Origin of the sequence: Cohnella sp. GCM10020058, assembly GCF_042683485.1 — a bacterium.
GTDB lineage: Bacteria > Bacillota > Bacilli > Paenibacillales > Paenibacillaceae > Cohnella.
On record NZ_JBHUJV010000013.1, the window covers coordinates 343355 to 455053 of the forward strand.

The window sequence follows — 111699 nt, forward strand, 5'->3', positions numbered from 1 at the left end:
AGCGCGCGCCATACTTCTACGCCGAATCGACGGCCGACCTCGCGGCAAAATTCCGGCGTCTCCCCTTTGCCGTGCAGCTGCACGACATCGAGCGGAGCGGCGGCAAGCGCGGCTTCGAGCGTCTCAAGCGACGGATCGACAAACACGCCGACGGCAAGCGGCGGCCGCCCCCCGGCCATTCTGGATTCGCGCGAAGCGCGGATCAGCTCGCCCGCCAGCGTCGGCGTCACAAAGCGACGACTCTTCGGCGCGAAGATGAAGCCGATGTAATCGACGGGCAGGCCGTCCATCGCTTCCAGCGTGTCGGCCTGCATGATGCCGCAAATTTTGACCGCAGGTCGCACGGACGGATCCGTCGCTCCCCCCCGCGTCCGATCCTTATCGTTCGCACCGCTCATCCTGCCGCCCCCGTTTTGACGACAGGACCGAGCAAGCCTTCGATTGCGGCGCCCACGTCCGGCTGCCGCATAAAGTGCTCGCCGACGAGCACCGCTTGCGCGCCTGCCTGGCCGACGAACGCGATATCGTCCCGCGAGGAAATAGCGCTCTCGCTCACTGCCGTCACACCCTGCGGCATCAATGCGATCAACTGCTCCGTTACCGACAGGTCGGTTTCGAACGTGTGCAAATTGCGGTTGTTCACGCCGATCAGCGTAGCCAGTCCCACTTCGAGCACCGTCTCGAGCTCGGGGCGGTTGTGGACCTCGACAAGCACGTCCAGCCCGATATCCCGCGCCAGTCGATGGTAAGCGTCCAGCTGCCGCTTGTCCAATATAGCCGCGATGAGCAGGATCGCGTCGGCGCCGATGAGGCGCGCTTCGTAGACTTGACGCTCGTCGATCGTAAAGTCCTTGCGCAGCAGCGGAACGGTCACGCCTTCGCGGACGCCGCGCAAATAATCGTTGCTGCCTTGGAAATATTGAACGTCCGTCAGCACGGAGATACAATCCGCGCCGGCCGCTTCATAGGCTTTGGCAAGCTGGACCGGGTGAAAATCGGGCCGGATTAGACCTTTGGACGGACTTGCCTTCTTCACCTCGGCGATCAGGCCGACCGGCCGTTGCCGGCAGCCTTCCCGAAGCGCCGCCTCGAAGCCCAGGCAGGCAGGGAGGCTCGCGATCTTGCGCTCGGCGGCGTTCAAATTCATCGACGCCTTCAGTGCCGCCGCTTCTTCTTTTTTCGTCGCGACGATGCGATCAAGAAACATGTCCGAGTTCCTCCGTCCGCTTGATCCATTCCGCCAGCTTCTCGGCCGCCTCACCAGAATCGATCGTCTCCGCAGCGCGCTTGACGCCGTCCGCAAGGCTGTCCGCCCGTCCGGCTACATAGATGCAGGCGCCGGCATTGGCCAGAACGACATCGCGGTAGGCGCCTCGCTCGCCGGCCAGGATGCGGCGCACGATGGCGGCGTTCTCGGTCGCGTCTCCGCCGATCAGTTCCCCGAGCGGCAGCGTCGTCAGCCCCAGGTCTTCCGGCGTAATGTCGTAAGTCGTGACGACGCCGTCCTTCAGCTCCGATACTTGCGTCGGTGCGGACAGGCTGATCTCGTCGAGTCCGTCGTGGCTGCCGACCACCATCGCACGCTTCAGCCCGAGCCTGCCGAGTACGGCGGCGACTACATCAGTCTTGGTTCTGTCGTACAAGCCCATCAGCTGGCGATCTGCGCCAGCAGGATTTGCGAGCGGACCAAGCATATTAAAAATCGTGCGGACGCCGATCTCCCGGCGAGGGCCCGCTGCGTGCTTAAGGGCCGGATGGTACAGCTGGGCGAACATAAACGTGATGCCCGTATCGCGAAGGCATGAAGCAGCTTGCTCCGCCGAGAGCTGAATGTTCACCCCAAGCGCCTCAAGCACGTCCGCGCTGCCTGCTTTTCCGCTCATCGCACGGTTGCCGTGCTTCGCCACCCGCGCGCCCGCCGCCGCAGCGACGATTGCCGAAGAAGTGGAAATGTTGAATTTATGAATGCCCGAACCTCCCGTACCGCAAGTATCCAGCAGGTCCTCATGCGGGGCGGCCACCTTGCTCCCGAAGTCCCGCAGCGCCTCCGCGAAGCCGGTAATTTCTTCAATGGTCTCGCCTTTAAGCCGGAGCGCGACCATCGCCGCGCCGATCTGGGCGGGCGTCGCTTCGCCCCGCATGATCAGGCTCATAACGCCGTGCGCTTCTTCCTTCAGCAGATCGTGACCGGCCATCAGCTTGGACATCGCTTGCGGCATCGTAATATTCGCATCAATAACTGTCATCGTCATACCCTCCCGAGCTTCAAGAATGGTGTCGATCAATCGTAGTCCAGATTCGTGCTGCGGTCGCCCGCCATGACGATCAGTCTGCCCTGCTTCGGCTTGGCCGCAGGAGGGAACATCGCTTCCGCGGCGCGGATCGCCTTCAGGCAGCCTTTGGCTTTGTTGACCGTCTCCTCGTACTCGCTCTCGGGCACGGAATCCCAAACGATGCCGGCGCCGGCTTGCACGTAGGCCTTGCCGCCCTTGAACACGATCGTGCGAATCGTAATGCACGTATCCATGTTGCCGGAAAAGCCGAAATAGCCGATCGCGCCCGCATAAGCGCCGCGCGCTTCCCGCTCGAGCTCGGAGACGATCTCCATCGCCCGCAGCTTTGGCGCCCCGGACACGGTGCCTGCCGGCAGGCAGGATAAAAACGCGTCGAAAAACGTTTTGTCCGGCGCGAGCTTGCCCGTCACGTTGGACACGATATGCATGACATGCGAGTACCGCTCGATCTCCATATACGAGTCGCAGCGCACAGAACCGAATTCGGAGACGCGCCCCAGGTCGTTGCGGCCCAGATCGACCAGCATCACATGCTCCGCCCGTTCCTTCTCGTCCGCAAGCAGCTCCTTGGCGAGCGCTGCATCCTCCTCCGGCGTGCGGCCGCGCGGGCGCGTGCCTGCGATCGGCCGGGTCTCGACGCGGTCGCCGTCAACCTTGACAAGAAGTTCTGGCGAAGCGCCCACGATTACTTCGTCGCCAAGCTTCAGCATATACATATACGGCGAAGGGTTCATCGTCCGCAGCATCCGGTACACTTGAAGCGGATCGACCTCGGTCTCGATGTGGAATCGCTGGGAGAGCACCACTTGGAAAATGTCGCCTGCCCTGATGTATTCCTTGGCTTGGTTCACGTTGGCGAGAAACTGCTCCTTGGTCAGGTTCGAACGGACGTCCCCGAGATCGGGATCGACGGGCGGCGTACCTACCGCAGGAGCCGATGGCGGCAGCGGCTGGCGCATGCGCGCGATCGTATCGTCCATGCTTGCGGATACTTTGTCGTATTCGCGTTCGATCTCTTCTTCGGTTGCGCCGTCCGTCACATGCACGTTGCCGATAACGAGCACCTGCTGCTTGAAGTGATCGAAAACGACGATGCGGTCGCAAAACATGAAGTGCATATCGTCCATGTTAAGGTCGTCCTCGCGATGCGGAGGCAGCCGACGCTCGTAGTACTGCAGCAGGTCGTATCCGAAAAATCCGATCGCGCCGCCCGTAAACGGCGGAAGCTCAGGCAGCGCGGGACTGCGATAGCCCCGGAGTCGCTCGCGCAGGAGCTTCAGCGGATCCGTCGTCTCGAACGTCTCCTCGCGTCCTCCCTGCTCGATCGTCACCTTGCTTTTTTTCAGCCGCAGCACCATGAACGGATCCGTGCCGATAAAGGAATATCTCGCCCATTTAATGCCGCCCTCCACGCTCTCGAGCAAAAAGGCGCGGCCCCCCTGGCCGAGCTGCTGGAAGACGCGAATCGGCGTCTCCGTGTCCGCCATCAACCTTCTGACGACCGGAATGACATTGTAGGCGGCGGACAGCCGAATAACCTCCTGAAGCTCTTTCCCGCGCTGCTGTTCCATCTCATCTAACTCCCCTCTCCAGGCCCGCAACCGGTGCGGGCCCGCCGATGCGCCGGATCTGCTGCCGACGATTGAAGCACGAGCCTTGTAAACGCAAAAATCACCTCTGCGAACGCAGAGGTGACCTCATAGATAAGGGATATGTAGACATGCAATAACCGGTCGTAAGAACCGACCCGGTCCGCTCGCTGCCTATGCCGACTTCGCGCTCCGCATGGATACGCAATCGACCGCTCCGCTCATCTTCTCTCTGCTCGTCTCACCCGCGCGTAAGTCATCGTCCCTCCGGCCGACGGTTCTGCGCCAAGTAATGTGTCTACTATAGCATCGCCGGAGGGCGGGCGTCAACGGGCGGACGACAGATCCGGCCGAAGCTTGACCGCTTCGCCGAGATAGACGTGGCGAATCTCCGCCTGCGTCGCATCCGTATTTACGTGCACCATCAGCCGGATGCAGCGTTCAAGCCCGCCTTTGACCGGGATCTCCACGGCGCACATCAGCGGTACCAGCTCCCAGCCTGCCATCCTGCGGATCGCGCTGGCCGGGAACGTCGCGTCCAGGTCCGGCGTTACCGTAATGAACACGCTGCAAATATCTTCGGGACGCGTGCCGTTCTCTTCGACGATCGCGTCCAGCAGCGCGATTGTCGCTTCCAAAATAGGTCCTGCTTCATTGGCGTCCACCGTGATGGCGCCTCGAATGCCTCTCATGCTCACGCGCTTCAAGCCTCCTCTTTCAACCCTTCGACGATCTCTCTTACCCATGCAGCGCTGACGTCGCGCCGAATCTCGACACTTCCGATCGACGTCGGCACGACGAACACCATACTGCCTTCGCTGAATTTCTTGTCGTGCTGCATCGCCTTCATGATCTCGTCCGCGGCGAGATGAGCCGGAATGCGAACCGGAAGTCCGAATTTGCGGAAGATCGCTTCCGTCCGGCTCGCGATCTCGTCGCCGTAACCGAACCGAGCCGCGAGCCGCGCGGAGCCGACCATCCCGATCGCGATCGCTTCGCCGTGCAGGAGCTCGCCGTAGCCGGCTGCCGCCTCCAGCGCATGCCCGATCGTATGTCCCAGATTGAGGATGGCGCGCAAATCGTTCTCCCTTTCGTCCCTGGAGACGACGATCGATTTGACCTTGCAGCCTTCATACAGGGCATAGCCTAGCGCATCGGGCTCGAGCGCGAGCAGCCGCTCCGCATTGTGCTCGCACCAGTCGACGAACGCGGCCTCCCAGATGAGGCCGTGCTTGATGACCTCGGACAAGCCGGATCTGACCTCTCGCGAAGGCAAACTGACGAGCGCGTCCAGATCGTACAGCACCGCTTCCGGCTGGTGGAAGGCGCCGATAATATTTTTGGCGAGTCTGTGATTAACCGCCGTCTTGCCGCCGACGCTGCTGTCGTGCGCGAGTATCGTCGTCGGCATCTGCACAAAGCGAATGCCGCGCATGTATACCGCGGCGAGGAACCCGGCCAGGTCGCCTACGACGCCTCCGCCGAGCGCGACGACGGTCGATTTGCGGTCGAGACCGCCCGTGAGCGCATCGGCGACGAGCGCGTCAAGCTGCGCAAGCGACTTGGACGACTCGCCCGACGGCACGACGGACACGGTCACGCGGTAACCCGCATTTTGCAGCGAAGCCTTGATATTGTCCGCGTACAAGCCATGCACGGACGCGTCGGTGACGAGCAGCAGCGGCGAGCCGGTCGGCAAGCCCAACCGCTTGCAATATTCGCCGGAGGCCGCGTGAAGGCCGGAGCCGATATAAATCGGATACGAGCGCTCGCCGAGGTCGACCGTAAGTTCGCGAACTTCTCCTGCGGGCGCCAATTAATAGGCCCTCGTCTGCTTCATGTAATTGTCGTAATTCGCGCGAATCTCTTCAAGCGAATCGCCGCCGAACTTTTCGAGAAAGGCCTTGGCGACTTCCCAGACGACAACACTCTCCATCACGACGCTCGCCGCCGGTACGGCGCAGGCATCCGAACGCTCGACCTGCGCGGTAAAAGGCTCGCGCGTGTCGATGTCCACGCTCTGAAGCGGCTTGTAAAGCGTCGGGATCGGCTTCATGACGCCGCGTACGACGATTGGTTCGCCGTTCGTCATGCCGCCCTCAAAGCCGCCCAAACGATTGCTCGCCCGGTGGTAGCCCTTGTCTTCGGTGTACAGAATCTCGTCATGCACCTGCGAGCCGGGCCGATCGGCCGCCTCGAAGCCGATGCCGATCTCCACGCCTTTGAACGCATTAATCGACACGACTGCCTGGGCGATACGGCCGTCCAGCTTGCGGTCCCACTGCACGTGGCTGCCGAGACCGATCGGCAGACCTGTCACGATGCATTCGACGACGCCACCGATGGAGTCTCCGTCCGCCTTGGTCTTGTCGATCAGCTCGATCATCCGCCGCTCCGTCTCGGCGTCGATAACGCGCACGGATGATGCTTCCGTACGTTCGATGAGCTCGTCCACGCCGATGTCCGCAGGAAGCGGCGGCGCCTTGATTCCGCCGATCGAGACGACGTGACCGGCAACTCGAATGCCGAACTCGGCCAGCAGCTGCCTGGCGACGGCGCCGACGGCGACTCTCGCGGCAGTCTCACGCGCGCTCGAGCGCTCCAGTATGTTGCGAAGGTCCTTTTGCTCATACTTGATGCCGCCGTTGAGGTCGGCGTGGCCCGGACGCGGACGGTGAACGCGACGCTTGGCTTCGTCCCCGCCTTCGATCGGCTCTACGTTCATGACCGAAGTCCAGTGCTTCCAATCGTTGTTGGCGACGATAAGGGCAACCGGCGCGCCCGTCGTACGGCCGTGACGAACGCCGCCTACAATCTGCGCCGTATCCTGTTCGATCTGCATCCGGCGGCCGCGGCCGTGTCCTTTCTGTCTGCGCTGAAGCTGAAAGTTGAGCGCTTCGAAATCCAGCTCCAGATTACTCGGCAATCCTTCAATAATAGCGGTAAGCTGCGGGCCGTGCGTCTCGCCCGCGGTTAAGTAGCGTAGTGTCAAGTGAGTTCCTCCCCAAGTCTTGCGGCAACCTCGAATACTTTTGTTTATTATAGTACAGCGTTAAAGCTTTTGACAAGAAAAGAGCCCGCCCATTCGGACGGACCAAGAGTCGGCGCGGCACTCCTAGGCGCGCTTCAGTCGCGGGAGCCGGCCACGCCTCGCCCGCTTTCCCCGGCGCGGGCTTTGTCCTTCGCAGCAAGACGAACCTGCACCGCTTCCGGCACCAGACCGAGGAGCGACGGATGCTCGAGCCCCAGTATTTGCGCACATTCCTGCGCCGTCACGAGTCCGCTCCGATAAGCTTCGATCGCTTTGCGCTTGTCCATGATACCCTCCGCTGCCTCAAAGTTGCTCCTAGTATCGCGCAGCGGAGGCCGCTTCATACGATGCGACGATAGAAAAAAGTATCGGCCGTCTCGAGACCGTATTGGCCCGGCGAGAAAATCTGCTCGGTGCTGCCGACGAAAAGGATACCGCCTGGCTTCAGCGCCTTGGCGAACTTTTCGTAAAGCTGCTGCTTCGCTTCTTCGGTGAAGTAAATCATGACATTGCGGCAGACGATCAAGTCGAAGCCGTCCTGGAACGTATCGAACAATAAATTCTGCTTTTGGAACCGGACAGCCCGCTTGAGCCCGTCGTCCACTTGGTACGCGTCGCCGCTGCCTTTAAGATAGGCTGCAGCCATGTCCTTCGGCACCTCGCGGATCGAACGCTCGGGATATACGCCGTTTTTAGCTTTGGCAAGCACGCCTTCGTCGATGTCGGTCGCAAGCAGCGTCGATTGGCCGAGCGCGCCTAGCCGGTCGAGAATCATCGCAATCGTATACGGCTCTTCGCCTGTCGAGCAAGCGGCGCTCCAAACCTTCAGTTTTGGCGTGCGCTTAATCATGTCGGGCAGGAATCGCTCCATCAGCATGTTCCACCGGTTCGGATTGCGCCAAAACTCGGAGACATTGATCGTCATGCGGTCCAAAAATTCGTTGCGAAGACGCGGTTCGTCCATAATCGCTTTAAAGTAGGAAGCAAAATCGGAAAAACCGTTTTTGACGCGCAGCGTCGTCAGTCGCCTGCGCATCTGTGTTTCTTTGTATTGCGATAGATCGATGGAAGTCGCCTTGCGGACGTTCGCGATAAACTGGGCGAAATCCTCGTCCTCCGTCATAGACCGCGTTGAATTTTCGCTCATGCCGATGCTCCCCGTCGGTTCGTAAAGCTTGCCGTGTGCTCAAATCCAAACTTGAATGACTTTTTCGTAATCCAGAAGCTCGTCCTCGGTAAAAAAGATGCCGATCTCGCGAAGCGCATTGTCGTGGGAATCCGAGCCGTGTATCAAGTTGTAATTCGTATGTATCGCATAATCGCCGCGAATCGTGCCTGGCGCGGCCTCGATGCCGCTTGTCTTGCCGATCAGCTGCCGTGCGGCGGTGACGGCGTCATCCCCCTCCCAGACCATGGCGAATACGGGACCGGAAGTAATGAACGTGATGAGACGGTCGTAAAAGACTTTGCCCTTGTGTTCTGCATAATGCCGTTCGGCCAGTTCCGGCGTTACCCGCATCAGCTTGGCGGCGATCAGCTTCAGTCCCTTGCGTTCGAAGCGGCCGACGATCTCTCCGATCAGCCCCCGTTCGACGCCGTCAGGCTTTACCATGAGATACGTGCGTTCCATCATTCAACCCCCTATATTACGAAAGGCCTGTCCGGCGCATCCGCGGCATTTCCATCATTTTAACGCAGGCATTTCCATCATTTTACCACAATCGTGTCGATTAATAGCTTCTTTGCGCCACGAATCTCGCGATATCGGCCAAATTTTTGCGCGCGGGGATGGCAGGCAGCCCTTCAAGAAGCTTGAGTGCCTTGGCCATGTACCGCTCGGCAAGCGCTTCGGCCTGCCGGATACCCGCGCTTCCCCGCACGAGCTTGACTGCCGCACTCGAGTCCGCCGTACCGCCCGCCTCCTGAATGCGGGCGATCTCGCCCAGCAGTCGGTCCCGAAGCGCCGGCTCCTGCAGCGCGTACAAAACGGGCAGCGTAATATTGCCCTGTCTCAGGTCGCTGCCAGGCGGCTTTCCGATCGCCTTTTCCGTGCCGCATAAATCGAGCAGATCGTCCGTGATCTGAAAAAGCATGCCGACATTGTAGCCGTACCGGTACAAGATGTCGCACTGCTTTTTCGGTGCGCCCGCCGCCATCGCGCCCAGCTGGCAGCTGATGGCGATCAGCAGCGCGGTCTTGCGGCGGATGCGCAGCAGGTAATTACGCACGCTCTGATCCGTATTGAAGAAGTCGCGGATCTGCTCCATCTCTCCGATGCACATCTGAACGATGGCCCCGGACAGAATCTGATGGATGCGCGGATGCGCGAGCTCCGTCGCAATGACAAGCGACTTGCCGTGCAGGTAATCGCCGGTGAACATCGCGATGCGATTGTCCCATTTCGCCTTGACGGTCGGCTGTCCCCGGCGCGTATCGGCATCGTCGATGACGTCGTCATGCACGAGCGATGCCATATGGATAAGCTCGAGCGGCACGGCGACGCGCTTGAGCTGGTCGAGCGAATATTGACCGAACTTGCCCGACAGCAGCACGAACACCGGACGCAGGCGCTTGCCCCCCGCCTTCAGCAGGTGAAGCGCCGATTCGTTCAGGAGCGGCAGGTCGCTGGCGACGCTGCTCGCCAGTGCGTCCTCGATCGCCTGCAGATCGGATTTGAGTGAAGCGTAGAGCTGCATCAACTTCATATAGTCACCTTCGGTTCATTGTGGTGGGGCCGCTGGCGTCGCGACCGGTCCGGCCAAGCTCCATTCCTCGATCGCGACATCCTTTTCCAGGTGGCCGAGCTCGCGCGCATACTTGAAAAACAAGGACAAGCCTTCGCGCTGTCCCGCACCGAAATCGTGGTTCAATCCATCGAAGTAGCCTTTCCAATAGGCTTCGGTCCCGCCGACGGTGCGCAGCGCATGATCGATCACCGGCCGCATATCGCCGTAGGAACGCCGCTTGGAATCGACCAGCGCTTCGTAGATTTCTGCGATGTCCGCAAACTTCGCCGCCGCAGCTTCCCGCCTGACCGCCCATACGGCGAAGGTCATCCACATGCCCGTAAACCGGTACCAGCTGTCCGACAGATCGATGATCTTGTAGCCATGATTCTGCCAGGAGGCTCGAATGGCATGGTCGCCGATCAGCAGTGCCGCATCCGCATGCTTCAACATCGATTCGAGATCCGGCTCGGCCGATTCGTAGAACGGATGACCGCCGTGAAACTTTTCCATTAAAATTTTCAGCAAATTCACCGAGGTGGCCGACGTGGTCGTCATGGCGATCCGGCCGCCGTCCAATACAGTCTCAAGCGGCGACTTCAGGAACAGCAGAATCGACTGTACGGGACCTCGGGCGCTCACCGACAGATTCGGGAGCAGCACGTAGTCTTCGCTGTTAAGGCCATAAGCGAACGAGGAGATCGCCGCCATGTCGATCGCGCCTTCGCGCAGCCGCCGGTTAAGCTCTGCAGGCATCGCACGCACCAGTCGAGGCGCGCACCGGAGCAGCTCCGGCTCGAAATGATGGAATACAGGCCATACGTTCGTATAGTCGATTCTGCCGATCCGGATCGGCTCCGTTCGGTCATGATTCATTGCTCTCTCCCCATCTGCTGTATAAATGATGATCCAGACCCATGACGTCCATGATCTTGCCGGTCATAAACCTGACGACGTCGTCCAGCGACTGCGGCCCCTGGTAAAACGCGGGCATCGCCGGAATGATGCGCACGCCGATTCGCGCGAGCTTCAGCATATTTTCTAAATGTACGGCGTTCAGCGGCGTCTCCCGCGGCACCAGCAGCAGTGGGCGCCCCTCCTTCATGGCAACGTCGGCCGCCCGTGTCAGCAGGTTGTCCGAGCTGCCGTGGGCGATGGCGGAGAGCGTCCCCATCGAGCAGGGCACCACGACCATTCCCTCGCATCTGAAAGAACCGCTTGCGATCGCTGCGCCGATGTCGCCCGGCGGATAATAGACCAGTTCTCCGCCTTCCAGGCCGGCGAATGCCCCGGCAACCGAAGCCGAGCGCTTCGTCGCATCCCACCCCAGCTCCTCCTTGAGCACGCGCCACCCCGCTTCGGAGATGACCAGGTGTACATCGATGCCGGCTCTGAGCAGTTCCCGGCACAAGCTGATGCCGTAAGCGGCGCCGCTCGCCCCGGTAATCCCGACCGCCCAACGACGCGGACGTCCCCCCTGCCTTACCATGCGTGCACCAACACAAGGTCGATGAAAGTGAAAACGAACAATACCGTGCTAAGCACGCCGTTCATCGTAAAGAAGGCGGCGTTCAGCTTGCTCAAATCGTTCGGTTTCACAAGCTGATGCTCATAATAGAGCAGAACGGCTGCGATAATCGTGCCCGCCAGATACCACCAGCTGAGATCCGTCAACGCGAGCAGCAAAATGAAGCCGGCAAGCGTGACGACGTGCATGACTCTGGCGGTCATGAGAGCCGTGGCGATGCCGAAGCGCGCAGGGTACGAATGCAAGCCTTCCTTGCGATCGAAGTCGACATCCTGGCAAGCGTATATAATGTCGAAGCCGGTCGACCAAAGTGCGACCGCAGCGAACAGCACGACCGCCGGCCAAGTGATCGTCCCGGTGACGGCAACCCAGCCGCCCAGCGGAGCGAGCCCGAGCGTAAGGCCCAGCACAAGATGGCACGCCCAGGTAAAACGCTTGGTGTAAGAATAGATGACCGTCATAAATACCGCGATTGGCATCAGCTTGAGCGCCAGCGGGTTCAGCTGAGAGGCCGCCCAAAACAGCAGAACGAAGGAAATGATGACGAATAGCACCGCTTCGGATGACTTCAGCAACCCTGCCGGAATCGCTCTTCCGGCCGTCCGCGGATTGCGTGCGTCGATGGCTTTGTCGATGATACGGTTCAAGCTCATGGCCGCCGTCCGCGCGCCGATCATCGCCAGCAAGATCCAGCCGCATTGCGCCCAGGAAGGCAGCTCGCGATTGACGGTGACGGATCCCAGGATCGTACCGACGTAAGCGAACGGCAAAGCGAATATCGTATGTTCGAACTTAATCATTTCAAGAAAAATTTTCAACTTCCGAATCATGCCCGTTCATTCCCTTTCTTCCCCATATGCAGCGCTGCGACGCCGCCGGCCAGCGGATAGGCGCGCACTTCCTGCAGGCCCGCTTCCCTGAACATCTCGGCAAGCCTCGGCAGGTCGGGAAAATCGGCCAGCGATTCGGGCAACCAGCGATACTGGTCGTATTTGCGCGCCACGAGCTTGCCGAGCAGGGGCATCAGCTTTTTGAAATAAAAGTAGTAAATTGCTTTGAACGGCTGCCAGCCCGGCTTGGACATTTCCAGGCAAACGACTTGACCGCCGGGCTTGACGACGCGCTGCATCTCGGAAAGCACCTTGGCATAATCGGGCACGTTGCGCAGGCCAAAGCCGATCGTGACGTAATCGAATGTGCCGTCCGCAAACGGAAGCTCCATGGCGTTGCCCTGCACGAGCTCGATCTGCCTGTCCAGTCCTTTTTGTTTGACCTTCTCCCGGCCGACAGCAAGCATGCCGGCGCTGAAATCGAGCCCCACGGTCTTACCTGTGCCGCTGGCCTCTGCCAATGCGATGGTCCAATCGCAAGTACCGCAGCAAAGATCGAGCGAGGTCTCGCCGCTTTTAACGTTCATCTTGCGCATGGTGAACTTCCGCCACGCCTTGTGGCGGCGGAAGCTGATAATGTCGTTCATCATATCGTACTTCGGCGCAATACTCTCGAAGACGGAATGAACGTGATTCTGCTTGGACTTCGCATCCATTCTGGTCATCCCAACTCCTTGATAGCCGCGGCCGGCACCCACGTCGGTCCGTGAAGAAACGGCTCGATTAAACTTGCCAGCTCCGTCGCCAGCTTGTCTGACGGAATCTTGGGAAGCATCGCTTGAAGCTGTCCCGCAGACTGGCCAAGCAGCGCGACGAGCTTGTCCGCAACGCCGTACTTGTCCATCAGCTGTCGCAGCAGGCCGTGATCGTCAGCGCGCTCTTCAAGCGCCCGCCGGTCCTCGACGCTTCCTTCGCCCATCACATGCCACACGCCCCAGCTCCCGCTCAGCTCATCCGGACGTTGAAGCCGAACCAGCTCTTGAAGCAGCAGTTCGCACCGCGAAAAACGTTCGACGAGCTCGGGCCACAGCTTGGCGTACATGCCGCTCATCAAATGCCCGAAAGACATGAAAAGGCCGCCCCGGATCGCTGAACCGTAGCTGACGTATTCTTCGGCGTTCATGCGCATCTGCTTCATTTTGCCGTACAAGGACATCTTGATCCGATTCACTTCGCATACGGCTTCGCTGAGCCGCTTGACCGTCTCGATCTGACCGGCCTGCGACAGCAAATGATAAAATCGGCCGCTAAAATAGTCGCCCGCCAGCACCTTCATCTGTCTGGCCCGCATTTGCTTCGTTTGCGTTTTGGCGCCGCTCTCCTCGTTTTCGACCAGGTCGTGCGTATCGAGCCCCATCTGAACCAAGGACGTCGCGAGCGGATACAACTCCGCCTGTCCGCCCAGATCCTGCAGGTCCGCAAGCACGGCTTGAAGCAGACGGACGCGTCCTTCCGGGAACTCGGGCAGGTCCGTATGCCTAATGATCATATCGTATTCAGTATATTTGCGGGCCAATTGCGCGATCGGTTTACGTGTCATGTTCAGCCTCCGGAGTTGCAAAACGCGGGTGTCGTCGCTTTTTCAATTTATTAATTATAACATAACCGTTTACGCGCCGCATGAGACGCATCAACGTTCATTAAAATGCTAAATTTGCGAGCCAGGCCCGGCCGGCTGTCGTCCAGTTCAAATGAAAATCGGATGCCTGCGGCCCTTGCGACTGCATGGATTCATTGATTTCCAACCAATCCGCGGCTCTTAAGTCTGCGGATGCTAGCAGCACCCTGCCCTCCCCCTCCGGCACATAGATCCGAACGAGGAGTTGTCTCACATTGTTCACCCGCTCGAACGACGCCCTGGACAACTCGTAAATGTCCCCCAACAGCGCTTCGCTCCCCTTTGCGCCCGGCGCGACCGCCAGATCCACGCCCAAGATACCCGGCTCCCACCTGACGCGGTTTAGCGCATTTACAAGCGGCAAGGGATCGATCAGGTCAACGACGCCCTCGTCCACGAGCCGCTCGCTGCGAATCGGAACGAACAAGTCTCTCTTATCCGAACGGGAATGCTCCGGCCGCGTCGGCTGGATCAGACTGAGCAGTATAATGATGCATAAGCCGGCCGCAAGCAACGCAATTCCGCTCCACCAGTGACGCATCGCTATCCCTCCCGTGACCGGCCTTCGCTCCTTCCCATTGTATAAACAAAAAGGGCAGGCTATGCCTGCTCTCCGAGACATGCTTTTAGTTGTCCGTCTCGACAGTTCCGTACTTCGTCAGCACCGTAGCTTTGCCGCGGATCTTGATGGCGGACGTATGATCGGTGAATTGCGCGATCAGTACCTCGCCTTTGTCCAGCTTCTCCGTATGATGAAAACGGGTATCCTGTCCGCGCGTTAGCCCAATTACGTTAACGCCGCTCTCTTTGGCCTTGATGACGATATAATCCGCTTGAATCGGTAATTCCATCTGGAATTCCTCCTTGTCGTATGCCTAGCGGCTTCCTGCAACGATTAATGCCCCTATCAATAAAAACGGCTTCCCGGGTCAAAGCCGCGGGAAGCAGTCATGTTCACGTATGTAATGGTCGGAACGGCGGGATTCGAACCCACGACCTCACCCACCCCAAGGGTGCGCGCTACCAGACTGTGCTACGTCCCGGAATAATAGCGAACGTCAGTGATTATATCACGCTCTACGTCACGCATGCAAGCCTATCGTATTCGATCTTTGAATATTTTTGCGGCGATCGAGCTCGGGCAGCCGGCGGCGATGTCGCGTACCGCCGGCCATTAATCTTAAGCTTTGGAAGGCTTGAGATTCAGTTTGTAAACAGGCGCTTCGGAGCCTTCCCGCAGGAAAGCGACCAGGTCCTTGTGATGGGCCCTGGATACCGGCGCACTGATGCCGCCTTCGAAAAACACGCGCCCCAGATCTCCGTCGTAACGCTGGATTTTATCCGTCTGCACCAAGTAGCCACGTTCGACTTTTCGGAAGCCCTCGCCGGATAAATAGCGGTCGAATTCTTCTAGGGAGCTAAGATGGCTGAAGACGCCATAAGATGTCTGAAACTTGATAACTCCGTTCTCGATGAACTGGAACAGCACATCTTCAAGCGGAATCTCGACTACTTCAACCTCTTTGCCGCGGCGAATGGAAACCGGAATCAATTTGCTCATCTGCGGAGCTCCTTCGGCATTGTAGGTTTGTTCAGGAATACGTAGCAGCCCGTGAATGCGAACAAAGAAGCGACCGCTACGAGAAGGGAACCTACGACACTGTATGCGCGTTTTTTCATTTTTCTTCACCTCCTTCCTTAAATGGCAGCAGAAGCGTCTGAACGGCAAAAGTCAAAGCAAGCAGGTCGGATCGAATCCAAAGATTCGAAGCGACGATCGCAAGCCCGATCACCTTGAGAACGGGATAATGTCTCGGCTTGATCCAGGCGTACTTGTCGAAATTGGAAGGCGCGAAAATTGCCACCATGGCGAAAGCGAAGAGGGTCAGTCCGAGCGACCATGTGTCTGTGAGATGGATGTGGGGGATTAATGTCAATACAATCGTAGAACCGACGATACAGCCGACGTTGGAATGCAGGTGATACCCCCCCGTCGCGAGACGGAGGATCGCAAAGGAGACGATCACTGCCAACGTTGCCGCGGGCTCTCCCGTCACCGCGCCGAGCAGCAGCGTGACCGCTGCGATGAGAACCGTATTGACGATGATCTTGAGCGCGTATTCGATGACATCGGCAGAAGGCGCCTGAACGCCCGCTTCGGTCATTCTGAAGTTGAGGCCTTCCGAGTACTTACGCAGCATCCTCATTATCCTTCCTTAACGCGATATAGAGAAACGGAGGCAATGTCAAAAGGAATACGAGACTCGCATACACGACATAATCTTCGAATTCATTTCTGAATACGTAGGCCAGCACCATAAACGCGACGATCGCAGAAATGATGACGGCAATCAATGTCGCATTGGTTCCTTTGAACTCCAAATCGTGTCTCCTCGAGGTCGGCACGAAATCGAATCCCCAGTTAAACCGCTTGATAATGCGGGCAACGATGAACATGAATATAAAAGTAAGCAGCTGCGCCGACACGCTGATCGCTTCGTCATCCTTGATCGTCTCGACGGAAATCGAGTTGTATTGGCCGAGCGCCAGTATCGTAAGACCCTGCACGACAATAAGCAGAGACAGTCCTGCAAAATTCATGATGATCGAATAAAAAATCGGGACTCGAAACAAAATCCACAAAATGATGACATAAAGAAAAAATTGTATATAAGTCGAAAGGTTTACGGTCTCCGGATTCAATCTCGTAAAGTAGGAAACCTGGCTCATCATAAACGCAACGATCGATACGGTGATGAAGGCCCTCCTGTTGAGTCGGAATCGGAAAAGGGAAAACATGACCAGAAAAACGCCAAAGCATTCGATGGCGGCTCCAACTATGAATGGTACATAATGCATTGGCTTTGAGCCCCTTTTATCTAAAATACTATAAAACGATAAAATCATCCACCGCTGGAAGATATTATTTTACAAAATACATCCGAATACCTATTCTGATAAAATACTAACATTCGTGTCGATGCGTGTAAATCGCTTTATCGCAAAATATGAGGCCGACTCGCGAGGATCGGGAACGAACAGAAAAAGCCATCTTCGCCCGTCAAAACAGGCAAAGATGGCTTCCCTTGCGCAGCGTACGCGGCATGAGATATGTATCGCTCGCGCCAACGCTTAGGTCTTATTATTTAATTCCGTCCTTGAGCGCCTTCCCCGGCTTGAACGCGGGGATCTTGCCTGCCGGAATCTCGATCTCGTCGCCGGTCTGCGGGTTCCGGCCTTTGCGGGCGGAGCGTTCGCGGACTTCGAAATTGCCGAAGCCTACGAGCTGTACCTTATCGCCGGATTGGAGCGCCTCGGAGATGACGTCGAAAACGGCGTCCACCGCGGATGTCGCGTCCTTCTTGGAAAGGTCGGCAAGCTCGGAAACCTTCGCGATCAGTTCGGTCTTGTTCAATGCATTCACCTCCCATACGGACAACTGGCGTAGTATCTGTTTATCCGTTTCAACGAAAATTATACACATGAAAACGGCGGCGCCGCAAGCGGCAAGCCTTACAAACCCTTTATTTACGCCCTGCGGCGGCTCAAATGCACGAATGTGACGGTGAGCGCGAGAACGAGAACGGCCCCTTTGATAATATCCGTCGTGTAATATTGAACGTGCAGCATCGTCAGACCATTGATCAGGATGCCCGTCAAAACGGCCCCCACAAAAGTCCCGATAATGTTCGGACGGCCCGCTCCGAATACGGAGTAGCCGACGAATACGGCTGCGACGGCATCCATGAGCATCGGCGCGCCGGCGTCGATCTGGCCGGACCCGACGCGTGCGGTATACAGAATGCCGCCGATGGCTGCAAGAACGCCGGATGCGACGTACGCCCAGGCGCGAACGCGGCGCACTCTGACGCCAGACAGTCTTGCGGCCTCTTCATTGCCGCCGGTCATCGTCGTCTGACGGCCGAAGCGCGTATACCGGAGAAATACATGCGCCCCGATGACCGCGAGAATCATCAGAATGACCGGGAAGGGAACGCCGAACAGCTTGCCTTGTCCGATCCACAAAAAATCGGGATTCATGACGCCCGGCGCCTTGGTGCCGTCCTGGAACTGCATGTTGTTGTATATAGAATAACCCTTCGTGTAGGTCTTGTGAATGCCGCTCACGATGTACATGACCGCCAAGGTGGCCAGGAGGTCCGGAATACGGACCTTGACGATCAGAAAGGCGTTAAGCAGGCCTACGGCGGCTCCGATGAGCAGCGGCACGATCAGTACGACCGCAAGCGGCAGCTCGTACCAGATCATCATCGTGGCCGTCGCGACCGTCGTCAGGGATACCGTCGAGCCGACGGACAAGTCGAAGCCGTCCACCGTAAGCGAGATCGTCACGCCGATCGCCACAAAGGTCAGAATCGAGATCGAACGCAAAATGTCCACGAGATTCGAATACGTGAAAAAGTATTCGTTGCGCAGCGAAAAAAACAGGATGACGAGCCCGATAAAAATAAGCGCGCCGTATTTGTACGAAAATTGCAACAGCCGGTTGTTCACGCCAGATCCTCCTTGCCTGCGCTTGCATAATAAAGAAGCTCTTCCATGGTGACGCCGCCCCGGGCGAACTCTTTGACGATCGCGCCGTCGCACATCACGAGGATGCGGTCCGCGAGCCCCAGCGCTTCGGCGAATTCGCAGGTCAGATACAGGACGCCCTTGCCCGCCGCCGCCAGCTCCCCGATGATGCGGAATATATCCCGCTTCGCGCCTACGTCCACGCCTTTGGTCGGCTCATCGAACATAAAGACTTCGGCGTCGGTCGCCATCCATTTGCCGATGGCGACCTTCTGCTGATTTCCGCCGCTTAAATAGCCGACAAGCTGGCCCGTCGAAGCCGTGCGGATGCCCAGCTGTACGATCGTCCCTTCCGCATGTTTTCGCTCGGATAACCTGGAGAGGAAGCCGAGCGCACCGCTAAGCTGCTTCAAAATCGGCAAGCTCAGGTTATGAAGGACCGAGGAGCCGACGAGAATGCCTTCCTTTCGGCGCTCCTCCGGCACGAGGGCGATGCCCGCACGCACGGCGTCCGCAGGAGAGGCGAGCTTCGCCGTCTTGCCGGCGATTTTCACCTTGCCCCGATCGGCGGGGTCCGCTCCGAACAGCAGCCGCGACAGCTCCGTCTTGCCCGCGCCTACAAGGCCGACGACCGCGACGATCTCGCCACGCCGAACGCTCAGGTTCACGCCCCGGACGCGGTGTCCGGCAGCGACGTCCTCGACCTCGAAAAGCGTCTCTCCGATCGGCACGTTCGCCTTGGGGTATTCTTCCTCAAAGCTGCGGCCGAGCATGGCGCGCACAATATCGCCCGCAGCGACCTTGGAGGCCGGCTCCGACAACACGACGTTGCCGTCGCGCATGACGGTAATCCGGTCGCTGACTTGCGTAACCTCGTGCAGCCTGTGCGAGATGAACACGATGCCGATGCCTTGCTTTTTAAGCCCGTCCATAATGCCGAAGAGCCGGCCCGCTTCTTCAAGACTGAGCGGGGCCGTAGGCTCGTCGAGAATAACGAACTTCGCTTCCTGCACGAGAAGCCTGGCGATCAGCACGATCTGCTTTTCCGCCAGCGTAAGCTCGTCCGCCCTGCGCTTGACCGGGATACGCGATCCGATCCGGGCGAGCACCGCCTCCGCTTCCCGGCTGATGGCGGACCAGTTCATCCACATCGCGCCTTTGCCCGAGGCGATCCGGTCGAGCATCATATTCTCCGCCACGGTGAGGTGGGGTACGAGCGACGTATCGACTTCCTGGTAGACGCAGTGAATGCCTTCCGCCTTGGCATCCGCCGGCGACGCAATGGACAGCTTCCGTTCTCCGATCTCGATCGTGCCGCCGTCCGCGGCGTAGGCGCCGGACAATATTTTCATCAACGTGCTTTTGCCGGCTCCGTTCGCGCCCAGCAGGGCGTGAACTTCCCCCGGACGCAGCGTAAAGTCCACGCCGCCCAGCGCGCTCACGCCGGCAAAGGACTTCGATATGTTGCTCATCGCAAGCTCTCCGAAGACGCTCATATCCGCTTCTCCTTTCGCATTTTCTTCCGATCGCAATACAGGACGGCGCGGTCAGAATCCCGCGCCGTCCTTGTCCCTACCCTATTTTACTTGGCGCCGACGGATTGCTCAAGCGCCTTGAGGTAATCCGTGTTGCCCGTGTCGCTCGCGCCCCATCCGTCCACGTATTGGGACAGATCGGCTGTCGTTACTTTTTTGTCTGTCGGCAGCGCGTCGCGGCTCACGTATACGGAGTCCAGTTGAACTGTCGGAGGCGTATCGTCGCCGTGCAGCTTTTGGTACAGGTAACGGACTTGAACTTGACCGATCGAGGCCGGATCGACGGCCGCGGAAGCGACCCATGGGCTCGTCGGATCTTGAATCAGCGCAAGGTCCTCGTCGCTCAGGTCGATGCCGTAGATCTTGATCTCGTCGCGTCCGGCTTGCTTGACTGCGTTGGCCGCGCCTTTAGCGAATTCGTCCCAAGCCGCCCAGATGGCCGTAATGCTGCCTTTTTCCGGATATTGCTTCAAAATGGCTTCGGTCTTCGTCTGGGCATCGAGTTGTGCGCCGTCCGCAGTGCCGAACGCTGTGAGTTCCTTAATGTCAGGGTTGGCGTCCAAGAAAGCCTTGTAGGCGATCTGACGGGATTCCATCGGCGGGAAGCCGGCAACCCAGATCTTCACGATGTTCCCTTTGCCGCCCGAATCCTTCGAGAGCGCTGCGAGGGTCTGCTCAGCCATTTTCTGATCGTTTTGCGCGATGCTCGTGACGCCGGCGTTGGTCAGACCGGAATCGAACGCCACGACCGGGATGCCGGCCGCGATCGCCTTGTCCACGCCGCCGGTCAATGCGCCTGCGTCGCCGTGGTCGATCAGAATGCCGTCGTACTTCTGGGTGACGGCTGCGTCAAGATTCGTGGCCATGACGTCAAGCTTATTATCGGAAGGAATGACGGTAAGTTGGCCGCCGAACTTTTCGACTTGCTTCTTGACACCGTCAACGTATTGGGCGGAGAACGTACCTGTGTTCAAACGCATGATGAGCGCGATCTTCTTGCCCTTAAGCGAGTCAGCGTCTCCTCCGGCGTCGGATGCGGATGGCGATGCCGATTCCGATGCCGAAGCGGACGGCGATGCCGGTTCCGAGCCGCTGGATGCGGCATTGTTGTTGTTTTTGTTGCCGCAAGCGGCCAGGAGCAGAACAAGCGCCATGGTCAGCGCGAGCCAGGTCCCAAAACGAAATTGCTTTTTCACTAGAAATGGCCTCCCTAATCTATTAAATCATTTTGTAAAATTAATATAATTCAACATTCCCAAGTATGTCAATTGGTTTTTATGATTATAGTCATATATAAATCATACAAGAATTCATTTTAGGCGAACGATGTCGATTTAACAAGAATAAAATATGAATTAACGGTAAGATCAACCGTCAGGCGTTCTCCCGGCTGCCGCAATCAATAAAAAAATAGATCAACCAGACATCTCTGGTTGACCTAATAATACGAAACCGCCTGAGGCAGATCATCCTGGCGGCCCTTTTTTGTTTGGCGAATATCCGAAACTGGCGTCGCACGGAAAACGGTCGATGTTTTGTTTAGCGAATATCCGAAATTGGCGTCGCGCGGAACACGGTCTTGTCTCGTCCGAAAACCGTTCCCATTGGCCCCCGTATTGTCGCAAGCGTCTTTCTTTCGCAGAAATGCCTGCAAATTTACATCTTTTTAAGCTGATGTAGCTCCGATTAAACAGGATAGATGCAAAAACGCAGTTAATTCCCTTCACCCGTCCGATTTCCGGCTTGCGCTTTATATTTACCTGTATATTTGCAGGCATTTCATCACGTGTCGCTCATCGGCAGAAAATACATGTACAAATGCAGGTTTTTTAACCGCCTAATTGTCGAAAGCTCCGGTATGACAAGAATGCTTCATTGTCCGCGAACGGCCGCCGAATATACACTTCCTTAGCTTCTAAAAAGCCGCGCGCCATAAGCGGCGCGCGGTCCTTGGTCCATTTATAGGATAATGGCGATGAGTCCGCCCGAGCCTTCGTTGATGATGCGGCCCAGCGTTTCCTGCAGCTTGTAGCGGGCGTTGTCCGGCATCATGGCGATCTTGCCCTGGATGCCTTCCCGTACGATGGAGTGCAGCGAGCGCCCGAAGATGTCGGAATCCCAGATCTTGATCGGATCCTTCTCGAAGTCCTGCATCAGATAGCGGACGAGCTCCTCACTCTGCTTTTCCGTGCCGATGATCGGCGCGAATTCCGATTCGACGTCGACGCGGATCAGATGGATCGAAGGCGCAGTCGCCTTGAGCCGGACGCCGAAGCGCGAGCCCTGCCGGATCAGCTCCGGCTCGTCGAGTTGCATCTCCGCCAGCGTCGGCGCCGCGATACCGTAGCCGGTCGTCTTCACCATCTCGAGCGCCTCGGCGAAGCGATCATACTCCCGCTTGGCGTGGGAGAATTCCTGCATCAGCTGGAGCAGATGGTCTTTGCCGCGAATTTCCGTGCCCACGACCTCCTGCAGGATCCGGTCGTACAATTCGTCCGGCGCGTACAGATCGATCTCGGCGACGCCCTGGCCCATGTTGAGACCGCTGAGACCCGCACGATCGACGAAGTCGTATTCGAGGAATTGCGAGACGACGCGGTCCACGTCGCGCAGGCGGCGAATGTCCCGGACGGTGTCCCGAACCGAATTTTCGTAGCTCGAACGCAGCCAGTGCTGCTCTTGCAGCACCATCACCCAGCTCGGCAGATTGACGTTGACTTCATGAACGGGGAACTCGTAAAGCACCTCGCGCAGAACGCCGAGCACTTCGTCCTCGCCCATCGACGCCACGCTCAGCGTGATCGCCGGTATATCGTATTTGGCCGCAAGCTCGGCGCGAAGCGCCAGCGCTTCCTCGCTTTTCGGCTTTGTCGAGTTGACGATCAGCACGAACGGCTTGCCGACCTCCTTAAGCTCTGCAATGACGCGCTCCTCCGCCTCGACGTAGGAGCTGCGCGGAATCTCCGCGATCGTTCCGTCGGTCGTTACGACGACGCCCAGCGTCGAATGCTCCTGGATCACCTTGCGCGTGCCGATTTCCGCCGCTTCCTGGAAAGGAATCGCTTCCTCGAACCAAGGCGTCGTAATCATGCGAGGTCCGTTTTCGTCCTCGTATCCTTTCGCTCCCTCGACGGCATAGCCGACGCAATCGACTAGCCGCACGTTGACCTCAAGGCCTTCGCCGACCTTGATCTGAACGGCGTTGTTGGGCACGAACTTGGGCTCCGTCGTCATGATCGTACGGCCAGCCGCGCTCTGCGGCAGTTCGTCGACCGCCCTGACGCGGTCGGCTTCATGTGCGATGTTCGGCAGCACGACCGTCTCCACGAATCGTTTGATAAAGGTCGATTTGCCTGTCCGGACGGCGCCGACGACCCCGAGGTAGATGTCGCCGCCCGTACGCTCGGCGATATCTTTGAAAATGTCCACTTTTTCCACTTAGATTCCCTCCCCTTCGTAATCGCGAAGCCTGCGGTTCCGTCAGCGCGACGGACTCGTACATGAACTTGGACTAGTATCATTGTATGTGCCATGCCTGCGAATATGACGACGGTTCATAATTTTTGAAGCGCCCCGCGCGCCGTTCGCTCATCCAAATGATCATATGACAGGAAAAGGGCGCCTATGTCCGAAGAAGCAACAAAAAAACCGTTCCGCAGGCGGAACGGTTCGGCTTGGTGCGCATGGAGGCGCAGCCTTATTTGAGGAAAGCCCGGGGCTCGCCGTCCACCAGACGGTAAACCGGCGATTTGACCGGTACGTAAAACGATTCGTCAGCCAGCAACGCCCGCAGATCTTCCGTCTCGCCTGGCTTGGTCTCGGATTTCTCCAGCGCCTTGACGATATCGATCCCGTAATCCGCGTATACGGCGCTTCCGGGATCGATCATCAGCTCGAGCACCCGTCCGGTATACATGCTGCGGATCGCCGGATCGTCGATGCCCAGCGCTTTGTAGTCGATCCGGCGGAAGTCCGGGTAGATCTCATCCGCAACCGGCTGCTTCCCTTTGTGCTTCAGCACATAAGCGTTCACCTTGGACTGCACCGTGCCGATCGACTGATAGACCGCGAGATCCAGCAGCTTCACCTTCGGATCGCTTTCTTCGTCGATAATGAGAAATTGGCCGGAGCCGCCGCTCTCAAACGCTTCCTTGGGAATATCGGTTACATACCCCATTCGCTTCAGCTTGGCGAAGTCGAGACGGAATTTCTCGTATTGCGGCGTACCCTCCGAAGCATTTTCGATCGGCAAAAGTCCCGTGTCCTTGCGGTAGCTGTCGACGGCCGCCTGTATGGCGCTCACCGACTCTTTGGCAGACACCTGGTTCGATGGCGTATATTCGTCCGGGTACAAGCAGCCTGCCAGCGGCAGCAACGCTAGCGCACATACCAGCATAGCAGCTCGCTTAGCCGCCAGCCGGCCGTTTTTAATCCATAGCGATCTGTTCAAATCCAAAAGCCCCCTATGTACGCCGTCTCTCGCGGCTTGTCGTTTACCATAGATCGTCCGATCGCTGACGTTCAAGCTGCCTGCGCACGGCCGCCTTAAGCGGGTCTTCGGGAACCTCGACCCGAAGGGAGCGCCGGACACGCGACTGGCAGGACAGCCTTACGCCCTGCTCCAGCAGTGGACCGAGCTTGCGTCGCTCCGCCTCCGTAGGCGGCGTAAGCGCATCCCCGCAAGTCGTCGGCACGCTTACCTTGCACATCAGGCAGCCGGCGACGCCGCCGCACCTCGTACGCACCGGCGCTTTGGCCCGCCTGGCTGCATCAAGCAGCGTCGTGCCGGCTCTGACGTTTACGGTCTGTCCTTCCGGTCCGAACTCGACCTCGCAGCCGCCTTTATCGCCCATCGTCCGTTTCCTCCTCGGGTACCGCGGCCGTCAGACGCCAAAGCTCGCTCAAGACGTCTTCGGACAGCGATTGTCTGGCCGCGAGACGCTCAAGCGCAGGCAAATGCGCCTCCGGCTCCTCCCGAATGAGCCGGGCCGCCTCGAGCGTGCGGTCCTGCCGCTCGCGCAGCAGGTTAAAAATAAGCTCGTGCCCGAGCGGCATAAGACGAATAGTCGACTTGCCGTCCGGCGGGATCCAGTCGTTCCCGTGCGCATATAAAAAAGCGTCGACTTCGGTCGAATACCGAGAGCCCTGGACCCGAATCTCGAAATCCCCCACTAAATCGATCGTGACGCCGCCATACCGGTAATGGGACAATAACGAACGGTAGCGCCCTGTTTCGTCCCATTCCTGATCGTCAATGGCCCAACCGGCAAGCCGTTCATGCAGCGCCGCCGCCGCGGCAGCATCCGCATAAATATCCAGGTCTCTCGGCGCCGAAGCAAGCCGCGCCCCCCGAAGTGCAAGCCCGGCGCTGCCGCCGACCACCCATTTTGCGCCGCACTCCCCAGTCGCCTCCGCGATCGCGGACAGTGCATTCAGGATGTGCTCTCCGGCTCCTTCTATCGGCATGTCCTTCAGCTCCTTAGAAGTACGTCCGGTTGACGGCCGAGATTGTGCCCGCCGACTCGACGCGCGCCTGACAGCCGAGTCGATAGCCCGCATCCAGCTCTTCCGGCCCGAGACGGTCCCATTCGGCGTCGGTCGACTCCTCCAGAAGCGCGCCGCCTTCCGTGACGAGACAGCGGCAGCGCGCGCAAGTGCCCCTCGAGCAATTGAACTGCCAATCGACGCCTGCGCCGAGCGCAAGCTCCAGCAGTGTGGCGCCGATTCGCGGCTCCAAGCGCGACTCGATCGTTCTACCTTTAAGCGTAAGCATAATCAAATCCCCCGGCCTGATTCATGTTGTCAAATGATCGATATAAGTCCGCATACCATGCCGACAAGCAGCATGATGAAGGCGACGAAGGAAAGCCCGAAACGCAGCGCGCCCTTGGTCTTCGCCCTGGCGAGCATAATCAGCACCGCCGATAAAACCATCAGTCCGATGCCGACGAACGACACCCACATTTTCATCATCGGATCCATAGCTAAATAACAGTCCCTTCCTAAACCCTGCAGCCTTATGTATGGCAATGACCGTCACGCGAAAAAGGTCGCGAACAATCGTCAATCCAATGCTATAAAACGGAACATATTATACCACATTCTTCAATCACATTCGCCTTTCGTACGCAAAAATGACGAAAACCGCCGTTGCATTGCTTCGGCGGCGTCTCTCGTTCATTACTTGAAAATCTTGATTCTTTCCTCGAGCGGCTTGAACGTTTTTTCTCCCGGCTGCGCGACCGGTTTGCCGAACGGCATCTGCGCGATCAAAGACCAGCTGTCGGGCAGTTTCCACGTGCGCTTGACCTCTTCGTCCACGAGCGGATTGTAATGCTGCAATGAAGCGCCGAAGCCCTCGGTCTCGAGCGCCGTCCAGATGACGAATTGATGCATGCCGGAGGAATGCGCCGACCACTTGGGGAAATTGTCCTTGTAGGAAGCGAACTGCTGCTGCAAGCCTTCGATAACCGTCTGGTCCTCAAAAAACAGCACGGTGCCGTAGCCGGCGGCGAAGGCGTTCATCTTCTCTTGCGTCGCTTTGAACTGTTCGGGATCGGAGACGACTTTGCGAAGCGTCTCTGTCGTAATGTTCCAGAACTTCTTGTGCTCCTTCTTGAGCAGCAGCACGATTCTGGCGCTCTGGGAGTTAAACGAAGACGGCGTATGCTTAACCGCTTCCTTAACGATCTCCTCGATCCGCTCGTCCGGAACGATCGCTTCGTCGCTGATGCCGTAAAAGCTGCGACGATGTCTGACGGCTGTCAAAAAGTGGTCGCGGACGCTCGTATCCATCGTCATGGCAGTGCGTCTCCCCTTCCTTATTCCGTTTGGATTAATACTGCTTCAGCTTGCCCCATTGTTCGAAATCGATGAATGGAATGCTTCGCCAACCATCACCCGTGACCGATCGACAGCGCGCGACATGCGAAAAAGCCCCGCTCCCTGTATGGGGGAGAGAGGCTCACGCGGCCAGGGCTTTTATTTTTTAAGCATCATTTTCATAAGTCCCTCAAGATTGCCAATGTTAAAACCGCTCTTTTTGACGGCGCCAACGATCTCCTTGATCGTCTCCTCCGACACGGGCACGCCTGCTGTGCTCGATACCTGCTTGATCAGCTGGCGGAGCTGCGCTTCGCTTTGCATGATGTCCGGGGACACCTTTTGCGCGATTTTTTTGAGCGACGATTCCGATACGGGCTTGCCCGTCTTCTTGCTCACTGAATTAAGAACATCCTTGGAGATCTTCTTGTCCATGCTTCCCCTCCTCCGCAAATCATGCTCTATATTCTATGAGGCACGAGGGGCGGCGGTGTGGGCGGGCCTGAAGACGATGGACGACCTTCTGTGGTAGCTATGTACGATTAAAAAGAACAGTCTCCTCGATCTCATGCGTGCGCACTCTTCCCATGAGCGCTTCCACCGCTTGCAGCGGCGGCTTGCCTTCGAAAAGCACGGCATGAAGCTGCGCCGTAATTGGCATCTCGACGCCATATTGGACGGCGAGCTTGGAGGCCGCAAGCGTCGTACGGACGCCTTCGACGACCATTCCGATCCGCTCCTGCACTTCTTCGTAGCCAAGTCCCTGGGCGAGCAGCTCCCCGGCGCGATAATTGCGACTATGTCTACTCGTACAAGTCGCGATCAAGTCGCCGACGCCCGCGAGTCCGGCGAAAGTGAGCATATGGGCGCCCATGGCGGAACCCAAACGGCCGATCTCGGCGAGGCCGCGCGTGACGAGCGCGGATTTGGCGTTGATGCCGAAGCCGAGGCCGTCCGAAAGCCCTGCGCCGAGACCGATGATGTTTTTGATCGCGCCGGCGGTCTCCGCCCCGATGTAATCGGGATTCGTATAGACGCGGAAGTAGGCGTCGTTTATAAATAAATCCTGTGCCGCCTCCGCCTGCTTTAATTCGCTGGCGGCAACGACGACCGTCGTCGGCAATCGCATTACGACTTCTTCGGCATGACTCGGACCGGACAATACGACGATGGAGCCTTCGGGATGCCCCAATTCTTCGGAGAGCACTTGAGACATTCGTTTTAAGCTGCCCGTCTCGAAGCCTTTGGTCGCATGAACGATAAGCGCCTCCGGCTTAAGATGCGCCGCGGCTGCTTGCGCAACCTCGCGCATGGCCGACGACGGCGCGACGAATACGACGGCGTCCGCTTCGCGGAGCGCCTCTGCCATGTTTGTCGTCGCAATCAGAGACTCGGGCAGCTCGGCATCCTTCAAGTATTTACGATTCGTATGGGATTCGTTGATTTCATCCGCTTGAGCGGCACCGCGCGTCCATACTTTTACTTGGTGACCGTTGTCCGCGAGCACGCAAGCCAGCGCCGTGCCCCAGCTTCCGGCAACCAGGACGGTAACTTGGCTAGATGCCATGCGAATCCTCCTTCTTTTTGGCGCCGATTTTGTTCTCGGTGCCGTTCATCAGCTTAACGATGTTTTTGCGGTGACGGACGATGGCAAGCAGCGCCAAAATGAGCGCTCCCCAAAAAACGGGGCCGATCTCGCCCGCCAGGCCGAGAATGACCGGTACGAGTGCTGCGAACACCATAGAGCCGAGCGAGACGTACCGCGTAATCACGATGAGGATAATGGCGACAACGCCGGCGGCGACGACCGGAAGCGGAGCCATATAAATGAGCGCGCCAACGGTTGTCGCAATGCCTTTCCCGCCCTTGAAGCGAAAATAAAGCGGCCAGTTGTGCCCGGCGATCGAAGCCAGACCGCAAGCGACGGCGAGCCAGGAGCCCTGTTCTCCGGCGATCGCTTGACCGATTGCGACGGCGACGAGTCCTTTCGCGATGTCCAGCACGAATACGGCGATGGCCGGTCCTTTACCGAGCACGCGAAGCGTATTGGTCGCGCCGGCATTGCCGCTCCCATGCTGGCGGATATCGATCTTGCGGAGCCAGCGGGCGAAAAGGATGCTGAAGGAGACGGAACCGAGCAAATAACTGAAGACGACGGCGATGACGGCTGGCAGCAACACGGTTCTCTCCTATTCCTGATCGGACTTGCGACGCGTGAAGAGGCGCAGCGGCGTGCCCTCGAAATCGAACGCGGCCCGAATCTTGTTTTCCAAATAACGCTCGTACGAGAAGTGCATCAATTCGGGATCGTTCACGAAAATAAGGATCGTCGGCGGCTTGACGGATACCTGCGTCGCGTAATTCACGCGCAGCCTGCGGCCCTTGTCCGTCGGCGGCGGCGTGATCGCTACCGCGTCCGCTACGACATCGTTAAGCAGATGCGTCGGCACGCGCATTGCGTGCTGCTCGGCGACCCGGTCGATGACGGGCAACAGGCGGTGCAGCCTGGACTTCGTGAGCGCGGACAAAAACACGATCGGCGCATACGACATGAACAGGAAATGGTCGCGGATCGAATTGGTGAAGTGCTGCATCGTCTTGTCGTCCTTCTCGACGACATCCCACTTGTTGACGACAAAGACGGACGCCTTGCCCATCTCGTGCGCATATCCGGCGATATGCTTGTCCTGCTCGATGATGCCTTCTTCGCCGTTAATGACGACGAGGACAACATCCGCGCGTTCGATGGCTTTCATCGACCGCATGACGCTATATTTCTCGGTCGTCTCGTACACCTTGCCCCGCTTGCGCATGCCCGCGGTGTCGATCAGAACGTACCGCTGGTCGTCTTTGGCGAATGGCGTATCGATGGCGTCGCGCGTCGTGCCTGCGATCTCGCTCACAATGACGCGCTCTTCGCCGAGAATCGCGTTTACGAGCGAGGACTTGCCGACGTTCGGACGTCCGATCAAGGCGACTTTGATCACATCGTCGTCGTACTCCTGATCTTCACCGACAGGCAGGCGCTCCACGCAAGCTTCGAGCAAGTCTCCGATACCTATGCCGTGAGAGCCCGAGAGCGCAATGGGATCGCCGAAGCCGAGGCTATAAAATTCATAAATATCGTCCATGCGCTGCAGGTTGTCCACCTTGTTAACGGCGACGACGACCGGCTTGCCCGAACGGAACAATATTTGGGCGACTTCTTCGTCGGCGTTGGTAACGCCCGATTTGGCATCGGCCATGAACACGATGAGATCCGCTTCTTCGATGGCGAGCTCCGCTTGCATGCGGACAAGGCGAAGCATGCCGTCTTCGCCGTCGATCTCGATCCCGCCGGTATCGATCACGCTGAAGCTGCGGCCGCTCCATTCGCCGGTGCCGTAGATCCGGTCGCGCGTAATGCCCGGCTTATCTTCGACGATGGCCAAGCGGTCACCGATTATGCGATTAAAAATCGTAGACTTCCCTACGTTGGGACGCCCTACGATGGCAATGACTGGTCTTGCCATACTTTCACTCCTTAAGGAATTCCTCTGAATCATACAAAGAGTATCATAACAAAAATACCCCGCCTTGGCTAACGGTTCCTAAAGACTTGCCCTTGCCCGAGCTTCGCTAATGCCGATCGACGATCATATACAATCCGTCCTTTAGCTTGTGGGCGGCGCAATCGAGTATTTTCTCCATCAAATTCGTCAAGTTTTGCAGTTCCTCCTCCGACTTGGCGATCAGCGCGGCCGAGCCTTCCGATATATTTGTCGGATCCGTTGTCAGAAGCATGACGATTTTAGCCATGGGCAGGCTCTCCCTTCGTCTTGTTGGCCTTCGTCGGTCTGCGGACAGCCGACTCTAGGAGAGGCACGTCGCGCATCGCTTTGAGCGCCTTCTCCATCCCGTGTTCCCTGGGCAGCAGCAGTACGCCGAGCGCTCCTGTCTCCAAATCGAGCTTGGCGATCGGCAATAGCGCCGGCTCACCGTCGTCCCGATAAACGCCGAGCCTTGTCGATAAATCGTGCAAAATCGCCTGCCTAAGTCCCAGATTGGAAAGTGTTACTTTCGCATCATCGCTTACTGGCGTAAGCATAAACCCGAGAGCTTGCTTGCGGATGATCTCAAGGTCCGATTCAAGTCCGACATTCATCATATAGACCGGCCCGACCGTTACGCTCGCATTTTCCGCCGTCACAGTCGCGAACGATACTTCCGCGATGTCCTTGATCGTTTTTCCCTTCATAAACCGCAGGACGATCACGATACATACGATTCCGAGCAGCACGCCCCAGATCCAACCGATTATCGTTGCCGCAAAGCTGACAATCAGCGCAGTCGCAATCGACAAATAGTTGCGTCCTTCAAAAACGACGGCGATGCCTTCGATATAGGTGGCGCCGCGCGGAACGAGCTCTTGGTGATCGATCGCCGTCAGCGTTCCCCTTTCCATATTGCGCACTTCCCTGAACTGCTGCGCTGCAAGCGACAGAAACGTGATCGCCGTATAATCCTTGCTCATAAGCGCCGGGACGGCCACAGCGCCCAAAGCGCCTGCGATGAGCCCGAGCGCCAAATGAATGATTTTGCCGTGCGGGTAGGCCGGGTACTGCCTGTAATCGCTGCGCAACATAACAACCCGCGCCAAAAAGCCGAATAGCGTGCCGAGCGTCACACCGATTAATTCATGGTGACCGGCCAGCCACTTTGCCGTAATCATGCCTTTCCCCCCTCTGACCGGATTCCTTTCCATTCCTTAGTATGCACAGCTTAGTAATCCTCAAAAATATTATTCTCAAAACGCAAAAAAGCGCTGCAGAAGAGCTTCTGCAGCGCTGTCGTACATATGGGTTGATTTTACTTAAACTTGCTCAGCTTGTCGCCGAACTTCTCGGCAAGCGTGAAGCTCATGCTTTCAGGAGCGGGGATGTTGGACTCTTCACGTCTGCCTCTGGGCTCGCGCGGTGCACGTTCAGGTTGAGCAGGCGCTTCTTCAGTCTCCTTGATGGAGAGCGACACGCGCTTCTCGGCAGGGTTGAAGTCCAAAATCTTCGCTTGAACTTCTTGGCCTTCCTTCAGCACTTCATGCGGCGTAGCAACATGGCGGTGTGCGATTTGGGAGATGTGCACAAGGCCTTCTACGCCCGGAGCGATCTCGACGAATGCGCCAAAAGTCACAAGGCGCTTCACGACGCCCGTCACAACATCGCCGGTGTTGAATTGGCCGTTAACCGATTCCCACGGACCTGGTTGAGCGGCCTTGATGCTCAGCTTGATCTTGCCGATCGACGTGTCGACGCTCAGCACCTTCACGTTGACCTTTTGGCCTTCGGAAACAACGTCGGCCGGATGCGCAACGTGATTCCAAGCGATCTCGGAAACGTGTACCAGTCCGTCTACGCCGCCGATGTCGACGAACGCGCCGAACGGAGTAAGACGCTGAACCGTGCCTTCAAGCACTTGACCCGGTTGCAGGGATTCCATAACCGTTTGCTTTTGTGCTTCGTATTCGGCTTCGAGCACTTCCTTGGCCGACAGAATCACTTTGTTGTTTTCACGATCGATTTCCTTCACCTTGACACGAAGGGTACGCCCCTTGTAATCGGAGAAGTCTTCAACGAACGTGCGTGCAACCATCGAAGCGGGAATGAAGCCGCGTACGCCTACGTCAGCGACCAGGCCGCCCTTGACGACGTCGGAAACCGTGACTTCGAACGCTTCGCCGTTGTCGAATTTGCTTTGGAGTTCATCCCATGCCTTCGCGCCGTCGATTTGACGCTTGGAGAGGACAAGGCTTGCTTTTTCGTCGTTGATGCTGACGACCTTGGCTTCGACTTCCTGACCGATCTGTACGGCGTCGGAAGCATTCTCCAGGTTGACGTTGGAGAGCTCGCGGAGCGGGATGACACCGTCGTATTTATATCCAAGGCTCACATAAGCTTGGTTGTCTTCGATTTTAACGATGGTTCCCTTCACGGTATCGCCCTTTTTCAGCGATACAACGTTCTCCAGCGCGTCTTGCGTTACCGTCTCTGCGGCATTGTCGGCAGCGACAGGCTCCTGCGCGGCGGATTCCTGGACATTGATTTCTTCAGACATGGAAATAACCTCCTCAGTTCTACCACAACTTTATTTAAACCCGCAACGCGGGGTTTAAATCACTTAAGTATAAAAATAGGACGAATGACCGTAGTATGCGCCGGAAGAATTAAATTATTGCGCTGGCCTGCCCGAGTTCAGCATTTCTTTGATTCTGGACATCAGCAGCTCGGTAGCTGCTTCTTGCGACTCCGGCGAACCGTCGCCCGCAAGCTGCTCCATATCAAGCGGCGCGCCGTAAACGGCCTTCATTTTCGTAAAAGGACGATAGCTGCCGACCAAAGCTACTGGCACGACCGCCGAGCCGGCACGAAATGCCATGCTCATCGCGCCGCGCTTGCCCATGAGGCCGACGTCCTTGCGCGTTCCCTCCGGGAAAATCCCCATCACCTTGCCCTCGCGCAAAATGCCGATCGCGGTGCGAATCGCCTCTTTGCTGACGCCGCCGCGCTTAACCGGAAAAGCGCCAAGGTTCGTAATTAACGCGCCGAAGCCGGGAATTTTGAACAGCTCCGCCTTGGCCATATAATGAACCTTGCGCTCGGCGCCGATCCCGAGTGCGATCGGATCGAGCAGGCTCGTATGGTTGCTGGCGAGAATCACGCCGCCCCGGGCGGGAATCCGATCTGCGCCGATGGCCTCGAAACGGTAAAGCAGCTTGAACAGGACTCTAAGCAGCACTCTCGCGAACCGGTAAAGCATCGGTCAATTCTCCCTTACAGCGATCGCTTGCGCTGCCGTACGGCCTAACGATACGATCTCGTCCACGATCTCGGCGATCGAACGTCCCGTCGAATCGATCAGCAGCGCGTCGGCGGCTTGGCGCAACGGCGCGATCTCGCGTTCGCTGTCCAGCCGGTCGCGCAAGGCGATCTCTTCTTCGAGTTGATCGAGGGTCACGCCCGGCTGATCTCCGAGCTCCAAAAACCTGCGGTTCGCGCGTTCCCGCGGCGATGCGGTCAAGAATACCTTGAGCTCCGCGTCGGGCAGCACATGAGTCCCGATGTCTCGCCCGTCCATTACCACGCCTTTGGCGGCTGCCATCCGGCGCTGTAGCTCGGACATGCGCGACCTTACGGCGGCATTCGCGGAAACCAGCGATACGGATGCCGTTACCTCGCGCGTGCGGATCAACCCGGTCACGTCCTTGCCGTCCGCCAGAACGATCTGGCCCCCTTCGCCGGGAAGCAACGAGATGTCCAGCCCCGACGAGAGCGCGGCCAGACTGTCGTTGTCGTCCAGCTGAAGCCCGCGAGACTGCGCGACAAAGGTGACGGCACGGTACATGGCGCCCGTGTCCACATATACGTATTGAAGCTCGCTGGCGACCAGCCTGGCGACCGTGCTCTTGCCCGCTCCGGCCGGACCGTCGATCGCAATGTTGATGCGGTGCGGATAACGTTCATTCATGAAGTAGCAACAAGCCTCCTAGAGCGCACAAACGTTGATGCATCCGGTCGATTAGACAGGAGGGTCCATCGGCCTGCGGCAAGGCGGAGACGAAGCTGTTCGGCAACGCCTGCATGAGCATTAAACCAGCCAGCGACCGCCTGCGCACGAATGAACAAATTATACCACAGCATATATTCAGATGCAAAAAAGCAAGCCGAATAGACAAGGGTCTATTCGGCTTCGTAGCGTATTCCTTCGGCGCGTTCGCCGGGAACGATCAACGTCCTGATCTCGGGGACGCGCAGCAGCAACTGCGTCAATATAAGCAAGATCGCGCCGGCCAACGCCGCCGCCCGCAACAATCCATCGACGCGCTCCGCCGCCCGCGCGCGGTCCGCGCGGTGGCGGCCTCCTTTGCCGTCCATGCTGCCAGTGCCCCTTTTTTTGTTTAATCCTTCCTTCTTTCGAGTTGCTTTTCAAAGCAATAACGGATGATCTTTTGCTGGTCGGTATCCTGAATGTCCTGAAACCGCATCATGACCAGATTGTGGTGAGGTTCGACGGGCACGATCCGGACGATCTCGGCTTCGAATTGCGCATGCGTGACGGTACCGGACTTGTAGTTCAATAGGAGCCAGCAGTTCGCCTTCATGTTCGGCGTGATCGGCCACTTGCGATCGCATCTGAATGATACGCCGCCGCCGCCGACATCGTCCGTCAGCGCCGTGAAGCGCATCTTCTCGCCGAGCCGGATCGCAATCTCGAGCTGCGCCTCGACGCGAAGAAAGCTTCTGCGCTGTTCTCTGGATATCTGCTCCGGATCCGGCTTTGGAATGACGAGCTGGCTGATGCTGTCCCTGCGTATCGAATGAACGTGGGCGGCGAACTGGTGCTTGACGCCTTCCGACGTGAAGTATGTAAGCTTAAGCTCGTCTCCGGGCTCGGTCCGGTGGAGCCTGCGCGTCTGTTCGTCGATGGGAATATCCACATACAAAAACCGATCGTCCGCATCCGTAACGCGAGAACGGAGCATGCCTGGCGCCCCGCCGTCGTTCGTCGCCGCATGGGGCTGAATGTAGAGCATTTGACCTATCTTGGGAAGCACGCTGCACCTCCATGCGACTGCTGTATAATGTCGGAATTATGCGAACATTGTCCTCTAGTTCGTATTATCCTTTGCATTATAGCACGATCGCTTGTCCGGCGGCAGATGGCAAGTGGTCAAAATATAGAAATCCGCCGGACCGGTTTTCTGTCCGGCGGGTTCAGGCAAATCAGCTACAAAATCGCTCTTGCCGAATCCGGGATTTGCTCGACCTTCTCTTCGATGCCCGTATCTGCGTTAAGGTAAATACGGTACTGCGCCCCGTTGATCTTGCCGGTATATTCGTGGCACAGCACTTCTTTATCCTCGTCGTTCTCAATAACGGCCAGGTGGTGCCCCGTCACTTGAAGCTTCGGGTGAAGCACGGACTTGGCTTTGATCTCGTCGATATTCGCCTTGCCTACGGCAATGCCCGCGTCATGATAGACATGGTCCGCCGCCTGAAGTCCGACTGCCTCTCCGTTGTCCAGCGCAATCCTTACCGTCACTTTGTCCGGATAAATAAGCACGCCGTTTTTGTCCGCCACGAACGTGAACACCGCGACATGGTCGTATTCGTCGTAAGTAACCGGCGTCATCGCGTCATAGCCTTTTCCCTTCAGAAATTCGATCGCCTTTTGCTTAGCCGCGCCCACGCTGAGACTTCTTGTTTTGACGACACGCGGATTCATGAACCACAGCAGCTTGCCGCCGTTTGCCGTAAAATCCATTACGACATTCGGCTTGCCGTCCGCCTGGGACGTATGATTCGATGCGCTCAACGTGGCCGTGTATGTCGGATGCTCGGTTTTCGCTCCGTTTTCGGTGACCGTGATCTTTTGGCCGCTCGAAAGCGCAGAGATGCCGAGGAAATCGCGGGCTTTTCGCTGCGCCTCCTCCGCCGAAATCCTCGGACCGGACGCGCTGCCGCGCGCACGCTGAAGATGCTGGGAGGCGGACGAAGGTCCCCAGTCGTTTTCCGGATAGGACGAAACTTTTTTGTCCACCGTCTTGAAGCCGTCGATGATCGAGTTGTCTACCGTCTGATCGGCGCTTGCGATCGCGACCTCGACGTCCATCCACCTTAAATGATCGGAGAGTACGGCATCCTGAACTTTGCCCAGCTCTTTGTTGATGTCGGCGGCTTTGGCGTACAGGGATTGCATCGTTTGCGTTTCCTGATCGGACAGAGGCTCCTTCGTAAGATCGCGAACGGACGTCCGGTAAGCAAAATCGGATATACGGGTCAAAAAGTTTTCCGCTTGATTAAACGGCAGGAGCGTAAGCGGAAGCTGGTTCACTTCGTTTTGAGCCTGGCTGGTTAGCCGCCATACATTCACCAGCCCCTTGCGCTGCATGCGATAGGAAGCGCTGTTGACCGCAAGCGTCTTGCCAAGCTGCTCCTGCAGGCTGCCCATATGGTTCGTCAAGTCGTGGAACGCCCGCTGGTATTGGTTTTCCGCCTTGATCAGCACCGCGTTTTTCTCCTGATGCTCCTGGTATCCCCAAAAGACGGCACCTGCGAGCAACAACGCGCAAAGCGGGAACATTACTGCGCTTAATCGTTTGTACATCAAAAACGGCCCCTTTCATTCCCAGACTACGGATTGCCGTTAGTGTGGGTATGAGGAGCCGGCTTTATGCATTTGCTTCTTCGATATCGAATCGATCCGCATTTCCGCAGACACATTGCCTGAATCCGGTATCGATCTTCCCGCGTTCCCGCTTGCCCCGCAAAATAAATTTTTCTCCGCAGGATTTGCATCTGATCGTGACTTTGACGCGTACGTTGTTCAATGAACTCCCTCGCTCCCGCAACTGTTAAAAACCAGTATCGCCACAATCCGGGAGCTTTAACCGCCTTCTTCGCGATGCACAAGCCGAAATGGCGAGACGTCGTTGGCGCTTTGGACGTAGCGGATGCTGCGGAACCAAAGCAAGAGCATGAAAGGCACGATGATCCACATCCACGTTCTCGGCAGCGATTGCATCAGAAAATCGTAGATGCCGTGCCATGCGATCGGAAGCACGAACGCCATCGATTGGAACAAGCGTGCTTGCTTGCCCTTGGAGAATTTCGCTTTGCCCATGAAGTACCCCATCACCACGCCGAACAAGGCATGTCCGGAAACTGGCAGCAGCGCGCGGACGAGCAGCGAGCCGAAGGTCGAAGGCTCGGCGAAAGCGTACATTACGTTTTCGATCGTGGCGAACCCGAGCGACACTGCCGTCGCGTATACGATGCCGTCGTAGGGCTCGTCGAATTCAGTATGGTTAAAAACGATATGATAGAGCACAAACCATTTGAAAAACTCTTCGACGCCGGCGGAAATGACGAACGAAAACGCAAAAGGCGATTCGCCGAGCCAGATCATGAGTCCCCGTTGTACGATCATAATCGGCAGCACGATCAACGCGCCGGTCACGAACATTTTGGACACCATCGACAGCGGCTCGGTATCGTAACGGTCCTTCCAGTAAAAATAGGTGAGCAAGGCGAGACCCGGCGCGATAGCCGCGGCCAGCATGCTGATGATCAGCAAGGCGAATCCCCTCCTTTCTATCTTGTATTATAAGCGCAAAAAAGGACAGCTGCACTAAAAACGTTCGCCGTTTTTATGCAGCATGTCCGTCTGGGAGCGCCGAATCAGGCGAAATGCTCCGTCAGCACTTGCACGGCATGGGCCGGGATAACCAACTGTCCGTATTCCTCGAGCACGGCCGGCGTGACGGATGTCGCGTCGCCGTATTCCGCAAGAATCGCAATCAGCGCGTTGTCGTTCGCGTTCTCGCCGGTGGAAGGGTCGAAGCACAATATCCAATGGTTCTGATATTTGTACATCCGGCCCTCGTCCGTGATCTGGGACTTCAGCATCTTGGCTGCGCCGATGGCGTCCTCGATGTCACGGAACCGATATATGATGGCTTCGCTCTGTTCAAGCGTGACTTCCATTTCGTACACTTCTTCGTCGAGCTCTTCCTCGGCGCCCGCCTCGGAGTCCCTCTCCATCTTGCCCCTCGTGACGATGACGACCATGCCCTGGGCAGGCATCGCGAACACTTCGACCGCCAGCGGTCCGGAAGCGTCGAAGCCAAGCTCGCTGTAAGCCTGGTCCATCATTTCGCTGAAGAGCTCGTGAACCTTCGGAATTTCCCGCCACATGTCTTCCTTCTGGATCCCGCGTTCCGACAGATCGTCAAAGGTAAGGAAAATCCTAATCTTGTCTTGGCTAAGCCGCTCCATCCTCATGACAGGATCCTCCCTTCTGCACACGATGGGTGATAACAGCGTATGACGCAACGGGCAATACGTGTGTATTTTGTGCTTTAACATATGTTATCACTTCTACCCTTGAATTGCACTAGCCAAAACCCACAAATTTAAGTATAGAAAGAACTTGGACAGGCCTTTTTGGGCACCTAAATAAAAAACGGCGTCCAGCGTCTCCCCTTAAGGAATACGCAGCGACGCCGCCGCCTGGCAATTTAGATCCGATGCTGGCCGCTTTCCGAGAGGATCTCGTTCACTTCATCGCGAACGCCAGCGTCCTTGGAAACGATGCTTGCGATCTCGCCAAGACCGCTTTTGTTCGTTTCCGTATCATAGGAAGCTCTTTTTCTGCTGCCCTCGCTCGCAGACGCACTCCTGCGTTCGCTGTGGTCCGAGCCGAAGCGCATATCGAACATTTTGCCGATTGCGCCCTCCTTCATGCCGAAAGAACGGTTTTTTAGCTCCCGGCCGAGCATGCCGGCGGCAACGGACCACTTCGGACTGCGGCGAATCGCGACCGTCAAGGCTGCGCCCACGAGGCCGCCCATGACGAATGTAGCCATTTTCATGCTATCGCCTCCTCTTTACGGATATTGAAGCTGTTAAGCCTGTTGGGGTTCCACGCTTATTGTAGCCTCCGCCTGTCGCTTCATCCCGCTTAAATTCAGGAAGAAGATTGGCCCCCTTGGGCGGTGGGTATGGTACAATCGTTAGATGCTTCATTTCAGTCGAAAGGATGTCATGTACATGCTGAAAAACGTCGCAGGCTGGTCCGCCGTCGGCGCGCTCGCCGTCGCACTGGCCGCATGCGGGGGCAACGGGAACGGGAATGCTTCGCCTTCCGCCGTTCCGACCGTTTCGCCTATGTCATCCCCTGCCGCAGAAGCGTCTTCGGCGGCGCCGACTGCGGATAGCACGCCTTCGGAATCGCCTTCTCCAACGCCTTCCGCATCGCCGTCGCCAAGCGCGTCCGCAACGCCGCAGACCGGTGCGAAAACCTACAAAATGAACAAAAATTACGACATCGTGCCGCTCGATAAGACGGCCAACAGCGAAAAAGTAGTGCTGCTGACCTTCGACGACGGCCCGAAGGACGAAAAAACACTTAACCCGATCCTCGATACGCTGGACAAACATCACGCCAAAGCGATCTTTTTCGTCAACGGCTACCGCGTGAAGGCACATCCCGAGCTGCTCAAGGAAATCGACCAAAGGGGTCAGACGGTCGGCAATCATTCGTACGAGCATATCCAGCTCGGCAAGGAAAACGCCGAATCGATTAAAGCGCAGATCGGAAAAGTACAGGATATCGTCGAAGCGACGATCGGCAAGCGCCCTGTCTTTTTCAGACCGCCCAACGCCTCCGCCAACGATGACGTCCACAAGATCGCTGCGGACAACGGCCTATTGTTCATGACTTGGTCCAACGGCTCTCTGGATTGGACGATGTCCGGTACGAAGATCAAAGATAAGACGAAAGCGATCATCGACAATGTGACGGACCAGCTTCATGCCGGCAGCAACATCCTGATGCACGAGCTGCCCTGGACCGCAGCTGCGCTGGATCAGCTGCTGACCACCCTTGAAGGTAAAGGTTACACGTTCGTCGATCCTTCAACGATCGAGACCGGCTTTTAAACAAAAAAGCGACGCTTTCCTTTTTCGCCAAGCGAAATCGGAGGCGTCGCTTCGATTTTAAACCGTTGAATAATGTTCGTAGCCCCACCAGAGCAAAAAGCCGACAAGCGCCGAAAACAAAACGAGCAGCAGGCGGTAAAACCATTTGCTGTAGCTTTTGCGCGCGGAAGGATGGACGACCGCCCTGGGCGGCATGCCGGTCTCCGGCAGCCCGGATGCGGCCGCGGTTTCCGCAATCGCGCGTTCCAGCTGCTCCATCGACATCGGTTCCTGATCGGCGACTTCCTCTTCCTTTTCATCCGGCGACAGTGCATGCCGCTTGGCCTCTACGTATTTATCCCATGCTGTCGGATGACGCTCCTCGCTCATTACTCCTCTTCCCTCCGGTACCGTATAATAATTCCCATCGTCAGATCGACTAGAAAATGGGTAAAAATAGGCGCCCAAATCGTCCCGGTATGCGTAAGAAGCAAACCGAGACCGTAACTGATGGCGAACACCATCCCCGTCGGAATCCAGTGACGAAGGTATCTGACATGGATCGCCGCAAAAATAATGCTTGTCCAATATGGTCCGAACGAATGCTGGATCGCCCCGCGGAACAACAATTCCTCGCATATGCTGACGACCGCGCACAAAAGCACGATATGCCATAAAGGACGATTTTTGAAAATCCGCTCGTTGACGCCGCCGTCGTCCTTGGCTTCATCCGGAATCCAGCGCGAAATGCCGATGTCGAACGCGACGACGAGCGCGGCCAGGCCGGCAGCCCAGTAAAGGAAATTATAGGACCCTTGGACGCTGAATATTTCCAATATATTCTGACCCTGAAAAAACACCCATGCCAATCCGATAATGAAAGTAAGCGCCTGTGTGGCGTACAAATTGACGAGCAGCATTTTGTCGCTGAGCTCGTCCACGGTCACTTTTCTAAGTTTAATGTTTTTAATGTCGAATTTAGGCATGTTACCTCGTCTGATGTAAATTTTTGTTATGTACGTATGCTAATCATTTCCTTATACTAAAAGCTAATCATGTCGATCTACACGAGGAGTATTAAATGGAAAAACGTCTCTCACGAACAGATCTGATTTTTGCGCTCGGCTTTTTGTTTTTTCTGATTGTAGCGATTGCCGCCTTTTTCAGCGGAGTCAAGGTCGGCACCGATCGCACGCAAGCGCTCTATGCGAAGCCGGCAGGCGCCCAGGCGTCCAAACCGGTCGAATCTCCCAATGCGTATTCCCAGCAGGATCTCGTATCCTTCTATCATAACGTATTTCAGCCGCATCGGGAATGGATGGCCGAATGGTCCTCAGCTCGCACGCGCTGGCAGTCCGACGACACGGTCGATCGCGCCTCTTCGCTGAAGGAGCTTGCGAAGCTTGCGGCGAGCAAGTACAACGAGTCCAAGGTGACGACCGTATCCAGCCTGACGCCCAGCCTTATGAATGCGCAGAACAACTATTTGAAGAGCCTCAAGCTTTACGAGAGCAGCTTCGGACAGCTCGCGGCGCATGCTAACGAAGGTTCGGCAGCAGAGGCGCTGGAGAGGGTCTCCAAAAATGCCTACTTCACCGAGGCGGTGCGGCTCGGTTTACTCGCGCAGAGCCAATACTACGACTCGATGCTCAAGTGGGGGGCCACTGTCAATCTGTCATTGCCGGACGCCTATGTTATGCCCGGTGTGCTCGCGAATGCGGAATGGTCCAAGCTGCCGCTTCTGGTCAAAAATACGGTAGCTGCACAATACATGTTTTTAAACCGCACGGAGTACGACTACTTGCCGCAAGACCTGACTGCAAGAATCGACTTTTTCATCAATTCCGGCCAAGCCGCCAAGATGAAGCAAAAGACAATTCGTTCGATCGTCGACATGCTGAACAGTACGGACGCGATTCGCAGCGGAGACTACTTGTCCCTAAAATCAAGATATTATTCCAAAGAGCTCTTGCCGCTGCTGCCCTTTTTCTCGTCGGACACGTAATATACGTCGAATGGGCACCGATTGTTCCACATTTTCCATTGCATTTTCAAGTCGCGTTGCTTTACAATAAGAATCGCCGCTTTTACGAGATCACCCTCAAAACGCTGTTGGTCCGGTAGGGCCGCGGGGGTTTTAGGGTGTTTTCTATATATTCATCACTTCGTAGTACAGGGGGATTACTATGTTTAAAGTGTTGGTATCGGATCCGATCAGCGATCTCGGCATCTCGCTCCTCGTCGAGGCAAGCGACATTTCCATCGATAAGAAAACCGGCCTGTCCGAAGACGAATTGGTCGCCATCATCGGCGAATACGACGCGCTGCTCGTACGCAGCCAGACTCGCGTTACCGAGCGGATCATGACCGCCGGCAAGTCGCTGAAGGTCATCGGGCGCGCAGGCGTCGGCGTCGACAATATCGACCTCGACGCGGCTACGAAGCGCGGTATCGTCGTCATCAACGCACCGGACGGCAACACGATCACGACTTGCGAGCATACGTTCGCGATGATGATGGCGCTCGCTCGCCACATCCCGCAAGCCTATGCCAAGACGATCGGCGGCGTTTGGGACCGCAAATCGTTCGTCGGCGTAGAGCTTCGCAACAAAACGCTGGGCGTGCTCGGCATGGGCAGGATCGGCAGCGAAGTGGCCGCCCGCGCCAAGGCGTTCGGCATGAAGGTGCTCGGCTATGACCCGTTCCTTACCGAAGAGCGCGCGGACAAGCTGGGCGTGACGCTGGCGACCGTCGACGACGTTGTGCGCGGCGCTGATTTCATCACCGTTCATACTCCGCTGACGCCTGAGACCCGGCATATGATCGGCAAAGCGCAGTTCGAAGTCATTAAGCCCGGCGTGCGCATCGTCAACTGCGCGCGCGGCGGCATTATCGACGAGCAGGCGCTGATCGAAGCCATCGACGCAGGCCGCGTCGCCGGTGCTGCATTCGACGTGTTCGAGGAAGAGCCGCCGGCAGCCGATCATCCGTTCCTGAAGCACCCCAAGGTCATCGTAACCCCCCATCTTGGCGCTTCTACGGTTGAAGCACAGGAAAATGTGGCGATCGACGTTTCCGAGCAGCTGCTGCACATTTTGAGAAACGAGCCGTACAAAAATGCAGTTAACATGCCCCCTGTACCCGGCGATCTTCTTGCGAAGCTTGAGCCGTACTTCACGCTCGCTCGCAAGCTCGGCAGCTTCGCGGCGCAAATCACCGACGGACCTGTCAAGGAGATCAACGTCTCCTATGCCGGCGAACTGGCTGACGTAGACACGCAGCCGTTGACGCGCCAGGTCGTTCAAGGCGTGCTCGCGCATCACCTTGGCTCCGATCAAGTGAATGCGGTCAACGCCATGCACCTCGCCAAGATGCGCGAAGTGAATATTGTGACTACGAAGTCCCAGGCTGCGAAGGGCTTTACCAACCTGGTGACCGTCACGCTCAAGACCGGTCGCGAAGAGCGCTCTGCCGCGGGCGCGCTGCTCAACGGCTTCGGTCCGCGCATTACGCAAATCGACAAGTATCCTGTCGACGTCGAATCGCAAGGCCATTTGGTTCTCATCTCTCACCATGACAAACCAGGCATTATCGGCCGCGTCGGCACGCTGCTCGGCACGAACGACGTGAACATCGCGACGATGCAGGTCGGCCGCAAGATCGTCGGCGGCGCCGCCATTATGGTGCTCGGCGTCGACAAAGCCGTTCCGAAGAACGTGCTTGCGCAGCTCGAAGAGCTGCCGGATCTGAACTCGGCCAAGGAAATTCAGCTCGTATAATGTTTTAAACCGCGAAAAACCGCCAGGCTTAGGTGCCGCCTGGCGGTTTTTCTATGAAGACACGTTTATAAAGCCAAAGCTGCATTTCGTGCCGCTATGGGCTACTGCGGCGGCGCATTGGCGGGCGATAGCGGCATTTCGTACCGCCGCCGCTATTGGGCTCCAGAGCCCGTCCCCTGCGGAAAATTAGCAGCTTATCCACTGCCGCCTCCTTCTTTTTACCCTGCCGGAAGCAGCAGCTTAAACTCGGTCCCCTCGCCAAGCGCGCTGGATACGCGGATGGTTCCCTCGTGCGCTTCAACCAGGTTGCGTACGATCGCAAGACCAAGACCGGTTCCAACCTTGGAGTCGCGTTTGCGCGCCTTGTCCGCCTTGTAGAAACGCTCGAAAATGTAGGGCAGGTCCTCAGTCGGAATGCCTTCCCCTTCGTCCTTGACGGCGATCTCAATTTGTCGCGCGCCCTTATCTCCAATTTTCGTACAAGCGCTAAGCATGATGGAAGCGCCCGATGCCGTATGGCGCAATGCATTGTCGAGCAGATTGGTAAGTACCTGCTCCAGCCGATCAGGATCTGCGCGACGCAGCAGGAGGCCGCTGTCTTCGCCCGATCGGATGAGCTCGATGCCCCGTTCCTTCGCGAGTGCCGAGAATTTGCGGTGAACGCGCTGAAGCAGCGCATTCACGTCGACTTCCTGCATCGTCATATCCAGATAACCGGCCTCCAGGCGGGCCAGATCGAGCAGATCCTTCACGAGCCTGCCCATGCGCAGCGATTCGTCGTGAATGACCTGCACCAGCTCGCGCCGCTCCTCCGGCGTCTGCGCGATATCGTCGAGCAGCGCTTCGCTATAGCCCTGCACCATCGCGACGGGCGTGCGAATCTCGTGCGACACGTTGGCGACGAAGTCTTTGCGCATCTTGTCCACCCTGAACTCCTCGGTCACGTCACGCAGAACCGCGACAGCGCCGCCGCCCGCGCTGCCATCGCCGGAGGCGACGGGCGTCATGACGACCGACCATACGCCGCTCTGCACGTGAATCTTGCCGGTATGTGTCGTGCCCTTGGAGATGAGCGTATTATAAATGTCGCGGAGCGGGTCGGGCACGGTCTCCCGCTCGTCCGCTTCGTTCTCTTCCTCCCACTTCAGGCCGCGCCATACCTCGAGCAGATGCTGCCCCTCGGGATTCGTCAGCTTGACCCTCCCGTTCGCGTCGAATAGCAGGACTGCGTCGCTCATGCTGCGCAGTACGCCGTCAAGCTGATCGCGCTCATGCTGGATGTCGCGAATCAGCGTGTTCAGCTCGGAGGCCATTTGGTTAAAGCTGTTGGCCAACTCCCCGATCTCGTCCCAGGAGCGGACGACCAGCCGCGTCGAATACTCGCCCTGCGAGACCCGGTTCGCTGCGTGCTTCATCTCCCGAAGCGGCTGCGTAATTTTCGTCAGCAAGAAAAACGCGAAGAACGTCGTAAGCAAGAAGCCTACGGCGCCCGAATAAATGAATAGATGCTTGATCTCGGCAAGCGAGTCCGCACTGACCGTTACGTCGACGATCTTCAGAAGGAACAAGCCGACCGTCGAGATGACCACGGCAACCAGCAGGATGATCGTCAGCCACAGCTTGCCGACTACAGTTCTCCAGATCGCCATGCTTACTTGGCGACCTCGAGCTTGTAGCCGACGCCCCATACGGTCGTGATCATCGCAGCGGCTTCGGTCGAGACGCGGTTCAGCTTTTCGCGCAGCCGCTTGACATGCGTATCGACCGTGCGCAGATCGCCGAAGAAATCGTAGTTCCATACATCCTTCAGCAGATCCTCGCGGGAAAACACCTTGTCCGGGGAACTCGCCAAATAATGCAGCAGCTCGTATTCCTTGGGCGTCAGGTTCACTTCCTGACCGCCGGCGGTGACGCGGTGCGCATCATGCTCGATGATCAGATGCGGGAATACGATATTGTTGCTCGTATTGAGCTCCTTGGACAAGAAGGCGGTAGCCGACGACCTGCGCAAGATCGCCTTGATGCGGAAAATCACCTCCCGCGGGCTGAACGGCTTGACGACATAGTCGTCTGCCCCGGCCTCGAAGCCCTGGACGCGGTTCACTTCCTCGCCCTTGGCCGTCAGCATAATGACCGGCGTCGCCTTGGACTGACGCAGTCGCGAGCATACCTCCATGCCGTCGATACCGGGCAGCATCAGGTCGAGCACGATCAGATCGTATTCCTCCTGCAGCGCCAGCTTCAGCGCCGTCTCCCCGTCCTCGGCCTCCTCGATGACATAACCTTCCTTTTCCAAATACATGCGCAGCAGTCGACGGATACGCTCCTCGTCGTCTACCACCAAGATGCGGTTACCGGCGCTCATTATAGGGTTAGGCCCCTTTCTGCTCTAAAAATCCGCTTGTCTTATTATAACGGTTAAACGCCTGCGTAGGAATGCAGGCCGGCGATGACGAGATTGACGCCGATGAGCGTGAATAGCACCACGAGGAAGCCGATGACCGCAAGCCAGGCGGAGCGGGTGCCCTGCCAGCCTCTGGACAGTCGCAGGTGGAGATAGGCGCTGTAGAACAGCCAGGTGATGAGCGCCCATACCTCCTTGGGATCCCAGCCCCAGAATCTCGACCAGGCGATCTGCGCCCAGATCATCGCGAAGATGAGCGCGCCCAGCGTAAATATCGGGAAACCGATCGCGATGGCCCGGTAACTGATCTCGTCGAGATCCTCCGGATCGATGTCGGTCAGATGCGGATGGATGACGGCGGCAATCGGCTTGCGCGCGATTAATCGCAGCAGGCCGTACAGAATCGCGCCGGACAGCAGCGACCAGATGACGGTGTTCAGCTTGCGGCCCGCGTTGACACCGTTCATCCAGGAAGGCGCCTCGAACAGCGGCTCCTTAATGCCCAGATACGGCTGCATGGACAGCTTTTCGCTATTGTAAGGCGCTACGATCGGCGGGAGGCCGTATTCGACGGTCTGCGTGACGCTCTGCTGGACGCCCAGCTGATCGATGCTCACCTTTTCCTGCTGGAACTTGGCTTCATAGCCGCCGCCGCGGAAGGCGAATACGGACACGAGGAAACCGATGATCACGACCATAAAAAACAGGACGAACTCGACCCACTTCTGCTCGCGTCGACCGGCTTTGTCGGTGCGCTTGAAGTCGATGACCCGCAGCAGCTGCACCAGCGCCGCGGCAAATCCGACTGCGAAGAAGGCCTCGCCCGTTGCGGCCGTCGTGACGTGAATCTTGAGCCAGTAGTTGTTGAGTGCCGGGATAAGCGGCTGCACCTCGGACGGGAACACGGCCGCGTACGCAATGATGATGATGACTAGCGGGATGGCAAACGCGCCGAGCAGATTGTTGCGGTAGATCAGGTGTACGATGATGAAGGCGAAGACGATCGCCATCGCCAGGAACGTCATGAACTCGTACATGTTGCTCGTCGGAATATGGCCGCCGCCCTTCCACCGGGTGAAGAAGAAGGTCAGATGGCACGCCCAGCCGGCTACCGCCAGAATGAAGCCGAAGCGGCCCCACCGGCGGTTGTGGCGCTCGGGCTCCCGGTTGCTCCAGCGTTTGCCGCCTACCGCGATCGCATAGCAAATGAACGATGCGCAGTATAGGTAAAAAGCGGCCTGGAATGCGGTGCTGCTGATATCGAGCCAGTTCAACGTGAATTCCTCCTGTTATCGAGCGCCTTCGGATCGACGACGATGCCGCATTTGGCAAGTGCCGACGCCGTTTCGTTACGAATGCCATACGTATTTTTGTTCGTGTGCGCGCCCAGCGTAAGCTTGCCGTCGTCGATGCGCAGCCAGATGCGCCGGTGATGCCAATAGAAGCCCATCACGAGACCGATCATCGAGATCGCGGCGCCTACCCACACGTAAGGCATCGCCCTGTCAACCCGAACGTTAAGAAAAGTCGTGTACTGCGAAAACGTTACGTTTTCCATTTTGCCGACTTCGAAGTTGAAGCGCCCCGTATTGCTCCCGAGCTTTTTGAAGCTGTCGTTGATCTGCTGCTGTACGCCTTTGTCCTCGGCGCTCGGCATCGGGAAGTAGATGTACAGCTCGCCCTTCTCGTCCAGATCGGGCCCCGTGATCCGGTAGACAAAAGCCGGATTGTTGAAGTCCCGGGACTTGGTCATCGGCCGGCCTTCTTCATCGAGACCGAAGTCGGGATAAACGTCATTCAGCGTCAGCGTGTAAGGGCCCGCTTCGGACTTTTCCGCAGGATCGTTCATCTTGAGGTCGAAAGGTCCGTACGAATCGCCGGTCTTGGCATCCAGCAGCATCGGCTTCACCTCGATGAGCCGGATTTTTTGCTCGAAATTATACTGATACAGCTTAAGTCCCTTGTACTCCAGCGGCGAATTCACTTCAATGTTATGAGATACGACCTTCTCGAGCACCGGATCGTGCAGCGGATCGTCGTTGCAATACTGCGTGCAAGCATACAGCGTCGCCTGCGTCTGATACAGCTTGGCGCGGAGCGTGCCCTTCAGCTTGTCCGGCAGCTCTTCGTCCTTGTAATAATCGACGATGAACTTGTCGTTGCCCGCGTAATAGTTGGTCCCGGGAATCTGCTTGACCTGATGCTCGTCGATGCTCACGTACTGGTCCATATGCCAGGCGGGAACGCTGCGTCCGAGCACTGCCAGCAGAAACAGGATGAGTCCGATGTGGTTAATGTAAGGTCCCCATCGGCTGAACCGGTTTTTCTCGGCGAGCAGCGCGGTGCCGTCCGTCCATACGCGATAACGCTTGCGTTTCAGTTGGGCGCCGAAGTCCGCGACCCACTTTTCCGCGTCGTCCGGGATCGCCGTCTCCAGCACGGTCTGCTGACGGGTCAGGAACGTCAGATGCTTGCGCACCTGCTGTTTGGACAACGCTTTGTAGAGCGGGAGCACGCGGTCCAGACTGCAGATGACGAGCGACGTGCCGATCATGACGAGCAGGCCGATGAACCACCACGACTGGTAGGTGCGGGAGAAGCCCAGCGCCTGATATACCGCGCCCCACGTGCCGTAAGTTTCTTTGTAAAAAGACGCGGGATCGTCCAGGTTGATAAAGGTGCTCTCTTGCGGGTAAATCGTGCCTAGCGCGGCGCCGATCAGCGTGAGAATAATAAGCCAGATCGCGATCTTGACCGACGAGAAGAAGTTCCAGACGCGGTCGATGACCGCCGGATTTTTTTTCTGCGATCGCCTGGCCGCGCCGTCGTAGCGCATCTCCAGCGGAGAATCGAACGGTAGGTCGTCCACCAGCGGCTTGCCGCAGGATTCGCAGAGCACGGTACCGGTCGGATTCTGGTGACCGCACTCGCACTTGGTATTGTGTATCAATGCTTGCTGCCTCCTGTCAGAGCCCTAATCCTTGCCGAGCAGCAGCGCGATGCGGGATCCGATCGTCTCCTCGCTCATCGGGCCGCCGATTACGATATCTTGAATCTTGCCGTCGGCCGTAATGAAGAAAGTCGTCGGATATTCCTTCAGGCCGTATTTGCGCTCCGTTTTTTTGTTTTTGTCGAGCAGCACGGGAAAATGAATGTCGTATGATCTGAGGAAGCTGCCGACGCTGACGCGGTCCTCGCTCAGATTGATGCCGACCAGCTGGACGCCTTGCGCTTTCCATTTGTCGTACTGCGCCTGAAGCGCGGGCATCTCGTTACGGCACGGCGGGCAGAACGTCCCCCAGAAATTGACCACGAGCGGCTTGCCCCGATAAGCGTCGAGGCTGTGGGTCTGGCCGTCGAGGCCGAGCAAATCGAACGAAGGCGCATCGCTGCCGGGTTTAAGCGCTTTATTGGGCGTCAAAAAGGACTGGCCGATCGCGTATCCCCCGACAAGCAGTACGACGGCCAGTATGATGTATTGGATCGGTTTGCGATAACGCTTCACTTTGTCACCACCGGCGTCTTTTCTTCCATTATAGCGAAAATACCGGATTCGCAGGCAAGCGCCCGGAGCTCCGGTTTTGAACATTGTGTGACACGCCGCGACACGCCTGTGTCTTGCGTCCGAAAAGCCGGTTTATCCGCCCCGCTCCGCTTTTTTGGCGGCGTCGCGCAGCGATTGAACTTCGGCATCCGACAGCTTGCGGTATTTGCCGCGCTGCAGGTTGTCCAGCGTGAGACCGCCGAACGAGACGCGCTTCAGCCGGATGACCGGATGATGGATCGCTTCGAACATCCGCCTTACCTGGCGGTTGCGGCCCTCGTGGATCGTGATCGAGATGGTGGCCTGCTTGCCTTCCGGATCGACGTCGTGATATTCGATCTCTGCGGGCGCCGTCATGCCGTCCTCGAGCTTGATACCCTTCTGGAGCTTGTCCAGCGCATCGCCATGGGGCACCCGCTCTACCGTCGCCAGATAGGTCTTCGCTACGTGGTGGCGCGGATGGGTGAGCAAATTGGCGAGCTCGCCGTCGTTGGTGAGCAATAGCAGGCCTTCGGTGTCGTAATCTAGCCGTCCGACGGGATATACGCGTTCCTTGACGCCTTTGAGAAAGTCCGTCACGACCGTGCGGCCTTTTTCGTCATGCATGCTCGTGATGACGCCCTTGGGCTTATTGAACAGCAAATAAAGCTTGCTCTCGGATTTGATTTTTCTGCCGTTCACCGCAATGGCGTCCTTGGATGGATCGGCCTTTACGCCGAGCTCCTTGACTACCTCGCCGTTGACCGTCACCTTGCCGGCCGCGATGAGTTCCTCGCATTTGCGTCTCGAAGCGACGCCTGCGTTGGCGAGTATTTTCTGTAATCTTTCTTCCACTGATGGTTCACCTCACCCCCCATCATACTCCGATGGCGGGTTTTGCACAACTTGGGCGGAGACTCCTTAAGAGGGGGATGTTAAAAAAGTAGCCAGCAAGCGAAGATAGCCGCGAAAAAACCGACCGCGTCTGAAAAGAGACCGACCTTAAGCGCATACCTGGCGTTGCGGATGCCGACGGCGCCAAAGTAAACCGTCACGACGTAAAGCGTCGTGTCGGTGCTGCCCTGGACGACGGAGGCGATTCGCCCGATCAGGGAGTCGGGGCCGTAGGTTTTAATGAGGTCGGTTGCAAATGCGAGGGATCCTGCGCCCGTGATCGGGCGAAGCAGGCCAAGCGGAAGCACCTCGGCGGGAATGCCGAGCTTGCCGAACAGCGGGGCGACCCAGCCGACCAGCATGTCCATCGCGCCAGAGGCGCGGAACATGCTGATGGCGGTCATCATGCCGACGAGGTGAGGAATGATGCCGATCGCCGTCTGGAAGCCGTCCTTGGCCCCGTCGACGAACGTTTCGTAAACCGGAACCTTGCGGAAGGCGGCGACAAGCGGGATCAGGACGATAAACATGGGGATCGCCCAAGCGGAGAGCGCATGCAAGGCGGCAACCATGGCGAACGCTCCTTTCTCCCTTGGAATCCAGCGGTATTAAAACGATGCCGGCGGTCCAGCCTGATGCCGGGCGGCTGACGCTGCGGTTGGCGGCTGCACAGGAGGTGCCCCGCGCTGCCTGCGGCGGTACCAGCGGTCCGCGGCGATGGCGGCCCCGGTAGATATGGCGGTGGCAAGCAACGTCGGACCGATAATATCGGCCGGATGCGCAGAGCCGAAATTCATCCGAATGGCGATCAGCGTCGTCGGCACGATCGTAATACTCGCGGTATTCAGCGCAAGCAGCGTGCACATGGCCGGCGTAGCGACCGAAGGATTCGAATTAAGCTTCTGAAGCTCCTGCATCGCGCGGATGCCCATCGGCGTCGCTGCATTGCCGAGTCCGAGCAAGTTGGCGCTCATATTGGACAGGATGTAGCCGAGGGCCGGATGGTCCTTCGGCACGTCCGGGAACAGCCAGCGGACGACCGGAGCCATCAGCAGCGACAGGCGGCGCACGATGCCCGACACCTCGGCGATTTTCATTAGCCCCATCCAAAACACGAGGATGCTGATCAGTCCGAAACAGACGGTGACGCCCGTCTGAGCGCCTGTAAAAGCGGCCTCGGTCACCTGCTGGACGCGCCCGTTAGCGGCACCGAAGACGACGCTCAACGCGATCATGCCGAGCCAGATCCAGTTGACCATAAGGCCGCCCCCTTCTTCTTCGTGATATGTCAATCGGCAGCCGGCGCCTGAGGCAGCAGTTCGACCGCGCCGATTGGCTCGTCCTTTAACCGGTACGAGAGTCTTCCTCTGTAACCCAGCTTGTAATCCGTTGTTTCGGGGCCGTAAAGATCAAGACGGATCTCGACCGCGCTTCGCTCGCCTTCTGCAAACGGATAGCGAAACGTGGAGGCGGCAACGAAAGGATAATCTTTAATCGCCGCTCCTTTAGCAATCACTTGCTCCATACGATATGCGGCAAAGCCGTAATCGAGCAGCTTGGCGTGATCGTTCCAGTCGTCCCCGTCGTTCAGCGTCACGGCAGCCAGCTGCCTGCCGTCTCTCGTCGCCGAGCTGACGAGCGTTCGCAGCGCCTGCTTCGTGTAGCCTGTCTTGACGCCGTCGGCGCCTTCATAAAGATGGAGCATTTTGTTTTTGTTGACCCACCGATAGCCCCATTTCTCGGCGGGATTCGGTGCAGTTTTGACCTTGGTACCGACGATCTCCCGAAAAGTCGGGCTATGCAGCGCATAAGCCGCCAGCTTCGCCATATCGTTCGCGCTCGCGAAGTGGCCTTTTTGATCAAGTCCGCTCGGATTGGCGAAATGACTGTGCGTCATGCCGATTTCCTCGGCTTTGGCGTTCATTAAATAGACGAAGCCGTCCAGGGATCCACCGACATGCTCGGCGATTGCCGTCGCGGCATCGTTGCCGGAGCGCAGCATAAGACCGTACAGCATGTCCTTCAGCTTCATTTTCTCCCCGGCCTTCAGATAGATCGAGGAGCCTTCCTTGCCGGCGGCCCGATTGCTCACCGTCACGATGCCGTCCAGATCGCTTTGTTCGATCGCGATGATCGCTGTCATAATTTTGGTCGTGCTCGCGATCAACATCGACTCGTCGCCGTGGCTGCTATAGAGCAGCCTGCCGCTCGTAACGTCAATCAGCGCGGCCGCCTTCGCATGCGTGGACGGCTTGCCGGGCAAAGTTCCTGCGGGCTTCGCAGGCGATGCATGCGCGACAGAATTGTTGCCCTGGTTTGAAGCGGATGCGAAAGTAAGGTCTGGCGAAATCCAAAGCGACAACGCAGCCGTCCCGGCCGCCGCGATTTTTAAGATGCGCGCGCGCCGGCGGCTTTTCGCACAAGCTTGCATGAACGGTTTCCTCCCTGCGGGCTTGCTTGTCTGCCTACCGTCTATCCATTGTATGCGGGCATGTCCGCGGTTATGCGGCCGCTTCCTGCCCGTGCCCGAACGTAAACAAGCGCAAGGCGAACACCCGATTCGGGCAAGCCTTGCGCTCGTTTTTCGCGGATCGAGCCAGAGGCTCAGTGCGAGTTTAAGTCCGGATCCGTCGGCATCGTACCGGCGGTCCGGCGGTCCTCGATCAGCATGTCCTTGTCGCCCCGGAACATGCGCTGCAGCTTGTCGACCCAGGTCGGTACCGCGTCGATCAGCCGTTCGAACAAGTGCGTCTGATTGTCAAGCGGCACGACCTTGACCCCTTGCGCGCCTACGACAAGAAAAGCGATCGGACTGATCGATACGCCGCCGCCGCTGCCGCCGCCGAACGGCATCTGAACGCTGGCATTGTGACCGCCGTCCTGTTGATTTTGACCTTGCTTGCGATTCGCGTGCTCTTCCATGCCCTGGAATTCGGATCCGCCGGCCGCGAAGCCGAAGCCGACTTTACTGATCGGCAGGATGACGCTCCCGTCCGGCGTTTGAACGGGCTCGCCGACGATCGTGTTGACGTCGACCATTTCCTTGATGTTTTCCATGGCCGTCTGCATCAAGCCTTGAATCGGATGTTCGGACATGCTCTCGCTCGCCTCCTATGCTGTATGCTTGCGCGGCACTCGAATAAATGAAGCCTTCCGCCAGCTATAGGGTAACCGTCGTCCGTGCGGAATATGTAACCCGTATAGCCGCAATGTCCCGATCCCGCAAGCGATTCGACCGCTCTTACGATCCGGACGCTTGACGGGGAACCGATCGCCAGTCCCGGAACGCTTTACGGAGCGCGGAACCGTACCGCAGACGAGGCAGCAGCTTTATCCCGTGCGCAAGCGCGGTACCGGCCCGGATGCGAAAATCCGCTTCCCATACGACAGACAGTTCGATCCCTGCGTAAACCGGCTCCACTTTGCCGTGCGGGTGCGTATTAAGCGTGACGAATCGGTCCAGCAAGCCGGTCGCGATCCCCATGACCGACCAACAAAGCCCCGTCGCTACGGCGGTGGACGCCGCATCGCCCGTTCCGATGCGTACATCCATCCGATAGCGCGTACATTCGATTTTACGTAACCCTTCGAACAGCCAGCCCTTTAATTCCCTGATCGATACTAGCATTTCCCGCACCGCGAGCCTTAAGCGCCGCAGGCTTCGCAGATTGATCAGCATACGCCGGGAGCCTGAAGATTTCCGGCCGCCAGCCGTCGCCTCCGTCTGCTCCTTCATATGGTACGACAGGCCGGTCTTTGAAAGCCGAATCGTCGGGATTTCTACATGAAAACGGTACAAGCCGTACAACGCATGTACGATCACGATGAGTTGGTCGAGCTTGCCGCTGCGCGAATATCGGATCCGAAGACGGACAAACGACAGACAAGCGGCGACGACAACAGCCAGGAGACACGCTGCTGCGGCCCAATACCAAAAAACCATACGCTCCCCCGCCTTTCGCATGGGGATAGTATGGCCTGGGCACATGGGTTCATGCGCATAAAAAGATTAGAATTCCCAATCGTCGTCTTGCGGTGCGGCAGCCGGGGGACGCGCCTCTTTTTCCACTTTTTCCTCTTCGCCCTGATCCGCACGAATACGATCCGGCGAAGGGACTTCTTCGCCGTCACCATCTTCGTCGTCGGCAGGCAGTCCCTCGAGCAGCGCGCGATCCAGATCGTCCAGCGACAGCTGTCGGCCTTCGATCCGCTCGAACAGCATCCGGGTGCGCTCTTCCATGTCTTCGTCGGCATCGGCCGCGACGACCGGATCCGGCAGGTCCTCGATCCCCGATAAGCCGAAGTAATCGAGAAAAGCCTTGGTCGTCCCGTAGAGGATCGGCCGGCCGATCTGTTCGGCACGGCCGACCTCTTCAATCAAGTCTTTGGCGACAAGCGTCTGCAGGGGCCGCTCGGCCTTGACGCCGCGTATTTCTTCGATCTCTACGCGGGTGATGGGCTGCCGGTAAGCGACGATGGACAGCGTTTCGAGCGCCGCTTGCGAGAGCGGCGTTCGCGCGGGAGAATAGGCGAGCTTTTCGAAATAAGCCGCGTGCTCGGGCGCGGTCGTAAGCCGATACGTTCCTGCGATCTCCGCAATGCGTATGCCGCGCTTGCGCCTGGTGAGATCTTTTTGCAGATCTTTTACGATGTCGGTGACGACGTCGCCGTCCACCTCGACGATTTCCGCGATCGTCTTTTTCGTCAGCCCGTCTTCTCCCGCCACGAACAGCAGCCCTTCAAGTACCGATTTCAAGGTCGAATAATCCATCGTCGTCGGCCTCCCTTCCCGTCCACGTCAGCACGATCTCGTCGAACAGCCCGCTCTGATGGCAGCTGACCCAACGCCGCTTCATGAGCTCCAGCACGGCGAGAAAGGTGGCTACGATCTCCTCACGCACCGGCGAATCGCCGATAAGTTGAGAGAACATGACCTTTGCCTCACCCGCCGAGCCGCGCGTCTTGAGCACCGACATGATGTCGCGTATCCGATCCTTGACGGATATTTCGTCGCGCCGAATGGCGGAAATTCGATTTCTGCCGGCTGCGCGTCTCAGCGCCTTGCGGAACGCACGGACCAGATCGTCGACGTGCAGCCCTTCAACCGGATTGCGCTTAACGCTCGGCTCGAACGGCGACAGATCATAAGGCTCGCGCGTAAACACCAGGCTGCGTTCGAGCTCGTGCTCGCGCAACTGCCCGGCGATCGCCTTAAATTTCCGGTACTCGATCAGCCTGCGGATGAGCTCCTCGCGCGGATCCTCGCCGAAGTCGTCCATATCCGTCAGCCACGGCTCGTCCGTAACCGGCGGCTTGGGCAGCAGCTGCCTGCTTTTCATCGACAGCAGCGTGGCCGCCATGACGAGAAATTCGCTCGTTACGTCCAGCTCGAGCTCCGTCATTGCCTCGAGATAAGACATATATTGATCGGTAATATCGCTGATCGAGATGTCTTCGATGGCGATTTCCGCCTTGTCGATCAAATGGAGCAGCAGATCGAGCGGACCTTCGAACGACTCCAGCTTGTATAAAACGGTCGTGCCGATAATAAATCACCCTTCCCCAGCGTTCAAGCGATGCCCCGAACAGCGTCGAAGGCGGCGTAAAGTCCCGCCGCCTTCATAAGCTTCCGGCCGTCGGCCGATCCGATCAGCCTTGCAACGCCCGCGTCAGGTTGGCCATCTCGATCGCGGTCGCCGCGGCTTCCCAGCCCTTATTGCCGGCTTTGGTGCCCGCCCGCTCGATCGCCTGCTCGATGCTGTCGACAGTCAGTACGCCGAACACGGTCGGTACGCCGGTCTTGAGTCCGACGGCTGCGACGCCCTTGGCGGCTTCGTTGCAGACGTAATCGAAGTGCGGCGTGGAGCCGCGAATGACGGCGCCGAGCGTGATGACCGCGTCGTACTTGCCGCTCTCCGCCATTTTTTGCGCGATCAGCGGAATCTCGAACGCGCCGGGCACCCAGGCAACCTCCACCTCGTGGTCCTCGGCGCCATGGCGCTTGAACGCGTCGAGCGCGCCGCTCAGCAGCTTGGCGGAAATAAATTCGTTGAAACGGCCGACGACGACGCCATATTTTAACCCTTGGGAGATGAGATTGCCTTCATATACGAATGCCATAATCTTTCATCCTCTCTTCGGCGCAAGGCCGGTCTGTTCGTTTTGTTCAATCGTTTGGAGCGTGGCAAGCGGCTGCTCCTGGTCTTCCGGGAAAGAAAGCAGGTGGCCCAGTTTGGAACGCTTTGTACGGAGGTACGATTTGTTGTCCTCGTTTTCGTCCATCTGGATCGGCACGCGCTCCACGATCTCGAGGCCATAGCCTTCAAGGCCGCGGACCTTGCGCGGATTGTTCGTCAGGAGGCGGATACGCCGGACGCCAAGATCTTTGAGGATCTGCGCTCCGATGCCGTAATCCCGAAGGTCTGGCGCGAATCCCAATTTAATATTCGCCTCGACCGTGTCCAATCCCTCTTCTTGCAGCTGATAAGCGCGAAGTTTGTTCAGCAAACCGATACCGCGGCCCTCCTGGCGCATGTAGAGCAGAATGCCGCGCCCTTCGCGCGCGATCTGACGCATGGCGGCCTCGAGCTGAGCACCGCAATCGCAGCGGTGAGAATGGAAGATGTCTCCGGTCAGGCATTCCGAGTGCACCCGCAGCAGCACGGGCTCGCTGTCGTCGATGACCCCTTTGACGAGCGCGACATGCTCCTTGTTATCCACTTCGTTGGAATAGGCGACCATCTCGAATTCGCCGAAGTCGGTCGGCATGCGAACGGCTACCTCGCGCTTCACGAGCCTTTCCTTATCGTTGCGATAGCGGATCAAGTCCTGGATCGAGATCAGCTTCAGGTCGTGCTCCTTGGCGAAAAGCTGCAAGTCGGGCAGCCGCGCCATCGTTCCGTCTTCCTTGATGACCTCGCAGATGACGGCCGCAGGCTCCGACTCGCACAAGATCGCGAGGTCGATCGCTGCTTCCGTATGGCCGGAACGACGAAGGACGCCGCCCTTTTTGGCGATCAACGGGAAAATATGCCCCGGCTTGCGGAAATCGCCCGGCTTGGCGTCCGGATCGATCAATCCCTTGACGGTCATGGCGCGTTCGTAAGCGGAAATCCCCGTCGTGGTGGAGATATGGTCGACGGATACCGTGAACGCCGTGCCATGGTAGTCCGTATTGTGGCTGACCATCGGCGGGAGCTCGAGCTGCTCCGCCCGCTCTTGGGTGATCGGCGCGCAGACCAGCCCGCGTGCCTTCGTGATCATGAAGTTGATCACTTCGGCCGTCGCCTTTTCGGCGAGCGCGATCAGATCGCCCTCGTTCTCCCGGTCTTCGTCGTCCACGACGAGAACCATCTTGCCCCGCTTCAAATCTTCGAGCGCTTCTTCGATCGTATCGAAAGTCCCATTCTCCATGGCTCGTTTCCCCCTTGTACCTTCCAAGTCAGAAGCCGAATTCTCTCAGCTTCGCTTCCGTGAGCCCGGATGATGATGCAGCCGTTGCGGCTGGCAGGCTCCCGTGTCTCTCGTGCAGCAGATGATCGATATATTTGCCCAAAATGTCGTTTTCTACGTTCACCGTGGCGCCCGGCTGCTTGTTCACGAGCGCCGTCTCCGCCAGCGTGTGCGGAATGATCGATACCGCCAGCGTTCCGGACGTCCGGTCCGCATCGATGACGGTCAGGCTGATGCCGTCCAGCGTGATCGATCCCTGCGGCACGACGAGCCGCAGCAGTTGCGGCTGCTCGGGCCGCAGTCTGAACACGACGGCGTTCGCTTCGTGCGTGCGCGAGACGATTAGGGCCGTGCCGTCTACGTGCCCTTGCACGATATGTCCGCCGAAGCGGCCGCCGGCAAGCATCGCTCGCTCGAGGTTAACGGGCTCGCCCGGCTTCAGATTTTTGAGATTGGTATGTCTGTACGTCTCCGGCATGACGTCTGCGCTGAAGCTGTTGCCGTTGTAGGAGACGACCGTCAGGCAGACGCCGTTCACGGCGATGCTGTCGCCGAGCTTTACATCCTCCAGCACCTTCCGCGCGGCTACCGTCAGCAGCAGCGCTTCGCCGCGGCTCTCGATCCGCTGCAGCTTGCCGACCTCTTCAATAAGTCCCGTGAACATCCGCTAACCTCCTTCTCCTTGCCGCTGCGGGTATCCGGTCACGCACCAGTCTTCCCCGTAGCGCTCGATCGACGCGATCCTCATATGCTCGGCATCCCCCATTAGCTCCGGCCCGTTGAATGCGAAGCCCGAAGGCGCGCCGTCGCCGACGATCTTGGGCGCGTAGAACAGCATTATCTTGCTCGCAAGGCCGGCCTTGAGCAGCGAGCCGTTCAGCACGCCGCCCCCCTCGGCCAGCACGGAGCCGATGCCGCGTTCGCCGAGCGCCTTGAGCCCCGTCTTCAGGTCGACGCGCGGCCCGGGTCCGCAGCGAATGACGTAGGCGCCTGCATCGGCGAGCCGGCTCGCTGCAGCCACATCCGCTTCGTCCGTCGTCAACACGACGGTTGGCGCGACTGCGTTAAGCACGCGCGCATCCGGCGGTGTGCGAAGGCGGGAATCGACGACGATGCGTAAGGGATGAAGTCCCGGCACCGCTAGCCGCGTCGTAAGCTCCGGATCGTCCGCAAGCACGGTGCCTGCGCCGACCATGATCGCTTGATGGCGGTGCCGCAGCGTATGAACAGCCTCGCGGGACGACTCGCCCGTAATCCAGCGGCTGTGCCCCGTGCGCGTGGCGATCCTTCCGTCGAGCGTCAGCGCGGTCTTGATCGTTACGAACGGCATGCCCGTGACGATAAAGTGATTAAAGGCTTCGTTCAGCGCTCTCGCCTCTTCGCCCAAGAGGCCGACTTCGACCGCAATGCCGTGCGCCCGAAGCTTCGCGATGCCGCTACCCGCAACGAGCGGGTTGGGGTCCTCGGCCGCTACGACGACGCGGCTGATCCCTTCCGCAATGAGCCGATCGCAGCAGGGCGGCGTTCGGCCGTAATGGCTGCAGGGCTCAAGCGTTACGTACGCCGTCGCGTCCGACGCCTCGGCGCCCGCCATATTGAGGGCGTGTACCTCGGCGTGCGCCTCGCCGCGCTTCAAATGCGCGCCCAGCCCGACGATGCGTCCTTCCTTGACGACGACGCAGCCGACCATCGGATTGATTCCCGTCTGACCGGCCGCACCAGCCGCAGCTTGAAGCGCGAGGCGCATATAGAACGCGTCGTTCAGCAGCTCCATCCCTCGTCACTCCTTTTGAATAGCTGGCTTGGCAACTTGCCCGATAACGCAAAAAACCCGGAGTGCCATCCCCCGGGTCGAATAGTCGCACAGCATGAAACAGACCTGCTGCATGTATGAAGAAGTCGTCCGGCACGAACGGCGAATCGTCGTTGCAAAAATAAGGTTTGTGAAATGTAGCACAAACAATATCAACACTGAACGAGGCTCGCTTTATTCGTAACCGCACTTTCTGCCCTCATTTACACGTTCGGCCGTGCTGCGCTTCCTTCTCCCATCCAGACTGTCACTGTCGGTCCCGGAATCTCACCGGGTCCACCGCCTTGCGCCATCATCGGAATGAAAGGCGCTCACACGGGTCACGGACTGACGACTGTCCCCGCGCACTTGACGCAAAGGATGCCGATTACCGCCGGTGGGGAATTGCACCCCGCCCTGAAGGTAAGCATCAAAAATCGTTCGTCTTCCGTGGTGTCCTGACCGGTTGTCCGTCAGACAACCTATATCCGACTCCCAGAATCGGAATGAACGATTTATAGGCATGTTAGCACCATAAATGAAAAAAAGCAAGGATTTTCATCCTTGCTCCGCGCATCGTAAAAATCAATAATCATTCCATCCTTTCATTCATCCATTTTTACATTTTGAATTCGGGGTGCATTTGCTGACGTTGTTTCGCCTTCCTGCCGCTTGTCATCCTTTTCCCCATTTTAATTGCCGGAAGTTCAATGTAACGATAAGATAGCCACGAGATCGCGACCGTGACGCAAAATACCAGAAGAACAATGATGACCAGAGGAAGAACTCCATGTAGCAAGTGGATAGCGCCAATGAGTACGATAATGTGCCATAAATACAAGCTGTATGAAATGTCTCCGAAAAACCTCGTAATCTTCAGCGACAAGAGAGAACTCATTTTTTTCGAACCGAGCGCGATCATCAAAAAGCTCACAATGCCGGCCACAATTGTATAATCTTGCGCAACTTCGCCGACAAACGGTAGCTTCATCCGGATGGCTGCTCCTTGCATTTTAATACCGTATGTATACAACGCCATTGCGAGCGCTAATGATGCATATTTTACACGCCTGGGCAACCTGCCGTAAAAATGAATAAAAGCCAGTCGGTGTTTAGCGATTAGTCCGCCAACGATAAAAATCGCACAATAATGTGAAGTCTGCGAGAAGCTATTTTTAAATCCGTACACCGGCTCCCATTCTAACAGCTGATTCAACGATGTTATTGAAGATAGCAACAAACATACGATAAGGCTCAGTTGCCACTTCGCTCTTACGATTAGCAGCGCAAGGATGGGGAAAACGAGCGATATTCGCAATTCCTGCACCAAAGTCCAAATCACGGTATCATATCGTTTCGTATCGTAATTGCCCACCAACAGCAAATGATCGACGATGCTTTTCATGCTGAATTTTCCCGTGGATAATTCCGAGATCCAAGCGCCCAAGCCCTGGATGGGATCGGACGAACGAAATGCGATCATGGCAACGACAATTGCCGCCAGATAGGGAATATAAATCCGGAAGAAACGCTTGATCAAGAACTGTTTATAGCTCACCTTTAAATGGCCCAGAAAAGGTAATGTCAGCACAAAACCGCTCAAAACAAAAAACAGCATGACCGCTCCATGGCCATATACCGCCATGCGCACAGGTGTATTCACGTACAAATACGAAGTAAACGGCCCCGGAAACAATGGCCAAATATGACTGAAAAATACCGACAGAGACGCCAACCCGCGAATTGAATCCAGTTGCGTGATTCGTTTATCGATGACCAAACACTCCCATAATCTTATAGATACATTTTGTATCTATTAGGAGTCATTTGTCAATCGCTAAAACGATACCATACAGTGAAAAACAGTGAAAGAATTTGAAAATCAAAAAGACCCGCTCATAGAGCGAGTCAACTTAAATTTAAAAGCTTACTCGGCAACCGAAATGGACTCGAACTTGTCGCCGCCGCGCAGGGCGTCGACATGCTCCATGCCGGACACGACTTTGCCGAAGACGGTGTGAACGCCGTCGAGGTGCGGCTGCGGCGAGTAAACGATGTAGAACTGGCTGCCGCCCGTGTTCTTGCCGCGGTGAGCCATCGCGAGCGCGCCGCGCTCATGCTTGTTCGGGTTGATCTCGCAGTCGATCTCGTAGCCGGGACCGCCCGTACCGTTGCCGTTCGGACATCCGCCCTGCGCGACGAAGTTCGGAATGACGCGGTGGAAGCTCAGGTTATTATAGAAGCCCGTATTGGCCAGCTTCTCGAAGTTGGCAACCGTGTTCGGGGCGTCCTTGTCGAACAGTTCGATGACGACCTCGTTGCCGTTCGCCAGTTTGATCGTGGCTTGCTTGGACATGAAAATCAACGCTCCTTTTCATTCACTGTTTTTGACTTGTCCCATCATACTACATTTTGAGAAAAAAGGAAAAAGGCCGCCGCAAGCGACGGCCTTAAGACCCGTACAAGCTTTCGTTGCAGATTGGTACGCCGACAGGGCTTACCTTAAGCGCGCACCGCTTGCTTTTGGAGACGCTCCGGCAGCAGATCGTTCCGGGCAATATCCTCGAAAGATTCGCGAGCCACGACGAGGTCTGCTTGTCCGTCCTTCACGAAGACGACTGCAGGACGGCGAATACGGTTGTAGTTGCTCGCCATCGCGTAGTTGTAAGCGCCGGTGCAGAATACCGCGAGCAAGTCGCCGGACTGCACGGCAGGCAGCTTGAGGTCCCAGATGAGCATGTCGCCGCTCTCGCAGCACTTGCCCGCGACAGATACGAGCTCGGTTGCTTCCTCTTCCGGGCGGTTGGCTAGCACAGCTTCATACTTGGATTCATACAGCGCAGGGCGCGGATTGTCCGTCATGCCGCCGTCGACGGCAATGTACTTGCGGACGCCCGGAATATCCTTGCTCGTGCCGACCGTGTACAGCGTCGTGCCGGCATCGCCGACGATGCTGCGGCCCGGCTCGACCCAGATCTCGGGCAGCGGATAGTCGGCAGCTGTGAACGATGAGATAATGGCGCCCGTAATCGCCTCAACGTATGTCGCCACCGGCAGCGGCGTGTCGCCCTCGACGTAGCGGATGCCGAAGCCGCCGCCCAGATTGATAACGGAAAACGTCTTGTCCAGCTTCGCGCGCACTTCGAGAGAGAATGCGGCTACCTTTTCGACTGCCATGCGGAAGCCTTCGACCTCGAAAATCTGCGAGCCGATGTGCGAGTGAACGCCGAGCAGGTTCAGCTGCGGCTGGCCGAGCGCCTCTTCGACGGCGCGAAGCGCGGTGCCGTTGCCAATGTCAAAGCCGAACTTGGAATCCTGCTGGCCGGTGGAAATGTAGTCGTGCGTATGCGCCTCGACGCCCGGCGTAACCCGCAGCAGAATGTTGACCTTCTGTCCGCGCTCGGCGGCGATCGCGTTAAGCAGCGCGAGCTCGGTGAAGTTGTCGACGACAAAACAGCCGATGCCGGCATTCAGTGCCATCTCGATCTCGTCCGGCGTCTTGTTGTTGCCGTGGAAGTGAATGCGCTCCGGCGGGAATCCGGCCTGCAGTGCCGTATACAGCTCGCCGTCCGAGACGACGTCGAGGCTCATGCCCTCTTCCTCGGCAACGCGGCACATCGCCATGACGCAAAATGCCTTGGATGCGTATGCGACCTGGAACTTGAGGCCCGTCGCCTTGAAGGCTTCGACGTATTCGCGGGCGCGCTGGCGCACGAGCGCCTCGTCTACGACGTAGAGCGGCGTTCCGAACTTCGCTGCGAGATCAAGCGTGTCGACGCCTCCGATTTCAAGATGTCCTTGGTCATTAATACGGCTGGTACCGTGAAAATACATGTATGATTTCCCCTTTTCGGACTGGAATTCGATCGCGGCGTACGGCTCTAACCGGTCGCAGCAGGCGACGCTATACGCGATAATCAAAGTATATCCCAGTATGCGATTTGGGGAAATGGAGGATTTGGCGCAACTTTTGCATTCCTTCACGCCAGAGGCGGCGAGCCGCCCTATACAGGCTGCTTATCGCTCTGCTTCGGCCGGTAAATCGAAGGCCGCATTCGGCTCTTCGGCAGCGGTCTGCGCAGCAGCACATTGAGCATCGCCGGACCGTTAAAAGGAATAAACGGCCACATATACGGCGTGTTGTACGATCGGATCATGACCAGGGAAATAAGCATGATCGCGGCGCAGGCGGCAAAACCCGGCAGCTGGAACAAAAAGACGGCGAGGAGAAGCACCAGCCGCACGATCCGATTCGCGAGACCAAGCTCATAGCTGGGCGTCGCAAAAGTTCCGATCGCGGCCACCGCCATGTACAAAATAACTTCGTTAATAAACAAGCCCGTTTTGACGGCGATATCCCCGATTAAAATCGCCGATACCAGCGACATGGCGGTTACGAGCGGCGTCGGCGTATGAACCGCGGCCAGACGCATGAGGTCGACGCCGATCTCGACGAGCATGAACTGTAGAATCAGCGGCAGATCGCCGGTTTTATCCGCGCCGAGGAACCATAGCCATGAAGGACGAAGCTCCGGCGATTCTGCGTACATGTACCAGAGCGGCATGAGGAACATGGAAGCCAGCAAACCGAAAAACCGGATCCAGCGTAAATACGTTCCGATGAACGGACTTTGCCGGTTCTCTTCCGCATGCTGGATCAAGTCGAAGTACGTGGTCGGCAGCATCATCACGCTTGGAGACGTATCGACGAGTACGGTCACGCTCCCGTCGAGCAGATGCGAGGCGACGACGTCCGGACGCTCGGAGTATCGCACGAGCGGGAAAGGGTTCCATCCCGTCTTGACCGTGACCTCCTCGAGCTGCTTGTCCGCGAGCGGAATGCCGTCGATTTTGACCGATTTGATCTTATCCCGAACCGACTCGACAAGCTTGGTGTCCGCCACGTCATCGATATATACGATTGCGACGTCTGTTTGCGTGCGCTCGCCGACCTTCGTAATCTCAAAGCGCAGCTTCGGATCGCGCAGCCGGCGACGAATCAATCCGACATTCGTCAACAAGCTTTCGGTAAAGCCGTCTTTACTTCCTCGAACCACCTTTTCGAGCTCGGGCTGCTCCGGCTGCCGTCCCGGATACTGCCTGACGTCCATCAGCAGGACCCGCGGCTCGCCGTCCACATAAAAAGCGGCATTCCCCACGAGCACGTCGTTCACCATTTCGGTAAACGAATCGACTTCGCGGATTTGAATCGAAGGCATGTAGTATTTCAAGAAAGTTTCCAGGGCATCATGGCTGACGCTGTCAGGCGTCAGATAAGAGAGCCGTTTTAACACTTCTGTCAGCGCCGTGTCTTTTGCAAAGCTGCTCAAAAACAACAGCCCCGTACGGCATCCGCTAAAGGTCATTTCCCTGATTTGCACATCGAAGGAAGCCGACATGCCGAACGTCTTCTTGACCTTTTCCAGCCAATCGTTCATTTCGGCCGGCATGATATCCTCCGGCTTCTTTTCGTTATCGGTTTGTTTGGTTTGCTTCTCGTTCCGCTCCTCGTCGTGCTTCACAAACTTATCCTTGCCCGTACGCCTCTTCCGTTCCGGATCGGCAGGTATCAGAGGCCGAATCGGCGGTATTTCCTCTTCTTTCGTATCGGCATTCAAGCGAGGGCTGCCTTCTTTGTTCAGCTCCATGCTTCCGTGTTCCGTCATATCCATGCTTGCCCCTCCTGTCATTCATGCATCCGTTGGAACAACAACCAATCCGCAAGCGAGCCCGCCACTTTTCCGAGTACCATCGCGATCAGCAGCGCGAACAGATACGGCCCGAGCCGCAGCCGCTTGGCGACGATCGGTATGACATTCAGCACCTCGGTCAGCGCGGCCGCCAGCATCCCGACGAAAATCCCCTGGAAGATGGCCGGTACGAGCAGCCACCCTACTCCAAGGGACATCCGCCAGTTGAATAGGTCGGCACAGTTAAAGCCGATCACGCCTGCGAGCAGCGCGGATTCGAACACCGCCGAACGCCGGTAGGCGCGGGTCAGCTGCACAAGTCTTGGCACGAGGTCCAGCACGATCAGCAGCGCAACGAAGGCACTCCCGACAGCGAAGCCGCCCGACAGTCCGACGATCGCGACGAGCGCTTCGCCTCCGAGCTCACGCATCCGGTCCCGCCTCCCGCTCTCTGGCTTTGGCATACTCCTCCGTGATGACGTAGTGGTTCACGTTTTCCTGATACATGAACATCTCGACCTCCAGCGGATTCGGTTCGTCGTTCAGCCGTTTACGGAAGACGCGGTTGAAAAAAATAAGCATGCCGAGGCCGACACCGAGCGAATACGGAATTTCGAACAACAAGGCATGACGGTCCGGACGGCCCGTTAGCAGCTCGATGATACGCCGCTGGACGACCGGCATGTCCACATCCGCATGAAAGTTCATAATGGCCATGCCCGACCCGAAAAACAGCAGCAGCCAAGCGGCGACAAGCAGCGTGTATCTTGGCTTTACCTTGCCCTCCGGCGTCGTTTCAAGCAATACGTGGGGCTCTCCGAATGTTTCGACTGTCAGCTCAGGGTCGAAGCGTCGAATCAATCGTACAATCTGAAGCATGTCGATCATCAGCAAATTGCCGTCTTCGGGGCGCATTTTCCAAACGATTAATTCCTGAATCCGGTCTTCGTAACTGCGATCGGTCTCAATCGATGCAATGTCTCCCAGCTTGACGACAGCGCCAGGTCTCACATCGACGCGCCTTCGCAAGCGTAAATATACGGTACCAGCCTTCAACCGCCGCACCTCCAGCGATCGTTTCCATATAGTATGAAGCAACGCCAGGCATCCCATCCGCTCCCAATGTAAAAAAGACCGTGCATCCCGTAATCCGGGCGCACGGTCCTTGCTTTCAATTCGCGCTTGCGTTTTAAAATGAAGGATCATTGAGCAATTTGCTCTTTGATGCTTTGCAATATTTTCTTCTCGAGCCGGCTGACCTGCACTTGCGAGATACCGAGCCGGCCGGCGACCTCGGATTGCGTCTGATCGCGGAAATACCGCAAGTACACGATCAGCCGCTCTCGTTCAGACAGCGCTTGAATGGCCTGGGTCAACGCAAGCTTGTCGAACCACTTCTCCTGTGCATCGTCCGAGATCTGATCCATCAGCGTGATCGGGTCGCCGTCGTTCTCGAATACCGTCTCGTGTATGGAGGTCGGCGGCTTGTTAGCCTCTTGGGCGAACACGATTTCTTCCGGCGTAACGCCCAGACGTTCGGCGACCTCGCCGATGGTCGGCTGCCTCCCGAGCACTTTGGACAGCTCGTCCTTCGTTTTTCGCACCTTGCCCGCCATTTCCTTCAGCGATCGGCTGACCTTGAGCGTACCGTCGTCTCTCAAAAAGCGCTGAATCTCGCCGATGATCATCGGCACCGCATAAGTGGAAAACTTGACCTCGTAAGAGAGATCGAACTTGTCCACCGACTTCAGCAGTCCGATACAACCGATCTGGAACAAATCGTCCGGGTCGTATCCGCGGCCGGCGAAGCGCTGCACGACGGACCAGACGAGTCTGATGTTGCTCGACACCAATGTGTCGCGGGCTGCCGAATCACCCGATTGACTAAGCGCAATGAGCCTTTTGACCTCCGCATCTTCAAGATAACCCGGCGGCGAAGATCGTTTCCATTCGATATCCATGCCCCCAACCCCTGCCGCGGTATTAGTTGAACAATGCTTTTTTAGACTCGATGCGCTTCTTCATTCTGAGGCTCGTCCCTTGGCGAGGCGCGCTGGTCGCCTCGAACTCGTCCATGAAGTTCTCCATAATCGTGAAGCCCATGCCCGAGCGCTCCAGCTCCGGTCTTGAAGTGAACAACGGTTGACGCGCGATATCGAGGTCTTCGATGCCGCGGCCTTCGTCCCGGATCATGATCGAGATCGTATCGCCCGCGATCTCTACCTCGAGATGGACGATTCCGGTAGGATCGTTGTCGTAGCCATGGATAATGGAGTTGGTGACCGCTTCGGATACGACTGTTTTAATATCGTTGATCTGTTCCATCGTCGGATCGAGCTGCGATACGAAGGCGGCGACGGCGACCCGTGCGAAGGCTTCGTTTTCCGATCTTGCGGCAAAGGAGAGTTTCATATGGTTGTCGATGCTCATGATACGACCTCCAGACCGGCCAGCGCCGAGCGTTCATTGTCATAGAACGATAGAATCTTAAACAAGCCCGACAGCTCGAACAACCGCTTGACGTTGTCGTGTGCATCGCAGACGACCATCCGGCCGCCGCGCCCTTTTACGAGCTTGTAGCGCCCCAGGACGACGCCCAGTCCCGAGCTGTCCATGAATTGCAGGTCTCTCAGGCTGAGCACGACATGGTCGCACCTGCCGCGCAGTATCGCGTCCTCCATCTTGAAGCGGACGATATCCGCCGTATGATGGTCCAATTCCCCTCTCAAGCGAACGATGAGCACGTTGCGCTGTTGCTCCAGTTCCACCTGTAAACTCATTTCGATTCTCCTCTCACGCGCCTTCAAGTTTATGGTAGATGCATATCTTTCTACGAGCCGCTTCCTCATTCCTGCTCTCCGACAAAACTAGAAGAAGCCTACAAAAAGACGACAAAATACGCAAAGCAGCGGAGACGATTTTTCGTCCCGCCGCCTTGCGTAAGCTCATTTCCCGCCTAAAAACAGCTTGCCCGTGGAGCGCTTGAGCAGCGTCCAATATCCCGCCTTATCCACGTGCTGCGGCGCTTCGATCGGGAACTCCGCGATCACCTCGTTGCCCCGATACACGATCAGCTTGCCGACCTGCTGACCCGCGGTTACCGGCGCCGCAACCTTGTTCTGAATCGCCAGCTCGTGACGGATTTCCTTGCCGCCCTCGCCTTTGCGAACAAGCACGCTGTAAGAATGCTTCGCCGTCAGAGGCAGCTCGGCGGATTCGCCTTTTTCGATCTTAAGCTTGCCGATCGTATCGCCGGCCTTGTAGATCTGTACGTTCGAATATTGCGAAAACGCATAGTCCAGAAGCTTCGAAACTTCCGCGTTGCGCGTCTTCGTGTTGGGTTCTCCCATCACGACGACGATCATGCGGAGATTATCCCGTTTCGCCGTGGCGGACAAGCAAAACTTCGCTTCGCTCGTAAACCCGGTTTTCAGGCCGTCCGCACCCGGATAAAAACGCACGAGCTTGTTCGTATTGACGAGCCAAAACGGCTTTTCCTTATCTTTACGGAGGTAGTCCTGGTAGGCCCCCGTGTACTTGGTAATCTCGGGATGTTTGAGCAGCTCCCTTGACATCACCGCGATATCGTGTGCCGACGATACATGTCCCGCTGCCGGAAGACCGTTGCAATTCGCGAATCGCGTATCCTTCATACCGAGCTCTTCCGCGCGCTTGTTCATCATTTTCACGAATTCATCTTCGCTTCCGGCCAATTTTTCGGCCAGCGCCACCGATGCGTCGTTGCCGGATGCCATCGCTACGCCCTTGAGCATGTCGTTAACCGTCATCTGCTCGCCCGGCTCAAGGAATATTTGCGATCCGCCCATCGACGCCGCGTATTCACTTGTCGACACTTGGTCCGTCAGCTTGATCCGATCATCGTCGATCGCTTCCATAACGAGCAGCATTGTCATAATCTTGGTGATGCTTGCCGGCGGTAGCGCCGAATGACTGTTCTTCTCGTAGACAACGGTACCGCTGTCCGCATCCATCAGTACGGCTGAACGTGCATTCGCGGCAAGGTCTGTTTGAGGACCGCTTGACTGCGGAATGGCTCTTTCCTTTGCCCATGCCGATGCGGGGATCAGCAGAGAAGCAGCGATACTAAGCGTCAACGCCCGTCCCCAAGGACGTCTTTGATGTTTATGTTGCTGGTGGCTCAAGAATGATGTCCCTCCTGCCGGTCGGCCAAGTCGCCGCCCTGGATTCGTCTTGAGAACTAGTGTGCCCGCAGCATCTGCATCATATTCCAAGTTGTGGGGCGGATCCGAAAGTCGTCATGGAGAGATTGGAGAAATACCCAGAGAGGGGGAGTGGCATGGTATTTTTTGGTGGATACATCTCAATATAACACTACGCGACACGTTTCAGGGCTTATCCCTTTCGCTCAACAACGCTTTTCGTTCGTTTTTTCGCGTTTTAACAAAAAATATGCGTACCAATTATTCTCTCGTGCAATAGCGTTATGTTTTCGTATTTTCTTCTTGCGCAACAACGTTTGCCCTTTGCTCAACGCAAGTAATCTTTCTGACCTTATACCTTTCGCTCAATACGAATGCAGGCTAGACAAATTGATAATTAATATCATCTAAAATTTCCAACGATCATACACACCGTTTAGTAAAAAGGAGTGCATGATGCTACTCAGCGGTCTATGCCGCTCTGCAAGATGCGGGGTATCGGCGCCTTCGCCGCGTCAATTCCTGAAAGGTAATGGATTTTCTTGCGCTGCATGAGAGCAGTAGATGGTTCATCATCAGCATTTTACTGCTTGAGAAATTGAACAAAAAAGTTTGTTGGTTCAAATAAGCTTGCAGATGCTTGGGTCCTAATCCTTGGAGGACGTGGTCGAACCAGTGCATGGCATGCATCAAGACGGCCGATAGCGGCTTAAAGCTCTTCATTCCGCGGTAGGCGTAGGTTTTAACATTTTTAAAATCGGTCTCTACGTGATGCTCTGAAAAAACATCATAAACATATCGCGTCAACAACCGCGATTGGCCGGCTAAATACAAATCCATCTGGACCAATTTAACAGCCACAACATCCTCACCGTCTATCTCGGCTCCGATCACGATGGGTTGATCCGTCGGTTCAGTGACCAGGCTCGAGAAACAACGCCATCCGTAAATGCCTCCCGTCACCGCGACAGATCCGCGCAGCTTCTGCTCCTCGGCCTCTATAGGCAATGCGTCCCGCAGTTTATGTCCGATCAGCCAAGCGGTCTTGTATGTCACGTCTAAAATTTCGGCCAATTCGACAGATGTCGTTTCCTCAGCAAGCCATTGCATGGCTCTAAACCAGTGACGTAACGGCGTTCGCGTTCCATGCATGACGGTCCCCGCTGTCACCGACGTCTGATGACGGCAAGAGGAACAAACGTACAATGGATGCTTCCGAGTTCGGATCACGGAACAGTGCGGATAGCGACAAATCGGACAACGAAATCCATGGGGCCAACGCGCTTGACGAAGGGCATCGATGCATTGCTCCTCCGTCCACGACTCCCACGGACCATCCGGAAATACGGTCACAATCACGAAAGCACCCCCACAAAACAAGAACTTATGTTCCTATTTTAATCGAAATCCAGTTTATTTGTCAACAGATTCCAAAAGCTTTGCTGAGCGAACGGTATAAGCCTCGAAACGCGTTTTAGGGTGTTACTCAAGCTGTGTCGATCCATTTTTTACCACAAAAAAATACCTCTCCCGACGGAAGAGGTAATACGAATCAAGTTTGCGTATTATTGTACAATCCCGTGAAGTAAAGGCCTATGCGAGCCTTGCTCTGCCCCAAGCCGGTAGGCGGCCCGAACGGACTGGACGGCGCTTGCAGCTCGCTCGTCGTCAGCACGGACATGCAGGGTGGCGAGCAAATCGCCTTCGCGAACGAAATCGCCGGGCTTGGCCGCAAGTTCGATTCCGACCGCATAGTCGATCACGTCGTCCTTGGTCGCGCGTCCTGCGCCCAGCGTCATGGCGGCCAGGCCGATCGCTTCGGCTTCGATGCCCAGCACGTAGCCTTCTCCAGCAGCCGGTACGGACAGACGAAGCGGCGCTTGCGGGAGCCTCGACAAATCCTCCGTGATGCCGAAATCTCCGCCCTGAGCCGTCACAAAGGCAGCGAACTTGCGAAGCGCTTCGCCGGAGGAGATGGCGGCCTCCAGCTTCTGGCGCGCAGCGTCGGTGTCATCGGCTACGCTGCCCAGGACCAGCATATGGCTGGCGAGCACGAGCGAAACTTCCCTCAGATCTTCGGGCCCCTCGCCTCGCAGCACCTCGATCGCTTCGCGTACTTCAAGCGCGTTGCCGATCGTGCGTCCGAGCGGCTGGTCCATGTCGCTGATGACCGCGACGGTACGCCTTCCGACCTGATTGCCGATGGCGACCATGGCGGCGGCCAGCTTAGCGGCATCTTCAGGCGTCTTCATGAACGCCCCGTCCCCCGTTTTGACGTCCAGCAATATCGCATCCGCGCCGGCCGCAATTTTTTTGCTCATGACCGAGCTCGCGATAAGTGGGATGGATTCAACTGTGGCCGTCACGTCGCGAAGCGCGTACAGCTTCTTATCTGCGGGTGCGATATTGCCGCTTTGACCGATGACCGCGACGCCGAGCTCGTCCACCTGCGCGAAGAAGCCTTCGCGGCTAAGTTCTGTCCGGAAACCCGGGATCGATTCGAGCTTGTCGATCGTACCGCCCGTGTGGCCGAGCCCTCTGCCGCTCATCTTGGCGACCGGCACGCCGCAAGCCGCGACGAGAGGAGCGACGATCAAAGTCGTCTTGTCGCCCACACCGCCCGTGCTGTGCTTGTCCACTTTGACGCCGGCGATCGACGAAAGATCCACAGTATCGCCGGAGTTGGCCATCGCAAGGGTCAAGGCGGCCGTCTCTTTATCCGTCATGCCCATATAACAGACTGCCATGGACCATGCCGAAATTTGATAGTCAGGTATAGTGCCGTCTACGAGACCCTTGATCAAAAAGCCGATCTCGTCCTCGCTTAGCTCGCCGCCAAACCGTTTTTTGCGAATGATGTCTACGGCTCTCATGGTTGCAGCGTCCTCCTTAACAGGGTTGCTTTAGGTTACGATTACAGCTTCGGTAGCAATGCGAGTACGAGCCGGATAAACTGCTGCTTGACGCGTTCCGTCGTCTCCATGACCTCTTCATGGGACAACGGCTGATCGAGAATGCCTGCTGCCATATTGCTGATACAGGAAATGCCGATCACTTCAAGCCCGGAATGGCGAGCGACCAAAACCTCCGATACGGTCGACATGCCGACGGCATCGGCTCCGATGACCCGGAGCATCCGAATCTCCGCCGGGGTCTCGTAATTCGGGCCGAGCAGTCCGGCGTACACGCCTTCACGTACCGGAATGCCGAGATCGGCAGCCGTTTCTTTGGCGAGCTGACGCAAACTGCGCGTGTAGGCATCGGACATATCTGGGAAACGAACGCCTAGGGCGTTGTCGTTCGGACCGACCAGCGGATTGCGCCCCGTCAGGTTCAGATGGTCGGAAATAATCATCAGGTTGCCCGGCTCGTAAGCCAAGTTTACCCCGCCTGCCGCGTTGGTTACGAACAGCGTTTTGATGCCCAGCAGCTTCATGACGCGAACGGGCAGCGCCGTGCGCTCGGGCTCGTAGCCTTCGTACATATGGAAACGCCCGCGCATCAAAGCGACCGGACGCCCTTGCAGCCGTCCGACGACAAGCTCGCCCGCATGTCCTTCGACCGTCGATACGGGGAAATGGGGAATGTCTTCGTAAGGAATCGTCACTGCCTCTTCCATTTCGTCCCCGATGACACCGAGTCCGGATCCGAGAATGAGACCGACTTCCGGACGCAAGTCCGTACGCTCGGCGATATATGCCGCTGCTTCTTCAATAATGTTGATGGTAGGATAAACCAATGGAATCCGCTCCTTAGACTTGAATGAAAAGTTAAATCAGCTTGTCGAGAAAGCTGGAACCGTGCGCCGTCTTCGGAACGCCGAAGTTGTGGGCAATCGTCGCCGCAAGATCGGCGTACGTCGCAAGCGTGCCCAGATTGCCGGGCTGTTGCAGCGAGGGTCCGTACGCGAGGATCGGCACATATTCCCGAGTATGGTCGGTTCCCGGATGAACGGGGTCGTTGCCATGGTCAGCCGTGATGACGATGAGGTCATCGGGGCCCAGACGCTGAAGAAGCGCGGGAAGGGCTTCGTCGAACGCTTCGAGCGCTCGGGCATAACCATCCACGTCGCGACGATGTCCGTAAAGCGAATCGAAATCGACGAGATTCGTAAACAGCAAGCCTTCGAAGGAGCCTTCGAGTTGCGCGATCGTCGTCTCGATGCCGTCCTGATTGCTTTTCGTCGGAATCGACTTCGTGATGCCTTCGCCGCAAAAAATATCGTTAATCTTGCCGACAGCGATCACGTCTTTGCCCGCCTTTTTGAGTGCATTCAGCACAGTCGTCTCCGGAGGCTTGACGGCATAGTCATGCCTGTTCGACGTGCGCTGGAAACTGCCTGGCTTGCCGACGTAAGGCCTGGCGATCACGCGGCCGACGGAATATTCGTCCTTGTTGGTCAGCCGGCGGGCAATACGGCAAGCCTCATAGAGCTCCTCAAGCGGGATGACGTCCTCATGCGCCGCGATTTGAAATACGCTGTCCGCCGACGTGTAAACGATCCAAGAGCCGCTGCGCATTTGTTCCGCGCCAAGCTCGTCCAAAATTTCCGTGCCCGAAGCCGGCTTGTTGCCGATGACGGTACGCCCGGTTTCCTTCTCGAACGCCTCGATCAGCCCTCTCGGGAAACCGTTCGGGAACGTCCGAAAGGGCTTCTGGATCTTCAGCCCCATCAACTCCCAGTGTCCGGTCATCGTATCCTTCCCGACCGACACCTCCGCCATTTTGCCGAAATAGGCCCCGGGGGCGTCTTCCGGCTGCCAATCGCCGAGCGAAGCGATATTGCCAAGTCCTAGGCGTCTGAGGTTCGGCAGCGACAATCCGGTCGGTCCCTCCGCGATGTGCCCTAAGGTGTGCGATCCCGCGTCGCCATAGTCGGCTGCGTCGGGAAGCTCGCCGATGCCGACGCTGTCGAGCACGATGACGGCCATTCTTTTAAACGGCATGCTTGATGTCCTCCCTCGTACTCCGTAGTTCGTTTACTCTTACTCGTCTCCCTGCCCGCCGCGAGTGCGGGGGTGGAAACTGTCGTACACGTCTCTAAGCTTAGCCTTGCTGGAAGGCTGGTACACCTGTGTCGCTGTCAAATCCGCGTGTCCAAGCATCTCCTGGACCGAACGCAGGTCCGCGCCGTTGTCGACGAGATGGTAGGCAAAGGAATGCCTGAGCGTATGCGGGGTCACTTCGGTGCTGACGCCGGCCGATGCCGCATGCTTTTTAATTAGCTTCCAGAAGCCTTGCCTGGTCATTCGGCTGCCCAGATGGCTGATGAACAAGGCCTTTTCTACCGCGCCGTCGCGCAGCAGCCTTGGTCTGGCTTCCTGCAAGTATTTTATCATCCAATCGCGGCACATGGAACTGATCGGGATCATTCGTTCCCTTCCGCCCGTTCCGCGGCAGGCCAAGAGACGAAGATCGGTTCGCACGTCCGCGACGTCCAGATTCGTAAGTTCGGTGACGCGCATGCCCGTCGCATACAGCGTTTCGAGCATCGCGCGGTCCCGGACGCCCGCCTCGTCGCTCAGGTCCGGCGCTTCAAGCAGCCGTTCAACGTCTGATAAAGAGAGCGCGCGCGGAGATCTTCGCTCCGCTTTTGGAGCCGCCAGACGCGTTGCGGGATTAGCCGCCGTCAAACCGGTCTCGAGCGCAAATTGAAAAAACGCCTTAAAGGAGACGATTCTTCGAGAAACCGTGGCGTTCGTTCTCCCCTGCTCCTTGAGCCGGTTCAAATAAGCGGACAAGTGAAAGGGCTTGATGTCCGCCGTCCTAACGATATCGTCATGCGCCTGCAGCTCGCGCGCGAGATCCTCCAGATCGCGGCGGTACCCGTCCAGCGAGTTGGCGGCCAGATGCCGCGTCGCCTTCAGGTGAGACAGAAACGGATTGATGTCCTGGTTCATGGGGCAGTTTCCTTCCTCGTTTGCCTATACCGCTTAATTCCACGTCCGCCGCCGCGAATCCTGCCCCGCCGCTATTCTCCGAGCCAGTAAAACAGCCGGAGTCTGTCCGCTTGCGATGAATGGCCGCCATCCGAACCGTCGGCGCCGAACACTTTTTCGGCCCGCCCTTCGGGCACGCGGTACGGATCGAGAGGCGACAAGGCTGTCTGCAGCCAGCCGTAAGCGTAATGAGCAGCTACCGTCAACGACAAAAACAAAAGCGTAAATTGCAGGCGATCCCACCATTTGCCGATCGACAGATCCATACGAACGCCTCCTCGTCCCTGTCTACAATCACCGTATGTACGACGGCGGGCGATCATGCCCGGGCCAATGACACGGTCGCTGCACCAACAGTCGTTATCGCCCGTAAACTGCTCGCGAACGATTAACGGCGAATAGCCGTCCGGGGGCGAACGTGTCATGAAGGAGACGATCCGCAAGCTCGCACGGCAGTTTAAAGCAGGCCGCAAATCAGCTGGCCGAACGACGAGAAACGTCATTGTGCTCAAAAACAAGAAGGGCTATGACGACTGTATCAGGCACCTGAAGGCTGCGGGCATTCGTCCCGTCAAAACCGTGCGGCGTTGCCGTTTGATCGGCTGCGAGGCGCCTCGCAACGTCGATTGGACGGCTTTAAAACAACATCCCAGCGTTGCCTATATTGAAAAGGACCGCCTCGTTAAGATGCACGGCAGACCCGTTAAATCGGGGCCAAGCCGCGGAAGGCAGACGAAGAGAAGCTGCCGAATCGATCCGGCTAAAATTCCTTGGAACATCGCCCGCATCGAAGCGCCCCCGGTTTGGAAACGGACGCTGGGCAAGTGCGCGAAACTCGCCATCGTCGATACGGGTATCGGTCCGAATCCCGATCTATCCGTAGCCGGAGGCGTCAATACGATTAACGGCGGTTCGTTCAAGGACAATAACGGACACGGCACGCACGTCGCCGGAATCGCCGCGGCTACCGGACGCAAGCGTATATACGGCGCTGCGCCCAAGGTTCGGCTATATGCCGTCAAGGCGCTCGACGAATTCGGCTTCGGCTTTGTCTCCGATATCGCCGAGGGCATCGACTGGTGCGTCAAAAACCGCATGGACGTAATCAATATGAGCTTCGGCCTGGCCGGAGAAAGCCGTATCCTTCGGGAAGCCGTCGCTCGCGCAAGGCGCAAGGGCATCGTCATGACCGCATCCGCCGGCAACGACGGCCCGAGCAACGCCCGCATCGACGCGCCTGCGAGATATGCCGGCGTGCTGGGCATCGCCGCCACGACGAGGCGCAATCGCGTGGCATCGTTCTCGAGCCGCGGGAAAGGGATCGCGCTGTCCGCACCTGGCGTTGACATCTTGTCGACCGCTCCGGGACGCGGCTACGTGCGCATGAGCGGCACCTCCATGTCCTCGCCGCACGCCGCAGGCGGTGCGGCGCTGCTGCGCTCGCTGGCACCGGGCAAACCGGCCGCCTGTATCGCGCGCAAGCTCGTCGCGAATGCCAAGCCGCTGCCGGGCGGCCGCCGGGCGGTGGGCGCCGGCCTGCTCCAGGTTGCGCCGGCTGCGGCGGCGCTTCGTCCCGCGCCCCGCCGCCCTTCCTGTGCGGGTAGCCGGTTACGCGCCAAGCGCAGACGAAGCCGCCAGAGCTAATGTTAACGTTCACACTGACGCAACAAGCGCGCGAGGTTTTCTTATAACCGTGCGTGCAAAATGACGAAAAAATCCCCGAGCCCTGTTGCGGCTTGGGGATTATAACAAAGGCGTTCAATGGCTTAGAGCAGCGACTCGATCTCTTCGGCCATCGTCTCGGGCGTTTCCTTCGGCTCGAAGCGCTTCGCGACGCGGCCTTCGCGGTCGATGACAAACTTTGTGAAGTTCCAGGCGATATCCGCCCCGCCCGTCTCGCCCTTCAAATATTTGAACAGCGGGAGCGCTTCGTCGCCGTTCACGTCAGCCTTGGCGAACAGCGGGAACGTCACGCCGTAATTCAGCTTGCAGAAGCTCTCGACTTCCTCTTCCGTGCCGGGTTCTTGCTCCGCGAACTGGTTGCAAGGAAAACCGAGCACGACCAGGCCCTGGTCACCGTATTTCTCGTAAAGCGCCTGCAGCCCTTCATATTGCGGCGTCAGGCCGCACTTGCTGGCGGTGTTGGCGATGACGAGCACCTTGCCTTGGTACTCGGACAGATCGACTTGCTCGCCCCGGATGGAAGGCGCTTTGAATTCGTAAACGGACATGGTTTATTCCCCTCTCTTATCGGCGGCTCCGACAGGCTGCAGCGCCGTCATCAGCTCGCTCATTTGACTGCGAATTTTGAGCAGCATATCAACGTTCACGCCCGACTGGCAAAATACCTTTTCCGGCACTTCCAGCGCCTTTTCTCTGAGCGCCACTCCTGCTGCCGATAAACGGATCAGCAGCTGACGCTCATCGCCCGCGTCCCGCGAACGGGTAAGGAGACCTTGCGCTTCAAGCTTCTTAAGCAGGGGCGTTAGCGTGCCCGAATCCAGGTACAAGCGCTCGCCGAGCTCCTTGACGCTCACGGAGTCCCGCTCCCACAGCGCCAGCATGGCAATATACTGCGTATAGGTCAAGCCCAGCTCCTTGAGAACGGGCTGATACAGCCTCGTAATCTCTTTGGCGCAGGCGTAGACGGCAAAGCAAGTTTGGTTTTCCAGCTTCAACGCTTCTTCGGAAGACATGGAACCTCCTCTCCTTTCTACGGTCAACTATCGTGATCGCATATCAACAGCACGCACAATTAAATTGCCTGCAATTGAATCAAATCCAATATTATATTTATAGCGGTCCCGTGTCAATGACTTGACTTTTTATTTTAATTGCATACAATTTAATTTGACGAGATTAAAAGAAGGAGGAATTCCCCATGTCGATCTACGATATTGAAGTCTCGGACGCGCGTGGCACGGTGCATCCCCTGTCCGAGTACAAAGGCCAAGTGCTGCTGATCGTGAACACGGCGACCAAGTGCGGCTTCGCTCCTCAGTTCAAGGGCCTTCAGAAGCTTTACGACAAGTATAAGGACGCAGGATTTGCCGTACTCGGGTTCCCGAGCAATCAATTCGCGAACCAGGAACCGCTCGAGGACGAAGCCATTGCGCAAGCGTGCGAGCTGAACCATGGCGTGAACTTCCCGCTCTATGCGAAAATCGACGTCAAAGGCAATGACGCGCATCCGCTCTTCAAGCATTTGACCCGCGAAGCGCCAGGATTGCTCGGAACAAGAAAAATCAAATGGAACTTCACCAAATTTCTCATCGGCCGGGACGGCAAGGTCATTAAGCGCTACGCGCCGACCGACACGCCCGAAAAAATCGAAGGCAGAATTCGTGACCTGCTGTAATACAAGTCAGAACAGCTCTAATACAAGTCATTAGAACGCTAAGCCCCGGCATGAATTATGCCGGGGCTTAGCGTTAGCTTGCTATTTCATTTCAAGAGCTATTCGTTAAATACCTGAGGCCGCCGCTTCCTCGGAGCTCTTCGCCGCAGCTTCGTTCTTCGCTTGGCACTTGGCGCAGATGCCCTGGAAGTCCAGGCGATGGTCAAGAACATTGAAGCCGTATTCGCGCTCCAGCCGCTCTTCGAGCGGCGTCAGCCAATCCTCCATGATCTCGGTCATCGTCCCGCACTGCACGCATATCAAATGATGGTGATGGTGCTTGTTAGAATCGGTACGGAGATCGTAGCGCGCGACGCCGTCTCCAAAGTTCATTTTTTCGACGATATGCATCTCGCTGAGCAGTTCAAGCGTCCGGTATACCGTGGCGAGACCGATCTCAGGGGCCTTGTCCTTCACAAGCATAAAAACGTCCTCGGCGCTAAGGTGGTCCTCTTCGTTCTCCAAAAGTACCCGGACCGTCGCTTCCCGCTGTGGGGTCAGCTTGTAGCCCTGCGATTGCAATTGCTGCTTCACTTTGTCAATACGGGCTTCCATGTCCTTCCCCCTCCGCCCCAAAACACACTTGATTTCATTATAGGGGGAGCCTCTTCCGGAAGTCAAACCCGCGTCGCCTTCAAGCATCGCGATCTTGCAAAATTCGCGCTCGCGGCAGCTTCACAGCCAGCCGGACAGACCGGACAAGATGTGGGGCACGACAAACGCCTCCCACATCGCGGCAATGCCGAGCACGAGGAAAAGCGCAGCGGATGTGCCCGTATGCGAGGCGAGCGGAGGCAGCAGTCTTCCCCTGCCGAGAAACAGCCGCTCGCGGCCGACGTAATAGGCGAAGCGGACCGCCGATACGCTGGCGATCGCCAGCGCGGGGACGACGACGAGGTTCTGCGGCGCTACGACCGCAAGCGATACGGCCACGCCTTTCCAAGCCAAATGACGGACAGTCAAACCGACCGCGAAGCCAATCAATACTCCTTTTAGAAAGTCCAGCGCGAGTATGAACGGGCTGCCGACGACTGAAATACCGAGGAGCCAGATCAGTCCAAGCCATTTTAAATGAAAAAATAGCCGATCCCGAAACACGTCAAGCGGGGCCGTCGCTCCTGTGGACGTCCCGCCAAGATATGCGCCGAGCTCGTCCGACAAGTTCTGCTGCTGCTCCAGCGACAATGCGTTCACGACGAGCGCGCCGAACACCGCCCCGACGGCGATCAGCACGCCGACGAACAAATACAGATTCAGCTTGCCGCGTAACGGCATCTCCATCGCGCCGCGCTTCATCGGTCGCTCGCCTCCCGCCGCATAGGCTTGTATCAACGCCTATACGTATGCAACGCTCGCTCGGGTTATTCGCGTTCTTCGGTTTCCGCTCCCGTTCGCGCCCCGGCCCGCTCGCCGATACGACCGTATGTCCCGCCGCTTCCGGCGGTCAACTGCAATCGACCCGCGCGCGCGTCGAGGATGGCATCGGCAATCCGTTCGCCTGCCACAGCCGCGATATTTTCTCTATCGAACCGGTGCAAAATGTCCATCTCCGTGCCGACTTCCCGAAGCAGCCGCTCCCTCATCTTGGGCCCCACGCCAGGGAAAAAGCCGAGCGGCACCTGATGCCTGTAAGGCGGCCTTCCCGCAGGCCAGGCCGGCTCCTCCCTGTCGGCAAGCCGGGAGATGCGCACGTCGACACCGGTCACAAGACGCGGATTGCCGCAGGACGGACAGACCTCGTCGGCTGCGCCTGCCGGCAGCGGCGAGCGGCAGGAGGGACAATAGCTGGCATGGTATTTGCCCAGCTTCGGATGAAGGCCGAGGTTGGCGGTTATCTGCCTTCCGTCAAGCCCTTGAAGTGCGGCAGCGAACTCGGCAAAGGAAGGCTCGCCGATGAGCAGTTCATTGCATTCGCGCCCGATCATTCCCGTCGAATGCGCATCGGAATTCGTCAGCACCGGATAGCTGTCTAGCTGCGATAGTCTTCCAGCCATCGTACTATCTGCGCTAAGGCCGAGCTCGATCGCTGCGATGCCGTCCGGCTCGAGCCGGTCCGACAGACGGTCCGCCGAACAGCCGAGCAAGCCGCGGTGCGGCGTGAACACATGGGCCGGAACGAGGAGGCCACCGCGATCGAGCAGCTCCCGCTGGAGCTCGCGGCCGGTTGCGCGGATCCGCTGCGAGCTTAATGTCACGTTTTTCATCCGCGGCGTCATCCAGGCCGTCCATTCCTTCATTGCCGCCAGCGACGGCAAGTATGCCAGCAAATGATAGGGGCCCCCGCCCCAGCCGGTCTCGCGGACTTCAATCTCCGTGCCCAGAACGATTACCGTGTCTCGATAGCGGATACCGCCGCCGGGCACCTCAGACATCTCGCCCGTTTCCAGCAACCGGTCGATATCGGCCTGCACCGCGGGCGAATGGCAATCGATCACGCCAATCAGCGCGATCCCTTTGCGCTCGGAAGCTTCCTCGGCGATCGCCTGAAAGGTCAGGTTCCGGCTCGCGCTGATTTTAACAGGACTGCCATCTCCGCTGCTGCCGATATGCACGTGCATATCGGCGAAGCACGGACGCAGTCCGCTCACGCCCCGAACGCTTCCGTTTGCCGCCAATGGCGCCATACGAGCACGCCGATCAGCGTCTTGGCATCGCAGATGCGGCCGTTCGCGATGTATTCGTCCGCTTGCTCGGGCGTCAGCGCTTCGAGGTTCAGAAACTCGTCCTCGTCCGGCTTCAACTCGCCCGCTTCGAGATCGTCGGTGAAGAACAGATGGATCAGCTCATCCGCAAATCCAGGCGAAGTCGCGAATGTCCGCACATAACGGATACTGCGCGCCCGGTATCCCGTTTCTTCCTCCAGCTCGCGGATCGCCGCTGTCTCCGGTTCCTCTCCGGCGTCCAGCTTGCCCGCAGGAATCTCCACCTGCATGCGCTCGAGCGGCTTGCGGAATTGATCCACGACCAGCAGCTTGCCTTCGTGCACCGCAATGACGGCTACGGCGCCCGGGTGCTTCACGATCTCCCGCGTCGCCGTGCCTCCTCCAGGCAGGCGAACGGTATCCACCTGCAAAGAAATGATTTTGCCTTCGAAGCGCTTGTCCGTCGACACGGTTTCTTCGTAAAAAGGGTGCTTAACCCCACCTGCGTTCGGTTTTTCGGTACTCATTTTTTCGCACTCAGCTCCTAATTTAATGTCATCTGCCGGTTCGCCGGCGCATAGATCAAACATATAGGCTTGTCCGGCCGAATGCAAGAATAGCGCGCACAGCCGGCAACGCACGCCAAAGGAGGCAATCGTATGCTTAAACGATACGCGGAGCCGGACCGCATCCGGTGGGCAGGCAAGGCTTGGGAGATCAAAAGCGCGCTGCGCAGCCTCGAACGGCAAAAAGGCGGCAACGTCCGCCTGAAGGATTTGCTGCCGGAGATGACGCTGCATAGGACCCGGCTTGAAGGAATTAGAAAACGGTAACTTTACACTTTTTTAAAATATTAGCTTGCCGCTCGGCCCGCTGTCAGCGATAGCGATCGAGCAGTTCCGATAATTTGCCGCGGATCGCCTCCCGTAATGCCTCCGGCTGCACGACGGTCGCCTCCCCGCCCAGACCTAAGAAAAATTCCGCGTAAAACGGAAGCTCGCTTCGAGGCACATCCTGATCGATCGCGCCGCTGCCGTCCGCTCGCACCTCCAGCATCGGTGCTAGCCACAGCTCGGCTTCGCAGCGCTGCATGCCGGACCTGCTCAGCTCTGCCCGAAGCCTGATCGGAGCAACGGGCTCTGTCGCCTCGCGCCGGCTGAGCGCGATTGCTCCGAGGTCAAGCGGCAGCGTGCCCGTCCGGTCCGGCACAGCCTCGCGAATGCGGTCGCAGCGGAACACGCGAATTCCCGAACGAAAAAAACAATAAGCGGTGCAATACCAAAGACCGCTGTTCGCATAAATGCGGACAGGCTGAATCAGCCGTTCGCGCTCTCCTTCTTCCCCGGAAATATAAACAATCGAGAGAACCTGCTGCCTGACGGCCGCGTCGAGCAGCACGGCAAGGCATGGCGCTTCGCCTCGTCGCGCGGGCGTAACGAAGTCGACCCGATTTTTCATGCCGTCGATTCGGTCCCTGACGTCGCCGGGCATATGGAGATAAAATTTGTTCAGCGCCGACGCCGACTCTGCTTCGAAAGGCAGCGAGCCGTAGTGGCGAAGCGCGTGCACGGCAAAAAACATCGACACGGCCTCTTCCTCGGTAAAAGCGATCGGCGGCAGTACGCGCTCCCTCACGACCTGGTAGCCGCCATGGGGGCCGACCTCCGAATAGAGCGGCACGCCAAGCTCGCTCAGTTCCTGCAGGTCTCTCAGAATCGTGCGCTTCGATACGCCGAACTCGTCGGCCAGTTCCTGCACCTTGAACCGCCGCTTGCGGTTTACGGTCATCATCAGCTCCATCAATCGCTTGGATTTAGGCATTGGTCGGACCCCTTCCCCCTGAAAAGCTTGCCGGGTTCATGACAATTGTTGTCACCATTATGTCTTATGATGGGAACCGCAAGCAACCTTTCCGCGGGAGTGATCCATCGATGTTCAAGTACGCTTTGCTTTTTTTCCTCGTCATGTTCATGATCGGAACGGATACGTTCCTGATCTCGCCGCTGCTCCCCGAGCAAGCCGCATTCGGCGTCCGGACCGAGTGGACCGGCTGGATGCTTGGCGCCTACACGCTGGGCTCGGCGGGTATTTGCCGATCGGACTGTTCGCATCGGTCTGTCTTGCGCTCTCGCTTGCCGTCTTCGCGGCGAGCGGCGTGTTCGTTCGCCCACAGACGCGGACGGACAGTCGCGAACAAGCTTGAAGCAGCTCGTCAAAAAAGTAGCCCTTAGTCCGCAGCGGTCTCATTCCTGCCATTCGCGAAGACGGATCGATACGGTTTCGGGCTTGGTCGGCGTCAAGCTGCCGCCTTTGGGCTCGATCGTGAGCAGGATGGACTCCCATTCCTCAGGACGAACGTTCGTGGCGTATAAATGCGCGCGGCTGTCATGAAAACTCAGCAAGCCGAGATTTGCGCTCTTGGCGCCGGAGCTGGCCCATGCCTGAACGTCGGTGCGCGCCGAGGGCAGAAGTCCGTCCATCAGCAAAAAGAGCTCATGCGTGCGTATATTTAGCCACAGCGTTTCCCTCGCTCCGCCATGCAAGCCGATCTCCATCCCGGCGGGACTCCGATCCCCGACTTCGTAGACGACCGTGTCCGGCTCGCCCAGGATCGATACGCCTTTCGGCTCATGAAGCTGCGCGTAGCCGGCCGGGCTTTATTCGGGCCCGGCTTCCCGGACCTCGCCGCTCGCGAACGGATGCAACAGCAAAATCACAACGGTAACAATCGCGCCTAGTCCGCATACCACGGAGATGGCCGGCCGCTTCGCTGCCGTAACCAACACGCGCATCGCGCGTCTGCCGATAGCATAGACGCCCGCGCGCAGCAGCAGGCTGCGCCGCCTTCCGGGCGATAAAGCCTCCATGTTGGCGGGCGACGCGTATTGGCCGGCGGGCGACGCGTATTGGCCGGCGAGCGACGCGGAAAGGCCGGCAGACGGTGCGGAAAGACCGGCTGCCGTCCCTGTGCGGCGCGGCTCATCCTGCAAGGCTGGCCGGTTCGAGGAGCCGCGCTCGCCGCCGAGCAGCTCCGCCCATTGCACGAAAACATCGCCGCAATCGCGGCATCTGTCCTTATGCGCCAAGAGCGCTTCCGCATCTCGCGCGTTTAGCCTGCCATAAAGCAGGTCGATCCAGCGTTCCTCCGGAACGCCGCACGATCGCTCACTCATGCCCGCCGCCTCCTTCCCCGGCGCCCCAGCCCATGCGATCGAGCGCCTTGCGCAGGTGGCCCAGTCCATAGCGCACGCGCGATTTAACTGTGCCTATCGGTACATGCCAGGCATCGGCCAGCTCCTTGTGGCTGCTCGGCGTAAAATAAGCTGCCGCCAGCGCCTCGCGCTGCAAGCCGGGCAGCTGGCCGATCGCGCTCCGCACCGCTTCCCGTTCCATGCGCGCCAGCACCGCAGTCTCCGGCTGCGCGCTCGCCGCGGTCACGACGGACGCATCCCCGGTCTCGCCGCGCAGTACCGTCCGGCTGCGCTTGCGAAGACGGTCGAGGCATTTGCTTTTCACCTGTACGGCGAGCCATGCCTGCGCCGATCCGCGGGAAGCGTCGTAACGGCCCGGACTTTTTATGACGCTTAGCAATACGTCATGAACCGCGTCCTCGGCCTCCATCCGATCCCCTAGCAGGTGGCATGCCAGCGGCAGCAAGAAGGGCACCGCCTGCTCGTACAGTTTTTCGAACGCTCGTGGATCGCCTTCCTCCATTTTTTTCAGCCACTCGGCCATCTCCAGGACAGACGCCGCCGAAGTCCCGCTCATGTCGCTTGTTCCCCTCCGTCGAATGACGTTTTTACTATATTCATAGCAGATTGCGGCCGGTCCGCGTAACGTTCAAACGTCATTTTTATCTGATTTTAAGCTTGCTTTAAGCGATTTTTTATGTGAAAAATCGGCCGAACTTTAAATCCGAGGTTCCTCCTCCCGCGTATTCCAGGTGAAAAAACATTATTGCCGGGAGGTCTTGAAAGACATGTTCAAACCAAGAATCGGAAAATGGGTAAGCTTCGCGGCGACTCTGTTGGTAGCGCTCGGCGTATTCGGGCTCTCCGCTCCCGCATCGGCCGCGGGAACCGCCAAGCTTTACACGCCCTATGTCAGCCTGTCCGCCGCGCCGGGAGAATCGGTCACTTACGATGTCGACCTAATCAACGACAGCGATGGCATTCAGACCGCAGCGCTGAGCTACACGGCGCCATCTAAGGATTGGAAGACCAATCTGACCGCGGGCGGTCATCCGATCTCCGAGATTGCGGTCAAGCCGCACGAATCGCAGACGGCTTCGTTAAGTGTGCTCGTACCGTTCGAAGTCGCCAAAGGCAGCTATTCGCTGGAGCTTAACGCGGGCGCTTTCGGCAGTCTGACACTCAAGATCAACGTCGCAGAGCAGGGCACCTACAAGACGGAGCTCAGCGCCGAGCAGCCGAACATGGAAGGCCACAGCGATTCCACGTTCACTTATAATTTGACGCTCGCGAACCGAACCGCCAGCAAACAGCAGTACGCGCTCACCGCCGAGCCGCCGGCCGGCTGGGATGCGCGGTTCAGCTCCGGCGGCAACAATGTGACGGCTGTCGACATCGAGCCGAACGCAACGTCCTCGATTACGCTGACACTCACGCCTTCCTCAAAAGCAGAAGCGCAAACGTATAAAATCCCCGTCCATGCCGCAAACAGCGGGACCTCCGCCGACGTCACGATGGAAGCGGTCATTACGGGCACTTATGGCATCGATTTGTCGACAAGCAACCAGGTGCTTAGCGCCAACGTAACGGCCGGCGGCAAACGGACGCTCGAGCTGTCCGTGACCAATACGGGAACCGCCGAGCTCACGGGCGTCAGCCTCACGAACACTGCACCGACAGATTGGGATGTTACCTTCGAGCCGAAGACGATCCCCTCGATCAAGGCAGGCGAGTCGGTGCCGGTCACGGCCACGATCCACAGCTCGGGTAAGTCGCTGTCCGGCGACTATGTCGTGGGACTGACTGCGCAAGCGGCCGAGAAGTCGGCCGATGCCGCCATCCGCGTTACGGTCAAAACCTCGGTGCTGTGGGGCTGGATCGGCGTGCTGATTATCCTTGCCGTGCTGGCCGGCGTCTACTGGCTGTTCCGCAAGTACGGGAGGCGCTAAAGTCATGGACGAACCGGTAATCGAACTGAGTCGTCTGACCAAACGGTACGGCGAATACACCGCGGTATCCGAACTGGATCTTTCCATCCGTCGCGGCGAGATTTTCGGTCTGCTGGGACCGAACGGCGCGGGAAAAACGACGACCATCCTCATGATGCTCGGGCTCACCGAACCCACGAACGGGCGCGCCACCGTATGCGGCATCGACGCCACGCGGAATCCGATCGAGGTGAAGCGCAGAGTCGGTTATATGCCCGACGACATCGGCTTCTACGAAGATCGGACCGGTCTCGACAACCTGATGTATACGGCGATGCTGAACCGGGTGCCCGAAGCGGAAGCCAGGCGGCGGGCAAACGAGCTGCTGGATAAAGTCGGTCTGGGCGCGGCAGCCGGCAAAAAGACGGGTGCCTATTCGCGGGGCATGCGTCAGCGACTTGGACTTGCCGACGTGCTGATCAAGCGGCCCGAAGTCGTCATTCTCGACGAACCGACGCTCGGGATCGATCCCGAGGGCGTGCGCGAGCTTTTGGCGCTCATACGGGAGCTCAGCCGTGACGAAGGGCTCACCGTGCTGCTGTCTTCGCACCATTTGCATCAGGTGCAGCAGATTTGCGACCGCGTCGGGCTGTTCGTCCGCGGCCGGCTCATCGCGTCCGGTGACCTTGCCGCCCTGTCGCAGCTGCTTGACGGCAGCTCGTCCTACGCCGTCGAACTGGACATCGGCGGCTGGTCCGAAGCTCTCTCATCCGCCCTGCACGGTCTCGCGCAAGTGACCGCCGTCGACTTGCAGGAAGCGGATGCCCTCGCCGCCGCGAACCGGCCGGAGAGCGTCGTCACCGTTCGCGTCACCGGCACGGACGACATCGCCGCCGAGCTGGCGGCGGTTGTCGTCGGGAGCGGAGCCTCGCTCATCGGCCTTCGCCCGCTGCGCTACGGACTCGACGAGATTTATCACCGCTACTTCGAAGGAGGGAATTCCGTTGGCCAACTTCATTAGCAAATGGAAGCCCGCACTCGCAGGGACAGGGGAAGGACGGCATGCCGCCGCGGCGAACCGAGGTCCTTCCCCCTTCTGGGTCATGGTCCGCAAGGAATTCGGCGATCATATCCGCAGTTGGCGGTTCGTCATCCTGCTCGCCATCGTGGCGCTTGCCTGCGCGGGTTCGCTGTATGCATCCGTCTCTGCCTTAAAAACCGGACAATCGGCCAGCGCAGCGACAGGCGAAGGCAGCTCCAGCTTTCTGTTCCTGAAAATGTTCACCGAAACGGACGGCTCGCTGCCGGGCTTCCTGACATTCCTGTCCTTTCTGGCACCTCTAATCGGCATCGCGCTTGGCTTCGACTCTGTCAATACGGAGCGCAACAAAGGAACGCTTAGCCGCCTGCTGTCCCAGCCCTTATACCGGGACGACTTCCTGAACGCCAAGTTCGTCGCGGGCCTGCTCCTTATCGCGGTCGTCATTTTCTCCCTCGGCTTCCTCGTCATGGGCATGGGCTTGTTCACAATCGGCTATCCGCCGACGCCCGAGGAGTTTTGGCGTGTCGTCGTTATGCTGCTGATCACGGTCGTTTACGTCGGCCTCTGGCTCAATCTGTCGCTGCTGTTTTCCGTCCGCTTCCGCCAGGCCGCGACCTCGGCGCTATGCGGTATCGCGCTCTGGATTTTTTTCCTTGTCTTTTACGGCATGATCGTAAGCCTGGTGGGCAATGCGACATCGCCTGCCGATACGGCCGCCGCGAGCGTCGTCATCCGACATCAAGATTGGATGATGCTGCTCTCGCGGCTGTCTCCGGCCTATTTGTTCCAGGAAGCCGCTTCGACGCTGATGCTGCCGGATACGCGGACGCTAAACCCGTTTATCACCCAGGATCAAGCTTATCTGGCCATCAGTGCGCCGCTCTCGTTCGGGCAGAGTCTTCTGCTCGTATGGCCGCAGGTCGTGGCGATCGTCGCGGAGACGACCGTGTCCTTCGCGGCCGCCTACGTTGCGTTCATGCGTCAGGAGATCCGTTCGCGATCCTGACCGGCGCCGAGCGGGGTATAGGGATGACTCACAGCAGCCGGATGGGGCTTATCCCCTTCGCTCATCATTCGAGCGGAAGTGAGCGAGCGGGATAAGCCCCTACCGGCGCAAAAAAAGGGACGATGCGCCATACCGGCCGCATCGTCCCTTCTATTATATTAGGCTAGCGCGTAGATGCGCGCTTCGTGCGGGCGCAGCACGGTGACCTCCGCCCCGTCTTCCGCTGCCTGCTCCGGGTAACTGCCGAGCAACAAGCGCAGCTTCCTGCCCCTTGTCCGCTCCGGCCACCGCATCTCTGCCGCTTTGTCCCCATGGTTGAGCAGGATCAGCCAGCTCACGTCGTTCAGCGTGCGCGTATAGATGTACAGATGCTCATCCTCCGCCCACTCCGGACATTCCTCGAACTCACCGTATGTCATGACCTCGTTTTCCTTGCGAAGCGCGATCAACCGACGGTAATACGCATATATCGAATCGGGATCCGCCAGATCCCGCGCGACGTTCAGATCCCGATAGTTCGGGTTGATCTTGATCCACGGGTCGCCTGCCGTGAAGCCGGCGTTCGGCGAATCGTCCCACTGCATCGGCGTGCGCGAATTGTCCCGGCTTAAGGGCTGCAAGCTCGCGAGCGTTGTGCCGGGATCGCGTCCCATGCCCGTCTCCTCCGCATATCGGTTTTTCATCGCGATATCGTTGTAATCCTCGATGGACGGAAAGCGCACGCCCGTCATCCCGATCTCTTCGCCCTGATAAATATAGGGAATGCCAGGCAGCGTATGGAGCATCGTCGCGAGCAGCTTGGCCGACTGCACGCGATACGCGCCGTCGTTGCCGTACCGCGTCACCTGGCGCGTATGGTCGTGGTTGTTCAAAAATTGAGAGTTCGAGCCCTTGCCCCATAAGCCTTCGTGCCAGCGCCGCTGAATGCGCTTGTAACGAAGCATGTCCCATGCGGGCATCTCGTCGCAAACTTCGAAGTGGAACAGCATGTCGAGCTCTCCGCGGTCCTCGCCTACGAACTTGAGCCCTTCCTCCGGCGTCACGTATGCGGCTTCGCCGACGGTCACGATATCGTAGCCCGCAAAGGCGCGGGCATTCATCTCGCGCAGGTAATCGTGCAATCCGGGATTGTTGGTCAGATACCGGATTTCTTCGGGTTTCTCGGCGTCCGGATAGCCGTCAGGCTTGGCCAGCAGCGCGATCGCGTCCAGACGGAAGCCGTCGATGCCACGGTCCAGCCATCGCTTCATCATCCCGTAGATCGCCTCGCGCACCTCGGGATTACACCAGTTCAGGTCGGGCTGCTCCACGGCAAACGAGTGAAAGTAATATTGTTCCGTCGCAGTGTCCAGCTCCCAAGCCGACGGCGCAAAGTACGAGCGCCAGTTGTTCGGCGGACCGCCATCCTTGGCGTCAAGCCATATATACCAGTCCCGTTTCGGATTGTCCCGCGAGGACCGGGACTCGACGAACCACGGGTGCCGATCCGAGGTGTGGTTTACGACGAGATCCATGATGAGCTTCATGCCACGGAGGTGCACTTCGTCGAGCAGCCGGTCCCACGTTTCCATCGTGCCCGCCTTAGGCATGATCGCCTCGTAGTCCGATATATCGTAACCGTTGTCAAGGTCCGGCGATTCGTAAACGGGATTCAGCCAGATGACATCGACGCCGAGCCCCTGGATATGATCGAGCTTTTGAATGAGACCTTCGAGATCGCCGAAGCCGTCGCCGTCCGAATCGTAGAAGCTTCTCCAGTACACCTGATAAACGACGGCCTCTTTCCACCATACTTTTTTTATCGCAGTCATAGCGCTACCCCCAAGCATCCGTCTTGTCCTGTTGTCATTGCGGCATTGCGGTGCTTACTTGACCGCGCCGGCTGCGATGCCTTTGATGATGTACTTCTGCGCGAACATATAGAAGATAACGACGGGTATGATCGTGAGCGTGAGACCGGCCATCGCCAGGTTCCACTGAATCGTGAATTCGCCGAAAAAGTAGAACGTCGATAGCGGAATCGTACGCAGCCCTTTGTCGGACAGCGTGAGCGATGGCAGCAGATAGTCGTTCCACATCGCGATAACGTCCAGAATGGCGACCGTGATCGTGATTGTCTTCAACATCGGAAAGACGATGCGCCAAAACACGCCGAACTTGGTACAACCGTCGAGCGTGGCGGCTTCCTCGAGCGCGATCGGCACCGACTTGATGAAGCCGTGGAATAAAAACACGGCCATGCTCGCGTGAAAGCCTATATTCATGTAGATAAGGCCGCCGCGCGTGTTCAGCATCGGGATATGGAGATTGCCGCGAATCCAATCCATGACTTGCATGAGCGGCATCATCAACGTCTGGAACGGAATGAGCATCGTCGAGACGAACACCAAAAAGATAATCCGACTAAGGCGATTGTCCGTCCGCACGAGCATCCAGGCCGTCATGGAGGCGAGTACGACGACAAAGACGACGGATACGATCGTGATGAAGAGCGAATTGCCGAAGGCGGTCATGAAGTTCATCTTGTCCATGGCCTTCGCGTAATATTGGAAGCTAAAGGACGAGGGCAGCGCCAGGGCGTTCTTGTACAGCTCTGCGCGATCCTTTAAGGAGTTGACCAGCATCAGATAGATCGGCGACAGGAAGGCCAGCGACAGAAGCAGGAGCAGCGTACTGACGGACGTTCGGCTCGTTCTGTTCATCAGTACTGGACCTCCCTTTTCTTCGTGATAATGACCTGCGTCAGGGTGACGGCGGCCACGAGCACGAAAAAGATAATCGCCTTGGCTTGCCCCAGACCGTAGTGGCCGTAACCGAATATTTCATTAAAAATATTCATGGCGAACAGCTCGGTCGCATTGTTCGGCCCGCCTTTGGTAAGCGACAGGTTGACGTCGAAAATTTTGAACGCGCCCGAGAGCGTGAGGAAGAGACAGATCGTGAACGAAGGCATTAGAAGCGGGAACACGATCCGCGTCAGACGCTGCCACAGATTCGCCCCATCCACTCTTGCCGCCTCGCCGAGCTCGTCGGGAATGCCCTGGATGCCGGCAATGTAGATGATCATCGTGTAGCCCGCCATCTGCCACGTGAAGACGATGACCATCGCGTACAAAGCGAATTGCGGGTGAATAAGCCAGTTGAAAAATACCGAGTCGAAGCCCGTCTTGTCTCCCAAATATTTGAACACGTCGGTGAAAACGAACTGCCAAATGTAGCCAAGGATCAGGCCGCCGATCAGGTTCGGCATGAAAAACATCGTGCGCGCCGCGTTGCTGACGCGCAGCTTCATCGTCACGAGCAGCGAAAAAGCGAGTCCGAGCACGTTGACGAGAATTAACGCGAGCACGGTAAACTCGATCGTATGCCAGGCCGAGGTCAAAAAGCGGTCGTCCCGAAACAGCGTCGCGTAATTGTCAAAACCGACGAACACCTTGGGATTGGCGGGAATGCCGTCCCACGAGACGAAGGAATAACCGATCCCGATAATAAAAGGGATGATGACCACCGTCGTGAAGACGAGCAGCAGCGGTACGGTAAATAGGGCAAACCAGCCTTTGTTGCTCTTGGACAAGGGAAATCACCTCGATTCGATTGATGAGCGGAGCGATCCCCGCCAGTAAAGCGAAAGCCTAACGCCATATTCGGGTTAGGCTTTCGCTTGCCTTCCGCGCGGGGCGTCTTACTTGGCGCCCTTCGCCCATGCGGCATCCAGATTTTTCAGGAACTGTTCGCCCGTCATGTCCTTGGAGAGGAAGAACTCTTGTGTCGCCGGGGCGAGGTCGTTGACGATAACGCCCTGCGGGAAGTAGTTGTTCGCCCACGGGATCGTACGGCCCGCCTTTGTCGCTTCGAAAACGGTTTGAGACAGCGGATCCAGGTTGGCGGCGTCGATATTGGTCATCGCCGGGATGAATTTGAACTCGTCCACGATCGCTTTTTTGCCGGCTTCGCTCGTAAACATCCAGTTGAGAAACGCCGAGGCGGCCTTGAGCTGATCGGCGTCCGCCTTATTGTTGACGACCCAGTTGCTGGCCACGCCAACCGCGATCTTATCGTTGCCGGCGAGCGGGAGCGGCATCATGCCGACTTCGAAGCCCAGGTCGCCATAGTCGCTCAGCATCCCGTAGCTCCAGTTGCCCTGGTGAACCATCGCCGTCTTGCCCGTTGCGAAGTCGCCCATCTGCGTATCGTATTTCACTTCCATCGGATTTACCGTATTGGTCTTGATCGCTTCCATGAACTTGGCGAACTCCTGGAACTCCTTGGTATCGGCCATCTTGACCTCGCCCTTGTTCAGCTTTTCAATGTAGCCCTGGGGGTCGGACTGCAGGGCGAACGGCGTATTAATGATATGTCCGATCAGGAAGTACGCTTCCTGGGAAAGGCTCAGCCCGTTTTTGCCTTCGGCCTTGAATTTCTCGAGCGTCTTCGTGAACGAAGCGAGATCCTTGACGTCCTTCGGATCGACCAGGCTCTTGTTGTATACGAGTCCGAAGCCCTCTACGCCGTAAGGCACGCCGACGATCTTGTCTCCGTCCTTCAGGGCCATGTCAGGCGCGATATTTCCGGCAAAAGCTTCTTTCGAGAGATCCGCGTAATACGACTTGAATTTATTCGCCTCCGCGCCGGTACCCACGCTGAAAATCGTCGGTCCTTCGCCGGCCGCGAGCTTGGCTTGCAGCTGCGTCATATAGGCGTCCCCGGCGGAGCCCCATACTTCCACTTCATTGCCTGTTTCTTTTTTATACGTCTCGGCCAGCGCCTCGAGCGGTTCGGCGATCTCGACCTTGGATTGGAAAAGGGAAATCTTTTTCAACTTCTCGGCGCCAGCTTGTTGATTATCGTTCGAATTGCCGCCGCAAGCGGCCAGCAGACCGACAAGCGCCGTTGTCGTAAGTAAAACTGAAGTTCTTTTTACTAATTTCACTTAAAACTCCCCCTTCTCGTTTGAAAACAAGTAAAAATTAATAAACTCACGTTCTATATACCCACTATAAAAGCTTTTGAAATCGCTGTCAACGTGATTTTAACTGTTTTATTTGCTTTTATTAGTAAATCATTAAGTAAAATCAAGTAAAAATCATCTGGAATAAGTAAAGCTCTACTTTACCGTCTTCCGCCAGCGAATCGATGCGCTAAGCTTAAAAGGCACGGCGGACGCTTCCTCTCCGCCCATCAGCTCCAGCAATTTTTTGGCTGCCAGATAACCGCTCTCGTACCTCGGGATCGCGACCGTGGTCAGCCCCGCCATCGCCGCCATCGCAGAATCGTCGAACCCGGTGACGGACACATCGTCGGGCACCTTGACGCCGTGCTCTTCGAACGCCTTGACTGCGCCAAGCGCCATGTTGTCGTTCGCGCAGACGACGACCTCAGGCAGATCATTGCTCAGCAGCATCAGCTTGGCCGCTTGATAGCCGCTGTCCTCGCGATAGTTGCCGTGGTAGTAATACCGCTGGTCGAAGACGATGCCGTTGCGCGCAAGCGTGTCTGAAAAGCCGGCGAACCGCTCCTGGTTGTCGAGCGTGAAGCCAAGCCCCCCTACGTAGCCGAAGCGCTTTATCCCGCGTTCCGCCAGCGACTGGACCAATTGGCACATAACCGGATAATTGTCAACGACGACGCTCTTGGCGTTCGCTTGCCCGCTCTCCATGATCCGGTCCATCAGGACGACGGGCATTTCCCTGGCCGCGACGCCGGCCAGGAATTCGTCGGACATGCTGGCGTCAAGGCAGATGGCGCCGCCTGCGAAGCTGCCCCGCATGAATTCTCCGCTCGACTTATTCGTGCATATGACGAGATTAAACCCGTTTTCCGTCAGGCAATCGCTGATTCCCTGGATGATCTTCAAGTAAAAGTCGCGATCGAAATCGCTGAAGATGAACAGCACCGTGCGATTTTTTTCGGTTCGCGCCTTCTTCCCGCCGCCGACCGCGTAGCCGTGCTCCTCGCAGATTCGCAGCACGCGCTCTCTGGTCTCCTCGCCGACATTCTTGCGGCCGTTCAGCACGTTCGACACGGTGGATATCGATACGTTCGCGATCTCGGCGATCTCCTTTAAGCCGATCATTGTTGTTCTTCCCTTCCGGACGATTTTAATTCCTATCATAAATCAAACGTTTTTTTTTGTAAAATTTACTTTCAGTATTTTACTTCGATTTTCCGGGCGGATTTTTACCCATTTATATATTGACCCGATATATATCGTATCGATATAATAAAGTCGAACCGACAAACGAACATACACATGCCATTGAGGGGGATCAATTCTTGAACAGCCAGGATGTCATTCTAGGTTTGCTGCACCGTGCGCCACTGTCCGGCTATGAGATCAAGCAAAAGCTGGAGATGCCGCTATCGTTTTTTTTCGATGCCAGCTTCGGAACGATCTATCCGACGCTAGCGAAGATGGAGGCGCTCGGTTATATCGTCAAGGAAAGCGTCGTGCAAGAGGGACGTCCGAATAAAAACGTATACTCGCTCACCTCGGAAGGCAGGGCGCAGTTCGAGCATTACTTGCATTCCCCCGTCGAGAATGACAGCTACCGATCCGACTTTCTTGTGCGGATGTTTTTCGGCGAGTATTCGGACGACGAGACGCTGGCCGACTGGATTCGCGACGAGATCCGCAAAGCGGAAACGGCCGCCCAGCAGCTGGATCGGATGAAGGCGGATTGGGCGCAAGGCATGCCTGCGTCGAAAACGCTGTGCCTCGATATCGGCATCGATCTGAATGCCTCCAAAGCCCAAACGCTGCGCGAGGCGTTCAAGCGGCTCACAGGCTCGGACGCCTAAGCTTGCCCCACGCTGCGTGCGCGCACGCTCTCGCCACATTTAACGGGAGGGATTTTAATCATGTCTACGGTTTCCAAAAAAACGGGACTCATCGTATTGTCCATGGCGCTCGGCCTGCTGATGGCTTCGCTGGACAATACGATCGTGTCCGCCAGCATGAACAAAGTGATCGAAAACATTGGAGGCTTCGAGAAAGTATCCTGGGTTTTCACCGCCTACATGCTCGCATCGACCAGCACGATGCTTATATTCGGCAAGCTGTCCGACATGTTCGGACGCAAGCGATTTTATTTGATCGGCATCGGACTGTTCCTCCTCGGCTCCGCCTTATGCGGGATGGCGCAATCTATCGATCAATTGATCTGGTTTCGTGTCATCCAAGGCGTCGGTTCCGGTTCGGTATTCCCGATCTCCTTCTCGATCATCTTCACGCTGTTCGCAGATCCGAAGCAGGCGGCGAAGCTATCCGGCGTGATGGGCGCCGTCTTCGGCCTGTCGTCCGTGGCAGGTCCGCAGCTCGGCACTTTAATATCCGAGCAGATGAGCTGGCGCTGGTGCTTCTACGTAAATGTACCGATTGGGATCGCTTCGATGCTCGTGCTCATTTTTTCGCTTCGCGAATCGAAAGCGGAGAAAAAGCCGCGCATCGACTACTGGGGCGCCGTTCTGCTCGTCGCCGCCACCGTCTCGGCGCTTTTGGCGCTTGAGCTCGGCGGCAAAAGTTATGCTTGGGGCTCCTGGCAGATTATCGGTTTGTTCGCTTTGGGCGCAATCGCCGGAGCGTCGTTCGTAGCCGTGGAGCTGAAAGCTGAAGAGCCGATGCTGCCGCTGACCATTTTCAAAAACAGGCTCGTGCTCGGCATCAGCCTGCTCTGCTTCTGTCAGGGCGTCATCATGTTTTCCGCTATCGCCTATCTCCCGTTGTACGCGACCGCCGTCCTAGGAAAAGCCAATTCCAACGGCATTCTGACGCCGATGATGGCTTCGTTGATCGCAGGCGCGATCGTCTCCGGATTTTTCGTCGCACGACTTCGCTTCCGCACGGTTTTATTCGTTAATATGGCGCTCGGTGTCGTCGCCGCTATCCTTCTCATGAATCTGTCCGCCGATATGGCCTATTGGCAGGTGATCGCCATCATGATCCTGCTCGGTCTTGGCGTCATCGGTCCGCTGATGAGCCTCGGGCAAACGGCGGTCGCGATGTCCGTGCATCCGAAATATATCGGCATCTCCTCCTCGGTCGTCGGCTTCTGGCGCAATATCGGCGGCGTCATCGGAGCCTCCGTGATGGCCGTGCTCGTCAATGCCAGCCTGAAGGACAGCTCGCGGGAGGCGATCGCCAAATTCAGCATCCCAACGGACCAAGCCGGCACGCTGGCGAATCCGGAGACGGTCATTAAAGGTGCCGCGCAGCTGCCTGCGGATTTGCTCGCTTTTATGCGCGGCGAAATTGGAGGCGCCATTTCTCACGGGTTTATCCTGTCGCTGTTCGTCATGATCGCCGGTGCCCTTGTCGCGCTGTCGGTAGGCAACGCGCGGTACGAGAAAAAAACCGAATTGAACCAAACGTCTGATCCGGGAGCTTCCCCGCGCGCTTCGATCGACCATATCGGGTAAAATAAGGTTAACGACGAACGCCGAGGTGAACGCTTCTTGCACACAATGACGAACCATCTGCCTGCGGCGATCGCGTCGCTGAATCCCCGAAGCTTTTCGGTCAAGCGCCAGGGCCGCCTGCTGTTCGAGCATTACCGGGAGCCACGCAACGTGACGGAGCCCGCCATTATCAACTCCTGTACGAAAAGCGTTTTGTCCGCTTTGCTCTGCATCGCGATCGGTCGAGGTTTGCTCCCTGATCCGGCGGCGACCCCCGCAGCCGATTTTTTCCCGCAATTGAAGACGGATGCCGATGTTCGCAAGCGGGACATGACGCTGCTCCATCTGCTGACAATGACGGCGGGTTTTAGGTGGGACGAATTCGGCGGACTCAATTCCTTCCCCCGCATGACACGCGAGGCGAATTGGGTCGCGCATGTGCTGAACCAGCCCCTGTCCGATTCTCCGGGGACGCGGATGACTTATAATTCCGGCGTCTCTCAAATGCTGTCGGCGATTCTGTCAGAGGCCGTGGGCATGAGCGTCGCGCGATTTGCCGAGGAGACGCTGTTCGATTCTATCGGCATTGATGCCTACGCGTGGGAGACCGATCCACAGGGCATTCATACCGGCGGCTTCGGATTGCGGTTGCGCCCCGCCGACCTGCTCAAGCTCGGTGAGCTCATGCTGCAAAGGGGAATGTGGGATCATACGCGGCTGTTTCCCGCCGAATTGGCCGATATCGCCGTAAGCCCATTCGCCCCGGCAAGTCCGCCGTACGAAGGCGAGTACGGCTGGCATTGGTGGTGCCGCGCCTTTAAGCCCACACGCGGCGTTCCGAGCGGCCAGGCGGATGACGGTTTAATGAAGCCGGTCAACTATTTTTACGCGCAGGGCTTCGGCGGCCAGTTCGTTTACGTCGTTCCGGAGGCCGAGCTCGTCGCCGTCGTGACCCAGGACAGCCGCAAGCGCAAGCAGCCAGGTCTTTTCGCAGAACTGATCGGTCCGATTATCGCCGGCGGCTAAGCGTATTGCTTTATCAGGAGCGTCAATTGACAAAAAGCAAATAAAAGCCCTTTCGCCTCTGTATCGAGGCCGAAAGGGCTTTTCGCAGTCCGAGAATGCGGACCAATCAGTGGTTTTTGGCTTCTTCGACGATCGCCAGGACGAGCTCCGTCACCTTTACGATGTCGTCGGCTTTAATCCGTTCCTTCGTCGTATGAATATCTTCATAGCCGACGGCCAAGTTGACGGTCGGTATGCCGTTGCCGTTAAACATGTTGGCGTCGCTGCCGCCGCCGGACGAGAACAGGCTTGGGCTCAGACCGACGCTGCGGATCGCCGCGCTCGCGATCTGAATGACTTCGTCCGCTTCGGTGTAGCTGTAAGCGGGATAGATCACTTCGCTCACGAACTCGAACGTCGCTCCGTTCTCCTCGCAGGCGCTGGCGACCGCCTGGCGCATGAGCTCCGCCTGCGCGTCGAGCTTGGCATTCGAGCGGCTGCGCACCTCTGCGTAAATCTTGATCTTGTCGACGACGACATTCACTTCGCCGCCGCCTTCGAAACGGCCGATGTTGGCGCTCGTCTCTGCGTCGATCCGTCCGAGCTTCATCTTGGAGACGGCCTTGGATGCCACCTGGATGGCGCTGATGCCGTCCTCCGGATTAACGCCCGCATGCGCCGCTTTGCCTTGAATCGTAATGTACTGGCGGGAATTCGTGATTGCGGCGGCCGCGATCTCTCCGATCTTGCCGTTGGAGTCGAGCGCATAGCCGAACTTCGCCTTGAGGCGCGAGCCGTCCATCGCGCGGGAGCCGAGCAGGCCGGACTCTTCGCCGACCGTGATGACGAACTGGATGGCGCCGTGCGATGCGCCGGACGCCTTCAGCACGCGCAGCGCTTCGAACATCGCGGCCAGACCCGCCTTGTCGTCGGCGCCGAGAATCGTGGTGCCGTCGCTGCGAATATAGCCGTCTTCGTCAAGCCTCGGTTTGACGCCGATTCCCGGCGCGACCGTGTCCATATGCGAGGTGAACAGCAGCACGGGCACCGACTCGGAGCCCGGCGTCGCTGGCAGCCAAGCGAACAGGTTGCCCGAGCCGTGGCCGATTTTGTCAGCGACGTCGTCCTCCTCCACCTCGAGGCCGAATGCTTCGAACTTCGCGATGAGCGCCTTGCGGATGGCTTGCTCGTGCTTTGTCTCGCTGTCGATCTGAACCAATTCCATAAATTCCTCGATTAGCCGTTCTTTTTGAACCATAGGGATCCTCCTCGTAAGCGTGCGTCAAATCGGTTAAAATAAGAATGATGCTCATACCATTACATTGCCGCAAAGGATGGTTCCGATGAACACACGTTGGTTTAAAATCGTCGTCTACGTCATGCTGATCGCCATGCTGGCCTCTACCGTGCTGCTGTCGATCGGATCGCTGCTTCAGTGACGGTCCGCAAGCTCCCGTAACCGAATACATCCCGGAAGTGCGGGAGCACCCGCTCCGCGATCTCCTCGACCTCGAGCGTCAGGCCCGTCTCGGCTTCGAGCGAGGTGACCCCGTATTCCTGGATGCCGCACGGCACAATGCCGCCGAACCCCTCTTGCTCGACGCCCCGCTTCACGTTAAAGGCAAAGCCGTGACTCGTCACGAAGCCGCGTCTTGCGCGCGCGCGGTTGAACTTGACACCGATCGCCGCCACCTTGCGGTCGCCGATCCAGACGCCGGTATACTCGGGCTTCCTGCCCCCGACAAGTCCGAACTCCGCAAGCAGGCGAATCAGCGTCTCCTCGAGATCTCTCAGATACTTATGCAAATCAAGGCCATCCGCATCCAAGTAGAGCAGCGGATAGCCGACGAGCTGCCCCGGTCCGTGATAGGTAATATCGCCGCCGCGGTCGATCTCGAATACCGATATGCCGCGCGAAGCGAGCTCGTCCGGCGACATCAGCAAATGCTCGGGATGACGATCCGTGCCGATCGTATAGGTCGGCGGATGCTCAAGCAGCAGCAGCGTATCCTCGCGCTGCCCTGCGCCGATGTCCCGAATCAGCGTCTTTTGAAGATCCCACGCTTCTCCGTACTCGATACGGCTCAGCTTGGCCGTGTCCAGCATGCTCATGAAAGTCTCGCCTCCCGTTTAACCTCCCTATTGTAGCGCAAGCCCGAAGCAGTCGCAAACACGCGGAAGCAAGCCTTCAGAGCCATGTCAAAAGGCCGCCAGCGGCTCCTTGCACGCGCCGGGCGACCTCTCTCCGTTGGGGTTTAAGTCCGTTTTCAGTACAGCTTGGTGTCGAGACTGTAGCTCTCGAGGTTTTCTTTGACACGCTGCAGGAAACGTCCGCAAATGACGCCGTCGAGTATGCGGTGGTCGAGCGACAGGCAAAGATTGACCATCGAACGGACGCCGATCATGTCGTTGATGACGACAGGCCGCTTGACGATCGATTCGAACGTCAATATCGCAGCTTGCGGATAATTGATGATCGGCTGCGACAGGATCGAGCCGAACGAGCCCGTGTTGTTGACCGTGAACGTACCGCCCTGCATATGATCGAGCTTGAGCTTGCCGTGACGCGCGCGGTTTGCCAGGTCGTCGATCTCGTGCGCGATGCCGGCGATGTTCTTTTGGTCGGCGTTCTTGATGACCGGCGTTACGACGGAATCCTCGGTGCCGACCGCCAGCGCCATGTTGATGTCGCGCTTGACGATGATCTTGTCCGTTGCCCATACCGAGTTCATGATCGGATAATCCTTGATCGCGCCGACGGCTGCCTTGACGAGGAACGGCATATACGTCAGGTTGATGCCTTCGGTGCGCTTGAATTCGTCCTTGAGCTTGCTGCGAAGCACGACGAGATTGGTCACGTCCACCTCGATCATCGTCCAGGCGTGCGGAATCTCGGTCACGCTCTGGCGCATGCGAGTTGCGATCGTATTGCGAATCGGGGTTACGTCGATGAAATATTCGCCGCGTCCAGGCACTTCGTGCCCTTCGACCTCGATCGTCGGAATGCGCGGCGATTCGGACAAGTGAAGCCCGCTAGAGCGTACCTGCACGCGCGGATCCATCGGTTCGATCGGCTTCGCGGAGGCCGGCGAAGCCGGTGCCGAAGCCGCCTGCGTCGCTGCTGCCGACGCTGCGGAAACCGCAGTCGGCTGCGATCCCGCAGCGCCGCCGGCCGCCACCGCCGCCAGCACGTCGGCGCGCGTGATGCGGCCGCCCATGCCGGTACCCGCCAAGCGGGCAAGATCGATGCCGTGCTCGGCGGCCAGCTTCAACACGGCCGGCGAATAGCGCTGGCGCATCTCTTGACCTGCAGCGCCGGCTGCGGCATTCGTCGCGGCGGAAGCCGCCGGCCGGTCGCTAGCCTCGCGTTCTGCCGCGCGCACCGCGTCTTCGGTCGGCTGAAGGCCTGCGGCGAGCGCGCCGCCCGGAATCTCGGCGTAGGCGTCGGCCTCCTCCGTCTCGATCAGGCAGATCGCGCTGCCGACTTTCACCGTCTCGCCGTCGCCAGCGAGCACCTTGACCAGCACCCCGCGGGCCGTGGACGGCAGCTCGGCGATCACCTTTTCCGTAATCAGCTCGCAGAGCGGCTCGTACATCTCGACATAGTCGCCCGGCTTTTTCAGCCAACGGTCGACGGTCGCGGTCTCCAGCGATTCGGCCAGCTTCGGCATGATGATTTCGGTAATTTTTTTGCTCAAGTCCGTTCAGCTCCTTCCCGTGACGGTTCTAGTATCGCGCCAGCTCCAGCATGGCGGCCTTCAGCTTTTCCTTGTTCAGCATGAACTGCTTTTCGCCCACCGGATTGTAAGGCATGGCGGGCGCGTCCGGACCGCACAGACGGCGGATCGGCGCGTCGAGATCGTAAAGCATCTCCTCGGCGATGATCGCGGCGACTTCGCCGCCGATCCCGCCGGTCTTGTTGTCCTCGTGAACGATCAGCACCTTGCCGGTGCGCGCGGCCGCCTCGAGGATCCCCTCGCGGTCGAGCGGCTGAATCGTGCGCAGATCGAGGATATGCGCCTCGATGCCTTCCTCGCGGGACAGTTCCTCGGCGGCCTGCATCGCAAAATGAAGCGGCATGCTATAGCTGATGACCGTGATATCGCTGCCTTCGCGCATGACGTTCGCTTTGCCGATCGGTACCGTGTACTCGCCTTCGGGCACCTCGTCGCTCACGAGACGGTAGCATTTTTTATTTTCGAAAAAAATGACGGGATCCGGATCGCGAATCGCGGCGATAAGTAGACCTTTTGCGTCGTAAGCTGTCGCCGGCGCGACGATCTTGAGGCCGGGCGTGCCGAAAAACACCGACTCGGTGCACTGCGAATGGTACAAGCCGCCGAAAACGCCGCCGCCGATCGGCGCGCGGATGACGACGGGGCAGCTCCAGTCGTTGTTCGAGCGGTAGCGGATCTTCGCCGCTTCGCTAATGATCTGATTGGCTGCCGGGAACATAAAATCGGAGTATTGCATCTCGGCGATCGGCTTCATGCCCGCCATCGCGGCGCCGATTGCGACCCCTGCGATCGCGGATTCTGCGAGCGGCGTATCGATCGCCCGATCCTCGCCGAACTGCTGCTGCAGTCCCCTGGTCGTGCCGAAAACGCCGCCCTTGAGACCCACGTCCTCGCCAAGGACGAACACGCTGTCGTCCCGCTCCATCTCTTCCTTCATGGCCAAGCGGATCGCGTCGATATATTCGATAACCGGCATACGTTAGCGCACCTCCCCGTTGTCTTCGGCGTACACGTAGCGGAAAACGTCTTCCGCCGACTGGTACGGCGCCTGCTCGGCGTAAGCCGTCGCTTCGTCGAGCTCCTTGCGGATGCGCTGCTGAAGCGCCTGTTCTTGCGTCTCGGACCAAAGCCCGAGCTCCTCGAGATACGTACGAAACGTGGGCAGCGAGTCTTTCCCGCGGTTTTCGTCGACCTCTTCCTTGGTACGGTAAGCCATGTCGTTGTCCGACGTCGAGTGCGGCGTGACGCGGTAAGTCATAATCTCAACCAGCGTCGGCCCTTCGCCCGCCAGCGCGCGTTCGTGCGCCTCGCGGAACACGCGATAGACCTCGAGCGGATCGTGGCCGTCTACCCGGATGCCGGGGAAGCCGTAACCGAGTGCGCGGTCGCTGATGCGGCCGGCTGTCTGCTTGGACAGCGGCACCGAGATCGCATATCCGTTGTTTTCGCAGACGAAAATGACGGGGAGCTTCTGCACGCCCGCGAAGTTGCAGCCTTCATGGAAGTCGCCCTGGTTGCTCGAGCCCTCGCCGAACGAAACGATCGCGACGGACGATTCGCCGCGAATCTTGGAGGCGAGCGCGAAGCCGACCGCGTGCGGCACCTGCGTCGTCACTGGACTCGAGCCCGTGGCGATGCGCAATCGGCGGCAGCCGAAGTGAGCGGACATCTGGCGTCCGGCGCTGTTCGGGTCCTCGCCCTTGCCGAAGAGCGCCAGCATCAGCTCCTTGACGGTCATACCGATCGCCAGCACCAGCCCGTAATCCCTGTAGTAGGGCAGGAACCAATCTTTCTCGAGATCCATGGCAAACCCCATCGCCACCTGCGACGGCTCCTGCGTAATGCCCGATATATGGAAGTTCACCTTCCCGGCGCGCTGCAGCACTTGGCCGCGTTCGTCGAACTTGCGCGCGAGCATCATCGTCTCGTACATGGCGACGGCCCGCTCGTCGGTCAATCCCAGCGCATGATGACGCGCTTGTTGATCCAAGCTGCCCTTTTGGGTCATGAAGCGTCCCTCCCGGCTCTTCGTTTTAGAATTTCGTTTTTTAGAGTTGTCGTTAGTGTTATAACCTGGTCTTAATACTTGAACCTAGAACCTATTATACAGCGGCATGTTCGAAAAAGAAACCGCAGGCTCAGTCGGTTAATCGAGCAGCCGCGGGAGCTTCTCTCAAGCCCGTCCCCGCAACGCAAAACGGTCCCGCCTGAATAACCGGCGAAACCGCGAACGCGAAGCGCCGCGGCGGGTGCCGGGCTCTTCTTCCTTTATGAACCGTGGGACGCCGAACCGGAGACGGCTTGCATCACTTCCTGCATCGCCTCTGACAGGGTCGGATGCGGATGAATGGCACGGCCGATCTCCCAAGGCACGGCGTCCAGCAGCTTCGCTAGCGAAGCCTCGGCGATCAGATCGGTCGCATGAGGACCGACGAGATGCACGCCCAGCAGATCGCCCGTCTTGCGGTCGGCGACCGCCTTCGCGAAGCCTTCGGGCTCGCCCTGCACGAGCGCCTTGCCGAAAATGCGCATGGGCAGCTTGACAGCGCGCGTCTCGAAGCCGGCCGCCTTGGCTGCCGCCTCGGTCCAGCCGATGGCAGCCGCCTCCGGCCGGCTGTAGATGGCCCGCGGCACATCCCGGTCGGGCGTGCGGGGAATCGGCTGACCGAGAATATGGGCAACCGCGACCTCCGCCTCGTGCATCGCCGCATGCGCCAGCTGCACGCCGCCGATAACGTCCCCGACGGCGTAAATGTGCGGCTCGCCGGTCTGCAGCGTCGCCGGGTTGACCGTCACGAAGCCGCCGCTCGCCTTGACGTCCGTATTTTCGAAGCCGAGGTTCTCGACGTTGCCGACGCGTCCGACGGAGACGAGCATGCGCTCCGCCTCGAGCGTCTCGGCGTCGCCGGCAGCCGTCTCGATGCGTACGGAGACGCCCCCCTCTGCCGAAACGCAGGACGAAGCGTCCAGCTTGGCGCCCAGGCGCAGCTTCACGCCGCGCTTCTCGAGCTGGCGGGCCAGCTCCGACGAGATATCCTTGTCTTCGCCGGGTAGCAGACGGTCTGCCGTCTCGACAAGCGTCACCGCCGTGCCGAAGTCGACGAGCAGCGACGCCCACTCGACACCGATGACGCCGCCGCCGACGATGATCGCGCTGGCCGGCCGCGACGGCCACGTCAATGCTTCGTCGCTCGTAACGACATTCATTCCGTCATACGGCAGCCCTTCAAGTTTGCGCGGACGCGATCCCGTCGCCAGGATCAGATGCCGGGGCACGACGGTCTCCGACTCTCCGTCCTCGAGCTCTACGGCAATCGCGCCGCCGCGCGGCGAAAAGATCGACGGGCCGGTCAGCCGGCCGGCGCCGCGGATGACCTGGATCCGATTTTGCTTCATCAGTGCCTCTACGCCCTTGTGGAGCTGGCCGACGACGTCTTCCTTGCGATTCATGACGGCGCTCCAGTCCACGGTGACGTCATTGGCCGTGGACAGACGGACGCCGTATGCCGCGGCGCCCCGAACCGTCGCGTACACCTCGGCGCTGCGGAGCAGCGTCTTGCTCGGAATACAGCCGCGATGCAGGCAGGTGCCGCCCAGCTTGTCCTTTTCAACAATGGCGACGCTTCGTCCGGCCTGTGCGGCGCGGACGGCGGCCGTATAACCGCCGGGACCGCCTCCGAGAATGGCGACATCGACTTCGATTGGCATGAAGGTACCTCCGGAAAATTAGGTTTTGGAACAGCACGGATATGTATATAGAGCTTGGCGTTGCTTGAATGCACGCCGATGATCGCTTCCAGCTGATCCTCTCATTATAACGCCTCGCGCCTCAACAAAAAAGCTGAGCGCCCGGACGCTTACGCGGCTAAGCAAGATAGAGGAGTCCGCTAGCTCGGGCCTATCGATGAACCGAACACGGAAATAAGGGATCGAACAGAGGCCTTGCTTCCTTTCCTGACTCAGGCGGCGGCGATTCGTGGGCTAGTAAGCGCTTTTCGGCGTGCCGGAGCTTTTCGGAGTTTTTTAGGGGCGGAATACCTGCATTTGTACATGTATTTACTGTAGGCCTGCAGCACTGGATGAAAAGCATGCAAATATGCAGTTAAATGCAAAGTGCAACCCGGAAATCGGGCTGACGGAGGAAAATAGATGCGCTTTTGCATCTTTCGTGTTCAAATAGGTCGATTTCGGCGAAATTAGCTGTATATTTGCAGGCATTGCGGCGGATGAAGGACGCGGGGGATGACCGTCGATCGTCCATTACTCTTGGTTCAGCAAGTAAATCGCAGCGCCTTGCGCGAGTCTCCATCCGTCAATCTGCGGTTTGGCGCCGGTCCGTTACGCAGCGATCGTGACGGAGGACGCGCCCCCTCCCACAAGCGCGCCGGAGCCTTTCGGATACAACTGGCCGTACAAGACGCCGCCCCGCTTGTACAAGATTTGATCGCCTGCCGAAAAGGTCGTGGCATTGACATTTGCCAGCGTCTTCCACGCCAAAGCGGGACTCTTACCCGGATTGGCGTCGTTGCCGCCGACAGAATCGACATAATACATATTTCCCGACGCATGTACCGTGGACGATCCGCCCTCGACCGATGCTACCCCGATTGCAACAGCGAGCAGCATAGCTGCCATGAGCGCGCGCAAAGCTTTTTTCCAAGCTGCCCTAACGTTCATCTTCACTTGCCCTTTCCATTCATATTGGCTTGCATCTCTATGTTAAGCGCTTACATTTCATTGCCGACAGGTGCCCATCGTGGCAAACGGTTTGATCCCTTGCGAATTCCTCATCAAAGACCCCCAGTTACCGCCATTTTTGTTAAAAGCGAACGATCTTGTACGGATTCGTCCTTTCCGTTCTCATTTACATAGACATATTCTCGATAAATCGCTATCATAGGAACATAGAACAGGAAGGTGGACATGACCGTTGAAGCTCGTTATCTCGCGCTTGATCGCCATTCTCTTGCTCGTCGTGCCCGGCCTCGCCGCCGCATACGGCTTCCTGCTGATGAAGGACGCCTTGTTCGATTATTTCGCACAGTTCGGGAATGTCAGCCTGCCCGATCCCCATTTCGACCTTTGGCACTTCCTGCTCGGCTTCGTTTTGTTTCTCGCCGGCGTCGGCTTCATCGGCGGCTGGATCTTTTTCCGCGATCGCAAGCACAACTACGTGTCGCCGCGCTTCCGCGCCAAGCGCCCTCCGCGTCCTCCGCGGGACGGCAGCAAGACGGGCGGCCAATAAATTTTTAGAAGAACAGCGCCTCTTACGGCGCTGTTTCTTTGCGTTCGCGCTTGTCGCGCTTGCCTTACGAAAAGCCGTCATCCGCGGAACCAGCCTTACGGTACGCTCTAGGCGTACAGCCGTAGACCCCGCGGAACAGTTTGATAAAGTAGCTGAAATTGTCGAAGCCCGCCTCCAGCGCGACTTCGGAGATCGTCAGGTCCGATCCGGCGATTCTGCCGGCCGCATACCTGATTCTGTAGCGGTTAAGATATTCGACAGGCGTCTTGCGCATATACGCCTTGAACATGCGGCTGAAGTGGCCCTCGCTCATCCCGGCCACGTGCGCCAGCTCCTTTAGGCTGAGCTTCCGCGCAAAGTTTGTTTCCATATAGGTCAATGCCTGCTTGAGCCGCTCCGCCGCATGGCTCTCGCCTTCATCCGCCGGCGAGCGGGATTGCCACTGCCCGGCGCCGATCAAGTCGGCGATCAGATTGAGCAGCCCCGCCTTCACTCGCAGTTCGCGTGCCGGATCCGGGGCATGCTCCAGCCGCTGAATGGCGGCAAGTGCCTCGATCGCCGCCTCGCCCCATGGCGTCCCGGACGTCCAATAAAGCGGCGGTCCAGAACTGCCGCGCAGCAGCGGACGCAAATATCGCGCGGACATCGCGTCGTCCGGACCGCCGTCGAGCCAGCCGAGATCGAAGACGAGCGCTTCGTACGCGCAGTCTGAAGCTTCGAACGGGTATCCGCCGTGCAGCAAGCCGCCGGGTATGAATAAGGCTTCTCCTGCGGACACTTCATAGGCTGACAGTCCGATCTGGAACACCGCGCGACCGGACGTAACCCTTAAAAATTCGATCTCCTCATGCCAATGAAATTCGAGAATGCCATCCAAGGGCGTACGCGCTTGCTGGTAGAAACCGACCGGAAAGCCCGGCGTGCCGTGCCGGCGGTCCTCTTTTAACAATTTATTGTCCATGGATTCGCCACCGTCTCATAATCGTGTTATTAATAAGCATAATATTGCAAGAAATTCGATAAATCAATCGGTATTATGTTACTAAAAGAGAGCGTTTTCCAAGCACTCGAACAGGAGGTCCGATCTCATGAAATTCAGCAACGGCTATTGGCTGACCCGCGAAGGCTTTGAAGTACTGACGCCTCACGAAGTGCATAGCATCGACATCGCGCCGGACAAATTGACGGTGTTCGCGCCGCATCGCCATCTCGAGCATCGCGGCAACACGCTCAACGAGGCGCTGACGACGATTGAGTTCGATTCACCGCTCCCCGACGTCATTCGCGTGAAGCTTTACCATCACAAAGGCCGCAAACGGCTGTCGCCGGGCTCGTTTCCGCTGACGAGCGGCAATGAGGGCGCTCCCGTAACGATCGAGGACAACGAGGACCGGGTCACGCTGACCAGCGGCGATACGAGCGTCACGATTACAAAGGCGCATCCGCTTCGCATCGCCTACTTTTATAAAGGCCGCAAGCTGACCGGAAGCGGATTCCGCCAGACCGGGTTCGTAAAAGGCGCGGACGGCGTTCATTATTTCCGGGAGCAGCTCGATCTGGCTGTCGGAGAGACAGTATACGGACTCGGCGAACGCTTCTCCGCTTTCGTCAAGAACGGCCAAAGCGTCGATATCTGGAACGAGGACGGCGGCACGGCCTCAGAGCAAGCCTACAAAAACGTGCCATTCTTCGTCACGAACCGCGGCTACGGGGTATTCGTCAACCATCCGGAACTCGTTTCATTTGAGGTCGCTTCGGAAAAAGTATCGAAAACGCAATTCAGCGTGCAGGGCGAACAGCTCGAGTATATGATCATCGGCGGCCATACGCTGAAGGATGTGCTCTCGAATTACACGTCGCTTACCGGCAAGCCCGCACTCCCTCCGTCCTGGACGTTCGGACTGTGGCTGACGACGTCGTTCACGACGAATTACGATGAGGAAACCGTAAACAGCTTCGTGGACGGCATGGCGCAGCGCGACCTCCCGTTGTCCGTCTTTCACTTCGACTGCTTCTGGATGAAGGAATACCATTGGTGCGACTTTGATTGGGACGCGCGCGTATTCCCGGATCCGAAGGGCATGCTTGATCGTTTGAAGGCGAAGGGGCTCAAGATCTGCGTCTGGATCAACTCGTATATCGCCCAGCGCTCCAAGCTGTTCGACGAAGGCATGGCGCACGGCTATCTGCTAAAGCGCAAGGACGGCAGCGTCTGGCAGACCGACTTGTGGCAGTATGGCATGGGCATCGTGGACTTTACGAACCCGGACGCCTGCCGATGGTACGGAGACAAGCTGCGTGCGCTCGTCGATATGGGCGTCGACAGCTTCAAGACCGACTTCGGCGAGCGGATCCCGACTGAAGACGTCGCCTACTTCGACGGCTCGGACCCGCAGCAGATGCATAATTATTACACGCAGCTGTATAACAAGGTCGTATTCGACGTACTCGAGGAGAAAAAGGGGCGCGGCGAAGCGGCGCTGTTCGCCCGGTCGGCGACGGCCGGCGGACAGCAGTTCCCGGTACACTGGGGCGGGGATTGCGAGGCGACGTTCGAATCGATGGCGGAAAGCCTGCGCGGCGGCTTGTCGCTCGGCCTCTCGGGCTTCGGCTTCTGGAGCCACGATATCGGCGGCTTCGAGCAGAGCGCTACGCCTGACCTTTACAAGCGTTGGGTCGCCTTCGGACTGCTGTCCAGCCACAGCCGCCTGCACGGCAGCACCTCGTACCGGGTGCCGTGGCTGTTCGACGAAGAAGCGGTCGACGTACTCCGCCGTTTTACCAAGCTGAAGGCAAGCCTCATGCCGTACCTGTTTGCCCAGGCAGCCGATTCCAGCAGGATCGGTCTGCCGATGATGCGGGCGATGCTGCTCGAGTTCGGCGAAGACCCGGCCTGCGATTATCTGGATCGTCAGTACATGCTCGGCGACTCCCTGCTCGTATCGCCGATCTTCAATAGCGAAGGCGAATCGGCCTATTACTTGCCGAAGGGCAAATGGACGCACTTCCTGACCGGCGAAGTCGTCGAAGGCGGCTCGTGGCATCGCGAGACTTACGACTACATGAGTCTGCCGCTATATGCGCGCGAAGGATCGCTCATCGCGGTCAGCACGACCGACGACCGGCCGGATTACGATTATACGGATGCCGTAACGCTGCACTTGTTCGAGCTCGGCGACGGCGCATCCGCCTCCGCCGATATCGTCGGAGAAGACGGCGCAGCACGTCTCACCGTCACGGCCGTGCGCAGCGGCGGCACGATTACGGTCTCCGCATCGGGCGACGCCGCAGGTAGCGCCGACTGGTCGATCCAGCTGCGCGGGATCGAGGCGGTACGCGCCGTCTCCGGCGGCAAGGCGTCGGCAGCGAAGGACGGACTCGGACTGAACGTGCACCGTTCGCAAGGCGATGGCAGCATAACGATCGAGCTTTAAAACTTGCATTGAAGCAACGAAGGAGCCGTCCTCTTGTCAGAGGGGCGGCTCCTTCGTTTTATCGAATCGCTATCCCATTTTACATGGACAACACTTTCTTCGCGGATGTCATCTTCGCCGCTAAACAGCTGCCCAGCATAACCGCCTGCGAAAGCTTAACACAGCCAGTCTTCATCTGGCCCGCGCCAGTAAATAAATAAAATACGGCGCGCCGATGATCGCGACGATGATGCCCGTCGGCGTGTCGGAGATTCGGCTGATCGTGTCCGCCGCGATCAGAAGCACGCTGCCCGATAATGCCGACGCAGCCAGCAAAATCTCGTGCCTCGAGCCGACGAGCCTTCTGGCGAGATGCGGCCCGATCAGCCCGATGAAGCTGATCGCGCCGCCGACGGCGACGCAGCTGCCTGCGAGCGCGACCGCCGCGAGGAGCAGCAGCAGCCGTTCGCGCTGCAGCCGGGCGCCCAGACCCACGGACAAGTGATCGCCCAGGCTTAGCACGTTCAGCGTTCTGGCCTTTGACAAGACAAATGGGATAAATATCGCCATCCAAGGGAGCAGCGTCAGGACAAACTTCCAATTGGCGCCCCACAGACTGCCGGCGAGCCAGGTCGCGGCGAACTGGTATTGCTCAGGGTTGAGGCGCATCGTCAGGACAATAATTGCCGCGCTGATGCCCGCCTGCACCGCGATGCCCACGAGGATGAGACGCATCACGGAAACGCCGTCCGATTTTTTGTAGGCGAGAAAGTAAACGGTCGCGCCCGCCGCCGCCGCGCCGAAAAATGCAAGGAACGGCAGCGTGTAAGGCGGAGCAGCGCTAATGGAAGGACGCAGCGCGACGAACATGATGACCATGAGGCTCGCACCTGCATTGACGCCGATAAGACCTGGATCCGCGAGCGGATTGCGCGTGATGCCCTGCAGGATGCATCCGGCAAGCGCGAAGCCGGCGCCGACGAGCACCGAGATAACGATACGCGGCAGTCTGAATTGGAACAGAA

At 58.0% G+C, this 111699-nt stretch carries 122 protein-coding genes, 1 tRNA gene, 2 pseudogenes and 1 riboswitch (2 of these 126 only partly in view); of the genes and pseudogenes, 16 read left to right on the forward strand and 109 right to left on the reverse strand.

Annotated features, from left to right (window positions below; all coding sequences use genetic code 11):
• The 49 genes from ACFSR7_RS22950 to ACFSR7_RS23190 form a co-directional block, all read right to left on the reverse strand.
• On the reverse strand, positions 1 to 398 hold the 5' portion of the coding sequence (locus ACFSR7_RS22950) for a phosphoribosylanthranilate isomerase (RefSeq protein ID WP_378165606.1). The gene continues 358 nt to the left of window position 1, outside the view; only the first 398 of its 756 coding nucleotides appear in the window; its start codon is at positions 396 to 398; its stop codon lies off the left edge, out of view.
• Positions 395 to 1207, reverse strand: a complete 813-nt coding sequence (gene trpC, locus ACFSR7_RS22955; protein WP_378165608.1) for an indole-3-glycerol phosphate synthase TrpC — start codon at positions 1205 to 1207, stop codon at positions 395 to 397. Before trpC ends, ACFSR7_RS22950 begins: the two co-directional genes overlap by 4 nt.
• Positions 1197 to 2246 carry an anthranilate phosphoribosyltransferase gene (gene trpD, locus ACFSR7_RS22960; protein WP_378165610.1) on the reverse strand — a complete coding sequence of 350 codons (1050 nt, stop codon included), beginning with the start codon at positions 2244 to 2246 and terminating at the stop codon, positions 1197 to 1199. The genes trpC and trpD overlap by 11 nt, the downstream gene beginning before the upstream one ends.
• A 35-nt stretch (positions 2247 to 2281) precedes the next feature.
• Entirely contained in the window at positions 2282 to 3865 is a 1584-nt protein-coding gene (trpE, locus tag ACFSR7_RS22965; protein ID WP_378165612.1) for an anthranilate synthase component I, read from the reverse strand.
• 344 nt (positions 3866 to 4209) lie between these two features.
• Positions 4210 to 4581 carry a chorismate mutase gene (aroH, locus tag ACFSR7_RS22970; protein WP_378165614.1) on the reverse strand — a complete coding sequence of 124 codons (372 nt, stop codon included), beginning with the start codon at positions 4579 to 4581 and terminating at the stop codon, positions 4210 to 4212.
• Positions 4582 to 4586: 5 nt separating this feature from the next.
• On the reverse strand, positions 4587 to 5699 hold the full coding sequence (gene aroB / locus ACFSR7_RS22975) for a 3-dehydroquinate synthase (protein WP_378165616.1): 1113 nt from the start codon (positions 5697 to 5699) through the stop codon (positions 4587 to 4589).
• Complete coding sequence (gene aroC, locus ACFSR7_RS22980; RefSeq protein WP_378165618.1) at positions 5700 to 6875, reverse strand: chorismate synthase; 1176 nt, start codon at positions 6873 to 6875, stop codon at positions 5700 to 5702.
• A gap of 134 nt (positions 6876 to 7009) precedes the next feature.
• Entirely contained in the window at positions 7010 to 7201 is a 192-nt protein-coding gene (locus ACFSR7_RS22985) for a hypothetical protein (protein ID WP_378165620.1), read from the reverse strand.
• A 53-nt stretch (positions 7202 to 7254) separates the two neighbouring features.
• Entirely contained in the window at positions 7255 to 8061 is an 807-nt protein-coding gene (locus ACFSR7_RS22990) for a CheR family methyltransferase (protein ID WP_378165622.1), read from the reverse strand.
• A gap of 39 nt (positions 8062 to 8100) precedes the next feature.
• A complete protein-coding gene (ndk, locus tag ACFSR7_RS22995) occupies positions 8101 to 8544 on the reverse strand; it encodes a nucleoside-diphosphate kinase (protein WP_378165624.1) in 444 nt (147 codons plus the stop codon).
• 100 nt (positions 8545 to 8644) lie between these two features.
• The gene (locus ACFSR7_RS23000; protein WP_378165626.1) at positions 8645 to 9619 is read right to left on the reverse strand and encodes a polyprenyl synthetase family protein; all 975 of its coding nucleotides are present in this window, start codon (positions 9617 to 9619) and stop codon (positions 8645 to 8647) included.
• Positions 9620 to 9634: 15 nt separating this feature from the next.
• Positions 9635 to 10516 (reverse strand): menaquinone biosynthesis protein, encoded by an 882-nt coding sequence (locus tag ACFSR7_RS23005; RefSeq protein ID WP_378165628.1) that lies wholly within the window; start codon positions 10514 to 10516, stop codon positions 9635 to 9637.
• Positions 10506 to 11129 carry a UbiX family flavin prenyltransferase gene (locus ACFSR7_RS23010; RefSeq protein WP_378165630.1) on the reverse strand — a complete coding sequence of 208 codons (624 nt, stop codon included), beginning with the start codon at positions 11127 to 11129 and terminating at the stop codon, positions 10506 to 10508. The genes ACFSR7_RS23005 and ACFSR7_RS23010 overlap by 11 nt, the downstream gene beginning before the upstream one ends.
• Entirely contained in the window at positions 11123 to 11998 is an 876-nt protein-coding gene (locus tag ACFSR7_RS23015) for a UbiA-like polyprenyltransferase (RefSeq protein ID WP_378124375.1), read from the reverse strand. The genes ACFSR7_RS23010 and ACFSR7_RS23015 overlap by 7 nt, the downstream gene beginning before the upstream one ends.
• Positions 11995 to 12714: a demethylmenaquinone methyltransferase gene (locus ACFSR7_RS23020; protein ID WP_378166088.1), complete on the reverse strand. Its 720-nt coding sequence runs from the start codon at positions 12712 to 12714 to the stop codon at positions 11995 to 11997. The genes ACFSR7_RS23015 and ACFSR7_RS23020 overlap by 4 nt, the downstream gene beginning before the upstream one ends.
• Positions 12715 to 12719: 5 nt before the next feature.
• The gene (locus tag ACFSR7_RS23025) at positions 12720 to 13598 is read right to left on the reverse strand and encodes a heptaprenyl diphosphate synthase component 1 (RefSeq protein WP_378165632.1); all 879 of its coding nucleotides are present in this window, start codon (positions 13596 to 13598) and stop codon (positions 12720 to 12722) included.
• A 100-nt stretch (positions 13599 to 13698) separates the two neighbouring features.
• Entirely contained in the window at positions 13699 to 14217 is a 519-nt protein-coding gene (locus ACFSR7_RS23030) for a hypothetical protein (RefSeq protein WP_378165633.1), read from the reverse strand.
• A gap of 85 nt (positions 14218 to 14302) precedes the next feature.
• Positions 14303 to 14527, reverse strand: coding sequence for a trp RNA-binding attenuation protein MtrB (gene mtrB / locus ACFSR7_RS23035; RefSeq protein WP_378124372.1), 225 nt, complete (start codon positions 14525 to 14527; stop codon positions 14303 to 14305).
• A gap of 115 nt (positions 14528 to 14642) precedes the next feature.
• A tRNA-Pro gene (locus ACFSR7_RS23040) sits at positions 14643 to 14719 on the reverse strand.
• A gap of 137 nt (positions 14720 to 14856) precedes the next feature.
• Positions 14857 to 15237: a LytTR family transcriptional regulator DNA-binding domain-containing protein gene (locus ACFSR7_RS23045; RefSeq protein ID WP_378165635.1), complete on the reverse strand. Its 381-nt coding sequence runs from the start codon at positions 15235 to 15237 to the stop codon at positions 14857 to 14859.
• On the reverse strand, positions 15234 to 15356 hold the full coding sequence (locus ACFSR7_RS23050) for a cyclic lactone autoinducer peptide (RefSeq protein WP_090112858.1): 123 nt from the start codon (positions 15354 to 15356) through the stop codon (positions 15234 to 15236). The genes ACFSR7_RS23045 and ACFSR7_RS23050 overlap by 4 nt, the downstream gene beginning before the upstream one ends.
• On the reverse strand, positions 15353 to 15877 hold the full coding sequence (locus ACFSR7_RS23055) for an accessory gene regulator B family protein (protein ID WP_378165637.1): 525 nt from the start codon (positions 15875 to 15877) through the stop codon (positions 15353 to 15355). The genes ACFSR7_RS23050 and ACFSR7_RS23055 overlap by 4 nt, the downstream gene beginning before the upstream one ends.
• Positions 15867 to 16535, reverse strand: coding sequence for a hypothetical protein (locus tag ACFSR7_RS23060; protein ID WP_378124369.1), 669 nt, complete (start codon positions 16533 to 16535; stop codon positions 15867 to 15869). Before ACFSR7_RS23060 ends, ACFSR7_RS23055 begins: the two co-directional genes overlap by 11 nt.
• Positions 16536 to 16818: 283 nt before the next feature.
• The gene (locus ACFSR7_RS23065; RefSeq protein WP_090112863.1) at positions 16819 to 17091 is read right to left on the reverse strand and encodes an HU family DNA-binding protein; all 273 of its coding nucleotides are present in this window, start codon (positions 17089 to 17091) and stop codon (positions 16819 to 16821) included.
• A gap of 113 nt (positions 17092 to 17204) precedes the next feature.
• Positions 17205 to 18191, reverse strand: a complete 987-nt coding sequence (locus ACFSR7_RS23070) for an ABC transporter permease (protein WP_378124367.1) — start codon at positions 18189 to 18191, stop codon at positions 17205 to 17207.
• Entirely contained in the window at positions 18188 to 19705 is a 1518-nt protein-coding gene (locus ACFSR7_RS23075) for a sugar ABC transporter ATP-binding protein (RefSeq protein WP_378165639.1), read from the reverse strand. Before ACFSR7_RS23075 ends, ACFSR7_RS23070 begins: the two co-directional genes overlap by 4 nt.
• 86 nt (positions 19706 to 19791) lie before the next feature.
• Positions 19792 to 20940 carry a sugar ABC transporter substrate-binding protein gene (locus ACFSR7_RS23080; protein ID WP_378165641.1) on the reverse strand — a complete coding sequence of 383 codons (1149 nt, stop codon included), beginning with the start codon at positions 20938 to 20940 and terminating at the stop codon, positions 19792 to 19794.
• A gap of 763 nt (positions 20941 to 21703) precedes the next feature.
• The gene (gene spoIVA / locus ACFSR7_RS23085) at positions 21704 to 23182 is read right to left on the reverse strand and encodes a stage IV sporulation protein A (RefSeq protein WP_378123256.1); all 1479 of its coding nucleotides are present in this window, start codon (positions 23180 to 23182) and stop codon (positions 21704 to 21706) included.
• Positions 23183 to 23441: 259 nt separating this feature from the next.
• On the reverse strand, positions 23442 to 24194 hold the full coding sequence (locus ACFSR7_RS23090) for a hypothetical protein (RefSeq protein ID WP_378165643.1): 753 nt from the start codon (positions 24192 to 24194) through the stop codon (positions 23442 to 23444).
• 43 nt (positions 24195 to 24237) lie between these two features.
• Positions 24238 to 24597: a 2Fe-2S iron-sulfur cluster-binding protein gene (locus tag ACFSR7_RS23095; protein WP_378165644.1), complete on the reverse strand. Its 360-nt coding sequence runs from the start codon at positions 24595 to 24597 to the stop codon at positions 24238 to 24240.
• A complete protein-coding gene (locus ACFSR7_RS23100) occupies positions 24587 to 25210 on the reverse strand; it encodes a nucleotidyltransferase family protein (RefSeq protein ID WP_378165646.1) in 624 nt (207 codons plus the stop codon). Before ACFSR7_RS23100 ends, ACFSR7_RS23095 begins: the two co-directional genes overlap by 11 nt.
• Positions 25211 to 25223: 13 nt before the next feature.
• Positions 25224 to 25517: a 2Fe-2S iron-sulfur cluster-binding protein gene (locus ACFSR7_RS23105; protein WP_378165648.1), complete on the reverse strand. Its 294-nt coding sequence runs from the start codon at positions 25515 to 25517 to the stop codon at positions 25224 to 25226.
• Between the two features lie 29 nt (positions 25518 to 25546).
• Positions 25547 to 25726, reverse strand: coding sequence for a DUF2768 family protein (locus ACFSR7_RS23110; protein ID WP_378165650.1), 180 nt, complete (start codon positions 25724 to 25726; stop codon positions 25547 to 25549).
• 198 nt (positions 25727 to 25924) lie between these two features.
• On the reverse strand, positions 25925 to 26545 hold the full coding sequence (locus ACFSR7_RS23115; protein ID WP_378165652.1) for a nitroreductase family protein: 621 nt from the start codon (positions 26543 to 26545) through the stop codon (positions 25925 to 25927).
• A 180-nt stretch (positions 26546 to 26725) separates the two neighbouring features.
• Positions 26726 to 27001 (reverse strand): stage VI sporulation protein F, encoded by a 276-nt coding sequence (locus tag ACFSR7_RS23120; RefSeq protein WP_378165654.1) that lies wholly within the window; start codon positions 26999 to 27001, stop codon positions 26726 to 26728.
• Between the two features lie 97 nt (positions 27002 to 27098).
• The gene (locus ACFSR7_RS23125; RefSeq protein WP_378165656.1) at positions 27099 to 28133 is read right to left on the reverse strand and encodes an NAD(P)H-dependent glycerol-3-phosphate dehydrogenase; all 1035 of its coding nucleotides are present in this window, start codon (positions 28131 to 28133) and stop codon (positions 27099 to 27101) included.
• Positions 28123 to 28743 carry a glycerol-3-phosphate 1-O-acyltransferase PlsY gene (gene plsY / locus ACFSR7_RS23130; protein WP_378166090.1) on the reverse strand — a complete coding sequence of 207 codons (621 nt, stop codon included), beginning with the start codon at positions 28741 to 28743 and terminating at the stop codon, positions 28123 to 28125. Before plsY ends, ACFSR7_RS23125 begins: the two co-directional genes overlap by 11 nt.
• Positions 28744 to 28755: 12 nt before the next feature.
• The gene (gene der, locus ACFSR7_RS23135; RefSeq protein WP_378165658.1) at positions 28756 to 30078 is read right to left on the reverse strand and encodes a ribosome biogenesis GTPase Der; all 1323 of its coding nucleotides are present in this window, start codon (positions 30076 to 30078) and stop codon (positions 28756 to 28758) included.
• 106 nt (positions 30079 to 30184) lie between these two features.
• Positions 30185 to 30364 carry a capping complex subunit for YIEGIA gene (locus ACFSR7_RS23140; RefSeq protein WP_378123247.1) on the reverse strand — a complete coding sequence of 60 codons (180 nt, stop codon included), beginning with the start codon at positions 30362 to 30364 and terminating at the stop codon, positions 30185 to 30187.
• Complete coding sequence (locus tag ACFSR7_RS23145; RefSeq protein WP_378165660.1) at positions 30357 to 31277, reverse strand: YIEGIA family protein; 921 nt, start codon at positions 31275 to 31277, stop codon at positions 30357 to 30359. Before ACFSR7_RS23145 ends, ACFSR7_RS23140 begins: the two co-directional genes overlap by 8 nt.
• Before the next feature lie 137 nt (positions 31278 to 31414).
• Positions 31415 to 32656: a 30S ribosomal protein S1 gene (gene rpsA, locus ACFSR7_RS23150; protein ID WP_378165662.1), complete on the reverse strand. Its 1242-nt coding sequence runs from the start codon at positions 32654 to 32656 to the stop codon at positions 31415 to 31417.
• A 114-nt stretch (positions 32657 to 32770) separates the two neighbouring features.
• Positions 32771 to 33358 carry a lysophospholipid acyltransferase family protein gene (locus tag ACFSR7_RS23155; RefSeq protein ID WP_378165664.1) on the reverse strand — a complete coding sequence of 196 codons (588 nt, stop codon included), beginning with the start codon at positions 33356 to 33358 and terminating at the stop codon, positions 32771 to 32773.
• Between the two features lie 3 nt (positions 33359 to 33361).
• On the reverse strand, positions 33362 to 34066 hold the full coding sequence (cmk, locus tag ACFSR7_RS23160) for a (d)CMP kinase (protein WP_378165666.1): 705 nt from the start codon (positions 34064 to 34066) through the stop codon (positions 33362 to 33364).
• Positions 34067 to 34278: 212 nt separating this feature from the next.
• Positions 34279 to 34473, reverse strand: coding sequence for a hypothetical protein (locus ACFSR7_RS23165; protein ID WP_378165668.1), 195 nt, complete (start codon positions 34471 to 34473; stop codon positions 34279 to 34281).
• Between the two features lie 23 nt (positions 34474 to 34496).
• Positions 34497 to 35153 (reverse strand): flagellar brake protein, encoded by a 657-nt coding sequence (locus ACFSR7_RS23170; protein WP_378165670.1) that lies wholly within the window; start codon positions 35151 to 35153, stop codon positions 34497 to 34499.
• Between the two features lie 173 nt (positions 35154 to 35326).
• The gene (ypeB, locus tag ACFSR7_RS23175) at positions 35327 to 36706 is read right to left on the reverse strand and encodes a germination protein YpeB (RefSeq protein WP_378165671.1); all 1380 of its coding nucleotides are present in this window, start codon (positions 36704 to 36706) and stop codon (positions 35327 to 35329) included.
• A 279-nt stretch (positions 36707 to 36985) separates the two neighbouring features.
• Positions 36986 to 37675: a glutamic-type intramembrane protease PrsW gene (gene prsW / locus ACFSR7_RS23180; RefSeq protein WP_378165673.1), complete on the reverse strand. Its 690-nt coding sequence runs from the start codon at positions 37673 to 37675 to the stop codon at positions 36986 to 36988.
• Positions 37676 to 37779: 104 nt separating this feature from the next.
• Complete coding sequence (locus tag ACFSR7_RS23185; protein ID WP_277563605.1) at positions 37780 to 38382, reverse strand: genetic competence negative regulator; 603 nt, start codon at positions 38380 to 38382, stop codon at positions 37780 to 37782.
• Positions 38383 to 38618: 236 nt separating this feature from the next.
• Positions 38619 to 38972: a hypothetical protein gene (locus ACFSR7_RS23190; RefSeq protein WP_378165674.1), complete on the reverse strand. Its 354-nt coding sequence runs from the start codon at positions 38970 to 38972 to the stop codon at positions 38619 to 38621.
• 178 nt (positions 38973 to 39150) lie between these two features.
• Here ACFSR7_RS23190 and ACFSR7_RS23195 point away from each other — a divergent pair, with 178 nt between their 5' ends.
• Positions 39151 to 40041 carry a polysaccharide deacetylase family protein gene (locus ACFSR7_RS23195; protein WP_378165676.1) on the forward strand — a complete coding sequence of 297 codons (891 nt, stop codon included), beginning with the start codon at positions 39151 to 39153 and terminating at the stop codon, positions 40039 to 40041.
• A 57-nt stretch (positions 40042 to 40098) separates the two neighbouring features.
• Here the strand turns inward: ACFSR7_RS23195 and ACFSR7_RS23200 are convergent, their stop codons facing one another.
• Both ACFSR7_RS23200 and ACFSR7_RS23205 read right to left on the reverse strand, forming a co-directional pair.
• Positions 40099 to 40410, reverse strand: coding sequence for a hypothetical protein (locus ACFSR7_RS23200; protein WP_378165677.1), 312 nt, complete (start codon positions 40408 to 40410; stop codon positions 40099 to 40101).
• Positions 40410 to 41006: a CPBP family intramembrane glutamic endopeptidase gene (locus ACFSR7_RS23205; protein ID WP_378165679.1), complete on the reverse strand. Its 597-nt coding sequence runs from the start codon at positions 41004 to 41006 to the stop codon at positions 40410 to 40412. Before ACFSR7_RS23205 ends, ACFSR7_RS23200 begins: the two co-directional genes overlap by 1 nt.
• Positions 41007 to 41101: 95 nt before the next feature.
• Between ACFSR7_RS23205 and ACFSR7_RS23210 the strand changes: the two genes are divergently transcribed.
• Positions 41102 to 42025 carry a hypothetical protein gene (locus ACFSR7_RS23210; RefSeq protein WP_378165680.1) on the forward strand — a complete coding sequence of 308 codons (924 nt, stop codon included), beginning with the start codon at positions 41102 to 41104 and terminating at the stop codon, positions 42023 to 42025.
• Positions 42026 to 42206: 181 nt separating this feature from the next.
• Complete coding sequence (gene serA / locus ACFSR7_RS23215; RefSeq protein ID WP_378165682.1) at positions 42207 to 43799, forward strand: phosphoglycerate dehydrogenase; 1593 nt, start codon at positions 42207 to 42209, stop codon at positions 43797 to 43799.
• A 218-nt stretch (positions 43800 to 44017) separates the two neighbouring features.
• Here the strand turns inward: serA and ACFSR7_RS23220 are convergent, their stop codons facing one another.
• The 34 genes and pseudogenes from ACFSR7_RS23220 to ACFSR7_RS23385 form a co-directional block, all read right to left on the reverse strand.
• Positions 44018 to 45448, reverse strand: coding sequence for a HAMP domain-containing sensor histidine kinase (locus tag ACFSR7_RS23220; RefSeq protein ID WP_378165684.1), 1431 nt, complete (start codon positions 45446 to 45448; stop codon positions 44018 to 44020).
• 2 nt (positions 45449 to 45450) lie between these two features.
• Positions 45451 to 46167, reverse strand: coding sequence for a response regulator transcription factor (locus ACFSR7_RS23225; protein ID WP_378166092.1), 717 nt, complete (start codon positions 46165 to 46167; stop codon positions 45451 to 45453).
• Positions 46168 to 46217: 50 nt separating this feature from the next.
• Positions 46218 to 47477: a cytochrome c biogenesis protein CcsA gene (gene ccsA / locus ACFSR7_RS23230; RefSeq protein ID WP_378165686.1), complete on the reverse strand. Its 1260-nt coding sequence runs from the start codon at positions 47475 to 47477 to the stop codon at positions 46218 to 46220.
• Positions 47474 to 49153: a cytochrome c biogenesis protein ResB gene (resB, locus tag ACFSR7_RS23235; protein ID WP_378165688.1), complete on the reverse strand. Its 1680-nt coding sequence runs from the start codon at positions 49151 to 49153 to the stop codon at positions 47474 to 47476. The genes ccsA and resB overlap by 4 nt, the downstream gene beginning before the upstream one ends.
• Before the next feature lie 24 nt (positions 49154 to 49177).
• A complete protein-coding gene (locus tag ACFSR7_RS23240; protein ID WP_378165690.1) occupies positions 49178 to 49708 on the reverse strand; it encodes a redoxin domain-containing protein in 531 nt (176 codons plus the stop codon).
• Between the two features lie 132 nt (positions 49709 to 49840).
• The gene (locus tag ACFSR7_RS23245; protein ID WP_378165692.1) at positions 49841 to 50581 is read right to left on the reverse strand and encodes a pseudouridine synthase; all 741 of its coding nucleotides are present in this window, start codon (positions 50579 to 50581) and stop codon (positions 49841 to 49843) included.
• An 80-nt stretch (positions 50582 to 50661) separates the two neighbouring features.
• Positions 50662 to 51192, reverse strand: a complete 531-nt coding sequence (locus tag ACFSR7_RS23250; protein ID WP_378123225.1) for a spore maturation protein — start codon at positions 51190 to 51192, stop codon at positions 50662 to 50664.
• A gap of 36 nt (positions 51193 to 51228) precedes the next feature.
• A complete protein-coding gene (locus ACFSR7_RS23255) occupies positions 51229 to 51879 on the reverse strand; it encodes a nucleoside recognition domain-containing protein (protein ID WP_378165694.1) in 651 nt (216 codons plus the stop codon).
• A gap of 29 nt (positions 51880 to 51908) precedes the next feature.
• A complete protein-coding gene (locus ACFSR7_RS23260; RefSeq protein WP_378165696.1) occupies positions 51909 to 53051 on the reverse strand; it encodes a D-alanyl-D-alanine carboxypeptidase family protein in 1143 nt (380 codons plus the stop codon).
• Between the two features lie 173 nt (positions 53052 to 53224).
• On the reverse strand, positions 53225 to 53716 hold the full coding sequence (gene ytfJ / locus ACFSR7_RS23265; RefSeq protein WP_378165698.1) for a GerW family sporulation protein: 492 nt from the start codon (positions 53714 to 53716) through the stop codon (positions 53225 to 53227).
• A 145-nt stretch (positions 53717 to 53861) separates the two neighbouring features.
• Positions 53862 to 54563, reverse strand: coding sequence for a DUF2953 domain-containing protein (locus tag ACFSR7_RS23270; protein WP_378165700.1), 702 nt, complete (start codon positions 54561 to 54563; stop codon positions 53862 to 53864).
• 66 nt (positions 54564 to 54629) lie between these two features.
• Positions 54630 to 55391 (reverse strand): SMC-Scp complex subunit ScpB, encoded by a 762-nt coding sequence (gene scpB, locus ACFSR7_RS23275; RefSeq protein WP_378165702.1) that lies wholly within the window; start codon positions 55389 to 55391, stop codon positions 54630 to 54632.
• Positions 55360 to 56103 (reverse strand): segregation and condensation protein A, encoded by a 744-nt coding sequence (locus tag ACFSR7_RS23280; protein WP_378165704.1) that lies wholly within the window; start codon positions 56101 to 56103, stop codon positions 55360 to 55362. Before ACFSR7_RS23280 ends, scpB begins: the two co-directional genes overlap by 32 nt.
• A gap of 166 nt (positions 56104 to 56269) precedes the next feature.
• The gene (ribH, locus tag ACFSR7_RS23285; RefSeq protein WP_378165706.1) at positions 56270 to 56740 is read right to left on the reverse strand and encodes a 6,7-dimethyl-8-ribityllumazine synthase; all 471 of its coding nucleotides are present in this window, start codon (positions 56738 to 56740) and stop codon (positions 56270 to 56272) included.
• Between the two features lie 6 nt (positions 56741 to 56746).
• Positions 56747 to 58033 carry a bifunctional 3,4-dihydroxy-2-butanone-4-phosphate synthase/GTP cyclohydrolase II gene (locus ACFSR7_RS23290; protein WP_378165708.1) on the reverse strand — a complete coding sequence of 429 codons (1287 nt, stop codon included), beginning with the start codon at positions 58031 to 58033 and terminating at the stop codon, positions 56747 to 56749.
• A 28-nt stretch (positions 58034 to 58061) separates the two neighbouring features.
• Positions 58062 to 58736 carry a riboflavin synthase gene (ribE, locus tag ACFSR7_RS23295; RefSeq protein ID WP_378165710.1) on the reverse strand — a complete coding sequence of 225 codons (675 nt, stop codon included), beginning with the start codon at positions 58734 to 58736 and terminating at the stop codon, positions 58062 to 58064.
• Positions 58737 to 58739: 3 nt separating this feature from the next.
• Positions 58740 to 59846, reverse strand: coding sequence for a bifunctional diaminohydroxyphosphoribosylaminopyrimidine deaminase/5-amino-6-(5-phosphoribosylamino)uracil reductase RibD (gene ribD, locus ACFSR7_RS23300; RefSeq protein WP_378165711.1), 1107 nt, complete (start codon positions 59844 to 59846; stop codon positions 58740 to 58742).
• A gap of 262 nt (positions 59847 to 60108) precedes the next feature.
• Positions 60109 to 60293, reverse strand: a riboswitch (FMN riboswitch).
• A 190-nt stretch (positions 60294 to 60483) separates the two neighbouring features.
• Complete coding sequence (locus ACFSR7_RS23305) at positions 60484 to 61644, reverse strand: acyltransferase family protein (RefSeq protein WP_378165713.1); 1161 nt, start codon at positions 61642 to 61644, stop codon at positions 60484 to 60486.
• Positions 61645 to 61791: 147 nt separating this feature from the next.
• Positions 61792 to 62220, reverse strand: a complete 429-nt coding sequence (locus ACFSR7_RS23310; RefSeq protein ID WP_378165715.1) for a peptidylprolyl isomerase — start codon at positions 62218 to 62220, stop codon at positions 61792 to 61794.
• Positions 62221 to 62366: 146 nt separating this feature from the next.
• Positions 62367 to 63698, reverse strand: coding sequence for a diaminopimelate decarboxylase (gene lysA / locus ACFSR7_RS23315; protein ID WP_378165717.1), 1332 nt, complete (start codon positions 63696 to 63698; stop codon positions 62367 to 62369).
• Between the two features lie 170 nt (positions 63699 to 63868).
• The gene (locus ACFSR7_RS23320) at positions 63869 to 65536 is read right to left on the reverse strand and encodes a spore germination protein (RefSeq protein ID WP_378165719.1); all 1668 of its coding nucleotides are present in this window, start codon (positions 65534 to 65536) and stop codon (positions 63869 to 63871) included.
• Positions 65537 to 65550: 14 nt separating this feature from the next.
• Positions 65551 to 65985 carry a stage V sporulation protein AB gene (locus tag ACFSR7_RS23325; protein WP_378165721.1) on the reverse strand — a complete coding sequence of 145 codons (435 nt, stop codon included), beginning with the start codon at positions 65983 to 65985 and terminating at the stop codon, positions 65551 to 65553.
• Positions 65978 to 66667, reverse strand: a complete 690-nt coding sequence (locus tag ACFSR7_RS23330; RefSeq protein ID WP_378165723.1) for a stage V sporulation protein AA — start codon at positions 66665 to 66667, stop codon at positions 65978 to 65980. Before ACFSR7_RS23330 ends, ACFSR7_RS23325 begins: the two co-directional genes overlap by 8 nt.
• Positions 66668 to 66756: 89 nt before the next feature.
• Positions 66757 to 67515, reverse strand: a complete 759-nt coding sequence (gene sigF, locus ACFSR7_RS23335; protein WP_378123211.1) for an RNA polymerase sporulation sigma factor SigF — start codon at positions 67513 to 67515, stop codon at positions 66757 to 66759.
• A 22-nt stretch (positions 67516 to 67537) separates the two neighbouring features.
• A complete protein-coding gene (spoIIAB, locus tag ACFSR7_RS23340; protein ID WP_378165725.1) occupies positions 67538 to 67984 on the reverse strand; it encodes an anti-sigma F factor in 447 nt (148 codons plus the stop codon).
• Positions 67981 to 68334, reverse strand: a complete 354-nt coding sequence (gene spoIIAA / locus ACFSR7_RS23345; protein WP_090112966.1) for an anti-sigma F factor antagonist — start codon at positions 68332 to 68334, stop codon at positions 67981 to 67983. Before spoIIAA ends, spoIIAB begins: the two co-directional genes overlap by 4 nt.
• A gap of 165 nt (positions 68335 to 68499) precedes the next feature.
• Positions 68500 to 69639, reverse strand: coding sequence for a D-alanyl-D-alanine carboxypeptidase family protein (locus tag ACFSR7_RS23350; protein WP_378166094.1), 1140 nt, complete (start codon positions 69637 to 69639; stop codon positions 68500 to 68502).
• A 567-nt stretch (positions 69640 to 70206) separates the two neighbouring features.
• Complete coding sequence (locus ACFSR7_RS23355; protein WP_378166119.1) at positions 70207 to 70887, reverse strand: hypothetical protein; 681 nt, start codon at positions 70885 to 70887, stop codon at positions 70207 to 70209.
• A gap of 36 nt (positions 70888 to 70923) precedes the next feature.
• Positions 70924 to 71094: pseudogene (locus tag ACFSR7_RS23360) on the reverse strand (transposase); the annotation flags it as partial.
• A gap of 206 nt (positions 71095 to 71300) precedes the next feature.
• On the reverse strand, positions 71301 to 72608 hold the full coding sequence (locus tag ACFSR7_RS23365; protein ID WP_378165727.1) for a pyrimidine-nucleoside phosphorylase: 1308 nt from the start codon (positions 72606 to 72608) through the stop codon (positions 71301 to 71303).
• Between the two features lie 41 nt (positions 72609 to 72649).
• Positions 72650 to 73474, reverse strand: a complete 825-nt coding sequence (locus tag ACFSR7_RS23370) for a purine-nucleoside phosphorylase (protein ID WP_378165729.1) — start codon at positions 73472 to 73474, stop codon at positions 72650 to 72652.
• 31 nt (positions 73475 to 73505) lie between these two features.
• Positions 73506 to 74681, reverse strand: a complete 1176-nt coding sequence (locus ACFSR7_RS23375; protein WP_378165730.1) for a phosphopentomutase — start codon at positions 74679 to 74681, stop codon at positions 73506 to 73508.
• A 39-nt stretch (positions 74682 to 74720) separates the two neighbouring features.
• Positions 74721 to 75635, reverse strand: a complete 915-nt coding sequence (xerD, locus tag ACFSR7_RS23380; protein WP_378165732.1) for a site-specific tyrosine recombinase XerD — start codon at positions 75633 to 75635, stop codon at positions 74721 to 74723.
• 71 nt (positions 75636 to 75706) lie between these two features.
• Positions 75707 to 75940, reverse strand: a complete 234-nt coding sequence (locus tag ACFSR7_RS23385; RefSeq protein ID WP_378165734.1) for a DUF4227 family protein — start codon at positions 75938 to 75940, stop codon at positions 75707 to 75709.
• A gap of 157 nt (positions 75941 to 76097) precedes the next feature.
• Between ACFSR7_RS23385 and ACFSR7_RS23390 the strand changes: the two genes are divergently transcribed.
• Complete coding sequence (locus ACFSR7_RS23390; RefSeq protein ID WP_378165736.1) at positions 76098 to 77318, forward strand: S8 family peptidase; 1221 nt, start codon at positions 76098 to 76100, stop codon at positions 77316 to 77318.
• Between the two features lie 122 nt (positions 77319 to 77440).
• On the opposite strand, the gene ACFSR7_RS23395 is transcribed toward ACFSR7_RS23390, so the two are convergent.
• Together ACFSR7_RS23395 and ACFSR7_RS23400 are read right to left on the reverse strand one after the other, a co-directional pair.
• Positions 77441 to 77905: a glutathione peroxidase gene (locus tag ACFSR7_RS23395; protein WP_378123202.1), complete on the reverse strand. Its 465-nt coding sequence runs from the start codon at positions 77903 to 77905 to the stop codon at positions 77441 to 77443.
• A 3-nt stretch (positions 77906 to 77908) separates the two neighbouring features.
• Positions 77909 to 78370, reverse strand: a complete 462-nt coding sequence (locus tag ACFSR7_RS23400) for a MarR family winged helix-turn-helix transcriptional regulator (RefSeq protein WP_378165738.1) — start codon at positions 78368 to 78370, stop codon at positions 77909 to 77911.
• Between the two features lie 185 nt (positions 78371 to 78555).
• Between ACFSR7_RS23400 and ACFSR7_RS23405 the strand changes: the two genes are divergently transcribed.
• A complete protein-coding gene (locus tag ACFSR7_RS23405) occupies positions 78556 to 79032 on the forward strand; it encodes a glutathione peroxidase (protein ID WP_378165740.1) in 477 nt (158 codons plus the stop codon).
• Positions 79033 to 79137: 105 nt separating this feature from the next.
• On the opposite strand, the gene fur is transcribed toward ACFSR7_RS23405, so the two are convergent.
• The 4 genes from fur to ACFSR7_RS23425 all read right to left on the reverse strand — a co-directional run bounded on the left by fur (position 79138) and on the right by ACFSR7_RS23425 (position 82240).
• Positions 79138 to 79626, reverse strand: coding sequence for a ferric iron uptake transcriptional regulator (gene fur / locus ACFSR7_RS23410; protein ID WP_378165742.1), 489 nt, complete (start codon positions 79624 to 79626; stop codon positions 79138 to 79140).
• Between the two features lie 120 nt (positions 79627 to 79746).
• Positions 79747 to 80367: a stage II sporulation protein M gene (spoIIM, locus tag ACFSR7_RS23415; RefSeq protein ID WP_378165744.1), complete on the reverse strand. Its 621-nt coding sequence runs from the start codon at positions 80365 to 80367 to the stop codon at positions 79747 to 79749.
• A 65-nt stretch (positions 80368 to 80432) separates the two neighbouring features.
• Positions 80433 to 81629: an endonuclease Q family protein gene (locus ACFSR7_RS23420; protein ID WP_378166096.1), complete on the reverse strand. Its 1197-nt coding sequence runs from the start codon at positions 81627 to 81629 to the stop codon at positions 80433 to 80435.
• Positions 81630 to 81655: 26 nt separating this feature from the next.
• On the reverse strand, positions 81656 to 82240 hold the full coding sequence (locus tag ACFSR7_RS23425) for an NUDIX hydrolase (protein ID WP_378165746.1): 585 nt from the start codon (positions 82238 to 82240) through the stop codon (positions 81656 to 81658).
• 132 nt (positions 82241 to 82372) lie between these two features.
• Here ACFSR7_RS23425 and mciZ point away from each other — a divergent pair, with 132 nt between their 5' ends.
• Positions 82373 to 82546: a Z-ring formation inhibitor MciZ gene (gene mciZ, locus ACFSR7_RS23430; protein WP_378165748.1), complete on the forward strand. Its 174-nt coding sequence runs from the start codon at positions 82373 to 82375 to the stop codon at positions 82544 to 82546.
• 43 nt (positions 82547 to 82589) lie between these two features.
• Here mciZ and ACFSR7_RS23435 read toward each other — a convergent pair whose 3' ends face one another.
• On the reverse strand, positions 82590 to 83534 hold the full coding sequence (locus ACFSR7_RS23435; RefSeq protein WP_378165750.1) for a helix-turn-helix transcriptional regulator: 945 nt from the start codon (positions 83532 to 83534) through the stop codon (positions 82590 to 82592).
• A gap of 110 nt (positions 83535 to 83644) precedes the next feature.
• Between ACFSR7_RS23435 and ACFSR7_RS23440 the strand changes: the two are divergent.
• Positions 83645 to 83797: pseudogene (locus ACFSR7_RS23440) on the forward strand (MFS transporter); the annotation flags it as partial.
• A 159-nt stretch (positions 83798 to 83956) separates the two neighbouring features.
• On the opposite strand, the gene ACFSR7_RS23445 reads toward ACFSR7_RS23440, so the two are convergent.
• The 3 genes from ACFSR7_RS23445 to ACFSR7_RS23455 form a co-directional block, all read right to left on the reverse strand.
• The gene (locus ACFSR7_RS23445) at positions 83957 to 84268 is read right to left on the reverse strand and encodes a hypothetical protein (RefSeq protein WP_378165752.1); all 312 of its coding nucleotides are present in this window, start codon (positions 84266 to 84268) and stop codon (positions 83957 to 83959) included.
• 102 nt (positions 84269 to 84370) lie between these two features.
• Positions 84371 to 84886 (reverse strand): hypothetical protein, encoded by a 516-nt coding sequence (locus tag ACFSR7_RS23450; RefSeq protein WP_378165754.1) that lies wholly within the window; start codon positions 84884 to 84886, stop codon positions 84371 to 84373.
• Positions 84879 to 85481, reverse strand: a complete 603-nt coding sequence (locus ACFSR7_RS23455; RefSeq protein WP_378165756.1) for an RNA polymerase sigma factor — start codon at positions 85479 to 85481, stop codon at positions 84879 to 84881. The genes ACFSR7_RS23450 and ACFSR7_RS23455 overlap by 8 nt, the downstream gene beginning before the upstream one ends.
• Positions 85482 to 85692: 211 nt before the next feature.
• On the opposite strand from ACFSR7_RS23455, the gene ACFSR7_RS23460 reads away from it, so the two are divergent.
• The 3 genes from ACFSR7_RS23460 to ACFSR7_RS23470 are packed head-to-tail and all read left to right on the forward strand — an operon-like array spanning position 85693 to position 88880.
• Positions 85693 to 86853 carry a COG1470 family protein gene (locus ACFSR7_RS23460; protein WP_378165758.1) on the forward strand — a complete coding sequence of 387 codons (1161 nt, stop codon included), beginning with the start codon at positions 85693 to 85695 and terminating at the stop codon, positions 86851 to 86853.
• 4 nt (positions 86854 to 86857) lie between these two features.
• Positions 86858 to 87853 carry an ABC transporter ATP-binding protein gene (locus ACFSR7_RS23465; RefSeq protein ID WP_378165760.1) on the forward strand — a complete coding sequence of 332 codons (996 nt, stop codon included), beginning with the start codon at positions 86858 to 86860 and terminating at the stop codon, positions 87851 to 87853.
• On the forward strand, positions 87837 to 88880 hold the full coding sequence (locus tag ACFSR7_RS23470) for an ABC transporter permease (protein ID WP_378165762.1): 1044 nt from the start codon (positions 87837 to 87839) through the stop codon (positions 88878 to 88880). The genes ACFSR7_RS23465 and ACFSR7_RS23470 overlap by 17 nt, the downstream gene beginning before the upstream one ends.
• Before the next feature lie 158 nt (positions 88881 to 89038).
• Here the strand turns inward: ACFSR7_RS23470 and ACFSR7_RS23475 are convergent, their stop codons facing one another.
• The 5 genes from ACFSR7_RS23475 to ACFSR7_RS23495 all read right to left on the reverse strand — a co-directional run bounded on the left by ACFSR7_RS23475 (position 89039) and on the right by ACFSR7_RS23495 (position 94953).
• Positions 89039 to 90682: an alpha-glucosidase gene (locus ACFSR7_RS23475; protein ID WP_378166098.1), complete on the reverse strand. Its 1644-nt coding sequence runs from the start codon at positions 90680 to 90682 to the stop codon at positions 89039 to 89041.
• Positions 90683 to 90745: 63 nt separating this feature from the next.
• A complete protein-coding gene (locus ACFSR7_RS23480; RefSeq protein ID WP_378165764.1) occupies positions 90746 to 91582 on the reverse strand; it encodes a carbohydrate ABC transporter permease in 837 nt (278 codons plus the stop codon).
• Positions 91582 to 92454: a carbohydrate ABC transporter permease gene (locus ACFSR7_RS23485; RefSeq protein WP_378165766.1), complete on the reverse strand. Its 873-nt coding sequence runs from the start codon at positions 92452 to 92454 to the stop codon at positions 91582 to 91584. The genes ACFSR7_RS23480 and ACFSR7_RS23485 overlap by 1 nt, the downstream gene beginning before the upstream one ends.
• Positions 92455 to 92562: 108 nt before the next feature.
• Entirely contained in the window at positions 92563 to 93810 is a 1248-nt protein-coding gene (locus ACFSR7_RS23490; RefSeq protein WP_378165768.1) for a sugar ABC transporter substrate-binding protein, read from the reverse strand.
• A 174-nt stretch (positions 93811 to 93984) separates the two neighbouring features.
• Positions 93985 to 94953 carry a LacI family DNA-binding transcriptional regulator gene (locus ACFSR7_RS23495; RefSeq protein ID WP_378165770.1) on the reverse strand — a complete coding sequence of 323 codons (969 nt, stop codon included), beginning with the start codon at positions 94951 to 94953 and terminating at the stop codon, positions 93985 to 93987.
• 200 nt (positions 94954 to 95153) lie between these two features.
• On the opposite strand from ACFSR7_RS23495, the gene ACFSR7_RS23500 reads away from it, so the two are divergent.
• The 3 genes from ACFSR7_RS23500 to ACFSR7_RS23510 are packed head-to-tail and all read left to right on the forward strand — an operon-like array spanning position 95154 to position 98300.
• On the forward strand, positions 95154 to 95678 hold the full coding sequence (locus ACFSR7_RS23500; protein ID WP_378165772.1) for a helix-turn-helix transcriptional regulator: 525 nt from the start codon (positions 95154 to 95156) through the stop codon (positions 95676 to 95678).
• Positions 95679 to 95738: 60 nt separating this feature from the next.
• The gene (locus ACFSR7_RS23505; protein ID WP_378165774.1) at positions 95739 to 97295 is read left to right on the forward strand and encodes a DHA2 family efflux MFS transporter permease subunit; all 1557 of its coding nucleotides are present in this window, start codon (positions 95739 to 95741) and stop codon (positions 97293 to 97295) included.
• 45 nt (positions 97296 to 97340) lie between these two features.
• Entirely contained in the window at positions 97341 to 98300 is a 960-nt protein-coding gene (locus ACFSR7_RS23510; RefSeq protein ID WP_378166100.1) for a serine hydrolase domain-containing protein, read from the forward strand.
• A 106-nt stretch (positions 98301 to 98406) separates the two neighbouring features.
• On the opposite strand, the gene ACFSR7_RS23515 is transcribed toward ACFSR7_RS23510, so the two are convergent.
• Positions 98407 to 99537 (reverse strand): M20/M25/M40 family metallo-hydrolase, encoded by a 1131-nt coding sequence (locus tag ACFSR7_RS23515; RefSeq protein ID WP_378165775.1) that lies wholly within the window; start codon positions 99535 to 99537, stop codon positions 98407 to 98409.
• 85 nt (positions 99538 to 99622) lie between these two features.
• Here ACFSR7_RS23515 and prli42 point away from each other — a divergent pair, with 85 nt between their 5' ends.
• Complete coding sequence (prli42, locus tag ACFSR7_RS23520; protein WP_378165777.1) at positions 99623 to 99718, forward strand: stressosome-associated protein Prli42; 96 nt, start codon at positions 99623 to 99625, stop codon at positions 99716 to 99718.
• Here prli42 and lipB read toward each other — a convergent pair.
• From lipB to ACFSR7_RS23550, 6 genes are all read right to left on the reverse strand, one after another.
• Complete coding sequence (lipB, locus tag ACFSR7_RS23525) at positions 99681 to 100391, reverse strand: lipoyl(octanoyl) transferase LipB (protein ID WP_378165778.1); 711 nt, start codon at positions 100389 to 100391, stop codon at positions 99681 to 99683. The two genes, prli42 and lipB, sit on opposite strands and share 38 nt — an antisense overlap.
• 155 nt (positions 100392 to 100546) lie before the next feature.
• Positions 100547 to 101950 (reverse strand): dihydrolipoamide acetyltransferase family protein, encoded by a 1404-nt coding sequence (locus ACFSR7_RS23530; protein WP_378166102.1) that lies wholly within the window; start codon positions 101948 to 101950, stop codon positions 100547 to 100549.
• 55 nt (positions 101951 to 102005) lie between these two features.
• Complete coding sequence (locus tag ACFSR7_RS23535) at positions 102006 to 102992, reverse strand: alpha-ketoacid dehydrogenase subunit beta (RefSeq protein ID WP_378165780.1); 987 nt, start codon at positions 102990 to 102992, stop codon at positions 102006 to 102008.
• 3 nt (positions 102993 to 102995) lie between these two features.
• Positions 102996 to 104024 (reverse strand): thiamine pyrophosphate-dependent dehydrogenase E1 component subunit alpha, encoded by a 1029-nt coding sequence (locus ACFSR7_RS23540; RefSeq protein ID WP_378165781.1) that lies wholly within the window; start codon positions 104022 to 104024, stop codon positions 102996 to 102998.
• Between the two features lie 260 nt (positions 104025 to 104284).
• Positions 104285 to 105724 (reverse strand): dihydrolipoyl dehydrogenase, encoded by a 1440-nt coding sequence (lpdA, locus tag ACFSR7_RS23545; RefSeq protein ID WP_378165783.1) that lies wholly within the window; start codon positions 105722 to 105724, stop codon positions 104285 to 104287.
• A gap of 630 nt (positions 105725 to 106354) precedes the next feature.
• Positions 106355 to 106693 (reverse strand): hypothetical protein, encoded by a 339-nt coding sequence (locus tag ACFSR7_RS23550; protein ID WP_378165785.1) that lies wholly within the window; start codon positions 106691 to 106693, stop codon positions 106355 to 106357.
• A gap of 253 nt (positions 106694 to 106946) precedes the next feature.
• On the opposite strand from ACFSR7_RS23550, the gene ACFSR7_RS23555 reads away from it, so the two are divergent.
• On the forward strand, positions 106947 to 107261 hold the full coding sequence (locus ACFSR7_RS23555; RefSeq protein WP_282908316.1) for a DUF2627 domain-containing protein: 315 nt from the start codon (positions 106947 to 106949) through the stop codon (positions 107259 to 107261).
• A gap of 64 nt (positions 107262 to 107325) precedes the next feature.
• On the opposite strand, the gene ACFSR7_RS23560 is transcribed toward ACFSR7_RS23555, so the two are convergent.
• A complete protein-coding gene (locus ACFSR7_RS23560) occupies positions 107326 to 108222 on the reverse strand; it encodes a helix-turn-helix domain-containing protein (protein ID WP_378165787.1) in 897 nt (298 codons plus the stop codon).
• A 127-nt stretch (positions 108223 to 108349) separates the two neighbouring features.
• Here ACFSR7_RS23560 and yicI point away from each other — a divergent pair, with 127 nt between their 5' ends.
• Positions 108350 to 110695 (forward strand): alpha-xylosidase, encoded by a 2346-nt coding sequence (gene yicI, locus ACFSR7_RS23565; protein WP_378165789.1) that lies wholly within the window; start codon positions 108350 to 108352, stop codon positions 110693 to 110695.
• A gap of 171 nt (positions 110696 to 110866) precedes the next feature.
• On the opposite strand, the gene ACFSR7_RS23570 is transcribed toward yicI, so the two are convergent.
• On the reverse strand, positions 110867 to 111699 hold the 3' portion of the coding sequence (locus ACFSR7_RS23570) for a FecCD family ABC transporter permease (protein WP_378165791.1). It continues 190 nt past the right edge of the window; only the last 833 of its 1023 coding nucleotides appear in the window; its start codon lies off the right edge, out of view — the gene reads right to left on this strand; the stop codon is at positions 110867 to 110869.

Excerpts from the sequence above, each read along its gene's own strand:
- trpC (WP_378165608.1), bottom strand. The coding sequence starts at position 1,207 with ATGTTTCTTGATCGCATCGTCGCGACGAAAAAAGAAGAAGCGGCGGCA.
- trpD (WP_378165610.1), bottom strand. The coding sequence starts at position 2,246 with ATGACAGTTATTGATGCGAATATTACGATGCCGCAAGCGATGTCCAAG.
- trpE (WP_378165612.1), bottom strand. The coding sequence starts at position 3,865 with ATGGAACAGCAGCGCGGGAAAGAGCTTCAGGAGGTTATTCGGCTGTCC.
- ACFSR7_RS22985 (WP_378165620.1), bottom strand. The coding sequence starts at position 7,201 with ATGGACAAGCGCAAAGCGATCGAAGCTTATCGGAGCGGACTCGTGACG.
- ACFSR7_RS22990 (WP_378165622.1), bottom strand. The coding sequence starts at position 8,061 with ATGAGCGAAAATTCAACGCGGTCTATGACGGAGGACGAGGATTTCGCC.
- ndk (WP_378165624.1), bottom strand. The coding sequence starts at position 8,544 with ATGGAACGCACGTATCTCATGGTAAAGCCTGACGGCGTCGAACGGGGG.
- ACFSR7_RS23000 (WP_378165626.1), bottom strand. The coding sequence starts at position 9,619 with ATGAAGTTGATGCAGCTCTACGCTTCACTCAAATCCGATCTGCAGGCG.
- ACFSR7_RS23005 (WP_378165628.1), bottom strand. The coding sequence starts at position 10,516 with ATGAATCATGACCGAACGGAGCCGATCCGGATCGGCAGAATCGACTAT.
- ACFSR7_RS23010 (WP_378165630.1), bottom strand. The coding sequence starts at position 11,129 with ATGGTAAGGCAGGGGGGACGTCCGCGTCGTTGGGCGGTCGGGATTACC.
- ACFSR7_RS23015 (WP_378124375.1), bottom strand. The coding sequence starts at position 11,998 with ATGATTCGGAAGTTGAAAATTTTTCTTGAAATGATTAAGTTCGAACAT.
- ACFSR7_RS23020 (WP_378166088.1), bottom strand. The coding sequence starts at position 12,714 with ATGGATGCGAAGTCCAAGCAGAATCACGTTCATTCCGTCTTCGAGAGT.
- ACFSR7_RS23025 (WP_378165632.1), bottom strand. The coding sequence starts at position 13,598 with ATGACACGTAAACCGATCGCGCAATTGGCCCGCAAATATACTGAATAC.
- ACFSR7_RS23030 (WP_378165633.1), bottom strand. The coding sequence starts at position 14,217 with ATGCGTCACTGGTGGAGCGGAATTGCGTTGCTTGCGGCCGGCTTATGC.
- mtrB (WP_378124372.1), bottom strand. The coding sequence starts at position 14,527 with ATGGAATTACCGATTCAAGCGGATTATATCGTCATCAAGGCCAAAGAG.
- ACFSR7_RS23045 (WP_378165635.1), bottom strand. The coding sequence starts at position 15,237 with ATGAGCAAATTGATTCCGGTTTCCATTCGCCGCGGCAAAGAGGTTGAA.
- ACFSR7_RS23050 (WP_090112858.1), bottom strand. The coding sequence starts at position 15,356 with ATGAAAAAACGCGCATACAGTGTCGTAGGTTCCCTTCTCGTAGCGGTC.
- ACFSR7_RS23055 (WP_378165637.1), bottom strand. The coding sequence starts at position 15,877 with ATGCTGCGTAAGTACTCGGAAGGCCTCAACTTCAGAATGACCGAAGCG.
- ACFSR7_RS23060 (WP_378124369.1), bottom strand. The coding sequence starts at position 16,535 with ATGCATTATGTACCATTCATAGTTGGAGCCGCCATCGAATGCTTTGGC.
- ACFSR7_RS23075 (WP_378165639.1), bottom strand. The coding sequence starts at position 19,705 with ATGAGCGTCTTCGGAGAGCTTGCGATGAGCAACATATCGAAGTCCTTT.
- ACFSR7_RS23095 (WP_378165644.1), bottom strand. The coding sequence starts at position 24,597 with ATGGGCGATAAAGGCGGCTGCGAGGTCGAGTTCGGACCGGAAGGACAG.
- ACFSR7_RS23100 (WP_378165646.1), bottom strand. The coding sequence starts at position 25,210 with ATGCCGATAGAAGGAGCCGGAGAGCACATCCTGAATGCACTGTCCGCG.
- ACFSR7_RS23105 (WP_378165648.1), bottom strand. The coding sequence starts at position 25,517 with ATGCTTACGCTTAAAGGTAGAACGATCGAGTCGCGCTTGGAGCCGCGA.
- ACFSR7_RS23110 (WP_378165650.1), bottom strand. The coding sequence starts at position 25,726 with ATGGATCCGATGATGAAAATGTGGGTGTCGTTCGTCGGCATCGGACTG.
- ACFSR7_RS23115 (WP_378165652.1), bottom strand. The coding sequence starts at position 26,545 with ATGACGATGGATACGAGCGTCCGCGACCACTTTTTGACAGCCGTCAGA.
- ACFSR7_RS23120 (WP_378165654.1), bottom strand. The coding sequence starts at position 27,001 with ATGGACAAGAAGATCTCCAAGGATGTTCTTAATTCAGTGAGCAAGAAG.
- ACFSR7_RS23125 (WP_378165656.1), bottom strand. The coding sequence starts at position 28,133 with ATGGCATCTAGCCAAGTTACCGTCCTGGTTGCCGGAAGCTGGGGCACG.
- der (WP_378165658.1), bottom strand. The coding sequence starts at position 30,078 with ATGGCAAGACCAGTCATTGCCATCGTAGGGCGTCCCAACGTAGGGAAG.
- ACFSR7_RS23140 (WP_378123247.1), bottom strand. The coding sequence starts at position 30,364 with ATGGCTAAAATCGTCATGCTTCTGACAACGGATCCGACAAATATATCG.
- ACFSR7_RS23145 (WP_378165660.1), bottom strand. The coding sequence starts at position 31,277 with ATGATTACGGCAAAGTGGCTGGCCGGTCACCATGAATTAATCGGTGTG.
- rpsA (WP_378165662.1), bottom strand. The coding sequence starts at position 32,656 with ATGTCTGAAGAAATCAATGTCCAGGAATCCGCCGCGCAGGAGCCTGTC.
- ACFSR7_RS23155 (WP_378165664.1), bottom strand. The coding sequence starts at position 33,358 with ATGCTTTACCGGTTCGCGAGAGTGCTGCTTAGAGTCCTGTTCAAGCTG.
- cmk (WP_378165666.1), bottom strand. The coding sequence starts at position 34,066 with ATGAATGAACGTTATCCGCACCGCATCAACATTGCGATCGACGGTCCG.
- ACFSR7_RS23165 (WP_378165668.1), bottom strand. The coding sequence starts at position 34,473 with ATGGACGGCAAAGGAGGCCGCCACCGCGCGGACCGCGCGCGGGCGGCG.
- ypeB (WP_378165671.1), bottom strand. The coding sequence starts at position 36,706 with ATGTACAAACGATTAAGCGCAGTAATGTTCCCGCTTTGCGCGTTGTTG.
- ACFSR7_RS23185 (WP_277563605.1), bottom strand. The coding sequence starts at position 38,382 with ATGAGGATGGAGCGGCTTAGCCAAGACAAGATTAGGATTTTCCTTACC.
- ACFSR7_RS23190 (WP_378165674.1), bottom strand. The coding sequence starts at position 38,972 with ATGAAAATGGCTACATTCGTCATGGGCGGCCTCGTGGGCGCAGCCTTG.
- ACFSR7_RS23195 (WP_378165676.1), top strand. The coding sequence starts at position 39,151 with ATGCTGAAAAACGTCGCAGGCTGGTCCGCCGTCGGCGCGCTCGCCGTC.
- ACFSR7_RS23200 (WP_378165677.1), bottom strand. The coding sequence starts at position 40,410 with ATGAGCGAGGAGCGTCATCCGACAGCATGGGATAAATACGTAGAGGCC.
- ACFSR7_RS23205 (WP_378165679.1), bottom strand. The coding sequence starts at position 41,006 with ATGCCTAAATTCGACATTAAAAACATTAAACTTAGAAAAGTGACCGTG.
- ACFSR7_RS23210 (WP_378165680.1), top strand. The coding sequence starts at position 41,102 with ATGGAAAAACGTCTCTCACGAACAGATCTGATTTTTGCGCTCGGCTTT.
- serA (WP_378165682.1), top strand. The coding sequence starts at position 42,207 with ATGTTTAAAGTGTTGGTATCGGATCCGATCAGCGATCTCGGCATCTCG.
- ACFSR7_RS23220 (WP_378165684.1), bottom strand. The coding sequence starts at position 45,448 with ATGGCGATCTGGAGAACTGTAGTCGGCAAGCTGTGGCTGACGATCATC.
- ACFSR7_RS23250 (WP_378123225.1), bottom strand. The coding sequence starts at position 51,192 with ATGGTTGCCGCCTTGCATGCGCTCTCCGCTTGGGCGATCCCCATGTTT.
- ACFSR7_RS23255 (WP_378165694.1), bottom strand. The coding sequence starts at position 51,879 with ATGGTCAACTGGATCTGGCTCGGCATGATCGCGTTGAGCGTCGTCTTC.
- ACFSR7_RS23260 (WP_378165696.1), bottom strand. The coding sequence starts at position 53,051 with ATGCAAGCTTGTGCGAAAAGCCGCCGGCGCGCGCGCATCTTAAAAATC.
- ytfJ (WP_378165698.1), bottom strand. The coding sequence starts at position 53,716 with ATGTCCGAACATCCGATTCAAGGCTTGATGCAGACGGCCATGGAAAAC.
- ACFSR7_RS23270 (WP_378165700.1), bottom strand. The coding sequence starts at position 54,563 with ATGGTTTTTTGGTATTGGGCCGCAGCAGCGTGTCTCCTGGCTGTTGTC.
- scpB (WP_378165702.1), bottom strand. The coding sequence starts at position 55,391 with ATGGATTATTCGACCTTGAAATCGGTACTTGAAGGGCTGCTGTTCGTG.
- ribH (WP_378165706.1), bottom strand. The coding sequence starts at position 56,740 with ATGGCATTCGTATATGAAGGCAATCTCATCTCCCAAGGGTTAAAATAT.
- ACFSR7_RS23290 (WP_378165708.1), bottom strand. The coding sequence starts at position 58,033 with ATGGAGAATGGGACTTTCGATACGATCGAAGAAGCGCTCGAAGATTTG.
- ribE (WP_378165710.1), bottom strand. The coding sequence starts at position 58,736 with ATGTTCACGGGACTTATTGAAGAGGTCGGCAAGCTGCAGCGGATCGAG.
- ribD (WP_378165711.1), bottom strand. The coding sequence starts at position 59,846 with ATGGAGCTGCTGAACGACGCGTTCTATATGCGCCTCGCGCTTCAAGCT.
- ACFSR7_RS23310 (WP_378165715.1), bottom strand. The coding sequence starts at position 62,220 with ATGTCCAAGCAAGCCACGATCAAACTGGCGAACGGCAACGAGGTCGTC.
- lysA (WP_378165717.1), bottom strand. The coding sequence starts at position 63,698 with ATGTATTTTCACGGTACCAGCCGTATTAATGACCAAGGACATCTTGAA.
- ACFSR7_RS23320 (WP_378165719.1), bottom strand. The coding sequence starts at position 65,536 with ATGGATATGACGGAACACGGAAGCATGGAGCTGAACAAAGAAGGCAGC.
- ACFSR7_RS23325 (WP_378165721.1), bottom strand. The coding sequence starts at position 65,985 with ATGCGTGAGCTCGGAGGCGAAGCGCTCGTCGCGATCGTCGGACTGTCG.
- ACFSR7_RS23330 (WP_378165723.1), bottom strand. The coding sequence starts at position 66,667 with ATGGGATGCCTGGCGTTGCTTCATACTATATGGAAACGATCGCTGGAG.
- sigF (WP_378123211.1), bottom strand. The coding sequence starts at position 67,515 with ATGGATATCGAATGGAAACGATCTTCGCCGCCGGGTTATCTTGAAGAT.
- spoIIAB (WP_378165725.1), bottom strand. The coding sequence starts at position 67,984 with ATGAGCATCGACAACCATATGAAACTCTCCTTTGCCGCAAGATCGGAA.
- spoIIAA (WP_090112966.1), bottom strand. The coding sequence starts at position 68,334 with ATGAGTTTACAGGTGGAACTGGAGCAACAGCGCAACGTGCTCATCGTT.
- ACFSR7_RS23355 (WP_378166119.1), bottom strand. The coding sequence starts at position 70,887 with ATGCATGGAACGCGAACGCCGTTACGTCACTGGTTTAGAGCCATGCAA.
- ACFSR7_RS23365 (WP_378165727.1), bottom strand. The coding sequence starts at position 72,608 with ATGAGAGCCGTAGACATCATTCGCAAAAAACGGTTTGGCGGCGAGCTA.
- ACFSR7_RS23375 (WP_378165730.1), bottom strand. The coding sequence starts at position 74,681 with ATGCCGTTTAAAAGAATGGCCGTCATCGTGCTCGACAGCGTCGGCATC.
- xerD (WP_378165732.1), bottom strand. The coding sequence starts at position 75,635 with ATGAACCAGGACATCAATCCGTTTCTGTCTCACCTGAAGGCGACGCGG.
- ACFSR7_RS23385 (WP_378165734.1), bottom strand. The coding sequence starts at position 75,940 with ATGGATCTGTCGATCGGCAAATGGTGGGATCGCCTGCAATTTACGCTT.
- ACFSR7_RS23390 (WP_378165736.1), top strand. The coding sequence starts at position 76,098 with ATGAAGGAGACGATCCGCAAGCTCGCACGGCAGTTTAAAGCAGGCCGC.
- ACFSR7_RS23395 (WP_378123202.1), bottom strand. The coding sequence starts at position 77,905 with ATGTCCGTTTACGAATTCAAAGCGCCTTCCATCCGGGGCGAGCAAGTC.
- ACFSR7_RS23400 (WP_378165738.1), bottom strand. The coding sequence starts at position 78,370 with ATGTCTTCCGAAGAAGCGTTGAAGCTGGAAAACCAAACTTGCTTTGCC.
- ACFSR7_RS23405 (WP_378165740.1), top strand. The coding sequence starts at position 78,556 with ATGTCGATCTACGATATTGAAGTCTCGGACGCGCGTGGCACGGTGCAT.
- fur (WP_378165742.1), bottom strand. The coding sequence starts at position 79,626 with ATGGAAGCCCGTATTGACAAAGTGAAGCAGCAATTGCAATCGCAGGGC.
- spoIIM (WP_378165744.1), bottom strand. The coding sequence starts at position 80,367 with ATGAAGCGCGGCGCGATGGAGATGCCGTTACGCGGCAAGCTGAATCTG.
- ACFSR7_RS23420 (WP_378166096.1), bottom strand. The coding sequence starts at position 81,629 with ATGCACGTGCATATCGGCAGCAGCGGAGATGGCAGTCCTGTTAAAATC.
- ACFSR7_RS23425 (WP_378165746.1), bottom strand. The coding sequence starts at position 82,240 with ATGAGTACCGAAAAACCGAACGCAGGTGGGGTTAAGCACCCTTTTTAC.
- mciZ (WP_378165748.1), top strand. The coding sequence starts at position 82,373 with ATGCTTAAACGATACGCGGAGCCGGACCGCATCCGGTGGGCAGGCAAG.
- ACFSR7_RS23435 (WP_378165750.1), bottom strand. The coding sequence starts at position 83,534 with ATGCCTAAATCCAAGCGATTGATGGAGCTGATGATGACCGTAAACCGC.
- ACFSR7_RS23445 (WP_378165752.1), bottom strand. The coding sequence starts at position 84,268 with ATGGAGATCGGCTTGCATGGCGGAGCGAGGGAAACGCTGTGGCTAAAT.
- ACFSR7_RS23450 (WP_378165754.1), bottom strand. The coding sequence starts at position 84,886 with ATGAGTGAGCGATCGTGCGGCGTTCCGGAGGAACGCTGGATCGACCTG.
- ACFSR7_RS23455 (WP_378165756.1), bottom strand. The coding sequence starts at position 85,481 with ATGAGCGGGACTTCGGCGGCGTCTGTCCTGGAGATGGCCGAGTGGCTG.
- ACFSR7_RS23460 (WP_378165758.1), top strand. The coding sequence starts at position 85,693 with ATGTTCAAACCAAGAATCGGAAAATGGGTAAGCTTCGCGGCGACTCTG.
- ACFSR7_RS23465 (WP_378165760.1), top strand. The coding sequence starts at position 86,858 with ATGGACGAACCGGTAATCGAACTGAGTCGTCTGACCAAACGGTACGGC.
- ACFSR7_RS23480 (WP_378165764.1), bottom strand. The coding sequence starts at position 91,582 with ATGAACAGAACGAGCCGAACGTCCGTCAGTACGCTGCTCCTGCTTCTG.
- ACFSR7_RS23495 (WP_378165770.1), bottom strand. The coding sequence starts at position 94,953 with ATGATCGGCTTAAAGGAGATCGCCGAGATCGCGAACGTATCGATATCC.
- ACFSR7_RS23505 (WP_378165774.1), top strand. The coding sequence starts at position 95,739 with ATGTCTACGGTTTCCAAAAAAACGGGACTCATCGTATTGTCCATGGCG.
- ACFSR7_RS23510 (WP_378166100.1), top strand. The coding sequence starts at position 97,341 with ATGACGAACCATCTGCCTGCGGCGATCGCGTCGCTGAATCCCCGAAGC.
- ACFSR7_RS23515 (WP_378165775.1), bottom strand. The coding sequence starts at position 99,537 with ATGGTTCAAAAAGAACGGCTAATCGAGGAATTTATGGAATTGGTTCAG.
- prli42 (WP_378165777.1), top strand. The coding sequence starts at position 99,623 with ATGAACACACGTTGGTTTAAAATCGTCGTCTACGTCATGCTGATCGCC.
- lipB (WP_378165778.1), bottom strand. The coding sequence starts at position 100,391 with ATGAGCATGCTGGACACGGCCAAGCTGAGCCGTATCGAGTACGGAGAA.
- ACFSR7_RS23530 (WP_378166102.1), bottom strand. The coding sequence starts at position 101,950 with ATGCCGAAGCTGGCCGAATCGCTGGAGACCGCGACCGTCGACCGTTGG.
- ACFSR7_RS23535 (WP_378165780.1), bottom strand. The coding sequence starts at position 102,992 with ATGCCGGTTATCGAATATATCGACGCGATCCGCTTGGCCATGAAGGAA.
- ACFSR7_RS23540 (WP_378165781.1), bottom strand. The coding sequence starts at position 104,024 with ATGACCCAAAAGGGCAGCTTGGATCAACAAGCGCGTCATCATGCGCTG.
- lpdA (WP_378165783.1), bottom strand. The coding sequence starts at position 105,724 with ATGCCAATCGAAGTCGATGTCGCCATTCTCGGAGGCGGTCCCGGCGGT.
- ACFSR7_RS23550 (WP_378165785.1), bottom strand. The coding sequence starts at position 106,693 with ATGAACGTTAGGGCAGCTTGGAAAAAAGCTTTGCGCGCGCTCATGGCA.
- ACFSR7_RS23560 (WP_378165787.1), bottom strand. The coding sequence starts at position 108,222 with ATGGACAATAAATTGTTAAAAGAGGACCGCCGGCACGGCACGCCGGGC.
- yicI (WP_378165789.1), top strand. The coding sequence starts at position 108,350 with ATGAAATTCAGCAACGGCTATTGGCTGACCCGCGAAGGCTTTGAAGTA.